Source organism: Streptomyces sp. NPDC050535, from assembly GCF_044457665.1.
GTDB lineage: Bacteria > Actinomycetota > Actinomycetes > Streptomycetales > Streptomycetaceae > Streptomyces.
The window spans coordinates 576,405-672,886 of the sequence record NZ_JBITHE010000002.1; the positions used below are offsets into that span (position 1 = coordinate 576,405).

94 protein-coding genes, 2 tRNA genes and 1 pseudogene (1 of these 97 only partly in view) are annotated in these 96,482 nt (G+C 69.2%); 32 read left to right on the forward strand and 65 right to left on the reverse strand.

The features are described 5' to 3' along the window. Positions 1-1,246 carry the 5' portion of an ATP-binding protein gene (locus ACIBLC_RS07540; RefSeq protein WP_399209800.1) on the reverse strand. It extends 1,154 nt beyond the left edge of the window, so the window shows 1,246 of its 2,400 coding nt (coding positions 1-1,246); its start codon is at positions 1,244-1,246; its stop codon lies off the left edge, out of view. 78 nt (positions 1,247-1,324) lie between these two features. Next, positions 1,325-2,125: an Eco29kI family restriction endonuclease gene (locus ACIBLC_RS07545; protein ID WP_399209801.1), complete on the reverse strand. Its 801-nt coding sequence runs from the start codon at positions 2,123-2,125 to the stop codon at positions 1,325-1,327. Positions 2,126-2,227: 102 nt separating this feature from the next. Here ACIBLC_RS07545 and ACIBLC_RS07550 point away from each other — a divergent pair, with 102 nt between their 5' ends. The 3 genes from ACIBLC_RS07550 to ACIBLC_RS07560 all read left to right on the forward strand — a co-directional run bounded on the left by ACIBLC_RS07550 (position 2,228) and on the right by ACIBLC_RS07560 (position 6,072). After that, on the forward strand, positions 2,228-3,598 hold the full coding sequence (locus ACIBLC_RS07550) for a DNA cytosine methyltransferase (RefSeq protein WP_399209802.1): 1,371 nt from the start codon (positions 2,228-2,230) through the stop codon (positions 3,596-3,598). A 399-nt stretch (positions 3,599-3,997) separates the two neighbouring features. Next, entirely contained in the window at positions 3,998-4,432 is a 435-nt protein-coding gene (locus ACIBLC_RS07555; RefSeq protein WP_399209803.1) for a very short patch repair endonuclease, read from the forward strand. A gap of 155 nt (positions 4,433-4,587) precedes the next feature. Further along, positions 4,588-6,072, forward strand: coding sequence for a PIN-like domain-containing protein (locus tag ACIBLC_RS07560; RefSeq protein WP_399209804.1), 1,485 nt, complete (start codon positions 4,588-4,590; stop codon positions 6,070-6,072). A gap of 374 nt (positions 6,073-6,446) precedes the next feature. Here ACIBLC_RS07560 and ACIBLC_RS07565 read toward each other — a convergent pair whose 3' ends face one another. Continuing rightward, the gene (locus ACIBLC_RS07565) at positions 6,447-6,926 is read right to left on the reverse strand and encodes an ATP-binding protein (RefSeq protein ID WP_399209805.1); all 480 of its coding nucleotides are present in this window, start codon (positions 6,924-6,926) and stop codon (positions 6,447-6,449) included. 2 nt (positions 6,927-6,928) lie between these two features. On the opposite strand from ACIBLC_RS07565, the gene ACIBLC_RS07570 reads away from it, so the two are divergent. Beyond that, complete coding sequence (locus tag ACIBLC_RS07570) at positions 6,929-7,591, forward strand: HAD family hydrolase (protein WP_399209806.1); 663 nt, start codon at positions 6,929-6,931, stop codon at positions 7,589-7,591. Here the strand turns inward: ACIBLC_RS07570 and ACIBLC_RS07575 are convergent. Further along, positions 7,572-8,846, reverse strand: a complete 1,275-nt coding sequence (locus ACIBLC_RS07575; RefSeq protein ID WP_399209807.1) for a transcriptional regulator — start codon at positions 8,844-8,846, stop codon at positions 7,572-7,574. The genes ACIBLC_RS07570 and ACIBLC_RS07575 overlap by 20 nt on opposite strands. A gap of 195 nt (positions 8,847-9,041) precedes the next feature. Here ACIBLC_RS07575 and ACIBLC_RS07580 point away from each other — a divergent pair, with 195 nt between their 5' ends. Next, positions 9,042-9,578, forward strand: coding sequence for a hypothetical protein (locus tag ACIBLC_RS07580; protein ID WP_399209808.1), 537 nt, complete (start codon positions 9,042-9,044; stop codon positions 9,576-9,578). Between the two features lie 119 nt (positions 9,579-9,697). Here the strand turns inward: ACIBLC_RS07580 and ACIBLC_RS07585 are convergent, their stop codons facing one another. From ACIBLC_RS07585 to ACIBLC_RS07595, 3 genes are all read right to left on the reverse strand, one after another. After that, positions 9,698-10,063: an ArsR/SmtB family transcription factor gene (locus ACIBLC_RS07585; RefSeq protein WP_399209809.1), complete on the reverse strand. Its 366-nt coding sequence runs from the start codon at positions 10,061-10,063 to the stop codon at positions 9,698-9,700. Next, positions 10,060-10,506 carry an SRPBCC domain-containing protein gene (locus ACIBLC_RS07590; RefSeq protein ID WP_399209810.1) on the reverse strand — a complete coding sequence of 149 codons (447 nt, stop codon included), beginning with the start codon at positions 10,504-10,506 and terminating at the stop codon, positions 10,060-10,062. Before ACIBLC_RS07590 ends, ACIBLC_RS07585 begins: the two co-directional genes overlap by 4 nt. Positions 10,507-10,654: 148 nt before the next feature. Next, the gene (locus ACIBLC_RS07595; protein WP_399209811.1) at positions 10,655-11,200 is read right to left on the reverse strand and encodes an HAD domain-containing protein; all 546 of its coding nucleotides are present in this window, start codon (positions 11,198-11,200) and stop codon (positions 10,655-10,657) included. A 108-nt stretch (positions 11,201-11,308) separates the two neighbouring features. Here ACIBLC_RS07595 and ACIBLC_RS07600 point away from each other — a divergent pair, with 108 nt between their 5' ends. Further along, entirely contained in the window at positions 11,309-11,617 is a 309-nt protein-coding gene (locus ACIBLC_RS07600) for a hypothetical protein (protein ID WP_399209812.1), read from the forward strand. 120 nt (positions 11,618-11,737) lie between these two features. Here ACIBLC_RS07600 and ACIBLC_RS07605 read toward each other — a convergent pair whose 3' ends face one another. Further along, positions 11,738-12,685: a GlxA family transcriptional regulator gene (locus ACIBLC_RS07605; protein WP_399209813.1), complete on the reverse strand. Its 948-nt coding sequence runs from the start codon at positions 12,683-12,685 to the stop codon at positions 11,738-11,740. A 268-nt stretch (positions 12,686-12,953) separates the two neighbouring features. Between ACIBLC_RS07605 and ACIBLC_RS07610 the strand changes: the two genes are divergently transcribed. Next, positions 12,954-13,430 carry a hypothetical protein gene (locus ACIBLC_RS07610; RefSeq protein WP_399209814.1) on the forward strand — a complete coding sequence of 159 codons (477 nt, stop codon included), beginning with the start codon at positions 12,954-12,956 and terminating at the stop codon, positions 13,428-13,430. Positions 13,431-13,524: 94 nt separating this feature from the next. Here ACIBLC_RS07610 and ACIBLC_RS07615 read toward each other — a convergent pair whose 3' ends face one another. The 4 genes from ACIBLC_RS07615 to ACIBLC_RS07630 form a co-directional block, all read right to left on the reverse strand. Continuing rightward, positions 13,525-13,887, reverse strand: a complete 363-nt coding sequence (locus ACIBLC_RS07615; protein ID WP_399209815.1) for a VOC family protein — start codon at positions 13,885-13,887, stop codon at positions 13,525-13,527. 13 nt (positions 13,888-13,900) lie between these two features. Continuing rightward, on the reverse strand, positions 13,901-14,374 hold the full coding sequence (locus ACIBLC_RS07620; RefSeq protein ID WP_399209816.1) for a hypothetical protein: 474 nt from the start codon (positions 14,372-14,374) through the stop codon (positions 13,901-13,903). A gap of 144 nt (positions 14,375-14,518) precedes the next feature. Next, positions 14,519-16,018 (reverse strand): MFS transporter, encoded by a 1,500-nt coding sequence (locus ACIBLC_RS07625; protein ID WP_399209817.1) that lies wholly within the window; start codon positions 16,016-16,018, stop codon positions 14,519-14,521. Between the two features lie 158 nt (positions 16,019-16,176). Further along, on the reverse strand, positions 16,177-17,580 hold the full coding sequence (locus ACIBLC_RS07630; RefSeq protein WP_399209818.1) for a DUF445 domain-containing protein: 1,404 nt from the start codon (positions 17,578-17,580) through the stop codon (positions 16,177-16,179). A gap of 176 nt (positions 17,581-17,756) precedes the next feature. Between ACIBLC_RS07630 and ACIBLC_RS07635 the strand changes: the two genes are divergently transcribed. Beyond that, complete coding sequence (locus ACIBLC_RS07635) at positions 17,757-19,085, forward strand: SGNH/GDSL hydrolase family protein (RefSeq protein ID WP_399209819.1); 1,329 nt, start codon at positions 17,757-17,759, stop codon at positions 19,083-19,085. Between the two features lie 195 nt (positions 19,086-19,280). Here the strand turns inward: ACIBLC_RS07635 and ACIBLC_RS07640 are convergent, their stop codons facing one another. From ACIBLC_RS07640 to ACIBLC_RS07655, 4 genes are read right to left on the reverse strand one after another with little or no spacing between them, the layout of a single operon-like run. Further along, positions 19,281-20,141 carry a DUF1707 domain-containing protein gene (locus ACIBLC_RS07640; protein WP_399209820.1) on the reverse strand — a complete coding sequence of 287 codons (861 nt, stop codon included), beginning with the start codon at positions 20,139-20,141 and terminating at the stop codon, positions 19,281-19,283. A gap of 10 nt (positions 20,142-20,151) precedes the next feature. Beyond that, a complete protein-coding gene (locus ACIBLC_RS07645) occupies positions 20,152-21,129 on the reverse strand; it encodes an ATP-binding cassette domain-containing protein (RefSeq protein ID WP_399209821.1) in 978 nt (325 codons plus the stop codon). Positions 21,130-21,135: 6 nt separating this feature from the next. Beyond that, positions 21,136-21,987: an ABC transporter permease gene (locus tag ACIBLC_RS07650; protein ID WP_399209901.1), complete on the reverse strand. Its 852-nt coding sequence runs from the start codon at positions 21,985-21,987 to the stop codon at positions 21,136-21,138. Between the two features lie 16 nt (positions 21,988-22,003). Continuing rightward, positions 22,004-22,804 carry an ABC transporter permease gene (locus ACIBLC_RS07655; protein ID WP_399209822.1) on the reverse strand — a complete coding sequence of 267 codons (801 nt, stop codon included), beginning with the start codon at positions 22,802-22,804 and terminating at the stop codon, positions 22,004-22,006. Between the two features lie 203 nt (positions 22,805-23,007). Here ACIBLC_RS07655 and ACIBLC_RS07660 point away from each other — a divergent pair, with 203 nt between their 5' ends. Continuing rightward, positions 23,008-25,473: a transglycosylase domain-containing protein gene (locus tag ACIBLC_RS07660; protein WP_399209823.1), complete on the forward strand. Its 2,466-nt coding sequence runs from the start codon at positions 23,008-23,010 to the stop codon at positions 25,471-25,473. A gap of 33 nt (positions 25,474-25,506) precedes the next feature. Here ACIBLC_RS07660 and sugE read toward each other — a convergent pair whose 3' ends face one another. From sugE to ACIBLC_RS07675, 3 genes are all read right to left on the reverse strand, one after another. Further along, complete coding sequence (gene sugE, locus ACIBLC_RS07665; protein ID WP_399209825.1) at positions 25,507-25,827, reverse strand: quaternary ammonium compound efflux SMR transporter SugE; 321 nt, start codon at positions 25,825-25,827, stop codon at positions 25,507-25,509. Between the two features lie 189 nt (positions 25,828-26,016). Continuing rightward, the gene (locus ACIBLC_RS07670; protein WP_383677707.1) at positions 26,017-26,319 is read right to left on the reverse strand and encodes a GroES family chaperonin; all 303 of its coding nucleotides are present in this window, start codon (positions 26,317-26,319) and stop codon (positions 26,017-26,019) included. Positions 26,320-26,419: 100 nt separating this feature from the next. Continuing rightward, positions 26,420-26,758 (reverse strand): DUF3618 domain-containing protein, encoded by a 339-nt coding sequence (locus tag ACIBLC_RS07675; protein WP_399209826.1) that lies wholly within the window; start codon positions 26,756-26,758, stop codon positions 26,420-26,422. Positions 26,759-26,919: 161 nt separating this feature from the next. Here ACIBLC_RS07675 and bcp point away from each other — a divergent pair, with 161 nt between their 5' ends. The 4 genes from bcp to ACIBLC_RS07695 all read left to right on the forward strand — a co-directional run bounded on the left by bcp (position 26,920) and on the right by ACIBLC_RS07695 (position 28,881). Continuing rightward, positions 26,920-27,387, forward strand: a complete 468-nt coding sequence (bcp, locus tag ACIBLC_RS07680; protein WP_399209827.1) for a thioredoxin-dependent thiol peroxidase — start codon at positions 26,920-26,922, stop codon at positions 27,385-27,387. Between the two features lie 142 nt (positions 27,388-27,529). Continuing rightward, entirely contained in the window at positions 27,530-28,180 is a 651-nt protein-coding gene (locus ACIBLC_RS07685) for an HNH endonuclease signature motif containing protein (protein ID WP_399209828.1), read from the forward strand. Continuing rightward, positions 28,177-28,743 (forward strand): HNH endonuclease signature motif containing protein, encoded by a 567-nt coding sequence (locus ACIBLC_RS07690; protein ID WP_399209829.1) that lies wholly within the window; start codon positions 28,177-28,179, stop codon positions 28,741-28,743. The genes ACIBLC_RS07685 and ACIBLC_RS07690 overlap by 4 nt, the downstream gene beginning before the upstream one ends. Positions 28,744-28,796: 53 nt before the next feature. Then, positions 28,797-28,881: transfer RNA gene (locus tag ACIBLC_RS07695), tRNA-Leu, on the forward strand. 52 nt (positions 28,882-28,933) lie between these two features. Here ACIBLC_RS07695 and rdgB read toward each other — a convergent pair. The 4 genes from rdgB to ACIBLC_RS07715 all read right to left on the reverse strand — a co-directional run bounded on the left by rdgB (position 28,934) and on the right by ACIBLC_RS07715 (position 31,217). After that, complete coding sequence (gene rdgB, locus ACIBLC_RS07700; RefSeq protein WP_399209830.1) at positions 28,934-29,536, reverse strand: RdgB/HAM1 family non-canonical purine NTP pyrophosphatase; 603 nt, start codon at positions 29,534-29,536, stop codon at positions 28,934-28,936. A gap of 42 nt (positions 29,537-29,578) precedes the next feature. Further along, positions 29,579-29,971 (reverse strand): hypothetical protein, encoded by a 393-nt coding sequence (locus ACIBLC_RS07705; protein WP_399209831.1) that lies wholly within the window; start codon positions 29,969-29,971, stop codon positions 29,579-29,581. A 125-nt stretch (positions 29,972-30,096) separates the two neighbouring features. After that, positions 30,097-30,831, reverse strand: coding sequence for a ribonuclease PH (gene rph / locus ACIBLC_RS07710; RefSeq protein ID WP_399209832.1), 735 nt, complete (start codon positions 30,829-30,831; stop codon positions 30,097-30,099). Positions 30,832-30,983: 152 nt separating this feature from the next. Further along, on the reverse strand, positions 30,984-31,217 hold the full coding sequence (locus ACIBLC_RS07715) for a glucose PTS transporter subunit EIIB (RefSeq protein ID WP_399209833.1): 234 nt from the start codon (positions 31,215-31,217) through the stop codon (positions 30,984-30,986). Between the two features lie 175 nt (positions 31,218-31,392). Here ACIBLC_RS07715 and ACIBLC_RS07720 point away from each other — a divergent pair, with 175 nt between their 5' ends. Together ACIBLC_RS07720 and ACIBLC_RS07725 are read left to right on the forward strand one after the other, a co-directional pair. Continuing rightward, complete coding sequence (locus ACIBLC_RS07720) at positions 31,393-32,679, forward strand: PTS transporter subunit EIIC (RefSeq protein WP_399209834.1); 1,287 nt, start codon at positions 31,393-31,395, stop codon at positions 32,677-32,679. Positions 32,680-32,945: 266 nt separating this feature from the next. Next, positions 32,946-34,196 (forward strand): PTS transporter subunit EIIC, encoded by a 1,251-nt coding sequence (locus ACIBLC_RS07725; RefSeq protein WP_399209835.1) that lies wholly within the window; start codon positions 32,946-32,948, stop codon positions 34,194-34,196. 82 nt (positions 34,197-34,278) lie between these two features. Here ACIBLC_RS07725 and ACIBLC_RS07730 read toward each other — a convergent pair whose 3' ends face one another. Further along, positions 34,279-35,031 carry an MBL fold metallo-hydrolase gene (locus ACIBLC_RS07730; protein WP_383677561.1) on the reverse strand — a complete coding sequence of 251 codons (753 nt, stop codon included), beginning with the start codon at positions 35,029-35,031 and terminating at the stop codon, positions 34,279-34,281. A gap of 270 nt (positions 35,032-35,301) precedes the next feature. Here ACIBLC_RS07730 and ACIBLC_RS07735 point away from each other — a divergent pair, with 270 nt between their 5' ends. Further along, positions 35,302-35,760: a type II toxin-antitoxin system PemK/MazF family toxin gene (locus ACIBLC_RS07735; protein ID WP_399209836.1), complete on the forward strand. Its 459-nt coding sequence runs from the start codon at positions 35,302-35,304 to the stop codon at positions 35,758-35,760. Between the two features lie 121 nt (positions 35,761-35,881). Here ACIBLC_RS07735 and ACIBLC_RS07740 read toward each other — a convergent pair whose 3' ends face one another. The 7 genes from ACIBLC_RS07740 to clpS all read right to left on the reverse strand — a co-directional run bounded on the left by ACIBLC_RS07740 (position 35,882) and on the right by clpS (position 40,708). Further along, entirely contained in the window at positions 35,882-36,832 is a 951-nt protein-coding gene (locus ACIBLC_RS07740) for a PLP-dependent cysteine synthase family protein (RefSeq protein WP_399209837.1), read from the reverse strand. 22 nt (positions 36,833-36,854) lie between these two features. Then, on the reverse strand, positions 36,855-37,133 hold the full coding sequence (locus tag ACIBLC_RS07745; RefSeq protein WP_383677555.1) for a MoaD/ThiS family protein: 279 nt from the start codon (positions 37,131-37,133) through the stop codon (positions 36,855-36,857). 113 nt (positions 37,134-37,246) lie between these two features. Further along, entirely contained in the window at positions 37,247-37,348 is a 102-nt protein-coding gene (locus ACIBLC_RS07750) for a putative leader peptide (RefSeq protein ID WP_383677553.1), read from the reverse strand. Between the two features lie 97 nt (positions 37,349-37,445). Then, positions 37,446-37,868, reverse strand: coding sequence for a Mov34/MPN/PAD-1 family protein (locus ACIBLC_RS07755; RefSeq protein ID WP_399209838.1), 423 nt, complete (start codon positions 37,866-37,868; stop codon positions 37,446-37,448). Positions 37,869-37,943: 75 nt separating this feature from the next. Further along, positions 37,944-39,401, reverse strand: a complete 1,458-nt coding sequence (locus ACIBLC_RS07760) for an amino acid permease (protein WP_399209839.1) — start codon at positions 39,399-39,401, stop codon at positions 37,944-37,946. 321 nt (positions 39,402-39,722) lie between these two features. Continuing rightward, a complete protein-coding gene (locus ACIBLC_RS07765) occupies positions 39,723-40,328 on the reverse strand; it encodes a DUF2017 domain-containing protein (protein WP_399209840.1) in 606 nt (201 codons plus the stop codon). Between the two features lie 62 nt (positions 40,329-40,390). Continuing rightward, positions 40,391-40,708, reverse strand: coding sequence for an ATP-dependent Clp protease adapter ClpS (clpS, locus tag ACIBLC_RS07770; protein ID WP_399209841.1), 318 nt, complete (start codon positions 40,706-40,708; stop codon positions 40,391-40,393). 109 nt (positions 40,709-40,817) lie between these two features. On the opposite strand from clpS, the gene ACIBLC_RS07775 reads away from it, so the two are divergent. Together ACIBLC_RS07775 and ACIBLC_RS07780 are read left to right on the forward strand one after the other, a co-directional pair. Beyond that, entirely contained in the window at positions 40,818-42,146 is a 1,329-nt protein-coding gene (locus ACIBLC_RS07775; RefSeq protein ID WP_399209842.1) for a nicotinate phosphoribosyltransferase, read from the forward strand. 233 nt (positions 42,147-42,379) lie between these two features. Beyond that, the gene (locus ACIBLC_RS07780) at positions 42,380-42,964 is read left to right on the forward strand and encodes a nicotinamidase (RefSeq protein WP_399209843.1); all 585 of its coding nucleotides are present in this window, start codon (positions 42,380-42,382) and stop codon (positions 42,962-42,964) included. A gap of 169 nt (positions 42,965-43,133) precedes the next feature. On the opposite strand, the gene ACIBLC_RS07785 is transcribed toward ACIBLC_RS07780, so the two are convergent. Both ACIBLC_RS07785 and ACIBLC_RS07790 read right to left on the reverse strand, forming a co-directional pair. Next, a complete protein-coding gene (locus tag ACIBLC_RS07785; RefSeq protein ID WP_399209844.1) occupies positions 43,134-43,493 on the reverse strand; it encodes a hypothetical protein in 360 nt (119 codons plus the stop codon). Between the two features lie 123 nt (positions 43,494-43,616). After that, positions 43,617-45,950, reverse strand: a complete 2,334-nt coding sequence (locus ACIBLC_RS07790) for an immune inhibitor A domain-containing protein (RefSeq protein ID WP_399209845.1) — start codon at positions 45,948-45,950, stop codon at positions 43,617-43,619. Positions 45,951-46,450: 500 nt separating this feature from the next. Here ACIBLC_RS07790 and ACIBLC_RS07795 point away from each other — a divergent pair, with 500 nt between their 5' ends. Then, complete coding sequence (locus ACIBLC_RS07795) at positions 46,451-46,744, forward strand: hypothetical protein (RefSeq protein WP_399209902.1); 294 nt, start codon at positions 46,451-46,453, stop codon at positions 46,742-46,744. A 92-nt stretch (positions 46,745-46,836) separates the two neighbouring features. On the opposite strand, the gene ACIBLC_RS07800 is transcribed toward ACIBLC_RS07795, so the two are convergent. Together ACIBLC_RS07800 and ACIBLC_RS07805 are read right to left on the reverse strand one after the other, a co-directional pair. Beyond that, complete coding sequence (locus ACIBLC_RS07800; protein WP_399209846.1) at positions 46,837-47,496, reverse strand: RDD family protein; 660 nt, start codon at positions 47,494-47,496, stop codon at positions 46,837-46,839. 113 nt (positions 47,497-47,609) lie between these two features. Further along, the gene (locus ACIBLC_RS07805; RefSeq protein ID WP_399209847.1) at positions 47,610-49,103 is read right to left on the reverse strand and encodes an RDD family protein; all 1,494 of its coding nucleotides are present in this window, start codon (positions 49,101-49,103) and stop codon (positions 47,610-47,612) included. A 230-nt stretch (positions 49,104-49,333) separates the two neighbouring features. On the opposite strand from ACIBLC_RS07805, the gene ACIBLC_RS07810 reads away from it, so the two are divergent. Next, the gene (locus ACIBLC_RS07810; RefSeq protein ID WP_399209848.1) at positions 49,334-49,810 is read left to right on the forward strand and encodes an SsgA family sporulation/cell division regulator; all 477 of its coding nucleotides are present in this window, start codon (positions 49,334-49,336) and stop codon (positions 49,808-49,810) included. Between the two features lie 28 nt (positions 49,811-49,838). Here the strand turns inward: ACIBLC_RS07810 and ACIBLC_RS07815 are convergent, their stop codons facing one another. Beyond that, positions 49,839-51,254: an FAD-binding oxidoreductase gene (locus ACIBLC_RS07815; RefSeq protein WP_399209849.1), complete on the reverse strand. Its 1,416-nt coding sequence runs from the start codon at positions 51,252-51,254 to the stop codon at positions 49,839-49,841. Positions 51,255-51,346: 92 nt separating this feature from the next. On the opposite strand from ACIBLC_RS07815, the gene ACIBLC_RS07820 reads away from it, so the two are divergent. Further along, entirely contained in the window at positions 51,347-53,023 is a 1,677-nt protein-coding gene (locus tag ACIBLC_RS07820; protein ID WP_399209850.1) for a tetratricopeptide repeat protein, read from the forward strand. On the opposite strand, the gene hppD is transcribed toward ACIBLC_RS07820, so the two are convergent. Then, positions 52,968-54,113, reverse strand: a complete 1,146-nt coding sequence (hppD, locus tag ACIBLC_RS07825) for a 4-hydroxyphenylpyruvate dioxygenase (protein WP_399209851.1) — start codon at positions 54,111-54,113, stop codon at positions 52,968-52,970. The genes ACIBLC_RS07820 and hppD overlap by 56 nt on opposite strands. Before the next feature lie 122 nt (positions 54,114-54,235). On the opposite strand from hppD, the gene ACIBLC_RS07830 reads away from it, so the two are divergent. The 5 genes from ACIBLC_RS07830 to ACIBLC_RS07850 are packed head-to-tail and all read left to right on the forward strand — an operon-like array spanning position 54,236 to position 58,509. After that, positions 54,236-54,706 carry an Lrp/AsnC family transcriptional regulator gene (locus tag ACIBLC_RS07830; RefSeq protein WP_399209903.1) on the forward strand — a complete coding sequence of 157 codons (471 nt, stop codon included), beginning with the start codon at positions 54,236-54,238 and terminating at the stop codon, positions 54,704-54,706. 21 nt (positions 54,707-54,727) lie between these two features. Then, the gene (locus ACIBLC_RS07835) at positions 54,728-55,375 is read left to right on the forward strand and encodes an ABC transporter permease (protein ID WP_399209852.1); all 648 of its coding nucleotides are present in this window, start codon (positions 54,728-54,730) and stop codon (positions 55,373-55,375) included. Continuing rightward, the gene (locus ACIBLC_RS07840) at positions 55,368-56,651 is read left to right on the forward strand and encodes a betaine/proline/choline family ABC transporter ATP-binding protein (RefSeq protein WP_399209853.1); all 1,284 of its coding nucleotides are present in this window, start codon (positions 55,368-55,370) and stop codon (positions 56,649-56,651) included. The genes ACIBLC_RS07835 and ACIBLC_RS07840 overlap by 8 nt, the downstream gene beginning before the upstream one ends. Then, positions 56,648-57,523, forward strand: a complete 876-nt coding sequence (locus ACIBLC_RS07845; protein WP_399209854.1) for an ABC transporter permease — start codon at positions 56,648-56,650, stop codon at positions 57,521-57,523. Before ACIBLC_RS07840 ends, ACIBLC_RS07845 begins: the two co-directional genes overlap by 4 nt. After that, positions 57,520-58,509 carry a glycine betaine ABC transporter substrate-binding protein gene (locus ACIBLC_RS07850; protein ID WP_399209855.1) on the forward strand — a complete coding sequence of 330 codons (990 nt, stop codon included), beginning with the start codon at positions 57,520-57,522 and terminating at the stop codon, positions 58,507-58,509. Before ACIBLC_RS07845 ends, ACIBLC_RS07850 begins: the two co-directional genes overlap by 4 nt. Before the next feature lie 36 nt (positions 58,510-58,545). On the opposite strand, the gene ACIBLC_RS07855 is transcribed toward ACIBLC_RS07850, so the two are convergent. The 4 genes from ACIBLC_RS07855 to ACIBLC_RS07870 all read right to left on the reverse strand — a co-directional run bounded on the left by ACIBLC_RS07855 (position 58,546) and on the right by ACIBLC_RS07870 (position 64,184). Continuing rightward, positions 58,546-59,334: a S16 family serine protease gene (locus ACIBLC_RS07855; protein ID WP_399209856.1), complete on the reverse strand. Its 789-nt coding sequence runs from the start codon at positions 59,332-59,334 to the stop codon at positions 58,546-58,548. 210 nt (positions 59,335-59,544) lie between these two features. Next, complete coding sequence (locus ACIBLC_RS07860) at positions 59,545-60,186, reverse strand: IclR family transcriptional regulator (protein ID WP_266828067.1); 642 nt, start codon at positions 60,184-60,186, stop codon at positions 59,545-59,547. A 471-nt stretch (positions 60,187-60,657) separates the two neighbouring features. Further along, the gene (locus ACIBLC_RS07865) at positions 60,658-62,451 is read right to left on the reverse strand and encodes a DEAD/DEAH box helicase (protein ID WP_399209857.1); all 1,794 of its coding nucleotides are present in this window, start codon (positions 62,449-62,451) and stop codon (positions 60,658-60,660) included. Between the two features lie 269 nt (positions 62,452-62,720). Then, complete coding sequence (locus ACIBLC_RS07870) at positions 62,721-64,184, reverse strand: MFS transporter (RefSeq protein ID WP_399209858.1); 1,464 nt, start codon at positions 64,182-64,184, stop codon at positions 62,721-62,723. Between the two features lie 223 nt (positions 64,185-64,407). On the opposite strand from ACIBLC_RS07870, the gene ACIBLC_RS07875 reads away from it, so the two are divergent. Next, positions 64,408-64,479, forward strand: a tRNA-Cys gene (locus ACIBLC_RS07875). 146 nt (positions 64,480-64,625) lie between these two features. On the opposite strand, the gene ACIBLC_RS07880 is transcribed toward ACIBLC_RS07875, so the two are convergent. Further along, positions 64,626-65,141: a hypothetical protein gene (locus ACIBLC_RS07880; protein ID WP_399209859.1), complete on the reverse strand. Its 516-nt coding sequence runs from the start codon at positions 65,139-65,141 to the stop codon at positions 64,626-64,628. A gap of 201 nt (positions 65,142-65,342) precedes the next feature. On the opposite strand from ACIBLC_RS07880, the gene ACIBLC_RS07885 reads away from it, so the two are divergent. Beyond that, the gene (locus ACIBLC_RS07885) at positions 65,343-65,696 is read left to right on the forward strand and encodes a pentapeptide repeat-containing protein (protein WP_399209904.1); all 354 of its coding nucleotides are present in this window, start codon (positions 65,343-65,345) and stop codon (positions 65,694-65,696) included. A gap of 475 nt (positions 65,697-66,171) precedes the next feature. Further along, the gene (locus tag ACIBLC_RS07890; RefSeq protein ID WP_399209905.1) at positions 66,172-66,627 is read left to right on the forward strand and encodes an endonuclease domain-containing protein; all 456 of its coding nucleotides are present in this window, start codon (positions 66,172-66,174) and stop codon (positions 66,625-66,627) included. Positions 66,628-67,268: 641 nt separating this feature from the next. Here the strand turns inward: ACIBLC_RS07890 and ACIBLC_RS07895 are convergent. From ACIBLC_RS07895 to ACIBLC_RS07955, 13 genes and pseudogenes are all read right to left on the reverse strand, one after another. Then, positions 67,269-68,447 carry an SUKH-4 family immunity protein gene (locus ACIBLC_RS07895; RefSeq protein WP_399209906.1) on the reverse strand — a complete coding sequence of 393 codons (1,179 nt, stop codon included), beginning with the start codon at positions 68,445-68,447 and terminating at the stop codon, positions 67,269-67,271. 171 nt (positions 68,448-68,618) lie between these two features. After that, positions 68,619-68,830, reverse strand: a pseudogene (locus tag ACIBLC_RS07900) (phosphotransferase); the annotation flags it as partial. Between the two features lie 86 nt (positions 68,831-68,916). Further along, entirely contained in the window at positions 68,917-69,087 is a 171-nt protein-coding gene (locus tag ACIBLC_RS07905) for a hypothetical protein (protein ID WP_399209860.1), read from the reverse strand. Continuing rightward, entirely contained in the window at positions 69,084-71,390 is a 2,307-nt protein-coding gene (locus ACIBLC_RS07910) for a xanthine dehydrogenase family protein molybdopterin-binding subunit (protein WP_399209861.1), read from the reverse strand. Before ACIBLC_RS07910 ends, ACIBLC_RS07905 begins: the two co-directional genes overlap by 4 nt. Further along, positions 71,387-72,943 (reverse strand): (2Fe-2S)-binding protein, encoded by a 1,557-nt coding sequence (locus tag ACIBLC_RS07915; RefSeq protein WP_399209862.1) that lies wholly within the window; start codon positions 72,941-72,943, stop codon positions 71,387-71,389. Before ACIBLC_RS07915 ends, ACIBLC_RS07910 begins: the two co-directional genes overlap by 4 nt. Beyond that, the gene (locus tag ACIBLC_RS07920) at positions 72,940-73,833 is read right to left on the reverse strand and encodes an FAD binding domain-containing protein (RefSeq protein WP_399209863.1); all 894 of its coding nucleotides are present in this window, start codon (positions 73,831-73,833) and stop codon (positions 72,940-72,942) included. Before ACIBLC_RS07920 ends, ACIBLC_RS07915 begins: the two co-directional genes overlap by 4 nt. A gap of 287 nt (positions 73,834-74,120) precedes the next feature. Further along, positions 74,121-75,770: a beta-N-acetylhexosaminidase gene (locus tag ACIBLC_RS07925; RefSeq protein ID WP_399209864.1), complete on the reverse strand. Its 1,650-nt coding sequence runs from the start codon at positions 75,768-75,770 to the stop codon at positions 74,121-74,123. Position 75,771: 1 nt separating this feature from the next. Next, complete coding sequence (locus ACIBLC_RS07930) at positions 75,772-76,608, reverse strand: carbohydrate ABC transporter permease (RefSeq protein WP_399209907.1); 837 nt, start codon at positions 76,606-76,608, stop codon at positions 75,772-75,774. A 5-nt stretch (positions 76,609-76,613) separates the two neighbouring features. Continuing rightward, positions 76,614-77,558, reverse strand: a complete 945-nt coding sequence (locus ACIBLC_RS07935; RefSeq protein ID WP_399209865.1) for a carbohydrate ABC transporter permease — start codon at positions 77,556-77,558, stop codon at positions 76,614-76,616. Positions 77,559-77,562: 4 nt separating this feature from the next. Further along, positions 77,563-78,858, reverse strand: coding sequence for an extracellular solute-binding protein (locus ACIBLC_RS07940; protein ID WP_399209866.1), 1,296 nt, complete (start codon positions 78,856-78,858; stop codon positions 77,563-77,565). Positions 78,859-79,002: 144 nt separating this feature from the next. Beyond that, on the reverse strand, positions 79,003-79,668 hold the full coding sequence (locus ACIBLC_RS07945) for a tetratricopeptide repeat protein (protein ID WP_399209867.1): 666 nt from the start codon (positions 79,666-79,668) through the stop codon (positions 79,003-79,005). Between the two features lie 108 nt (positions 79,669-79,776). Continuing rightward, entirely contained in the window at positions 79,777-80,076 is a 300-nt protein-coding gene (locus ACIBLC_RS07950; protein ID WP_266460965.1) for a DUF3039 domain-containing protein, read from the reverse strand. Between the two features lie 28 nt (positions 80,077-80,104). After that, entirely contained in the window at positions 80,105-80,677 is a 573-nt protein-coding gene (locus tag ACIBLC_RS07955; RefSeq protein ID WP_266460962.1) for a YqgE/AlgH family protein, read from the reverse strand. 281 nt (positions 80,678-80,958) lie between these two features. Between ACIBLC_RS07955 and murA the strand changes: the two genes are divergently transcribed. Continuing rightward, positions 80,959-82,305 (forward strand): UDP-N-acetylglucosamine 1-carboxyvinyltransferase, encoded by a 1,347-nt coding sequence (murA, locus tag ACIBLC_RS07960; RefSeq protein ID WP_399209868.1) that lies wholly within the window; start codon positions 80,959-80,961, stop codon positions 82,303-82,305. Positions 82,306-82,412: 107 nt separating this feature from the next. Here murA and ACIBLC_RS07965 read toward each other — a convergent pair whose 3' ends face one another. From ACIBLC_RS07965 to ACIBLC_RS07990, 6 genes are all read right to left on the reverse strand, one after another. Beyond that, positions 82,413-82,694, reverse strand: a complete 282-nt coding sequence (locus ACIBLC_RS07965) for an HU family DNA-binding protein (protein WP_399209869.1) — start codon at positions 82,692-82,694, stop codon at positions 82,413-82,415. Positions 82,695-83,045: 351 nt separating this feature from the next. Further along, positions 83,046-84,479, reverse strand: coding sequence for an NAD-dependent malic enzyme (locus ACIBLC_RS07970; protein WP_399209870.1), 1,434 nt, complete (start codon positions 84,477-84,479; stop codon positions 83,046-83,048). A 449-nt stretch (positions 84,480-84,928) separates the two neighbouring features. Further along, the gene (locus tag ACIBLC_RS07975; RefSeq protein WP_399209871.1) at positions 84,929-87,391 is read right to left on the reverse strand and encodes a HelD family protein; all 2,463 of its coding nucleotides are present in this window, start codon (positions 87,389-87,391) and stop codon (positions 84,929-84,931) included. Positions 87,392-87,531: 140 nt separating this feature from the next. Then, positions 87,532-88,308 (reverse strand): zf-HC2 domain-containing protein, encoded by a 777-nt coding sequence (locus ACIBLC_RS07980; RefSeq protein ID WP_399209908.1) that lies wholly within the window; start codon positions 88,306-88,308, stop codon positions 87,532-87,534. A gap of 38 nt (positions 88,309-88,346) precedes the next feature. Next, positions 88,347-88,922 carry a sigma-70 family RNA polymerase sigma factor gene (locus tag ACIBLC_RS07985; RefSeq protein ID WP_266460930.1) on the reverse strand — a complete coding sequence of 192 codons (576 nt, stop codon included), beginning with the start codon at positions 88,920-88,922 and terminating at the stop codon, positions 88,347-88,349. Positions 88,923-89,122: 200 nt separating this feature from the next. Further along, positions 89,123-89,710 (reverse strand): CGNR zinc finger domain-containing protein, encoded by a 588-nt coding sequence (locus tag ACIBLC_RS07990; RefSeq protein ID WP_399209872.1) that lies wholly within the window; start codon positions 89,708-89,710, stop codon positions 89,123-89,125. A gap of 204 nt (positions 89,711-89,914) precedes the next feature. Between ACIBLC_RS07990 and ACIBLC_RS07995 the strand changes: the two genes are divergently transcribed. Then, positions 89,915-90,421: a DUF1772 domain-containing protein gene (locus ACIBLC_RS07995; protein WP_399209873.1), complete on the forward strand. Its 507-nt coding sequence runs from the start codon at positions 89,915-89,917 to the stop codon at positions 90,419-90,421. Positions 90,422-90,479: 58 nt separating this feature from the next. Here ACIBLC_RS07995 and ACIBLC_RS08000 read toward each other — a convergent pair whose 3' ends face one another. From ACIBLC_RS08000 to ACIBLC_RS08015, 4 genes are all read right to left on the reverse strand, one after another. Continuing rightward, positions 90,480-91,640, reverse strand: a complete 1,161-nt coding sequence (locus ACIBLC_RS08000; RefSeq protein ID WP_399209874.1) for a uroporphyrinogen-III synthase — start codon at positions 91,638-91,640, stop codon at positions 90,480-90,482. 153 nt (positions 91,641-91,793) lie between these two features. After that, entirely contained in the window at positions 91,794-93,197 is a 1,404-nt protein-coding gene (locus ACIBLC_RS08005) for a nitrate/nitrite transporter (RefSeq protein ID WP_399209875.1), read from the reverse strand. Positions 93,198-93,664: 467 nt separating this feature from the next. Beyond that, positions 93,665-94,717: a hypothetical protein gene (locus tag ACIBLC_RS08010; protein WP_399209876.1), complete on the reverse strand. Its 1,053-nt coding sequence runs from the start codon at positions 94,715-94,717 to the stop codon at positions 93,665-93,667. Beyond that, the gene (locus ACIBLC_RS08015) at positions 94,705-95,361 is read right to left on the reverse strand and encodes a hypothetical protein (protein ID WP_399209877.1); all 657 of its coding nucleotides are present in this window, start codon (positions 95,359-95,361) and stop codon (positions 94,705-94,707) included. Before ACIBLC_RS08015 ends, ACIBLC_RS08010 begins: the two co-directional genes overlap by 13 nt. A gap of 360 nt (positions 95,362-95,721) precedes the next feature. Between ACIBLC_RS08015 and ACIBLC_RS08020 the strand changes: the two genes are divergently transcribed. Beyond that, on the forward strand, positions 95,722-96,482 hold a 761-nt coding region (locus ACIBLC_RS08020; RefSeq protein WP_399209878.1), incomplete at its 3' end, for a putative T7SS-secreted protein.

Sequence of the window (96,482 nt, forward strand, 5' to 3'; positions counted from 1 at the left end):
CTAGCCGCCTGGCGATCACGGGACGCAGAGGGGAATTCCCTCGCACCTCACGGAGTACCTGGCGCCACTCGTGCGTATCGAACTCGAATGCGGTCTTCTGGTAGTTCGGAGCCACGTGATCGCAGTGGATCTCTCCCACCAAACGCCCCATAGGCTTCTTGCTGTCAATGGGGTACTCCAGCTCAGGCTCGGCGAGTTCGTCGTCGTCCTGCCAGTAAAATACCTTCTTATCCTTGAGAAGGATCTTCCTGCCATTACGAATGAAGTCCACTCCGTAGTCCGTGCTATGCACGTACCTCTGAACACCAAGCCATCCCCAGATCCTTCGCTCACTGGGCTTGAGTCTCGGCTGTCCGCACTCCTCGCAGACCTGCGCATCCACGCGGCTCCAGTACCCGCAATCCATGCAGACCTGCTTCTCGCTGAGGGTCTTCTCGATCCTTAGCAGCGCCGGAATTCCCACGCCGGAACGTGTCACATACCGCGCCTCGTTCCAGACACAAGGCAGGCGGGGTGAGACCTTCGTCCGGTTGATGGTAAGCAGATATCCGCGCTCGTGAAGAAGATAGCTATAGATATCGCCGAGCTTCTCACGGATAATCTTCTGGGTCTGTGGACGCCGCAACGAGTCGAACTGCTCAGTTTTTAGGTCGCTGATGGTGACTGTTGTGCCGTGCTCGTTCGCGTCGGCCTTGGGGACCAGCCGGTATGGGGCCAGGTAGTCCGAGGAGCGAGAAATGCGGGGAAGGTCGAGGACCACCTCAACCCAGTGAGCGTCACCCGCGCGACTAGTACGGATGGACGTCTGGCGGCCGAGGCGTGCGGTGCTGATGTTGAAACCCATACCGAATAGTCCGAGCGATCCGTGTCGACCGTTGCTGGACCAGCCCGCACTGATGGCGTTTGTGACCGCCTCCAGCCCCATGCCCCGTCCGTTGTCCTTGACCGTGATCGCAGCTGTCGAGCGGGGGGTGTTCGCGGCGGGAAGCACGATAGATACGGTGGGAGTGATCGTCTGGTCGCCTGCGGATCGGAACTCATCGAAGCAGTTGTCGACGAGTTCCGCGATGCACTGCCAGTGGGAGAACTCAATGTCGCCCAGCACACCAAGAATCCGCGGGTGCGGCTGGACATTGATGTATTGACTGTCGCCCACGAAGTGTTCCCGCTCTCCCGACCCGACGTTCGCTTGGTTGAACTTGGCGGACGCTGTTCCCTTACCACGCCAGTGGGCGAGGCGGAGCACTAACCGCCTTCTTCATCTGGCCTGACGCCAAGTCCACAGTAGTGCGGCACTGGCCACGTGTGGGCAGAAGATTCGATCTCAGCCGTCGGCCCTCGACACCCGGAGGGAGCGGGGCTCGACGGATTGCCCGGCTTGGTAGTAGCGCAGGGCGCTTGGGTAGTCGCCCTCCTCGGGATACATGATCACGTACCCGGGCAGCGCTGTGATGCGCCAGCCGTCGGGCAGTGCTCCAGAGATCACCGCGAGGAGCTGGTCCGCATCGCCGGTGCCGGTCGGGACTTCGACGACGATATCGGCGAACGAGGGCGAGTCCTGGTAACGGAACAGGTACGGCAGAGCCCCCTTCGTCCAGACGAGCAACTGTGCTAGAGAGGATCGGCCTTGGGGGATGCCGGGAAGCGTCCAGTCCAGGTCGATCGGGAACAGGCGGTCGAAGTGATCTCCTTCGACCAGCGTCCTGTCACGGCGCTTGCCGGGGTCGTTGTTCCCGAAACCGTTGTAGTTCCAAGGGACTTCGCCCAAGCCCTTGTGGCGACTGATCAACAGTCGCTCCGGCGCGACGGCGGAGAAGTCCTCCTCTACATAGAGACAGCTGAACGTTACGTCCGCTATGTCCATGCCGCTGCGACTGGAGAGCTTACGGAGGTGCTTCTCAAGGCGCTGTGGGAGGGAGCGGTCGGCCTTCCCGACATAGACCAGCGCTCCGCCCAGGTAGAGCTGGTAGACGCCCGGGGAGGCGTCCAACGCCCCAAGGGCGTCCGGGGTCAGCGGGATCGGCGTCAGCGTTTCCAACGCCAGGGCCAGCTGATCACCGAGCGCCTTGGTGATGCTCAACTTGAACTCCGCCGCGTGCTTGCCCACCATTGTTCCCTTCTCCACCGCGAGACACCCTCTTACAGGTCACGACACAGTACTCACTCAAGGAACTTGGGTTCTCCCGAATAGGCTCATGATCAACAATTCCGCGGTATGGTTTTTCTCATGCATGAACAGGTAGAGGAACCGTTGGTCGACCGCACCGCCGTGGAGCTGTTCGCTGGCGGCGGCGGGCTCGCCATGGCCGTCCATCGCGCCGGGTTTCGGCCCCTTCTGTTCAACGAGTTCGCCCCTCGGGCATGCGAGACCTTGCTCGCAAATCGTGCTGCACTCGCTCCTACTCAAGGTGACCCGCCGATCCCCACCCCTGGTGACCGGCCGCCGTTGGTGTCGGGCGACATCCAGGGGGTGGACTTCTCATACCTCGCCAGGGCCAAGGAGGAGGCCGGGCTTGAGGTGGATGTCCTGGCGGGGGGCCCGCCTTGCCAGCCGTTCAGCCTAGGGGGCGTCGCCAAGGGCGACGAGGACAAGCGGAACATGTTCCCTCAGATGATCCGCGCCATGCGTGAGATCCAGCCCAAGGCTGTGATCTGCGAGAACGTCCGTGGATTGCTGCGGAAGTCGTTTGATCCCTACTTCCAGTACATCCTGGACGGGATGCGGCTACCGACGGTGGTACGCGGTGAAGAGGACTGGCGGCATCACGCGCGTGAACTGGCGCGCCGCATCGCGGATGGGAGCGTCGCCCCCCATGAGCGGTACGACGTTGAGTGGATCAAGGTGAACGCCGCAGACTACGGCGTCCCCCAGATTCGGCACCGCGTCATCATCGTCGCCTTCCGTGCGGACCTCAAGGTGGACATGAAGCAGTTCGTCGCTTCCGTTGAAGCCACCGAGTACTCCGAGGACGCCCTTATTCGATCCCTGCTACCTGATGGCGATCAGGACGGGGAGTACTGGCGACGGCACGAGCGGATCCGTGAGCGCGCGATTCCCGACCACGTGAAGGAACGCGTAATTAGCGGACTGCGTGCCCCACTTGCCCTCCCGGACGGGAAGAAACCCTGGCGAACCTTGCGAGACGCACTGGCGGGCGAGTGCGCGGATGGCAACGTGCTGCCCGACATCCCGGACCATCAGTTGGACACCGTGGAACGCAATCTAGGGGGCTACACCGACCACATCGGATGGCCGGGAGCTCGGATCTATCCGGGGCACACCCCTAATGAGCTCGACCGGCCGGCGAAGACGGTGAAGGCGGGTGTTCACGGCGTTCCTGGTGGCGAATCGGTGCTGCTCCTTGACGAGCGTGTACGGGACGAGGAGGCCCCCGGAGGGTTGCGCTACAAGCACCGTTACATGACCGTTCGAGAAACCGCCCGCGTGATGACCTTCCCCGACGACTGGCAACTGGTCGGCCCCCGCGGCGAGAAAATGCGTCAACTCGGCAATGCCGTTCCTGTGCTTCTTGGCGAGGTGTTCGCCAAAGCGGTCTTGGCCGCCCTAGAGAAGGCCTCGAAGCAGGAAGGACGGTGAATGATCGTGACGCCCAACCACAAACAGGGACTTTGGAATGACAAGCCACCGTCCGCCCGTGCGTGGAAGGGGCGCCCGGGTAGGAACCGGAACTCTCTGGCCGCTGAGCAGGATCGAGCCGCTGGCGGCAGGAGCCAGCGTTTCTTGTCTCTCGCTGACGGACGGCTCGCCAGGGCCTCTGTGGAATTGAAGGTCCTGCCAAGTACTCGGCGGATTCGTGCCTACCTGCGGTGGTCTGACCAAGGGAAGTCCCCTGCCGTCTACTTGGGTCAGGTAGACGAGGACACCCGTGCCGCGAACCTGGCGGTCGCATGGCGGATGGCTGCGGCGAAAGGCCTCCTTACTGCTGAGCCGACAGCTCTGGGCTCGTGGGCTGGCTCACCCTCGATACGCGCGTCGATGAAGGGAAACCGAGGCAAGGACACCAAACCCGAACTGCGCTTGCGATCACTCTTGTACGCAGAGGGTCTGCGATACCGGGTATCGGTACGTCCCCTCCCCGAGCTCCGCCGCACTGCCGATCTGGTATTCATCAAATCCCGCATAGCTGTCTTCGTCGACGGATGCTATTGGCATGGGTGCCCAGAACACTATCGCCCAGCGTCTAGAAACGCGGACTTCTGGACAGAGAAGATCAATGGCAACCGTGAAAGGGATATTGAGACTAACCACCTGCTATCGCAGGCTGGTTGGACCGTCATCAGGATCTGGGAGCATGAAGATCCTGCGGAGGCAAGCCAACGCGTGATCCAAGCGGTCCGTGGCGACTTCACCGCCTTGACGGGCGGAACTACACCTAACCGCCCGGCTAGTGATCACACGGACGACGTGTAGGGATGGTGCGGGAGCATGAACGGGCCACGAATAGCCCCGGGGCTGTATGAAGAGCCGCCAAGAGTGATCGACTTGATGGACCCGAGGCAGTTACGGGTATTCCTCGGAGAGGATTGTGCTCACGGAGCACCACTGCGAACGCTGAGGAATGGGCTGTGACAGCGGGCGAAGAGCCGATCGGAGTACCCTCCAAGGGCCTGACCGACGGATTCGAAGGGTACCTCTCACCTTCGGACGAGGACTATCGAGCGGTACTCACAAGTGGGCTTGTGGTACTGGACACGAATGTTCTACTCAATCTCTACCGTTACGAGGTACGCACTCGCGTTGACCTAATCCAAGTCTTGGAGCGCCTCTCGCCCTGTCTTTGGATCCCGCATCAAGCGGCGGATGAGTTCTGGCGAAACCGAGAGCAGACTTTAGTCAATCGACGCCAGAGCACGAAGGAGGCACTCGAGCAGTTGGAGAAACCCACCCGTGCGATCGACCATGCGATCACTAACTGGGCACGCAGCGTAGGCCTACCGTCGGAGCGCCAGGCCGAGATCCGTAAGCTACACACTGAGGCCATCACCACTGTGCGGGAAGCCATCAGTAGTTTGGTGGAGGACGATCATCTAGGACGAGCACGCGACACTAACGAGGACCCGGTTCTCCAGCGACTCGTCCCGGTCCTCAAGGTAGGGCCCGCCCTTCCTCCGGAGGACTACGCGAACGCGCTACAGGAAGCCGATGCGCGAATCACCAATGAAGTTCCGCCTGGATACAAGGACGCTGGAAAACCGGATCACCGAGGAGCGGGGGACTATCTGGTCTGGGAGCAAACCTTGCGAGAGGCGGTAGTTCGCAGAACCGATGTTCTCCTCGTTACCGGCGATGTGAAAGAGGATTGGTGGCGAAAGTTCCAGAACATCACGCGCGGACCCCGGCTCGAGCTTATCCAAGAACTGCGTGAGCGGGCGGGGACCCAGTTGTTCATGCTCCAACCCCAGGATCTGCTGCGCATCGCCGGCCGACTGCTTCAAGTGGAGGTTGGTCCGGAGTCCGTCGGCGAGATTACTGAGATCGCAAAGACAGCCCCTCTACCCTTGGAAGGTGCCACCAATCGCGAGCGCATCCGCCCCTATCTCGTCACCGCGTTGGTTGAGTCACTTTCGGAGTCGTTCGCAGTTCACACAGGGGGATCGGGGTCGGGTTCCGCGTGGGATGTGACGGTAGTGCGACAAGGCACCGTGGTCGCCGCTGTGTGGATCTACGATCCGATCAAGCCTTTCAATGATCTGGCCACAGATTCAGTCGGCTCCACTGGTCAATCCATGATGCGAGAGCTTCTAGGCGACCGATCAGGACCACGGAAGCCTTGGGTCGCTTGCGTCGTGGACTTGGCCAGCCTCTTGCGCGGGATGAGCACCGACGCATCCCCTTGGTCCGCCTCGCGCGGATCCACATCGATTCTCTCTGCGGACGCCGCTGAGATCTTTCACGCCCACGCGGACCAACTCATAGACGCTGGCTTCGATCACATTGAGGTGTTGTCCAGCGTCGATAGTGCGGACGCGGTGAATCGCGACGGCTTCGCTCGGATAAGGATGGTAATTGACCTACTCAAGCAACAGGTCGAGTCTGTGCCTGATCGTTAATTACCACGGGTTCGCCACTTCGCGCGATCAGTACCCCCTGCAGCGAACTATGCCAAGGGTTATCGTACGGCCTCGCGCAAGCAAAGCACGTCACCATACCCTTCTGTGCAAACTGAAGCACAAGGTTCCGGCGGACGTCTGGCCATCGCAACCGGGTAACGTCTCATCATGAACCCCGACGGCAAACCTTTCGGCCTCGAAGCGCATCTGGGCTCGGTCGAGTGCCTCGTGCGCGTCGCCGCCGTGTGCCCGGAGCCAGTGCAGGAGATCGGCGATCACGTCGACCACGATGCCCTCCGGCGTGGCCACACTCAGTCGGCTTGGCCCCGGATGAGCGTGCTGGCGCGGGTGCGCTGTAGAGGTCGAACAGTTCCTCAGTTCTCGTTACTCGGGAGCCTCCACCTTGTCCAATGGGTGTGGCCAGGCACGTGGAGAGCTCGCACCACGTCACCTTCGCTCAGCGAAGAGAGTTGAACACCCCAGCGGTCGGCGATGGCGTCCACGAGTGCCGTGCCCCGTTCCGATTCAGCGTCGGCATTCGCGCTGAGAGGCGTTGGCAAGGCACGCGGGTCAGGGTCGTGTACTTCAATTCGCAGGTGAGTGTCGTTCATGGAGACGGCGAAGGTCGTCGGGATACCAGCGTCGACGTGGTTGATCACGTTGGCGACGAGCTCACTCAGACAGAGCTGGGCCGCGTCCATCAACTCATGCAAGCCCCAAATCCCCAAGTGGGCCTTCAGAGCACGCCGTAGCGATGCCACTTCTTTGGGCTCCGCCAGGAATAAAGTCCCACAGGGCAGCGGGCCAGGGTTTGCTGAAGGAGTGACGCTGTCCGGCGGCTCGCTACCCTGCACTCATGATTCGCGCAGTGGTCTTCGACGTCGGTGAGTGTCTGGTGGACGAGACTCGTGAGTACGGGACCTGGGCCGACTGGCTAGGCGTGCCCCGGCACACCTTTCACGCGATGTTCGGTGCTGTCGTCGCTCAAGGGCGCGACTACCGGGAGACTTTTCAGGAGTTCAGTCCCGGCTTCGATCTCCATGAGGAGCGAGAGAGGCGGGCCGCTGCCGGGCAGCCCGAGTCGTTCGGGGAGGACGATCTGTATGAGGACGTCCGGCCGGCTCTCACTCAACTTCGTGCCGATGGACTGTGGCTCGGCATCGCGGGGAATCAAACAGTGCGAGCCGGGCGCATTCTCCGCTCCCTGTTCTCCCATGACGTGGATCTGATCGGGACGTCGGACGACTGGGGTGCCAGCAAGCCCGATCCGGAGTTCTTCAAGCGTGTAGCCGCTGTGGTGCCCTTCGACAGCGACGAGATCCTTTACGTTGGGGACCGGTGCGACAACGACATCCGCCCCGCTGTTGAGGCGGGGATACACACGGCGCTCGTACGCCGTGGTCCTTGGGCCACGATCCAGTGGAACAGTTCGGAAGCTCGGGAGCTTCCGACGTTTCGTGTCGGCACTCTCCTCGAACTGTCTGGTCTCATCCTCAACTTCAACGGCTCAGGGCACTGACCGTCGTCGTCCATCCATAGAGCCGATCGTCCAGGTCCCGTACGCAACGCTCCTGCTGGTGTGGCGCGAGCACACGCCTCACCTCGCGTACTCGATCCATGCCAGTGGCGTACCACGTAAGCATCAGTTGATCGAGCGCTTGTCCTGCATACCCACACGCCTGCTCAGGATTCCCAGAAGCGGCCTCGACAGCGGCCAGGTCGCCGAACACGACACTTCGCTGCTTATCCTCGCTCGGCGGCATTTCGTCCAAGACGCCGAGCAAGGTGTCGCGCGCCTGAGGAAGGTGTCCGGCGACCAATTGCGTGTTGCCCTTGAACGCCGCCAGTCGGGCTGGGGAGAACCAGTCCATCCACTCGGGCGACGGGTACTCGTTTCCGGTGGCGAGGATGTCCTCGGCATGTCCGATCAGGTGTAGGGCAGTGCGAGCATCGCCACACCGTGTCTCGCACTCCGCTTCCACAGCGTCGAGCCAGGCGAGCAACTCCGCCGAAGCGGGCGCACGACGGGCGTATGTACGTGCAGCGATCATCCGCTCCAGCGCCGCGTCGCGATCGCCCGCCCAGCCCGGGATGAACGCCATGTGCGCGATGATCGCCGAGCCTAGCAACGGATCGTCCGCCTCGCCCGCGGCCTGGAGGGCCAACAGAAATGTGTCGCCCGCACTGCTGGCTTCTCGGCGGTCGAAGAAGTCGATCCGTCCCGCGAGGAGATAAGACTCGGCGAGCGCGGTCGCAACCGTACGGCGAGTGGAGCCTGTTGTCTCCGGTAGCAACCCGCATCCCAGCGTCGCGTGGGCGAGTACGGCCGGATGCAGTTTGGCGGGGGCGACGGACCAGTAGAGCCGCCGATGCGAACGTGTCACAGCGGCGAAGTCCGTACCGGCAGTGGCTGGTTGTGTCGTGGCAGCGGCATGGCCGGGGACAGCGGCGAGTCCACCAGCAGCCACGCTGCCTGCTACGAGGGCACGCCGGGTCCGGTCGGGTTGAGTCCCGTCAGGGTCCCACGGAGGAGTAAACCCAAGTGACTCCATGCTCTGGCCCAGCAGGTGGACCAAGACCCTCTGGCAGTCAGGTTGCGGCCAGGGAGGGCTGTCCGACTCCCAACGCCGGACCTGACGTACGCCGATCGACAGACCGCGAATGCCGATGTGCTTGGCGGCGCTGGACAAGGCATCGGCCAGGTCCTGTTGCGAGTTGAAGCCGGCTGCCACGCGAGCGGCCTTCAAACAGACGTTGCCAGTGGGACGGGGCATGAGCACCTCCTAGAGGAGATTGCACTGTCCGTCTCAGAGTAAGTCCGAGGTAGGACCTACTGTCACCCCTGAGTGTCAAATAGGCCCCACCGAAGTCCCCTTAAGGACCTTCTGAAGTCCTCGAATTGAGCGCATGCTGCGTCCAGGCTAACTCCAAGTCCTACCAGCCAAGCACTGATGACGAGAGGTGGCCTCGTGGCCGACACACAGCAGGCAACGGAGCGAGCGATTGCCGAGTGGCTCACCTGGGAGCACCCCGTGCCTGCGCAGGTGTGGACAGAGTGGACAACCCATGGAGTCGCGTTGGTTCCTCTTGGTAAGCGGTTCGCCGCTGTGCGGATGCCCATGGATGTTGTCCATGCCGCCCTCGATACCGACCATCCGGCGCAAGTAGCGTCTCTGCTTGAGCAGTTGCTCTGTGGACCCATCGTCTATGACCGCCGGGTCGTGGGCGTGACGTACTACGCCTTGATCCTGTCGAATGCCGAACTCGTGTGGGCTCACGAGGAGGTCGCGCCTTGTCTCGGACGGGGCATCTACCTGGGAGTGCCGCGTATTGACCGGCGTACGCCTCCCGGCACGTATTGGGTGGTGGCACCGAGATACGCGGGGAATCTGTGTGCGCCACATGCCGTGGCCTCGTTGATTGAGACCGGTCGGCAGCGGCTCATCCAGTCAGCGGAGTTGTCGCTGAGTGAGGGACCTGCGGTTCCCTGGCAACCGACGTCCTGATTCTCAGTCTCGGCAAGGTAGAAATCTTCGTGCCGGACACCCCGCCCCGACGGGCCGTTTGCGGGGGCAAGCCGTCGTAGGTGCCGCTCAGCGATGCCGTGACCATGAGGTGCTGCCTTTCAGTCTGGCCGTGTCGAGGGCCCATCCCATTCCGCCGCCTCGGCGACTCGCTTGATGTTCGCCAGCCGCCGGTCCCAGTCGGCTGCGAGGCCGACCATCCACCGCGCTGTCGCGTTCAGTGCCGCGGGCCGCACCGCGTACCGCACCTCGCGTCCGACCCGGCCGCCGGAAACCAGCCCTGCGGCGTCCAGGACGGCGAGGTGCTTGACCACCGCTTGCCGCGAGACGGGAAGCCGTTCGGCGAGTGTCGTCGCGGTGGCCTCACCCTGTGCGGCGAGCAGGTCGAGCAGTTGACGCCGCGTCGGGTCGGCCAGCGCGCCGAGGACGCTGTCGACGGCATCGGCGGCGGGACGTTCTTCCGTCACGTGGAAGGCTGTTCGGCGCGCGTCTTGAGAGCGTCGAGCTCCAGGGGCCAGCCTCCGCTGTGGTCCTTCAGGTTCTGGCTGCGCAGTTCCTCGGACCCGGCCAGCTCCGCGAACCCGCTCTCGACGACGCGGAGCCGCGTCTGGTCGCCTTCCTGGCTCAGGGTGAACTCCACGAGGGTGCTGTTGCTCTCGCTCAGCTCTTCTCCGGGGAACGCGCTGGTCCAGCGGTACGCCAGGTACGTCGGCGGCTCGACTTTCTCCACGCGAATCGGGAAGTCGCCGTGCTCGGGGTTCTTCGCCACCATCGACTCGCCCTCCCTGGCCACGGTGCCGGGCAGGCTCGCCTTGTCTGCCACCCAGAACCCGGGTTGGGCCACCAACGACCACACCCGCTCCAGGGGCGCCGCGATCAGGGTCTCGCGCTCGATCCGGTCCTCGCTCATGAGGGTCTCCTTCGACGTCGACAACCGACATTGGGTGCAACCAAAGAGTTGCACATCAGTTCCTCAGGTGCAACCTGATGGTTGCACTTCTTAGGTGCGGTCATCCACGATCGCGAGGGAGGGATCGGCTCGCGGATTCCTCGCGCGGCTACTCGCCGCGAGCGAGCCACTCAGCGACAAGGGCGTAGTCCGCGTCGGTGACCCCCCGCCTCGGGTCGACGCGATGGAGCATTGCCCGACCCCGATGGTGTGCGGACACCCACGCCCGATCCGGCTCGGTGATCTCGTCGTCTACCCAGACGAAGGGGCGGCCCGCCGCCCACTCGACGAGGTGGCGGGTTTTCCAGTGCAACCCAGAGTGCCGCCCGGCTCGCTCGTCCTCCCCGTCGGTGTCCGATCCCTCCGGCCAGATCACCACCGGCAGCTCCGGCAGCCCAAGCCACGGAGCGATGACCTCGTTCGCGTCGGTCATCCAGGTCGTGGCCCAGACCGGCTCGCACGGTAGCGCCGCCAAGCGGGGACCGTGCCCGGGATTGATCCTGGGCAGAAGGGGGTTCGAACCGGCGCCGGGTGGTTCGGGAGCCATCCAGTAGGTCGGATGCCCGTCGGGATGCTCGGGCGGCGGCGGTCCGAACGGGATGAGCGGTCCGTCGACGTCGAGGAAGAGCAAGGGGCGCTGTCCAGGACCAGTCACGGCTGGACCCTAACCCGCGGGGGCCAGGGAACGGGCGGCCGCGCGTCGGGCCGCGGACGTGGCGGGCTAGCCTCGGTTCGTCCGAGACACGTAGCAGCGGAGGCAGTGATGGTGAAGGTTCCGGCCGCGGTGGTGGCCGCGAGTGGGCTTGTCGGTGGGTACGGGGTGGCCCGCTGGAGCAAGAAGCGGCAGCTCGGCGGGGTCGTACTGGCCGTGGCAGGGGCCACTGCCGCGCGGCAGTGGCGGCAGCAGGCCGGCGGGAAGGCCGCCGGGGCGCTGACCGTCGCGTACGTCGCCGCCTTCGCCGGGTCCCATCCACTGTCCAAGAAGGTGGGCGCCTGGCCCGCCGTCTTCGGCGTCGCCGGGGCCGTCGCCCTCGCCTCGTGGGCCGTGGCCGACCGCCGGGCTTCCTCCTGAACCGCACCCGGTGAGAGCAGCGGACTGGCGACGGCCATACCCCCGCCGTCACCAGACACCCGGGCAGCGCCCGAGCGACCCGCCCACAGCCACGCGCGGACACCGCGTCAGCTCACCACGTCAGCCCACCCCCTGAAACGCCCGCCGATACGCGTACGGACTCGTCCCCACCACCCTCTTGAAGCGTTCCCGGAACGCCGTCGGTGAGCCGAACCCCGCCTGGGACGCGATGCGTTCGACGGGGTAGGTGGTCGCCTCCAGGAGGTGCTGGGCGCGTCGTACGCGGGCCAGGTGCAGCCACTGGAGGGGCGTCGTGCCCGTCTGTTCGCGGAAGCGGCGGTTGAGGGTTCGGGTGCTCATGCCGGCGTGGGCGGCGATGTCCTCCAGGGTGAGGTCCCGCCCGGCGTTCTCCTCCAGCCAGTCGAGGAGGGGCTCCAGGGTGGCGCCGGACGGTACCGGTGGCCGGCTGTGGATGATGAACTGCGCCTGCCCGCCCTCCCGTTCGAGCGGTACGACGGACATGCGGGCCGTGTGCGCGGCGACGGCCGAACCGTAGTCCCGGCGGACCATGTGCAGGCACATGTCGATCGCGGCGGCGGCGCCCGCCGAGGTGAGGAACTGGCCGTTGTCGACGTAGAGGACGTTCGGGTCGACGGTCACCGCGGGGTACATCTCCGCCAGGTCCCGGGCCGCGATCCAGTGCGTCGTCGCGCGCAGCCCGTCCAGCAGGCCGGTGGCGGCGAAGACGAAGGCGCCCACGCAGATCGAGGCGATCCGGGTGCCGTTCGCGGCCGCCGCGCGCACCGCCTCCGCGACGCCCGGCGGCAGCGGCGCGGTCGGGTCGGCGACGCCCGGCAGGATGATCGTGTCGGCCTCGGCCAGTGCCTCGAGACCGTATGGCGCACGCAGCGTGAACAGGCCCGCGCTGACCTCGTCCGTCGGCGAGCAGACGCGGATCCGGTACGCCTCCCGCCCGTCCGGCAGCCGCGCGAAGCGGAAGGTGTCGATCGGGGCGGAGAGGTCGAACGGGATGACCTGGTTGAGTGCCAGTACGGCCACGGTGTGCATGGCAAGAGAGTAGGGGTAAGCCGGGTTCTGGTCAGCAGGGTGGTGCGGTGTCTCGGGCCCGGTGTCTCGGGCCCTGCTGCGGGCCCTGCTGCGGGCCCTGCTGCGGGCCCTGCTGCGGGCCCTGCTGCGGGCCACACGTCCCCGGAGACACCCACCAGCACCTGCGGACCACCGCTCGATCCACCCTCGTACGCCCCTGGCGAGAATCCGTTGCCTCCTGGCAGAACCGCCACTTCTCCAAGATCCCCAGCGCCCCTACGGTCACCTCGTGACCAAGTTCCTCCTCGCCGTCCACGTCATCGCAGCGATCGTCGCCATCGGGCCCGTCACGGTCGCCGCCAGCATGTTCCCGCCCATGGCCCGCAAGGCCCTCGCCGAACCGGGAGACACGCAGACCCTCGCGACCACCCGCCTGCTGCACCGCATCTGCCGGGTGTACGCCACCGTCGGCGTCGCCGTTCCCGTGTTCGGGTTCGCCACCGCGAGCAACATGGGCGTACTCGGTGACACCTGGCTGATCGTCTCGATCGGGCTGACCGCCCTCGCCGCGGTCGTCCTCGGCGCGCTGGTACTGCCCAGGCAGGCATCGATCATGGAGGGCATCTGGGACGCCGGGGGCAGGGCGATCGTGGTGACACGGCGGACCACCGCGCGGCTCGGCATGTTCACCGGGATCTTCAACCTGCTCTGGGCCACCGTCACGGTGCTGATGATCATTCGGCCGGGGTCCACGACGGGGGCGTAGACCGTACGCCGTGCCGCGACCCCGCGCCGCGACCCCGCGCCGGCACCGCCTCGACCCCCGGCCCCTCCCTCAAAGCACCGGGCCCACCCGCGCCTCAACTCACCCGGTGCCCCAGCACGTTCACCACCCGCCCGTTCGGATCCCGTACGAAGAAGCGCCGTACGCCCCACTCCTCGTCCCGCAACTCGCGTACGACCTCCGCGCCCGAGGCGAGGACCTGCGCGTACACCGCGTCGACGTCCTCGACCTCCACACTCAGGTCGGGGACGACGGGGGCGGTCCGCTCCTCGGTGAAGAAGCTGATCTGGGCGGTGGGATTGGCTGGGGAGGCGAGGGTCATGGCCCAGCCCAGGTGCATGACCTGCTCAAGGCCGAGGAGGCCGTAGAAGGTGCGGTTGGTCCTCATCGACTCCTCGGAGCCGACCTGGATGTCGGGGACGATCCTGCGGACGGTCATCGGAAGCGGCTCCTCACGTGAGGTGGGCTGCGTACAGCAGTCCCTCCATCGAGTCTTCCTGCTCCGGCCTGAACATGCGGGCCACCGCCGTCGCGACGAGCGTCCCGGCGCCGATCAGGAATGTGCAGAATCCCCAAGTCAGGGGCCAGGAGTGGGCCATGCCGTCCGACGGTCCGGGGTTCGCGCGCAGGGACACGTACAGCAGGGCCGCCGGCGGCGCGGCCACCAGCAGCAGGGGCCAGCCCAGATAGTCCCGGTGGCCGAAGTAGGCCGCCAGCGTCAGCAGGACCAGCGCGAGGCCGGCGACTCCGAGGCCCGTCACCGGGGTGCTCTCGTCGACGGAACCGGCGCCCTGGGCGCGGTTGTTCAGGTCCCACGGGACGCAGACCAGGTACGCCGCGCAGGAGAGGGCGGCGCCGACCATGCGCGTCAGCCAGCGTTCCGGCCAGGGGCGCGTTCGCAGAGGGCTCAACAGCTTCTCGGTCATGTGTACGAGGTTTGCGCGGCGGGCGGAGGCCCGACAGAGTACGCGTACTCAGTCGGGCCGCCCATCTACTCAAACGGGCGCCCGCGCCACGCAGTGGCAGGCGCCCGCGTCACCTCGCCGGTGCCGAAGACGTCGACGCCCGCGTCACATCCCCGGTGCCGAGGACGGCGACTCCTTCTCCACCGCGGACAGCGGCGTGGCGATGTCCTCCAGCGAGCGGCGTTCCGCGTTCACCGCGAGGAACACGGCGACCAGGCCCGCCGCGCACATCAGGCCCGCGCCGATCTGGAAGGCGAGCACCGTGTCGCCGACCACGCCGGACTCCGTGAGGTCCGCGAAGACCAGCGGGCCGCTGATACCGCCGGCGGCCGTGCCGAGCGCGTAGAAGAAGGCGATGGCCATGGCGCGGGTCTCCATCGGGAACACCTCGGAGACCGTCAGATACGCGCTGGAGGCACCGGCCGACGCGAAGAACAGCACCACGCACCAGCAGGCCGTCATCGTCACCGCGTCCAGGGAGCCCTGGTCGAAGAGCCAGGCCGTGCCGAACAGCAGGATGCCGGAGAGCAGATACGTCGAGGAGATCATGATGCGGCGGCCGACCGTGTCGAACAGCTTGCCGAGCAGCAGCGGGCCCATGAAGTTGCCGGCCGCGATGACGGCGAAGTAGTAACCGGTCTTGCCGGTCGGCACGTCGAAGAACGTGGTGAGGATGGCACCGAAGCCGAAGGTGATCGCGTTGTAGAGGAACGCCTGCCCGATGAAGAGCGCGAGGCCGAGCGTGGCCCGCTTCGGATAGCGCCCGAACACGGTCCTGGCGATCAGGCCGAAGCCGATGCTCTTGCGCTGCTGGATGGTGATCTCACGGTCGGGCGGCGGCAGCGGCTCGCCCCTCTCCTCCTCGATCCCGCGCTCCACGGAGGAGACCAGGGCCTCGGCCTCCTCGCCCTGGCCGTGGATGAACTGCCAGCGCGGGCTCTCCGGCACATGCCGCCTGACCAGCAGGATCACCAGGCCCAGGACGACGCCGAGCGCGAAGGTCAGCCGCCAGCCGAGGTCCTTGGGGAAGATGTCGGTGTTCAGCATCACGACGGACAGCAGGGCTCCGCCGATGGCGCCCAGCCAGTAGCTGCCGTTGATGATCAGGTCGACCCGGCCGCGGTACTTGGACGGGATCAGCTCGTCGATCGCCGAGTTGATGGCGGCGTACTCGCCACCGATACCGAAACCGGTGAAGAAGCGGAAGACGAAGAACCACCAGGGCGAGAAGGACAGCGCGGTGAGGGCCGTCGACACGAGGTAGACCGCCAGGGTGATCATGAAGAGTTTCCGGCGGCCGTAGCGGTCGGTGAGCCAGCCGAAGAACAGCGCGCCCGCACAGGCCCCCGCCACATAGAGCGCGGCTGCGATACCGGTGACCTGCGCGGACGTGATGGGCAGCCCGCTGCCCTCCTCGGAGAGGCGGCCCGCGATGTTGCCGACGGTGGTGACCTCAAGGCCGTCCAGGATCCAGACGGTTCCCAGGCCGATCACGATCATCCAGTGCCAGCGGGACCACGGCAGCCGGTCCAGGCGGGCCGGTACTGCCGTGGTGACGGTTCCCGTGGCGGCGGGCACAGCGCCCGGCGTCGCTGATGCTGACATGGCTCCCTCGCCGTTGAGTGACCCCGAGTGATCACGCAGGTGTCCCTGAGTGATCCGCGGCTGACCCGACCAGAGTGCCCTGATCTGCGCCTCTCACGCCCGGCGAGCGGCGCACGGCGGAGCCGTGTCCTCGACCGCCGCCGGGGCTCACGCCACGGTCACGCCCCCAACGCCCGCGACACCGTGTAGATCAGCAGCCCCGCCAGCGATCCCACCACCGTGCCGTTGATCCGGATGAACTGGAGGTCGCGCCCGATGTTGGCCTCGATCTTCCGGGTCGTGTGCTCGGCGTCCCAGCCCGCGACCGTGTCGGTGATCAGAGAGGTGATCTCGCCCCGGTAGGTCGTCACGACGTACACCGCCGCGCCCTCGACCCAGCCGTCGACCTTGGCCTGGAGCTTGGGCTCCACCGCCATCCGGGCACCCAGCGACAGCAGCGACGCCCGCACCCGCAGCCGCAGCTCACTCCGCTCGTCCTCCGCGGCGGACACGATCATCGACCGTACGGCGGTCCAGGCGGACGCGATCAGGTCCTGGACCTCGCCACGGCCGAGGACCTCGCCCTTGAGGCGCTCCACCCGGGCACGGGTCTCGGTGTCGGACTGGAGGTCGGAGGCGAAGTCGGAGAGGAAACGGTCGAGGGCGCCGCGGGCCGGGTGCGAGGGGGCGTCGCGCATCTCGGTGACGAAGCGGAGCAGTTCCTTGTAGACCCGCTCGCCCACCCGCTTGTCGACGAACCGGGGGGTCCAGCCGGGGGCGCCGCCCTGCACCGCGCCCATGACCTGCTCGTCGTGCAGCACCAGCCAGTCGTGGGCGCGCGCGACGACCATGTCCACGACCCGCTTGTGGCCGCCGTCCGCGACGACCTTCTCCAGCATCTTTCCGATGCCGGGCGCGATCTCGGCGGCGTCGGCACGCCGGGTGATCGCCTCGCCGACCACCGCCTGCACGTCGGAGTCGCGCAGCACGGTCAGTGCCCCGCGGAGCGCGGCGGCCAGCTCCGCCGTCACCCGGTCGGCGTGCTCCGGCTCGGCGAGCCAGGCACCGAGACGGCTGCCGATGCCCACGGCGCGCAGCCGGCCGCGTACGACCTCCTCCGAGAGGAAGTTCTCCCCGACGAACTCACCCAGCGAGACGCCGAGCTGGTCCTTCTTGGTGGGGATGATCGCCGTGTGCGGGATGGGCAGGCCCAGCGGGCGGCGGAAGAGGGCCGTCACCGCGAACCAGTCCGCGAGCGCGCCGACCATGCCGGCCTCCGCGGCCGCGGCGACATAGCCGGTCCAGGGACCCGCACCTTCGTTCGATGCCCATTTGGCGAGGACGTACACGACCGCCACGAAGAGCAGCAGGCCGACCGCCGTCGCCTTCATCCGCCGTACGCCCCGCTGTTTCTCCTCGTCGGCGGGGCTGAAAGAGGTCATCGCGCGACGCGCGCTGACGGCAGACGTGCTCTCCCCGTTCGCGACGGCGTCCGCCAGGGCATGCTGCCCCTCGACACCTTCGCCCGTTTCTTCCACTTTCGTACGTTCCATCCACTCCACCCGTTCGCGTCCCCCGTACACATTGTCCCTTCCTGAGCGACTCCCGGAACGGAACAGGAGTTCCCGGCGTCTGTCCTGTCGGGGAAGTTCCGGGTGAAGGCGCGGGGGTATGGCGCCTTCACCCCACCTCATGACCCATCATGGGGTGATCACACCGGGGCCTTGAGGCTCCCATCGCCCGAGGAGAATCGCACCGCATGACCAAGCGTCACGGTTATGCCTTGCTGGCCACGATCGTCGCTGTGATCGTCGTCATTTCCGCTGCCATATACATCGGCGTCGCAGCCGACGAAGGCGGCGGGCAGAGCAACCTCGCCGGCGGCCGGGCCCCGCGTGGCTCCGCCGCCCCCGCGTCCACCGGCACCTGGGTCGGCGCCTGGTCCGCCTCCCCCGCCGGAGCCGAGCCCGGCACCGGGACGGCCGGCATGGCGGGCCGCTCGGTCCGCAACGTCGTGCACACGAACGCCGGCGGTCCGGGTGCGCGGATCACGCTCTCCAACCTGTACGGACAGCAGCCGCTCACCGTCACGCACGCCACGATCGCCGTCGCGGAGACCCCGAACAGCGCCACCGCCAGGGCCGGCACCATGACCCGGCTCACCTTCGGCGGCGCCACCTCGGTGGTCATCCCCTCCGGGGAGCAGGTGCTGAGCGACGCGGTGAGAGTGCAGATCCCGCACGACGGGGACGTACTGGTCACCACGTTCTCGCCGACCCGGTCGGGCCCGGTCACCTATCACCCGCACGCGCGCCAGATCTCCTATCTCGCCGACGGCGACCTCTCGGACGAGGTCAGCGGCGTCTCGTACACCGTGGAGACGCCGTACTGGCGCTATCTGACCGCCGTCGACGTCCTCAGCGACGAGTCCCAGGGCACCGTGGTCGCCCTGGGCGACTCGCTCACCGACGGCGACGCATCCACCGTGGGCGCCAATCACCGCTGGACCGACTACCTTTCGGACCGGCTGCGCGCCGCCGCCGGCACCGACGGAGTGCCCCGCTACAGCGTCGTCAACCAAGGCATCGGCGGAAACCAGATCCTGGCGTCCAGGCCCGGCACGCCCGCCGACAACCCGAGCGCCGTGTCCCGCTTCGGCCGCGACGTCCTGGGCCGTCCGAACGTCAAGGCCGTCGTCATCGACCTCGGCATCAACGACATCCTGCGCAACCCGAACGAGGTCGACCCCGAGACGATCACCGACGGCCTGCGCGCGCTGGTCCAGCAGGCGCACGCCCACGGGCTGCGGGTCGCCGGGGCGACGCTGATGCCGTTCCAGGGGCACGGCGGATACACCGCGCAGCGCGAGGCCGTACGCGAGGCCATCAACGCGGAGATCCGCGCGGGCAAGGTGTTCGACACGGTCGTCGACTTCGACAAGGCGGTACGGGACCCGTACAACCCCCGCAGGATCCGCTCCGACTACGACTCCGGCGACCACCTGCACCCCAGCGACAAGGGGTACGAACGGATGGCGGATGCCCTCGACCTGGGCTCACTGAAGGGCGCAGTGGCGGCGGCGCTGTAGGGGGTTGAGGGCGGGTGGCGGATGGGAGTTGCCGGGCCAAGGCCCCGACAGCAGCCGCCCGGCCTCACGACGTCGGACAGCGGTAGCCCGACCTCAGCGGCCTACGACCGGTCACCCCGCCCCAGGCCGGCGTCGCACAGCAGTCACCCGGCGCCCGGGACTTCCAGGGCGCCGGGACAGCGGTGGCCCCCGGCCTCAGTGACCCCCGTGCCGCCGCCGGTGGCGCTCGTCGCGGCGCTCCTGCTGGCGTTCGCGGCGCTCCTCGTGTCGCTCGCGCCGCTCCTCCTGGTGTTCGCGCATCAGGTCGCGGGCCTCCTCCAGGGCGTCGGACGCGTCGCCGAAGCCGTCGCGGTCACCGCGGGAACCCTGCAACTCCTTGCGGGCCGCCCGCCGCTCCAGCTTCTCCTGGCGGCGCTCCTCCTTCAGCCGCAGCCGCTCGGCGCGGGTCAGTTTCCGCTCCACGCCCACACCGCCCCAGAAGGCGAAGCCGGTGACGATCACGCGCGGAGCGCCGGGCTCGCCCGGGACACCCTCCTCGCGGGTGTCGAAGCCGCCCATGATGCCGATGCCGCGCACGACGACCTCGACACCGGGCGGTACGACGACGCTCATCCCGCCCATGATCGCGACGCAGTTGACGACCACCTCACGGTCCGCGAAGTTCGCCTCGCGCAGGTCGATCTCACCGCCGCCCCAGAACACGAGGGAGTTGAACCGCTTCGGCACCGTCCAGCGCCCCTTGCGCTGGAACCCCCCGAGGATCGCGACACCCCACGTCGAGGAACCCTCGCCGCCGACGATCCGGCCCGCCCAGGAACCGGTCCCGGCCCCGGCGGGCCCCTTGACCATGTTCACCGGCGGCGTCACGCCAGGCGCGGGAAGATCACGGGTGATCGGCGTCAACTCCCCGTACGTACGGGCGTTGTACGTCGCCTCCAGCCGTTCCTCGAACTCCTCCATGTCGAGGCGGCCCTCCGCGAGGGCGTCCCTCAGCACTTCGGCGACTTGCTCACGGTCCGCGTCTGAAGCCCGGAGTTCGGGGAGGTCCTCGGTCATGGGGGCAAGCCTACGAGTTCGCCTTCTCCGCGTACATGCGGCTGATGACCGCCTCGATGTCCGGCTCCCGCACCGAGAGGTCGACCAGCGGATAGTCCGCCGCGATCCGCGCCACCAGCGGAGCCGCCGACGCGCCCGCGGGAAACGCCAGCCACTGCCGCGGCCCCTCCACCCGCACCACCCGCGCCGACGCGACCTCGATCGGCGGAAGCTCCCGCTCCAGGTCCACCACCAGCGTCCGCTCGCTCTCCCCCACCTCGTGCAGCCCCGACAGCGCGCCGTCGTACATCAGCCGCCCGTGGTCGATCACCATCACCCGCTTGCACAACTGCTCGATGTCGGTGAGGTCGTGCGTGGTGAGCAGGACGGTCGTGCCGCGCTCGGCGTTCAGGTCCCGCAGGAACTCCCGCACCCGCGCCTTGCTGATCACGTCGAGCCCGATCGTCGGCTCGTCGAGATACAGCACCTCCGGATCGTGCAGCAGAGCCGCCGCGATGTCACCGCGCATCCGCTGCCCCAGTGAGAGCTGCCGCACCGGCACGTCCAACAGCTCACCCAGCTCCAGGAGTTCGACACACCGGTCGAGGTTCTCGCGGTAACGGGCGTCCGGGATCCGGTACATGCGGTGCATCAGCCGGTACGAGTCGACCAGCGGAAGGTCCCACCACAGAGTCGTACGCTGCCCGAAGACGACGCCGATGCGCTGCGCGAGCCGGGTCCGCTCCCGGGACGGGTCGATGCCCGCGACCCGCACCCGGCCGCCGCTCGGCGTGAGGATGCCGGTCAGCATCTTGATGGTGGTCGACTTGCCCGCGCCGTTCGGCCCGATGTAGCCGACCATCTCACCGCGCGGCACGGTGAAGGAGATCGAGTCGACGGCCCGCACCTGCCGCCGCTCACTGCGCAGGAACCCGGTCTTCTTGCGCACCTCGAAGACCTTCTCGACCCCGTCGAGCTCGATGAAGGCGCCAACCTGGTCCGTTTCCAAGCGAGTTCAGCTCCCCGTGCTGCGATACGAACGAAGTCCCGCCCGCCAGGCGAGGCCCGCCAGCGCGCAGCAGCCCACGGCCACCAGCGGCGACCCGAAGGCGGTCCAGGCCGGCAGGTCCAGCGGATAGGGCCGCCCCAGCACATACAGCGCGGGCAGCCAGTTGACGAAGGCCAGCGGGAGCACGAAGGTCACCCCGCGCACCAGATCGGCGGCGAAGACGGTCGGCGGGTACTGCAGGAGCGTACTGCCGCCGTACGTGAAGGAGTTCTGCACCTCGGACGCGTCCTGCGCCACGAACTGGAAGGCCGCGCCCGCCACGAACACGGCCCCGAAGATCGCACCGCCGCTGAGCAGCATCACCGGAATCAGCAGCACCTTGAGGGGAGTCCAGGAGAGGTCGAGCGCGACCAGCGCGTACCCGAGGACCAACACCCCCTGGAAGACGCGGCCGAGGCGGCGCAGCGCGAAGCGGTCCGCGGCCACCTGGGCGAGGACGGGCACAGGTCGCACGAGCAGCGTGTCGAGCGTGCCGTCGCGCACCCGCCGCCCCAGCCGGTCCATCGAGCCGAGCGCGAGGTCCGCGAGCCCGAAGGCGATGCCCGCGACGCCGTACAGGAAGGCCACCTCGGGCAGCGAGTAACCGCCGAGCCGGTCGACCTGCGAGAACATCAGCAGGATCGCGACGAAGTCGAGCGCGTTGGCCGCGAAGTTGCCGATGGCGGTCATCACGAAGGACGCGCGGTAGGCCATCGTGGAACGGATCCACATGGCGGCGATCATGCGGTAGGCGCGCAGCCCGTCACGCACCCGGACGTACGGCCCCTGCCTGGGCGCCGGCCACGAGGTGTCCGGCACCCGCTCGTCGACCTGGCTAGCCACCCTGCACCACCACCCGCCGCGTGGCCACCGACTGGACGAGCCGGCCCACGGCGAACAGCGCGAGAGCCCAGGCGCCCTGGAAGGCGTACGTGCCGAGCGGATCGGCGGTGCCGAGCAGCACGTCCACGGGTGCCTGGATGAGGGACGACCAGGGCAGCACGCGTACGACCTCGCCCAGCACGCCCGGGAAGACATTCAGCGGCAGCGTCATCCCCGAGCAGAAGATCCCCACGATCCAGGCCATCTGCACCACGCCCGTCCCGTCCATGAGCCAGAACGCGGTCAACGCCACCAGATAGCGGATCGAGAAGCTGACGAGCACCCCGAGCGCGACCGCGACCAGGAACGCCAGCCAGGTCAACGGATCTGCGGGCAGAGCGAGTTCGAAGACGAACGCGCCGAACGCCAGCGGAACCACCCCGCGCCCCAGCAGATGGAACAGTGCCCGGCCCGTATCCTGCGCCAGCCACCACAGCTGCAGGTCGGCGGGCCGGTACAGATCGATCGCGATGTCACCCGTACGAATGCGCTCGATCAGCTCGTTCTCGAAGCCGCCGCCCATCACCGCCACCACCATGAGCAGCGACTGCCCCAGCCACACATAAGTGAGCGCCTGCGCCTGGTCGTAGCCGCCGAGGTGCGGCTTCTCGTCCCAGAGCGCGGTGAAGGTGTACGCCAGGATCAGCCCGAAGACGGTGTTGGTGAACACCCCCGCCGCCGTGGCCGCCCGATAGGTGGCGTGGCGCCGGAAAGCACCGGCCGCGACGGCCGCGTACAACCGTCCAGTGCCCACAGAGAGGCCCTCCCTCAGCGCGTCAAGGCCGAAGCGCAGGAGCCTAGCCGCCGGGTGACGCGCCCCGCCAGGCATTTTCCGGGCGGGACGCGTGCCGAGGTGAGGGAACGGAACGCATGGTGCGACAGTCTTCAAGAGGGGGCGCAACAGGCGTACGAGGGCGTACGGCAACGTACGACGCGAAACGGGAGTCCGGCGAACAAATGAGTGACGAGCCGCAGCCGCAGCACGGCAACCAGGGCTGGGCGCCCAGGGAACCAGGACAGGGACCGGGGCAGGGACCGAGGCAGGGACCGGGATCGGGACAGGTGCCGCCGGGAGTGCCCGGCGGGAAGCAGAAGAAGCAGAGGCGCAGGCGCACCGGCTGGCGCCGGATCTTCCCGACCTGGCGCATGGTGCTCGGCACCTTCATCACCGTGGTCCTGCTCGTGATCGGTTTCTTCGCCCTCGGCTACTACCTGGTCAAGATCCCGCCCGCGAACGCCGCCGCGACCAAGCAGAGCAACGTCTACCTCTACGCGGACGGCAGCCAGCTCGCCCGCGACGGCGAGGTCAACCGCGAGAACGTGACACTCGCGCAGATCTCCAAGGACGCCCAGCACGCCGTACTCGCCGCCGAGGACCGGGACTTCTACACCGAGTCGGCCGTCGACCCCAAGGCGATGATCCGCGCCGCCTGGAACACGGCCACCGGCAAGGGCAGGCAGTCCGGCTCGACGATCACCCAGCAGTACGTGAAGAACTACTACCTGGGCCAGGAGCAGACGGTCACCCGGAAGGTGAAGGAGTTCTTCATCTCCATCAAGCTCGACCGCGAGAAGAGCAAGGACGACATCCTCGAGGGCTACCTCAACACCAGCTACTTCGGCCGCAACGCGTACGGCGTCCAGGCCGCCGCCCAGGCGTACTACGGCGTCGACGCCACCGACCTGACGGTAGGTCAAGGTGCTTATCTGGCAGCCCTGTTGAACGCGCCGAGCGAGTACGACGTGATCGCGCACCCGGAGAACAAGTCCGCGGCCGTGGCCCGCTGGAACTACGTACTCGACGGCATGGTCAAGAAGAAGTGGCTCAGCGCCTCGGACCGCGCCGCGGTCAAGTTCCCCTCCCCCAAAGAGGCCAAGGGCTCGGCGGGCATGTCCGGCCAGCGCGGCTACCTGGTCCAGGCCGTCAGGGACTACCTCACCAGCAACAAGATCATCGACGAGGACACCCTCGCCACCGGCGGCTACCGCATCACCACCACCATCCAGAAGCCGAAGCAGGACGCCTTCATCGAGGCCGTCGACGACCAGGTGATGGACAACCTCGACAAGAAGAACCGCAAGGTCGACACCTACGTCCGCGCGGGCGGCGTCGCCATCGACCCGGCCACCGGCAAGGTCGTCGCGATGTACGGCGGCATCGACTACACCCAGCAGTACGTCAACAACGCCACCCGCCGCGACTATCAAGTCGGCTCCACCTTCAAGCCCTTCGTCCTCGCCTCCGCCGTCCAGAACGACTCGCAGACCCAGGACGGCCGCACCATCACCCCGAACACCGTCTACGACGGCACCGACAAGCGCCCGGTGGAGGGCTGGGACGGGGGGAGCTACGCACCCGAGAACGAGGACGGCGTCTCCTACGGCGACATCACGGTCCGCACCGCCACCGACAAGTCGGTGAACTCGGTGTACGCGCAGCTGGCGGTGGACGTCGGCCCCGCCAAGGTCAAGCAGACCGCCATCGGCCTCGGGCTCCCCTCCGGCACCCCCGACCTGACGGCCACCCCGTCCATCGCGCTCGGCCCGGCCACGGCCAGCGTCCTCGACATGGCGGAGGCGTACGCCACCCTCGCCAATCACGGCAAGCACGGCACGTACACCCTGGTCGAGAAGATCTCCAACGACGGCGCGGCGGACGTGAAGCTGCCGAAGCAGAAGACCAGGCAGGTGATCAGCCGCGAGGCCGCCGACACCACCACCTCCGTCCTCCAGAGCGTCGTCGACGGCGGCACCGGCACGGCCGCGCAGGCCGCGGACCGGCCCGCCGCGGGCAAGACCGGCACCGCCGAGGAGGACCAGGCGGCCTGGTTCGCCGGCTACACCCCCGACCTCGCCACCGTCGTCGCCGTCATGGGCCAGGACCCCGACACCGGCGCCCACAAATCCCTGTACGGCGCCCTCGGCGAGACCCGCATCAACGGCGGCGGCTACCCGGCGCAGATCTGGGCCCAGTTCACCAAATCCGCCCTGGACGGCACCGAGGCGAGCGACTTCGACCTCCGGCTCCAGCCGGGCGCCGAGGAGCCGGACTTCCCCACCGACGAGTCCGCCGACGAGCCGTCCGCCACCGGCGGCCAGGTCAACGGCGGCGCCACGACGGGCGGCACGGAGACCCCGGCCCAGACGGGGGGCCAGACCCAGGGGCGGACCCAGGGCCAGACGGACGGCGGCACCACGACGACGGGCGGCACCACGACGGACGGCGGCGCCACGGACGGCGGGACCGCCACCACCGGCTCCACCACCGACGGCGGCACGACCACCACCGGCGGCGGCACCACGGACGGCGGCACGACCACCGAGGGCGGTACGGCCGACGGAGGGACGGACATCGGCGGGACGGACATCGGGACGATCGCGGGAGCCGGCCCGCTGACCCGGCCGGACACCCGAAAACCGTAAACGGGCCGCACCGGCCGGAGGCGGCCCCGGGCCTCAGTGGCCGGAGGTGACCTTCAGTCCCACCACGGCCACCAGCAGCAGGCAGACGAAGAAGATCCGGGCGGCGGTCGCCGGCTCACCCAGCACGACCATGCCGAGCACCGCCGCACCGGCCGCGCCGATCCCGACCCAGACGCCGTAGGCGGTACCGATGGGCAGCGACTTCGCGGCGTACGACAGCAGCACCATGCTCGCGACGATGCCCGAGCCCGTGAGGACACTCGGCACCAGCCGCGTGAAACCGTCCGTGTACTTCATCCCGATCGACCAGCCGACTTCGAGCAGACCGGCGACGAGCAGCAGAACCCAGGCCATGAGAGGCACCTCCGTGATCCATCAACAGGGGTGCGTCGTCTTTGCGGTCCCTCGGGCCCTACTCTCCCCGGTACGGCGCGTCTCGTCGGGGTTCTTCAACCGTAGCAAAGGAACGCCGTAGGGGCTGGTGACCATGGTCACCAGCCCCTACGGGCAACGAATCACAGGTACCGAATCACCGGTACCGGGTCACAGGTACAGACCGGTCGAGTCCTCGGACCCTTCGAAACGGTCCGCGGCCACCGCGTGCAGATCCCGCTCCCGCATCAGCACGTACGCCGTCCCGCGCACCTCGACCTCGGCACGGTCCTCGGGGTCGTACAGGACACGGTCACCCGGCTCCACCGCCCGGACGTTCTGCCCGACCGCGACGACATCCGCCCAGGCGAGACGGCGGCCGACGGCCGCCGTCGCGGGGATCAGGATGCCGCCGCCGGAACGCCGCTCGCCCTCCGCGGCGTCCTGCCGCACCAGCACACGGTCGTGCAGCATGCGGATGGGCAACTTGTCGTCATGAGGGGTGCTCTGCTTGTCCCGGTTGGCGCTCACGCCCCGAACCTACCTGCCTTCGAACGGTCCGTACGCCGCCGGGTCAGCGCCCGCGCCGACGCGAGCCGACGGCGAACAGCCCGACGATCCCGACGACGACCAGGGCCACCGGCACGATGCGTTCGAGCCGCGGCGCGCCTTCCTCGGTGACGAACTGGGCCCTCACCTCGCCGACGAGTCGGTTCACACCGACGTAGGCGCGGCCGAGCGTGTGGTCGATGTTCGAGGCGACCTTGGCCTTGGCGTCACCGACGACGGTCTTCGGGTGCACGCGCACGCCGATCTCGTCGAGCGTATCGGCGAGGGTTTCGCGACGGCTCTTGATGTCCGCCTCGATCTGCGCCGGAGTCCTGCTATCCGACGTGTCCGACGTGTCCGGCACCGCGCTGCCTCCCGTGTTCGTGTATCTGGGGTCATGTGTCCGGGGTCGTGTGCCCGGCGCTGCTCCCGACAGTCTGTCAGCTCGGGCAGCGACGCACCCCTCGGCACCCCCACTACGCTCGTTCCGTAGTCCGTAAACATCCCCGGCCACGTGAGGTACCGATGAGCGAGCGACTCCAGCCCGGCGACACCGCCCCCGCCTTCACCCTGCCCGACGCCGACGGCAACGAGGTCTCCCTCGCCGACCACAAGGGCCGCAAGGTCATCGTCTACTTCTACCCGAACGCCCTCACGCCCGGCTGCACCAAGCAGGCCTGCGACTTCACCGACAACCTCGACGTCCTGGCGACCGCCGGCTACGACGTCATCGGCGTCTCCCCCGACAAGCCCGAAAAGCTCGCCAAGTTCCGCGAGAAGGAGAACCTCAAGGTGACCCTCGTCGGCGACCCGGACACCAAGGTCATCGAGTCGTACGGCGCCTACGGCGAGAAGAAGAACTACGGCAAGACCTACGTGGGCGTCATCCGCTCCACCCTCGTAGTCGACGAGGCAGGCAAGATCGAACACGCCTTCTACAACGTCAAGGCCACGGGCCACGTCGCGAAGATCATCAAGGACCTGGGGATCTGAGGGCTCCCTACGGCTTCGCGAACTGCCCGTACCGGCGTGATCCGGTACGGGCAGTTTCACGCTCCAGGCGTGACTGTCCGATAAACGGTTCGTTACTCCGTACGAGGTCACGAACGGGTGACCGAGAACGGAGGGGAATTCGATGGGGACCAGTGCGTACACCAAGGAGCGGCTGGAGGAGGCCGCTCGGGGGGCGCGGACGTTGTCGGAGGCGTTGGTGAGGTTGGGGGTGGATCCGAAGGGCTGGAAGCGCCGGTATGTCTCCGAGCGGATGAAGAAGCTCGAAGTGGACGTCTCGCACTTCGAACGGGAGGGCGCCAAGTGGACGAGGGAGATCCTTGAGCCGGTGGTCGCAGAGTCGACGAGCGTCAACGAGGTTCTACGGCGCCTCGGGCTCGAGATCGTCGGCGGACACCATACGAACATCTCCCGGCGAATCAGGGCCTACGGCATCGACACCTCGCACTTCACGCCAGTGGTCCGCACGGAGCGGCAGCGGTACAACCAGCGCCGCAGGACTGCCGAGGAGATCCTCACCGAGGACACGTCAGCACACGCCACGCGGGTCCCGAGCAGCCGTCTGAAGCGGGCGATCGGTGAACTGGGTGTGGAGGAGCGCTGCGCCCTGTGCGGGATCGAAGGGGTGTGGCTCGGGGAGCCGCTCCCCCTGGAGGTCGACCACGTCGACGGCAACTGGCGGAACAACCGCATCGAGAACCTGAGGCTCCTTTGTCCCAACTGCCACTCGACGACGGACAGCTACCGTGGGCGCGGCAAGGCGGGCGCCTCGTGACCAGCAGCGTGCAGTACACCCGCGAGCGCCTGGTCGAGGCAGCAGCTCGATGTTCCGACCTCTCACACTTCGGCCCCTTGGGCAGGCCCGCCAGGCCCACCCCCGACGGGTTGCGCGCGGCCGTCACCGAGTCAATCTCCTTGGCGGAGGTGCTTCGCCGCCTGGACCGCACGAACACAGGCGCTCAGCGGAGGAAGCTGCGTGAGTGGATCGCCGATGATCATCTGACGACGGAACACTTCCTGGGGCAGGCACACCGGCGGGGACGGCGACCACTGAATGCCAAGCGACCTGAGGATGTTCTGGTACAGCACAAGGGCAAGCAGCGGACGACGACAAAGCGCCTACGTAGAGCCCTCATCGAGGTCGGCGTAGCCGAAGAGTGCGCCAGGTGTGGCACCGGCCCTGTATGGCTCGGCAAGCCCATAACCCTGGAGATCGATCACATCAACGGCGACTGGCGCGACGACCGGCGCGAGAACCTGCGGCTGCTGTGCCCCAACTGCCACGCGATCACCAGTACCTGGTGCAGGGGAGGCAACCAGAGTCGGGAAACAGCGTGAAGCAAACCCCCGCGCACCGGCAGCCGCCTGCCCGGTACGATGACGGACGGCTAGCGGCGGTGGTGCAACTGGCGACACAGCAGACTTAGGATCTGTGGCCCGTGAAACGGCTTGAGGGTTCGAATCCCTTCCGCCGCACAGCAATCGGCCTGCACATCGAAGGATGCGCAGGCCGATTTCATGGGCGCACTCACCCCAACAACTCCCGAACCACCGGCACCAGCCCCCTGAACGCCTTGCCTCGGTGGCTGATCGCGTTCTTCTCCTCGGGGGAGAGTTCCGCGCAGGTCCGGGAGTCGCCGTCCGGCTGGAGGATCGGGTCGTAGCCGAAGCCGTTCGTGCCGACGGGGGCGTGCCGCAGCACACCGCGGAGTTGGCCCTCGACCACCCGTTCCGTCCCGTCCGGTAGGGCGAGGGCCGCGGCGCAGGCGAAGTGGGCGGCGCGGTGGCCGTCGGGGATGTCGCCGAGCTGGGCCAGGAGGAGCGCCAGGTTCGCGGCGTCGTCGCCGTGGCGGCCGGACCAGCGGGCGGAGAAGATGCCCGGGGCGCCGTTGAGGACATCGACGCAGAGGCCGGAGTCGTCGGCGACGGCCGGGAGGCCGGTGGCCTGCGCCAGGGCGTGGGCCTTCAGCAAGGCGTTCTCGGCGAAGGTGACGCCGGTTTCCTTGACGTCGGGGATCTCGGGGTAGGCGTCCGCGCCGACGAGGTCGTGACTGAGACCTGCGTCGGCGAGGATCGCCTTCAGCTCGGTGAGTTTTCCGGCGTTGCGGGTGGCGAGGATCAGGCGGGTCATGCCCCTCAGTATCCCCAAGCCCCCGCGGCCTCCGCGCGGCTGTTACGGCGTGCAGACCTTGGTGAGTTCACCCGCCGCGTCCGTGACCGGGCTGATGTCGGGGGTCTCGTCGCCGTTCTCGATGGCCGTACGGACGTTGCCGACAGCCCTGCTGAGGTCGTCGACCGCCTTGTTGACGTCGGCGTTGTCTGTCTTGTCACCGATCTCGTCGAGGTTCTGCTCGATCGAGTCGAGGGATTCGCCGGTCTGCGTCGGGTCGTTCGCCGCGTTCTCCACGGCCTGCTGGAGGTCGGTGACGCTGTCGGCGATGGCGTCGGCTGCCTGGACGCAGTCCAGGGCCTTGTTGACGGCGTCGCAGCCGGTTGCCGCCGGTATGGCGACGAGTGCGGCGATGACGGCGAATGCGGCGGTGCGTCGGCGTTGGCGCGCGGCCATGGAACGGTCCCTCCCCGTGGGCAGAATGTGTCCGACCCCGTGGTGCGGTCGACCCGGCCCCGTGCTGGGGCCGGGCTGGGGCGCGCGGCTGGACCGTACGCCTGTACCCCTTAGAACGCGTGGGATCAACGCGTGGTTGCCTCAAGTGCCGTGCGCTGTACGGCGGCGAGCTCGTCGCAGCCCGCGACGGCGAGGTCGAGCAGGGCGTTCAGCTCCTTGCGGTCGAACGGCTCGGCCTCGGCGGTGCCCTGGACCTCGACGAAGCGGCCGTCGCCGGTGCAGACGACGTTCATGTCGGTGTCGGCGCGGACGTCCTCCTCGTAGCAGAGGTCCAGCAGGGGGACGCCGCCGACGATGCCGACGGAGACCGCCGAGACCGTGCCGGTGAGCGGCCGGCGGCCGGCCTTGACGAGCTTCTTGCCCTGGGCCCAGGTGACGGCGTCGGCCAGTGCCACGTACGCGCCGGTGATCGCGGCCGTGCGGGTGCCGCCGTCTGCCTGGAGGACGTCGCAGTCGAGGACGATGGTGTTCTCGCCGAGCGCCTTGTAGTCGATGACGGCGCGCAGCGAGCGTCCGATGAGGCGGGAGATCTCGTGGGTGCGGCCGCCGATCTTGCCGCGGACGGACTCGCGGTCGCCGCGGGTGTTGGTGGCGCGCGGCAGCATCGAGTACTCGGCGGTGACCCAGCCCTCGCCGCTGCCCTTGCGCCAGCGCGGGACGCCTTCGGTGACGGAGGCGGTGCAGAAGACCTTGGTGTCGCCGAAGGAGACGAGGACGGAGCCCTCGGCGTGCTTGCTCCAGCCACGCTGGATGGTGATGGGGCGAAGCTGTTCGGGGGTGCGGCCGTCGATTCGAGACATGGCGAAGAGCCTAGCCGCATACGGGCTGGGCCCTGTCGCCAAGCTGGTGCCGCGAGGCAGGCGTCAGCTTGGCGACAGGGCCCTGGGGCTGCCGCCGGTTACGGGAGCAGCCCCTCTGGGGTGAGCCGCGCGGGCTCAGGAACCGTGGTGGTTCACATCATGTCTTCGATGTCCGCCGCGATCGGGTCGGCGTCGGTGCCGATGACGACCTGGATGGCGTTGCCCATCTTGACGACGCCGTGGGCGCCGGCGGCCTTCAGGGCGGCGTCGTCGACCTTGCTCGGGTCGATGACCTCGGTGCGGAGGCGGGTGATGCAGCCCTCGACCTCTTCGATGTTCTCGATGCCGCCGAGCCCGGCGACGATCTTCTCAGCCTTGGTGGCCATGTCCTACTCCCTGATCCGAACCGGTTTGTCGCAGTAACCCACAGTTGGCCCATCTTCGCGAGCGGTCATGTCACGGGTGCCGAATCATGGCGTTCACGACAGTGCGACCGTTCGTTGACTGGTCTACACCAGTTGACGAACGGGCGCCAAACCCGGTTCCGCCCGGAGGACGCCCATGAGTGCCAGCAGTGCCGCCGCGCCGACGCGCACCCCCTGGAGCAACCTGTTCCAGGGCTTGCAGAAGATGGGCCGGAGTCTTCAACTCCCCATCGCCGTACTGCCGGCCGCGGGCATCCTCAACCGGCTCGGCCAGCCGGACGTGTTCGGTGACGACGGTCTCGGCTGGACGAACGTCTCGAAGGTGATGGCGGGCGCCGGCGGCGCGCTGCTCGACGGGTCGCTCGGGCTGCCGATGCTGTTCTGTGTGGGCGTCGCGATCGGGATGGCGAAGAAGTCCGACGGGTCGACGGCGCTGGCGGCGGTGGTGGGCTTCCTCGTCTACTTCAACGTGCTGCGCCAGTTCCCGATCGACTGTGCGACCGGGGCGCAGAAGATCGCGGCCGGCTGCCAGGCGTCGGACGGCACGGTGGACGCCTTCTCGTACCAGAATCCGGGGGTCTTCGGCGGCATCGTCATCGGGTTGCTGTCGGCGTACTTCTGGCAGCGGTTCCACCGTACGAAGCTGGTCGACTGGCTCGGCTTCTTCAACGGGCGCCGGCTCGTGCCGATCATCATGTCGTTCGTCGCGATCGCGTTCGCCGCGTTGTGTCTGTGGGTGTGGCCGCCGATCGGTGACGGGCTGGAGAACTTCAGCGACTGGCTGGTGGGACTGGACGCGTGGGGTGCGGGCTTGTTCGGTATCGCCAACCGCGCGCTGCTGGTGATCGGGCTGCACCAGTTCCTGAACGTGCCCATCTGGTTCCAGTTCGGCACCTACACCAAGCCGGACGGGACGGAAGTCCACGGTGACATCAACATGTTCCTGGCGGGTGACCCGAACGCGGGCCAGTTCACCTCGGGATTCTTCCCCATCATGATGTTCGCGCTGCCGGCCGCCTGCCTCGCGATGACGCACTGCGCGAAGCCGCACCGGCGCAAGGAGGTCGGCGGTCTGATGCTGTCGATCGCGCTGACCTCGTTCGTCACGGGGATCACCGAACCGATCGAGTACTCCTTCGTGTTCATCGCGCCGGCGCTGTACGCGGTGCACGCGCTGCTGACGGGTGTCTCGATGGCGGTGACCTGGGGGCTGGGGGTCCATGACGGCTTCAGTTTCTCCGCCGGTCTGATCGACTACGTCATCAACTGGAACCTGGCGACGAAACCGTGGGCGATCATTCCGATCGGGTTGTGCTTCGCCGTCGTGTACTACGCGATCTTCCGTTTCGCGATCACCAAATTCGATCTGAAGACTCCGGGGCGGGAGGCGGACGACGAACGCGAGGACGCGACGAAGGCGTAGCCGCTCGCCCGATCCCTCACTCCCTCGCTCCCGATGGGCCCCCGGACCTCCTGGTCCGGGGGCCCTTCGGCGTGTTTACGGAGGCTTGCGATCAGATGTCCGGCTATGGCCCAGGCCACAAAATTGACGGTTCCTTATCTCACCTTCACCGTGCTAAAACAGGTCTACACCACTTAGTGGTGTAGACCACGTGGAAGCTGCCCACCCTTTTGCGCGACTTCGTGCCCCCTTCCCGTCCCCCGGCAGCTCCGGTACATGGAGGAACTATGACCACCGCCAGCACGACGGCGGCCCCCGCGAAGAAGCGGGGATCCGGCCTGTTCCAGGGCCTGCAGAAAGTCGGCCGCAGTCTCCAGCTTCCGATCGCGGTGCTGCCGGCGGCGGGTCTCCTGCTGCGGCTCGGGCAGACGGACGTGCAGGACAAGCTCAACCTGCCGGACAAGGTGACGTCGGTCTTCGCCACCGCCGGCGGCGCGATCTTCGACAACCTGCCGATGCTCTTCTGTATCGGTGTCGCGATCGGCTTCGCCAAGAAGTCGGACGGTTCCACCGCCCTCGCCGCCCTCGTCGGTTTCCTGGTCTACAGCAATGTGCTGAAGGCCTTCCCGGTCACCGAGGCGAAGGTCCAGGCGGGCGCGGACATAGCCGCGACGTACAACAACCCCGGTGTCCTCGGCGGCATCATCATGGGTCTGCTGTCCGCGGTGCTGTGGCAGCGGTTCCACCGGACCAAGCTGGTCGACTGGCTCGGCTTCTTCAACGGCCGCCGCCTCGTCCCGATCATCATGGCCTTCGTGGGCACCGTCATGGGTGTCTTCTTCGGTCTGGTCTGGGAGCCGATCGGTGAGGTCATCGCCAACTTCGGCGAGTGGATGACCGGCCTCGGCTCGGTCGGCGCGGGCCTGTTCGGTCTGATCAACCGCGCGCTGATCCCGGTCGGCATGCACCAGTTCGTGAACACCGTCTCCTGGTTCCAGATCGGCGACTTCACCAACCCCGCCACCGGCGTCGTCGTCCACGGTGACCTCAACCGCTTCTTCGCCGGTGACCCGACCGCCGGACAGTTCATGTCGGGCTTCTTCCCGATCATGATGTTCGGCCTGCCGGCCGCCGCGCTCGCCATCGCGCACAGCGCCCGCCCCGAGCGCCGCAAGGCCGTGATGGGCATGATGATCTCGCTCGCGCTGACGTCCTTCGTGACCGGCGTGACCGAACCGATCGAGTTCTCGTTCATGTTCGTCGCGCCGATCCTGTACGGGATCCACGCCGTCCTCACCGCCCTGTCCATGGCGATCACCTGGGCGCTCGGCGTGCACGCCGGATTCACCTTCTCCGCGGGTGCGATCGACTACGGCCTGAACTGGAACCTCGCCACCAAGCCCTGGCTGATCATCCCGATCGGACTGGTCTTCGGCGCGATCTACTACGTCGTCTTCCGCTTCGCGATCACCAAGTTCAACCTCACCACCCCGGGCCGCGAGCCCGAGGAGGAGGTCGAGGACCTCACCAAGGTGTGAGCCTCGCCCGTACGGCATGAACCCGCACGCATGACAAAGGCCCCGGAACCCACTCGGTTCCGGGGCCTTCGCGTACCGGCGTTCAGATCTCGTACGCCGCCCTGGGCACCGCCAGTTCCACGGGCCCGGCGTACACCTCGCGCGCGTCGGCCAGGTTGACCTCGGGGTCCGTCCACGGGGGGATGTGGGTGAGGACCAGGCGGCGGGCGCCGGCGCGGGCGGCGGTCTCGCCTGCCTCGCGGCCGTTGAGGTGGAGGTCGGGGATGTTCTCCTTGCCGTGGGTGAACGCGGCCTCGCAGAGGAACAGGTCGGCGTCGCGGGCGAGTTCGTCGAGGGACTCGCTCACGCCCGTGTCCCCGGAGTAGGTCAGGGCACGCCCGGCGTGCTCGACGCGGATGCCGTACGCCTCGACCGGGTGACGCACCCGCTCCGTGTGGACGGTGAACGGGCCGACCTCGAACGTGGCCGGCTTGACCGTGTGGAAGTCGAACACCTCGCTCATCGACGAGGCGGTGGGGGTGTCCGCGTACGCGGTGGTCAGGCGGTGCTCCGTGCCCTCGGGTCCGTAGACCGGGATCGGGCCGGCGCGGCCGCCGTCGTGGCGGTAGTAGCGCGCGACGAAGTACGCGCACATGTCGATGCAGTGGTCGGCGTGCAGATGGCTGAGGAAGATCGCGTCGAGGTCGTAGAGACCGCAGTGGCGCTGCAACTCGCCAAGGGCACCATTGCCCATGTCGAGGAGCAGCCGGAAGCCGTCGGCCTCTACGAGGTAGCTCGAGCAGGCCGATTCCGCGGACGGGAACGACCCCGAGCAGCCGACGACGGTGAGCTTCATGAGAGCTGGAACCTCCGCGCTGACAGGAAGTGCAGGGAGTGGACGCGGCGAGCGGAGACCCGGCGAGGACACTCGGAGCAGATACGGAAACGGGGGTCGTGCGGTCCGTCGAGCGTAAGGCGCAAAAGGACCGGTCGCTCCTCCGCCAGGGGCCGTTGTGGGCGAACTCACCTGTGCTGTCACCGGTTCGGATGGACCTGGGGCCGGGCTTGGACGGGCGCCCCCGCCCGGGCGGGGGTGTTCGACGGTACGCACCGGTACCTTCGTCCTATGAACACGTTCTGGTGGCTCGCGCTCGCGGCGGTGGTATTGCTCGCGCTGGTCGCGGCACTCGTGGACGGCTGGGGGCGGGGGCGCCGCCCGGCGGGGAGCAGGCGTCCGCCCGGGCGGCCGGCCAAACCCCGGCCGAGCCGGTCACGGGGGCCGCAGGCGGCGGAGATCTGGTGGGCGAGCGTCCCCTACGAGGACGGGCCCGGCGGCAAGGACCGCCCGTGTCTCGTCCTGCGGGTGAAGGGCAAGGTGGTGACCGTCGCGAAGATCACCAGCAAGCACCACGACGAGCGGCCCGGGGTCATCGCGCTCCCGCCGGATGCCGTGGGCGACGCCCAGGGCCGGGCGAGCTTCCTGGAGACGGACGAACTGCGCGAGGTCCCGGTCCGGGACTTCCGGCGTCGGGTCGGCGAGGTGGATCCGGCACTGTGGGACCAGGTGCGGCACCTCGCGGGGTGATTCCCCGCGCGAAATGCACGAAATGCGCGCAAGGGGGGTCTGGGGGCGCAGCCCTCAGGTACGGGACGGGAAGGGGCGGAGGGGGCGAAAAACCCGCCCGCACCCCCCGCCCGTTACGCGCCTACGCCCACAACTGCCCCTGCAACGTCTCGATCGCTTCCTCCGTCGTCGCGGCGGTGTAGACCCCGGTCGAGAGGTACTTCCAGCCCCCGTCGGCCACCACGAACACGATGTCGGCGGACTCCCCCGCGGCGAGGGCCTTCCTGCCGACCCCGATCGCGGCGTGCAGCGCGGCCCCCGTGGAGACGCCCGCGAAGATGCCCTCCTGCTGGAGCAGCTCCCGGGTGCGGGTCACCGCGTCCGCGGAGCCGACCGAGAAGCGGGTGGTGAGGACGGACGCGTCGTACAGCTCGGGGACGAAGCCCTCGTCGAGGTTGCGCAGCCCGTACACCAGATCGTCGTAGCGCGGCTCGGCGGCGACGATCTTCACGTCCGGCTTGTGCTCACGCAGGAAGCGGCCGACGCCCATGAGGGTGCCGGTGGTGCCGAGGCCCGCCACGAAGTGGGTCACGGACGGGAGGTCGGCGAGGATCTCCGGGGCGGTCGTGGCGTAGTGGGCGCCGGCGTTGTCCGGGTTGCCGTACTGGTAGAGCATCACCCAGTCCGGGTGCTCGGCGGCGAGCTCCTTGGCGACGCGTACGGCGGTGTTGGAGCCGCCGGCGGCGGGCGAGGGGATGATCTCCGCGCCCCACATGGCGAGCAGTTCGCGCCGCTCCTGCGAGGTGTTCTCCGGCATGACGCAGACCATGCGGTAGCCCTTGAGCTTCGCCGCCATGGCCAGGGAGATGCCCGTGTTGCCGGACGTCGGCTCCAGGATCGTGCAGCCGGGCGTCAACCGGCCGTCCTTCTCCGCCTGTTCGACCATGTGCAGCGCCGGACGGTCCTTGACCGAGCCGGTCGGATTGCGGTCCTCCAGCTTGGCCCAGATCCGCACGTCCGGGGACGGCGAGAGCCGCGGCAGGCGCACCAGAGGTGTGTTGCCCACCGCGGCGAGCGGGGAGTCGTAGCGCATCAGTGATCAGAGCCCGACCGGATCAGACCATGCCGCCGGCCACGGCCGGCAGGATCGTCACGTTGTCGCCGTCGGTCAGCTTGGTGTTGATGCCGTCGAGGAAGCGGACGTCCTCGTCGTTCAGGTACACGTTGACGAAGCGGCGGAGTTCGCCGCCGTCCACGATGCGGCCCTGGATGCCCGTGTGCCGGGTGTCGAGGTCGGCGAACAGCTCGGCGAGGGTCTCCCCGCCGCCCTCGACGGCCTTCTGGCCGTCGGTGTAGGTGCGGAGGATGGTGGGGATGCGGACCTCGATGGCCATGGTTGCGGGCTCCTGTCGGAAGGAAGAGTCGGGTCGGTGGGCGCGCGGCAGCGCGGGAAGCATGGGGTACGCCGGTTGCGGAGCCGCGGCTCACGGCCGTACGGCGGCAGGGTTCAGCGTGTACAGATGGCGCTCTGAAGCCTGCACAGGTCGACGTGCAGCCGCGCCACGAGCAGTGCGCCCGGCGTCTTCTCGCTCACGTCGTGGGAAACCATGGGGTCATCGTATCGATTCCCGGTCCGGATCCCGGAGTGTGATCTCACATCCCGGACATTTTCGGGCCGAAGGGTGAGATGGGGACGGAGAGCGAGATCAGTACGCCTCCACCACCTTGATCTCCTCCTCCGTCACCACGCCCTCGACGATCCGGTACGAGCGGAACTGGAAGGGCCCGGTGTCGTCCGAGTCGGCCGTGGAGACGAGAACGTAGTGGGCGCCCGGCTCGTTGGCGTACGCGATGTCGGTGCGGGACGGGTACGCCTCGGTCGCCGTGTGCGAGTGGTAGATGACGGCGGGCTCCTCGTCGCGGTCGTCCATCTCGCGGTACAGCTTCAGCAGGTCGCCGGAGTCGAACTCGTAGAACGTGGGCGAGCGGGCGGCGTTGAGCATCGGGATGAACCGCTCGGGGCGGCCGGTGCCCTCCGGTCCCGCGACGACGCCGCACGCCTCGTCGGGGTGGTCCTGTCGCGCGTGCGTGACGATCTGGTCGAACAGGGCCTGGGTGATGGTCAGCATGCTGGCCAGGATAAGCAGAAGGCCGCCCCGTACCGAAGCGTGGTACGGGGCGGCCCACATGGTGAACCGGCGTGGTCAGCCGACCTTCTCGAAGACCGGGTCGCGGCGCTCGGCGACCTGCGGGTTCCTCGACTTGAGGACGGCCCAGCCGATGCCCAGGGCCGCGGCCCAGCCTGCCATCACGTAGAGGCAGACGCGGGAATCGGCGTCGTAGGCGATCAGGCAGGTGACGAAGAGCAGGAACGCGACCGCGACCCAGCTGAACCTCGCGCCGCCCGGGGCCGGGAAGGAGGACGCGGGCAGGCGTCCGGCGTCGACCGCGCGGCGGTACAGGATGTGGCTGACCAGGATCATCAGCCAGGTCCAGATGCCGGCCGCGGTGGCCACCGAGACCACGTAGCCGAAGGCCTTCTCCGGGACGACGTAGTTCAGGACCACGCCGATGCCCATGAAGAGCACGGAGACGGTGATGCCGAACGCCGGGGTCCTGGTCGAGGAGAGCTTGTTGAAGATCTTCGGGGCCTCGCCGTTGTCCGCGAGGGTGCGCAGCATGCGGCCCGTGGAGTACATGCCCGAGTTGCAGGAGGACAGGGCGGCGGTGAGGACGACGAAGTTGACGATGCCGGCGCCGGCCGGGATGCCGATCTTCGCGAAGGCCGCCACGAAGGGGCTGACCCCCGGGGCGAACTCCGTCCACTTCACGACGCAGAGGATGACCGTGAGGGCACCGACGTAGAAGAGCGCGATGCGCCAGGGCAGGGTGTTGATCGCCTTGGGGAGGGTCTTCTCGGGGTTCTCGGACTCGCCCGCCGTGACGCCGACCAGTTCGACGGCCAGGTAGGCGAACATCACGCCCTGGAGGGTCATCAGGGACGAGCCGATGCCCTTGGGGAAGAAGCCGTCGAACTCCCAGAGGTTGGAGACGGCGGCGGTGTCACCGGCGGAGCTGAAGCCGAAGGTGAGGACGCCGAGGCCGATCACGATCATGCCGATCAGCGCGGTGACCTTGACCATCGAGAACCAGAACTCGATCTCGCCGAAGAGCTTCACCGAGATCAGGTTGGCCACGAAGAGGACGACCAGGAAGACCAGGGCCGTCACCCACTGCGGGACCGACGGGAACCAGTAGTGGACGTAGATCGCGGCGGCGGTGAGCTCCGCCATGCCGGTGACCACCCACATCAGCCAGTACGTCCACCCGGTGAAGTAGCCGAAGAACGGGCCGAGGAACTCGCGCGAGTACTCCGCGAAGGAGCCCGAGACGGGGCGGTAGAGCAGCAACTCGCCGAGGGCCCGCATGATGAAGAAGATGATCACGCCCGCGAGGGCGTACATGAGGATGAGGCTGGGCCCGGCCTTGGCGATGTTCGCCCCGGCGCCCAGGAAGAGGCCGACGCCGATGGCGCCGCCGATCGCGATCATCTGGACCTGGCGGCTGCCGAGCCCGCGCTCGTACCCCTCTTCGGGGGCGTCGCCGCCCACGGCCTCACTGCCGTCGCTGTCGTACCGCTTGCCGACCTGCGATGAGGTCATGTGTGCTGCGCCTTTCTCCATGCCGGTCCGAGCCAGTGCGATGGCCTCGGATCGGGTTCCGATCCCCCCGGATGGTGGAGCTTTCCGCCTGGCCGGCGATCCGCCGGCTCGGTGGCGCACCCGGCCGGACCTGGGTGTTGTCCTGTCGGGCGGTCGTGAAGATTTATCACGGCCGCAACGACGGCAGGTCGAGGTGTTCGTGGTGCACACCACAGGCAGAACCGGACAAAAGTCTGACCGCGCCCCATAGGACGCGGTCATGGTGACGTGATCGTTATTCGGATTTGAGCGTCCTCTGAGCGAACAGGGAATCGTGACGGCTCAGGGCATAAGGGTCTCGACGAGGGTCTCCTGAAGCCCGCCCAGCCACAGGTACGCCATCACCATCGGCTTGCGCGGGTCCTCGTCCGGCAGCCGGAAGAGGAGGTCGGTGTCCTCCTCGGCGACGACGTCGAGCCGGGCGCCGATGGCCAGCCGCAGGTCGTTCAGGGTGCGCAGCCACTGCTCGGCCTCCTCGGCGGACAGCTTGAGGACCGCGCCGCCGTCACCGCCGGGGGTCAGGCCGTCCAGCGAGCGGATCACCGTCAGGGCGTTCTCCCGCTTGCCCGCGCGCAGGTCGTTCTCGGTGAAGCGGCGGAACTCCGAGGAGTGGGCGCGCTGCTCCTCGGCCTGCTCGGGCGAGTGGGCCTCGACGTCGGGGCCGCTGTACGCGTCGGGGAAGAGGCGTTGCAGCACCGGGTCGGAGGGCGGCTCGCTGGGGCCCTCCGCGAACAGTTCGGCGAGCGGATCGTCCTGGGCGTTCTCGGCGGGGCCGGGGCCGATGAGTTCCATGAGCTGCACGGCGAGGGAGCGGATGATGGAGATCTCGACCTCGTCGAGCGCGACGGCCGCGCCGCCGCCGGGGATCGGTTCGAAGTGTCCTGGCATCAGGTTGTGTCGCCGCTTCCGGTCCGCTCGGTGCTGTTTTCCGGTCCACTTGCCGCGTGGGCTCACTTGCGGTCCTGCTGAAGGGTGGCCCACAGGCCGTAGCCGTGCATGGCCTGTACGTCGCGTTCCATCTCCTCGCGGCTTCCGCTGGAGACGACGGCCCGGCCCTTCTGGTGGACGTCCATCATGAGCTTGGTGGCCTTGTCCTTGGTGTAGCCGAAGTACGTCTGGAAGACATACGTCACATAGCTCATCAGGTTGACCGGGTCGTTGTGGACGATCGTCAGCCAGGGGACGTCCGGCTCGGGTACGGCGAAGACCTCCTCCGCCGACTCGGTCTTCTCGGTCTCTAGGGGTGCGGGAGCCGTCACACGGCCCATGCTGCCACCAGAGGGGGGTGCCCGCACAAACGGACGCCCGCCGCCGGTCGTCCCGGGCAAACCCGCAACCCAAATCGTCAGAGTGACGAGATGGGGGTACGATCCCGTCATGAACACAGCGGACCTTGGGCTGCCGGTGGACGTTCCCTCGACGGCTCTCTTCACCGACCAGTACGAGCTGACGATGCTGAGGGCCGCTCTGGCGGCCGGAACCGCCGAGCGGCGCTCGGTCTTCGAGGTCTTCACCCGGAGGCTGCCGGAGGGGCGGCGCTACGGGGTGGTGGCCGGCACCGGACGCGTCCTGGACGCCGTCGAGAACTTCCGCTTCGACGCGGACGTCCTCGGCTTCCTGCGCGAGCGCGGCATCGTGGACGAGCCGACCCTGGAGTGGCTCGCCGGCTACCGCTTCGGCGGGGACATCTGGGGCTACCCGGAGGGGGAGGTGTACTTCCCGGGCTCGCCGGTCCTGCGGGTCGAGGGGTCCTTCGCGGAGTGCGTGCTCCTGGAGACGGTGATCCTCTCCATCCTCAACCACGACTCGGCGATCGCGGCCGCCGCCTCCCGGATGGCCTCGGCGGCGGGCGGGCGTCCGCTGATCGAGATGGGCGCCCGGCGCACCCACGAGCTGGCCGCCGTGGCCGCAGCGCGGGCCGCGTACGTCGGCGGCTTCACGACCACCTCCGACCTGGCCGCCGGTTTCCGCTACGGCATCCCGACGGTGGGCACGTCCGCGCACGCCTTCACCCTGCTCCACGACCACGAGCGGGACGCCTTCCAGGCCCAGGTGGACTCGCTCGGCCGGGGCACCACCCTGCTCGTGGACACGTACGACGTCGCGGAGGCGGTCCGCACGGCCGTCGAGGTGGCCGGGCCCGAGCTGGGCGCCGTCCGCATCGACTCCGGGGACCTGCTGCTCGTCGCGCACCGGGTGCGCGAGCAGCTGGACGAGCTGGGCGCGACCGGCACGAAGATCGTCGTGACCTCCGACCTGGACGAGTACGCGATCGCCTCGCTGGCGGCGGCGCCCGTGGACGCGTACGGCGTGGGCACCCAGCTGGTGACGGGATCCGGCCACCCCACCTGCTCCATGGTCTACAAGCTGGTCGCCCGCGCCGAGTCGGCCGACCCGAAGGACCCGCTGGTGGCGGTCGCCAAGAAGTCCTCCGGCGGAAAGACGTCCATCGGGGGCCGCAAGTGGGCCGCGCGCCGTCTGGACGAGCACGGTGTCGCCGAGGCCGAGGTGATCGGTGTCGGTCCGGTGCCGGCCGGGCTGGCCGACCGGCAGCTCCTGGTCGAGCTGGTCAAGGGCGGTCGGGTCGTCGCCCGCGAGCCCCTCGACGTCGTGCGCGAGCGGCACTCCGCGGCCCGCGGCAACCTGCCGCTGTCGGCGACGCAGCTCTCCCGCGGGGAGGCGGTCATCCCCACGGAGTACGTCTGACGTATCCGTACGCCACCGCGCCCGCGCATGAACAACCGGTGAGCGGGCATGACACGGCAACACCCCCTCCGCACCGCGCGAGCGTTCCCGCACACCCCGCGGGGCGCCGCGCGGCAGCCGAATGCCCCCTCCCGGAGTGCACTCGAAGTCTCTAGGCTCGGTAGCTCACAGGCCGGGCCGCGCACTCCCCCACCGACCCCACCGCCCTCCTGCCGAGCCGAAGGACACCGACCATGCGCCGCGCCTTGATCGTCGTAGACGTGCAGAACGACTTCTGCGAGGGGGGCAGCCTCGCGGTGGCGGGGGGCGCCGACGTGGCCGCCGCCATCACGGAGCTGATCGGGCAGGCGCCCGCCGGCTACCGCCATGTCGTGGCGACCCGCGACCACCACATCGCCCCCGGCGGCCACTTCGCCGACAACCCCGACTACGTTCACTCCTGGCCCGCGCACTGCGTGGCCGGCACGGAGGGCGTCGGCTTCCATCCGAACTTCGCCCCGGTCGTCGCCTCCGGCGCCATCGACGCGGTCTTCGACAAGGGCGCGTACGCGGCGGCGTACAGCGGCTTCGAGGGCGCCGACGAGAACGGCGTGACGCTGGCGGACTGGCTGCGCGCCCGGGAGATCGACGAGGTGGACGTGGTGGGCATCGCCACCGACCACTGCGTGCGCGCCACCGCCCTGGACGCCGCCCGTGAGGGCTTCCGTACGCAGGTCCTGCTGGACCTGACCGCCGGAGTGGCCGAGGAGACCACGAACCGTGCCCTGGAGGAGATGCGGAGCGCGGGCGTGGAGCTGACCGGCAAGCCGGTGGTCTGAGCGTCCTAGGGGGTGTCGTTCGGATCAGTCCGGATCAGGCCGCGGCGTCCGGTGCGGTGCATCGCGAGGCGGAGCGTCGTCCGCATACTGGGCGTACTCGGGTGATGCGACAACGCGGCGAGGTGCCGTGCCAGGCGTCGCGGACCCGGGCTGATCCGAACGACACCCCCTAGGTGCCCTGGTGCGCCGTGGGTCTTCGCATCAGCGCCCGGATCGGGTGCCACAGCTCCTGGACGAGCTCCGGGCCCAGGACAGCGTTGTCGGCGGCCGGGGCCGTGCGCCATATCAGGCCGTCGGGATGGTGCAGGACCGCGGTGATCTCGTCCGGGGTGGGCGGCTGGGCGTTGCCCCGCAGGTACACCGCGCGCAGGCCCAGGTTGCGCAGCCTCGTCAGCGCGCGGGCCCGGTTCTGGGCCAGCACGAGCACGCGCACACCGGCGACCGGGCTGTACGCGCCGGACGGGCTGGGCAGGTTCAGCGCCACCACCACGCTGCCGTTCGGCAGCTTGCAGAAACCTCCTGCGGCCATGAGAAGTCACACCCCCGTGCGGTCCGGTGTCAATAAGAGAATCACAGGACGCACCTAAACACGATCGGCCGCGACCCGCCAGGGGGTCACGGCCGATCATGCTCTGACCTGCGGAAACAGGGTTTACTTCACCGCGGGGCCGACCTGGAGCGAGATCGTGGAGCCGTTCAGGGCCTCCTTGACGATCTTGATCTTGGTGTTGGTGTCAGTGATGGCGACACCGGCGAGCGGGGTGCTCTCGTCGTAGTAGGTGTGGGTGTGGTCGTCGAAGACCGAGACGCCCCGCTGCGACGGAATCCTGGTCGCGACGTCCGCCTTGTGCAGGGTGAGGGCGTCCGTGCGGTACAGGCTGAAGGGCGAGTCGTACGCCTGGATACGGCTGCGCATCACCGTGCCGTCCGACCACTTCAGCGCGGTCGGGTGGGCGTCGACGGGCAGCACCAGACCGGCGCCGGGGTGCTGGGTGGTGTTGTTGTCCGGCTGGGAGGTGTCCCACTTCCAGATCAACAGACCGTTCTGGTACGGGAAGTGCTCCACCCAGTCCGGACGGGTCGTCGCGAAGCCGAAGTTGTACGGGCCGACCTTGAGGGTCTTGTCGTACGACACGTACTGGCGGTTCTCGGCGATGTAGTACTGCGCGTAGTCGTCCGTGATGGCCGCGCCGATACGGGAGAAGCCCTTCACGGTCCAAGCCGCGTCCGCGGTCTCCGCGTTGTCCGAGAAGAGGGCGGTGCCGTCCGCGGTGACGCTGATCTCGTCGGCCGCGAAGCCCTTCTGGGCCACCCCGCCGTCGGTGGCGTAGCGGAAGCGCAGGCCGATGTTCTGGCCCGCGTAGGCGTCGAGCGGGTACGACAGCTTCGTGTACGCCTCGGTCGTGCCGTCGAGCGCCGGCTTGCCGCTGCCGTCACGGCTGATGGCCGCGCCGTCCGCGGTGCCGTCGATGGCCGTCCAGTTGGCGCCGCCGTCGGTGGACACCTCGGTGTAGAGGTAGTCGTAGCCCGCCTCGATGTCCCACCAGCCGTCCAGGGTCAGCGTGGCCGAGGACCTGCCGGTGAGGTCGACGGAACGGGTCAGCGTCTGCGAGAGGTTGTCGCCGCTGCCGCTCCACCACTGGGTCGCGCCCTGCGCCGGTTCGACGATCTCGTTGGTGACCGTCTTCTCGGGCAGCTCGACGACGAGCGCCTGCGCGTCCTTGGTGTTGTACTCGGCGACGCCCAGGGTGTGCTTCGACTTCGTCGCGGCCTTCGCCGTGTCGTAGTTGAGCCAGCCGAGCTGGAGCTTGTCCCAGGCGGTCATGTCGCCGGGGAGGTTGCCGATCTCGCCCTTGCCGGTGCCGAGCCAGGAGCCGGAGGACATCAGCGTCCAGAACCCGGTGGAGTTGTCGCCGCCGTTGGTGTCGTAGAGGTCCGGCAGACCGAGGTCGTGGCCGTACTCGTGGGCGAAGACGCCGAGTCCGCCGTTCTCCGGCTGGATGGTGTAGTCGCCGACCCAGATGTCGGTGTCGCCGATCTCGGCGCCGCCGAGCCTGTTGTCCGCGGGTCCGGTGGAGCCGGCGTCGGTGCCGAACGCGAACCAGCGGTGGGCCCAGATGGCGTCCTCGCCCTGGGCGCCGCCGCCCGCGGACTCGTCCTCGCCGGCGTGCACGATCTGGAAGTGGTCGATGTAGCCGTCGGGCTCGTTGAAGTTGCCGTCACCGTCGAAGTCGTTGCGGTCCCACAGGTCGTACTGGGCCAGGTCCGCCTTGATCTCCGCGTCGGTCGCGCCTGCCGCCTTCTGCGCCGCGACCCAGGCGGTGACGCCGTCCTGCACCGCGTACCAGGCACCGGTGTCCGCGGCGTTGGAGCCGTAACGGGCCTCGTTGTAGGGGACCTTGACCCAGTCGGTGACCTCGCCCTCGACCGAGTAGCGGCCGGAGGACTGCTTCTCGTAGTACGTCTTCAGCGAGTCGACACCCTTGCCGGTGCCGAAGTAGAGGTCCTCGAAGTGCGCCTTGTTGTAGTCCGCCTGCCAGGCCGTGCTGTTGTCCTGGGCGGGGTCCGGCTCGGCTATCTCGTTGTGCAGCGGGCCGACGGTGCCGCCGTAGCGGGGGTCGACCTGATCGCCGAACTCGACCAGGATCGTGAAGATCTTGTCGGTCTTCTCCCGGCCGAGCTCGACGTACTTGCCCTTGCCGAGCTGCACGACCTGCGAGCCGTTGCGGTCCTTGACCTTGGCGTCGCCGGATATGACCTGCTTGAGCGCCTCTTCGCGCTGGGCCGCCTGACGATCGGAGAGCGGGCCCTTGAGGTCGTGCTCGGTGTCGCTCTGGGCGGGCGCGGCCGGGTCACGGCGGTCCACCGTCGGGGCCGCGGAGCCGGCATCGGCCTGTGCCACGGCGAACGTCGAGAACGTGGCAGTAGCCGCCGCGAGGGCAACGCCCACCGCCGCCGTTCTGAACGTCCATGATCTGCTGGTCACTTGATGTCCTCCCTCGCGTCCGCTCGCGCGGACGGAGGGGTCCAGGTCATGGGGTCCGCGCGCGTATACGCGTGTCAAGTGACGACATTGGACCGGAGTTACCAGAGAAAAGACAGATCTTGACTTGTACCTGGCAACTGCACTATGTGGAGTGGCGGTTCGCTGTCCGGAGCGCCACCACACCGCTCAACGGGCGCGTCCGGAACCCGACTCGGCGCGTGTGATGACTCCGTGCGCCCCCTGTGCACCGACACCGTGCGTTAGGTCAGGCTTACCAGCCGTTCCACTCGGGCATGCAGGCGAATAGAGTCGGCTGGCGGAGCGTCGGAATGTCGATGGATCGCCAAGTTGACACCGTTATCGTCAAGTTGACAGCGTTATCGACCCCCCGATTCACAGTTCCGCCCACCTTCTCTGTCCGCCCCCTCCCCCATCGCGAGAGGCACCCGGGGGGAGCACCCCCACCCGAGGGAACGATTGCCATGCCTCGAACGACTGCCATGCCTCGTCCGACCGCCGCACAGCTCGCCTACGGTTCCTGCACCGTGATCCTCTCCACCCTCGCCATGCTGCTGCTGTCAAAGACGAGTTCGGGCCTGGGGATCGTGACGATCACCCTCTCGGCACTCGTTCTCGGACTCCTCGTCGCCCTGACGGTTCCGCTGCCGAAGCCGGCGCGCACCCGGGCGATGCCCGTCGTGCCCCTGCTGAAGGAGCGCGCCCCCGGCCGGCGCGAGACCGCGTCCGTGGCCGCCGCGACCTCCAAGCCCGTACGGGAACCGGCGAACCCCTAGGGGGTGTCCTAGGACATCACCACGTACGAGAACCGGCGGGCCCGTGTCTCACGGGCCCGCCGGTTCTCGTTGCCGCTCCTCCGCGCCGCCGGTCAGCCGGCGCTGACCACCACGGTCTTGGCGGCCTTGTCGTGGAGGCCCTGCTTGTAGGGCTTGTCGAAGAAGCTCCAGCCGCCCGCGATCGCGGTCCAGATGCACGCGCAGCAGAACGCGAACGGGATCCACAGCACCAGCGAGCGGACCAGCGTGGTCTGCAAGGAGGGCGTGGAGCCGTTGTCGAGATTGGCCACCCGCAACTTGAACAGCCGCTTGCCGAGGGTCTGCCCCGTGCGGCTGATCATGACGGTGTCGTAGCCGATGTAGAGCACGGCGGCGACGAGCGACTGCCCCAGCGACCTGCCGGTGTCGATCTTGTCGGTGTCGACGTCGTACTCGGTCACCCCGAACGCCCACGACAGCAGCCACACCACGACACCCACGATGATCATGTCGAGGATCCGCGCCAGCGTCCGTTTGCCGCTGTCGGCGAGCGGCGGCATCCCGGAGAGCGGGTCGCCTCCGTAGGGGCCGCCACCGCCGTAGGGATCGCCGCCTCCGCCGAAGGGGGGCGGCTGATCGCCGTGCGGCGGGGGCCGGCTGCCGTACGAGGGGTCGTACGGGGAGCCGCCGCCCGCGGCGGGCGGCGGCTGCTTCCTGAACGGATCGTCCTCCGGGGGCCGGCCGGAGCCCGGGGGCGGCGGTTCGCTGCTCATGGCCCGAGTGGACCGCGAACTCCCGGCCGCCGCATCCGGCGAGCGGCCGTCCGGGCTACCGGGTCGTGTACGACCGACGAACCGCGGCCGGGTACGCCCCGGGGCGGCGCCCTCTACGTGCGCGCCGCCACGAAGGTGTGGGCCGCCTTGTCGTGCCAGCACTGGCGCCACGGCTTGTCGAACAGGCACCACAGGACACCCAGGACACCGACACCGAGGACGCCCGTGACGGCGTAGACGAGCCAGCGGCGCAACGCCGAGCCGAACGACGGGGGTTCGTGGCCCTCGATGTCGCACACCTGGATCCCGCAGAGCATCTTGCCGAGGGTGCGGCCCCACCTGGAGGTGGGCAGCGCGTCGTAGAGGACGCCGAAGACGAGCAGGACGGCGAGGACGATCCCGAGGTAGCCGGCGGTCGTGCCGTCCAGGAGCCAGACCGTGACGGTCTCGCCGGACAGCTTGGCCGCGTCGACCTTCGCGTCGACGTGGTCGGCCGCCTTGGTGCCCAGCGGTACGGCGGCCACTCCGGTGACCGCGGCGAGCACGACGCTGTCCACCAGCCGGGCGGCCAGCCGCCTGCCCAGGCCCGCGGGACGTGTCGCCGACTGCCTGCGCGCGGCGGCCGTGAAGATGTCCTCGACCGGCGGCTTCCACGGCGCGACGGGCTGCCCCTCCTCCGCCGGGTCACCCGCGAGCCGGTGCACCTGCTGGGCCCAGGAGGGCTGCCCGCCGCCGGTACCGGCCGCCATGGGGGCGCCGCCGGCCTGCTGGGGGACGGCCGGGGCGGCGGGGGCGGCGGCCTGGACCGCGGCCTGGGCGGCCTGCCCGGCGGCGAAGCCGCCCCCGGCAGACGCGGCGGCCGGGCCCGTGCTCTCCGGCTGCGCCGGGCGCTGGGCTAGCGGACGGAAGGTCATGGTGCCCTCGGAGGGCAGGTCCTCGGCACCGGAAGCGCGGGAGTGCCCGCTGCCGCTGCCACTGCCACTGCCACTGCCGGTGGATGCGTCCGGCGTATCTCCGGTCGTCCCCGCGGGCCGCACCGGTCCCGTCGGGCGCCGGAACACCACGGGGCCGCCGGACGCCGCGGGCTGGGAGCCGCCCTGGCCGGCGGGCGGGATCGTCGCCGTGCCGTCCGTACGCGAGGAACGGCCGTCGGGCTGGACGAGCGGGTCCGCGGGGTCGGCGGCACGCGGCACCCGCGGGTCGACGGCTCCGGGGGGCGCGCCCCAGGACACCCGGCGGTCCTGGTCGAGGCCGAACCCGGACTGCTGGGAGCGGTCGGCACCCCAGGCGGCCGCGGGTTCGGGACGGCTCCCGTGCTGGGCCTCGGCGGGGCTCACCTGGCGGCCCCCGCGGGACGGTTGCGGGTCCTCGTCGAAGAAGTGCGGTCCGGTCTCCTCGGCGGGAACCGGCGCCTGGGACTGCGCGGGCACGGAGGCCGGGGGCGTGCCGGGCGGTGCGAGCGGTACGCCGTCGGACGGCGCCGGACGGCTCGTGCCCGGTACCCAGGCGGCACCGTTCCAGTAACGGACATATCCAGGAATGGAGGGATCCGGGTAATAGCCTTCGCGGGGCCTGTCGTCACCGGGTGCCGGGGTTGGGGCGCTCATGTCCGTCGTCCCGTATCTGCTCGGGGGTCTGTTGGGGGCTCCACATCTACCAGACGGGCGCACCCGCCACTGCCGCTCCCGCTGTACCCGCCCCATTCGGGCATGGATCCGCTATGTGCGCGGGCCGCCCGAAAAATACTTCGCGGAACCCGCGTAATGATTCCGCTCCTTCGCGCTCTCCACTCGTACGGGCCCGCCCCGGGGCCCCGTACGAGAAAGGAAGCACCGGTATGCACACCGTGGTGGAACGCGAACTGGAACTCAAACTCGTCCTGTCGCCGGAGCGCAGCATCCCCGTCCCGGCGCGGCTCAGTTACCGGACCGACGATCCGTACGCCGTCCACATCACCTTCCACGTCGGCACCGACCATCCGGTCAACTGGACCTTCGCCCGTGAACTGCTCGTGGAGGGGGTGTTCCGGCCGTGCGGGCACGGCGATGTGCGGGTGTGGCCGACGAAGGTGGCGGGCCGCGGTGTGGTGCTGATGGCGCTGAGTTCGCCCGACGGCGACGCGCTGCTCGAAGCGCCCGCCGCGCAGGTGTCCGCCTGGCTGGAGCGCACCCTCCGGGCGGTTCCCCCGGGCTCTGAGGCCGAGCGGCTCGGTATCGACGACGGCCTCGCCGAGCTGCTCGCTCCGACTCCGGCCGACGATCTGTGGCTGCGCGACCCGTGGCCCTCGGACGAGTCCAGGGACGGTGAGCAGTAGAGGGGTGGGCGGTAGAGGTGGGTCGGCGTCAGAAGAGCTTGCCGGGGTTGAGGAGCCCCAGCGGGTCGAAGGCCGCCTTGATCGCCCGCTGCATCTCCACGCCCACCGGGCCGATCTCGCGCGCCAGCCACTCCTTCTTCAGGACGCCCACGCCGTGCTCGCCGGTGATCGTGCCGCCGAGTTCCAGACCGAGCGCCATGATCTCGTCGAAGGACTCACGGGCGCGCCGGGACTCGTCGGGGTCCGCGGCGTCGAAGCAGACCGTGGGGTGGGTGTTGCCGTCGCCGGCGTGCGCGCAGACGCCGATGGTCAGGGCGTACTTGTCGGCGACGCGCTCGATGCCCTCCAGCATGTCGCCGAGCCGGGAGCGCGGCACACACACGTCGTCGATCATCGTGGTGCCCTTGACCGCCTCCAGCGCGACGAGCGCCAACCGGCGCGCTTGGAGCAGGAGTTCGGACTCGGCCGCGTCCTCGGCCGGCACCACCTGGGTGGCGCCCGCGGCCTCGCACAGGGCTCCGACCGCGGCGAGGTCGGCGGCGGGGTCGTGAGTGTCGAAAGCGGCGAGGAGCAGGGCCTCGGTGGTCTCCGGGAGGCCCATGTGGGCGAGGTCGTTGACGGCCTTGACCGTCGTACGGTCCATCAGTTCGAGGAGGGACGGCACGTGACCGCCCTCCATCACCTTGACCACGGCGTCGCAGGCGGCCCGCGCGGAGGCGAACTCCGCTGCCAGCACGAGTTGTTGGGGCGGCTGCGGCTTCAGTGCGAGCACCGCCCGTACGACGATGCCGAGCGAGCCCTCGGAGCCGACGAAGAGGCGGGTGAGGTCGTACCCGGCGACGCCCTTGGCGGTGCGGCGGCCGGTCGTCATGAGCCGCCCGTCGGCGAGCACGACGTCCAGACCGAGGACGTACTCCGCCGTCACCCCGTACTTGACGCAGCACAGGCCGCCCGACGCGGTGCCGATGTTGCCGCCGATCGTGCACGTCTCCCAGCTGGAGGGGTCCGGCGGGTAGTACAGGCCGTGTTCGTTGACGGCGCGGGAGAGGGTCGCGTTGACGACTCCCGGCTCGACCACGGCGATCCGGTCGACCGGGTTGATCTCGAGCACGCGGTCCATCTTCAGCAGGGACAGCACGATGCACCCGTCCGAGGCGTTCGCGGCGCCGGACAGGCCGGTGCGGGCGCCCTGCGGGACGACGGGGACGCGCAGCTCGGTGGCGGTGCGCATGACGTGCTGGACCTGCTCGACGGTGCGCGGCAGCACGACGACGGCCGGGGTGCCCGCCTCGCAGAAGCTCGCCATGTCGTTGGCGTAGGAGGCCGTGACGTCCGGGTCGGTCAGCACGGCCTCGGTCGGCAGACCGCTCAGCAGGCGGTCCACGAGACCGCCGGTCACTGTCCCGTCCTCGTCGGGCCGGGCTTCGATACGGCTCATGATCACAGCGTCCCACCCGGGGCCATCGGTGTGAACCCCGTCCGCTGCACCCAACGCGTGCCGCGATGTGGTCTTCGTACTGACGCACAGTGAGCGGCATGGAGATCGAAGAGCAGCGACCCGCCGCGCGGCAGCAGGAGCCCGAGCCCTCCGGATCCCGTTTCTCCCCCCTCGCCGGGCGCACCCTGATCGGCGTCGCCGCGGCAGGCGCCGTACTCGGCGGGGTGCTGGTCCTGCTGCCCTCGTCGGGGCGCGAGGCGGCGGAGCCCGCCGCCGGTCCGGTGGCGCGGGCGCAGACGGCGGTGGGCGCCGGAGTGCCCGCGGCGCTGCCCGATCTGGCGGCGCTCATCGGCGACCGCGAGGCGCATCTGCGGGCCCATCCGGGTGACGACCAGTCGTGGGCCGTGCTCGGTGCGGCGTATGTGGAACAGGGCCGGCGGACCGCGACGCCCGCGTACTACCCGAAGGCCGAGCAGGCGCTGCGTACGTCGCTCAGGGCCCGTCCGAAGGGGAACGTGGAGGCGCTCGACGGCCTCGCGGCGCTCGCCAACGCCCGTGGTGACTTCCGGGCGGCGAAGCGGTGGGGCGAGGCGGCCGTGAAACTGTCGCCGAAGCGCTGGACGACCTATCCGCTGCTGATCGACGCGTACACGGGTCTCGGCGACCACAAGGCCACCCGGAAGGCCCTCGACAAGCTGCTGGAGCTGCGCTCCGGTCCGACGGTGATGGCGCGTGCCGCGCGGGTCTACTGGGACCAGGGCTGGCGCGAGGACGCGGCGGCCGCCGTCGCCGACGCCGCTTCGGGCGCGGCGACCCCCGCCGAGCAGGCGGCCTTCTTCCAGCAGGCCGGCGAGCTGGCCTGGGAGCGCGGCGACCGCGAACAGTCGCTGGGCTACTACCAGCGCGCGCTGCGCACGGACCCCGACGAGCACGGCGCGCACGCCGGGCAGGGGCGCGCACTGGCGGCGCTGGGGCGCACGTCGGAGGCGTTGCGCGCCTACCAGACGGCGCTCGCCAAGCGGCCCGAGCCGCGGTACGCGCTGGAACTGGGCGAGCTGTACGAGAAGCTCGGGGTCGAGGGGGCCGCGCGCGTCCAGTACGACGTACTGCGGGAGCGGGTGCGCCAGGAGGCCGCCGGGGGTGTGGACGACGAGCTGGTCCTCGGGCTCTTCGAGGCGGACCACGGCGATCCCGCGACCGCCGTACGGCTGCTGCGCGAGGAGTGGAAGCAGCACCCGGCGATCGCCGTCGCGGACGCGCTGGGCTGGGCGCTGCACCGGGCCGGGGAGCACGAGGAGGCCCTCGGGTTCGCCACCAGGACCATGGACAAGGAGCACGGTGGCGGCGTACGCAGTGCGCTGTACGCCTACCACCGCGGCCAGATCGAACGCGCCCTGGAGCGCGACAGCGCGGCCCGCCGTCACCTCGCCGAGGCGCTGCGCGTCAACCCGTACTTCTCGCCGCTCCTCGTCCCGTCCGCCGAGGCGGCGCTGGAGGCACTGGGCGAGCCGGCGGCCGGGGAGGGACCGGGCGGGCCGGCGGAGGACTCCGCGGACTCGGAGAAGACGGCGGGCGCCGACGGGACGACGGACTCCGGTGGAACGACGGAACCGGACGAGCCGTCGGCTTCGAACAGGCCCAGTCCTTCGGACAAGCCCTCGCCCTCGGGCGCACCGTCGGCCTCGGACAAGCCGTCGGCCAAGCCCGCGCGGGCCGCCGTTACAGGTTTCCGCGCCTCTCCTGCTCGCGCTCGATCGCCTCGAACAGCGCCTTGAAGTTGCCCTTGCCGAAGCCCATCGAGCCGTGCCGTTCGATGATCTCGAAGAAGACGGTCGGGCGGTCCTGGACCGGCTTGGTGAAGATCTGCAGCAGATAGCCGTCCTCGTCGCGGTCGGCGAGGATCTTCAGTTCGCGCAGGGTGTCGACGGGGACGCGGGTGTCGCCGACCCACTCGCCGAGGGTGTCGTAGTAGGAGTCCGGGGTGTCGAGGAACTGGACCCCGGCCGCACGCATGGTGCGTACGGTCTCGACGATGTCGCCGGTGTTCAGCGCGATGTGCTGGACGCCCGCGCCGCCGTAGAACTCCAGGTACTCGTCGATCTGGGACTTCTTCTTGGCGATGGCGGGCTCGTTGATCGGGAACTTGACCTTGAGCGTGCCGTCCGCGACGACCTTCGACATCAGCGCGCTGTACTCGGTCGCGATGTCGTCGCCCACGAACTCCTTCATGTTCGTGAAGCCCATGACCTTGTTGTAGAAGCCGACCCACTCGTTCATGCGGCCGAGTTCGACGTTGCCGACGCAGTGGTCGACGGCCTGGAAGGTGCGGTGGGCGGGCGGTTCCACGATCGGCGCGGCGGCGGCGTACCCGGGGAGGTAGGGGCCGTCGTAGCCCGAGCGGTCCACCAGGGTGTGCCGGGTCTCGCCGTAGGTGGCGATCGCGGCGAGTACGACCGTGCCGTGCTCGTCCTTCAGCTCGTACGGCTCGGCGACCGAGCGGGCGCCGTGCTCGACGGCGTACGCGTACGCGGCGCGCGCGTCCGGGACCTCGATGGCGAGGTCGACGACACCGTCGCCGTGCTCGGCCACGTGCTCGGCGAGGAAGTGGCCCCAGGTGGTCGCGGGCTTGATCACGGAGGTGAGGACGAAGCGCGCGGAGCCGTTCTCCAGGACGTACGAGGCGGTCTCGCGGCTGCCGTTCTCCGGTCCGGAGTAGGCGACCAGCCGCATGCCGAAGGCGGTGGAGTAGTAGTGGGCGGCCTGCTTGGCGTTGCCGACGGCGAAGACGACCGCGTCCATTCCCTTGACCGGGAAGGGGTCTGCCTGCCGGGCGGTGTCGGGAGTGTGGTGAGTGGTCTGGGTCATGCTCGCAGGCTCCCCCCGCTTCGCAAGGTGCGCAATAGTTTGCGTTTTCACAGGACACTCTGTTCATACGATCGCTCGATTCAGCGGGCGTTATGTACAAGCTGACCATCCCGGAGGCCCTCATGGCGATCGATCATCTGGACGGCCGGCTCATCGTGCTGCTCGCCGAGGAGCCGCGCATCGGCGTCCTGGAGATGTCCCGGCGGCTCGGTGTCGCGCGCGGCACCGTACAGGCGCGGCTCGACCGGCTTCAGTCGAATGGAGTCATCCGGGGGTTCGGGCCGCAGGTGGATCCGGCCGCGCTGGGATACCCGGTCACGGCGTTCGCGACCCTCCAGATCAGGCAGGGGCAAGGCCCCGACGTACGGGCCCACTTGACGACCGTCCCCGAGGTGCTGGAGCTGCACACGACGACCGGCGGCGGCGACATGATGTGCCGGCTCGTCGCCCGCTCGAACGCCGATCTCCAACGTGTGATCGACCGGGTTGTCGGTTTTGATGGCATCGTCCGGGCCTCCACGGCGATCGTCATGGAGAACCCTGTTCCGCTGCGGATCATCCCGCTGGTGGAGCAAGCGGCGACCGAGCACTGACCGACGACGGGGGTGACTGGTGTGAACTTCTGGGAGTACCTGGGCAGCCGCCACCAGCAACTGCTCACGGACGCCTACCAGCACGCCAGCGCGGTCTTCCAGTGCATGGTCGTGGCGACCGTCATCGGTGTGGTGATCGGTGTCGTCACCTACCGCAGCGAGTGGGCCGGCGGCGTCGCCACCACGACCACCTCCATGATCCTGACGATCCCGTCCCTGGCCATGATCGGTCTGCTGATCCCCGTGGTCGGACTGGGCGTCCCGCCGACCGTCATCGCGCTGACGCTGTACGGACTGCTGCCCATCGTGCGCAACTCGATCGTCGGCCTGCGCGGGGTCGACCCCTCACTGGTGGACGCGGCGAGAGGCATCGGGATGTCGCGCGTCGCCCAGCTCGTGCGGGTCGAACTGCCGCTGGCCTGGCCGCCGATCCTCACCGGCATCCGGGTCTCCACGCAGATGCTGATGGGCATCGCGGCCATCGCGGCGTACGCCTCCGGGCCCGGCCTCGGCAACGAGATCTTCCGCGGCATCGGCTCCCTGGGCAGCAAGAACGCGCTCAACCAGGTACTCGCGGGCACCCTCGGGATCATCATCCTGGCGCTCCTGTTCGACGCCGTGTACGTCCTCATCGGGCGGCTGACCATCCCGAGGGGGATCCGTGTCTGAGACGACCGAGAACGCGGCCGACGCCGGTCCCGTGCCGGTGGAGGAGCGCACCTCCGGCGCCACCATCGAGCTGGAGAACCTCACCAAGCGCTATCCGGGCAGCGCCGACCCGGCGGTCGACAACGTCAACATGGAGATCAAGGCCGGTGAACTGGTCGTCTTCGTGGGCCCGTCGGGCTGCGGCAAGTCCACCACCCTGAAGATGATCAACCGGCTGATCGAGCCGACGGGCGGCCGGATCCGCATCGGCGGCGAGGACGTCACCGACATGGACCCGGTGAAGCTGCGCCGCACGATCGGGTACGCCATCCAGTCCTCCGGGCTCTTCCCGCACATGACGGTCGCTCAGAACATCTCCCTGGTACCGAAGATGACCGGCTGGCCGAAGGGGAGGATCAAGTCGCGGGTGGAGGAGATGCTGGACCTGGTCGGGCTCGACCCGGGCGAGTTCCTCGGCCGTTATCCGCGTCAGCTCTCCGGGGGCCAGCAGCAACGTGTGGGTGTGGCAAGGGCGTTGGCCGCCGACCCGCCCGTCCTGCTGATGGACGAACCCTTCGGCGCGGTCGACCCGATCACCCGCGACCACCTCCAGGACGAACTGATCCGGCTCCAGCACGAGTTGCACAAGACGATCGTCTTCGTCACCCACGACTTCGACGAGGCGATCAAGCTGGGCGACCGGATCGCGGTACTGCGCGAGCACTCGCACATCGCGCAGTTCGACACCCCGGAGGCGATCCTCACCAACCCGGCCGACGACTTCGTGTCCGGGTTCGTGGGCGCGGGCGCGGCCCTGAAGCGGCTCAACCTCAGCCGGGTACGGGATGTGGAGATCACCGAGTATCCGACGATCACCGTCGACGACCCGCTCCAGGACATCTTCAACAAGCTCCGCTCCAGCGGCACGAACGAGATCCTGCTGCTCGACCGGCGCGGGCGCCCCTACAAGTGGCTGCGGCGCGGCGACCTGATGCGGGCGAAGGGTTCGCTGGCGCGGGCGGGCACGCTGGTGCACGACACCGTGACCCGGGACGCCACCCTGCGGGACGCCCTGGAGGCGGTGCTCACCGACAACACGGGCCGGGTCGCGGTGACCGGGCGGCGCGGCGAGTACATCGGCGTCGTCGACATGGAGACGCTGATGAACTCCGTGCACGAACTCCTGGAGGCCGACCGGCTGGACGCCATGGAGCACCAGCACGAGCTGGAGGAGGCGCGCGCCCAGCAGACCCACTTCGAGCAGGAGGGCGTCGAGGGCGGGGAGGGGAAGGCGTGAACACTCCCCCGCCCGGGCAGCGGCCCGAGGGTGAGCACGAGGTCAAGGGGCTCGCCTTCCGCGACTCCGCCGACGAGGGCACGGACGGCGGCTCGGTCGAGCCGGGGCCGCCGCCACCGGCCGCCGCCCCGAGGCGCCGGATCACCTGGCAGAAGCTGACCTTCCTGCCCGCGGCGCTGGCGGCCGTGCTCCTGGCCACCTGGCTCTGGTTCCAGCAGGCCGACCTGGACTCGATCTCCGAGAACGCGATCTCCGGCGGCCAGGTGTGGAAAGCGCTGACCCAGCACATCCAACTCACCGTGATCTCCACGTTCTTCGTGCTGATCATCGCGATCCCGCTGGGCATCCTGCTGACCCGCAGGGCGTTCCGGAAGGCGGCCCCGGTCGCGATGACGTTCGCCAACATGGGCCAGGCGACCCCGGCCATCGGCCTCCTCGCGCTGCTGGTCATCTGGCTGGGCATCGGCGAGAAGGCGGCCCTGATCGGCATCATCATCTACGCCGTCCTGCCGGTCCTCTCCAACACGATCGCGGGACTGAAGGCGAACGACCCGACCCTGCTGGAGGCCGCGCGCGGCATCGGCATGTCGCAGCTGGGGGTCCTGTCGCGGATCGAACTCCCGCTGGCCGTACCGCTGATCCTCGCGGGTGTCCGTACCGCGCTGGTCCTGAACGTCGGCACCGCCACCCTCGCCACCTTCGGCGGAGGCGGCGGCCTCGGCGTCCTCATCACCACCGGCATCACCACCCAGCGCATGCCGGTCCTGGTCCTGGGCTCGATCCTCACCGTGGCCCTCGCGCTGCTCGTGGACTGGCTCGCCTCGCTGGCCGAACTGCTGCTGCGGCCGCGGGGACTGGAGGTGGAGTCATGAGGGCCGTGCGCGTCACCAGGGCCGTCAGGCGTACGTGTCTGGGGCTGGCCGGGGTGCTGGTCGCGGCGTCCGGCTGTGGGCTGACCAGCGGCTCGCCCATGGTCGACGACGTCGAACCGGGCTCGATCGGGCAGGGCAAGCCGCTGGAGGGCGCCGATCTGACGGTGACGTCCAAGGAGTTCACCGAGCAGCTCATCCTCGGCGCGATCATGGGCATCGCCTTCCAGGCGGCCGGCGCTGAGGTGCTCGACCGCACCGGCATCCAGGGTTCGATCGGTGCCCGCGAGGCGGTGAAGAGCGGCGACGCGGACGGCATGTACGAGTACACGGGCACCGCCTGGATCACGTACCTCGGCAACAGCGAACCCATCACCGACCCGCGGAAGCAGTGGGAGGCCGTGCGGGACGCCGACGCGAAGAACGGCGTCACCTGGCTGCCGCCGTCCACCCTCAACAACACCTACGCGCTCGCCATGAACCAGTCCAACTTCAGGAAGTACCGCACGAAGACGCTCTCCGACGTGGCGGCGCTGGCCAAGTCGGACCCGAGCGCGGTCACGCTGTGTGTGGAGAGCGAGTTCGCCAACCGGGCGGACGGGCTGCCGGGCATGGAGAAGGCGTACGGGATGAGCATCCCCGCCGGGAACGTCACGCAGATGGACACCGGGATCATCTACACCCAGGTGGCGAAGGGGACCTGCACCTACGGCGAGGTGTTCACCACCGACGGGCGCATCAAGTCGATGAACCTGGAGGTGATGGCGGACGACAAGAAGTTCTTCCCCAACTACAACGTCGCCCCCGAGATCAACACCAAGGCCCTGAAGAAGTATCCGGCGATCGCCGAGGTCCTCGACCCCATCACCAAGAAGCTGAACAACTCCGTGGCGCGGGACCTGAACGCCAAGGTGGACGTGGACGGGGAGGACCCGCACCAGGTCGCGCTGGACTGGATGAAGGAGGAGGGGTTCGTGAAGGACGGCTGACGGAGGTCCGTGCGGTCGGGCCGGCGCCTGGCGGGTTCAGCAGCTCGGTACCGAGCCGGTCCCCTTCTCCAGGGCCACCAGGGACTCCACCGCTCCCTCGAGGGTGGTCACCGGGATCAGGCGCAGCCCCTTGGGCAGTTCCGTCCTCGCGTCCGAGCACTCCGCCTTCGGGACCAGGAAGACGGTCGCGCCGTCGCGCCGGGCCGCCCGGGTCTTCAGGGCGACGCCACCGACCGCGCCGACCTTGCCGGCGGCGTCGATCGTTCCCGTACCGGCGATGGTGCGGCCCCCGGTGAGGTCGCCGCCGCTGCCGTCGCCGTCCAGCTTGTCGACGATGCCGAGGGAGAAGAGCAGTCCGGCGCTGGGCCCGCCGACGTCGGCGAGCCTGAGGGTGACCTGGACGTCGTTCTTCTCACCCAGGTACGAGAGTGCCGCCTCGGCTGCCGTGTCCTGCGACTCCTGCATCTCGGCCGCGTTGTGCTGCTTGATCTCCTTGACGCTGCCGCCGCTGGGGTAGACCGAGTCGCGCGGCATCACGGCCTGGTCCTTGCGGAACCAGGCGTCGAGCAGGTCCCCGAGGTGGACACCGGCGTCCGGCCCCGTCGCCTCGATCGTCGTCATCCGGAGCTGCCCGGTCGTCTCGCGCGTGGACGCGCCCGTGATCGTGATCACCGGTTCCCCCTTGTTCTCCCCGAGCACGTTCGCCGTGATCCCCGGCTGCGTCAGCGAGAACGGCAACGGCGCGAACACCGCCACCGCGACCAGAGCCACAACGGGAACAGCACAGACAGCGACGGCCCTGGGGCGCGTGAGACGAGAGAGCACGGGGTCAATCTAACGCGCGGAGGGACCGCGGGCGGGGGCCGGTGCCCGCGCCCTCGCCTTAGCTGCGGGCATGCGTGCCGCCGGGGGCGGCACGGGTGGGCGCGGCGGCACCCCGCAAGCGCCGGGCCGCGCGACCCACCCCGAGCTCAGCCTCACGCGCCCGGCCCGCCCGAGCTCAGCCTCACGCACCCGCACCCGGCAGGCCCGCGCTCAGCGCAACGCGTCGGCCACTTCGCGGGCCGCGTCCAGGACGCGCGGCCCCACCCGCTCCGGCACGGAGTCCGCGAGCATCACGACACCCACGCTGCCCTCGACCCCGGTCACACCGACCAGCGGCGCCGCGGCCCCGCTGGCCCCCGCCTCCAACTCCCCGTGCGTCAGCGTGAACCCGCACTCCCCGACCGGCGCCTGCCGCGCGGCGAGAATCGCCCGCCCGGCGGCACCCCGGTCCAGCGGATGCCGGAACCCGGCGCGATAGGCGACGTGGTAGTCCGTCCACGTGGGCTCGACGACCGCGACCGCGAGGGCCTCGCTGCCGTCGACGAGCGTGAGATGGGCCGTCGCCCCGATGTCCTCCGCGAGCGAGCGCAACGCCGGCAGCGCGGCCTCCCGTACCAGCGGATGCACCTGCCGTCCCAGCCGCAGCACCCCGAGCCCGACCCGGGCACGACCGCCCAGATCACGGCGTACGAGAGCGTGCTGCTCCAACGTGGCCAGCAACCGGTACACAACCGTCCGGTTCACGCCCAGTTTGTTGGAGAGTTCGGTGACGGTCAGCCCGTGATCCGTGTCGGCGAGCAGCTTGAGGACACGCAGTCCCCGGTCGAGCGTCTGAGAGGTCTCCGCGGTCACGACGCCCGCTCCTTAGTGGTGAGGTCGACGGCCCCCTCGCGGCGGTCGCGGCACCGAGTCCCGTCGGCGACGCGCTTCAGAGGCCGCCGGTCGGCTGAGACCCGGTTCTCCCGGGCGGAGTCGCTTCACGGCTGCGCTCCGCGGCTGCGCTGCCACGGGGCGTGTGCGTAGCGGGACAGTAGCGAGCCGGTTCGCTCAGCGGAAGGCTCCGTCCAGAATCCGGGCATCGGCTGGTACGGACTGATTTTGTTTGCCCCGATTCGCCCGGCGCTCGCGACCCGGCGTACACCACCTCTGCACACAGCGCACGCGAGCGTCCGCACGCCGCCACCAGGACGTGGACACGGCTACGTGTAGAGGTGCAGGTGGAGGTAGAGGGTAGATAGAGGTGAGGTACAGCCCCAGCAACCGACGCCAGCACGGCCACCGGCACAGCGCCCGGCGTCACCCGCACAGGCACAGCGCCCGGCGTCACCGCATCCGCGTGGCCCACTCCTGCACCTTGGCGATCCGCTGCCGCAGCTGCCCCGCCGTGGCCTCCGCGCTCGGCGGCCCCCCGCACACGCGCCGCAGCTCGGTGTGGATCACCCCGTGCGGCTTGCCGCTCTGGTGGACGTACGCGCCGACCATGGTGTTGAGCTGCTTCCTGAGCTCCAGCATCTCCTTGTGGGAGACCACCGGCCGCCGCTCGGCGGGCAGTTCGAGAAGGTCCGCCTCGTCGTCCGGCTTCTTGCGGCTGTGCGCGATCTGCCGGGCCTGCCGCTTCTGGAGGAGCATCTGCACCTGGTCGGGCTCCAGCAGCCCGGGAATGCCGAGGTAGTCCTGCTCCTCCTCGCTCCCCGGGTGCGCCTGCATCCCGAACTCGGCACCGTCGTACAGCACCCGGTCGAAGACGGCCTCGGACTCCAGCGCCTCGAAGGAGAACTGCTCCTGCTCCCCGGTGTCCTCGTCCTCCTCCCGGTTCGCCTCCTCCATCTCCTTCTCGGACTCGGCGTACGGGTCCTCCTCGCCCTCCTTCTTGGGCTTGTCGAGGACGTGGTCGCGCTCGACCTCCATCTCGTTGGCGAAGCCGAGGAGGTCGGGAACCGTCGGGAGGAACACGGAGGCCGTCTCACCGCGCCGCCGGGAGCGCACGAAGCGCCCGACGGCCTGGGCGAAGAAGAGAGGCGTGGAGATGGTGGTGGCGTACACGCCGACAGCGAGCCGCGGCACGTCGACGCCCTCGGACACCATCCGCACCGCGACCATCCAGCGGGCGTCGCCCTGGCTGAACTCGTCGATACGGTTCGAGGCACCGGTGTCGTCGGACAGTACGACGGTGGCACTGGTCCCGGTGATGTCGCGGATGAGTTTGGCGTAGGCGCGGGCCGACTCCTGGTCGGTCGCGATGACGAGCGCGCCGGCGTCCGGGATGCCCTTGCGCACCTCCGTCAGGCGCCGGTCGGCGGCGCGCAGCACACTCGGCATCCACTCGCCGCGCGGGTCGAGGGCGGTGCGCCAGGCCTGCGAGATGGCGTCCTTGGTCATCGGTTCGCCGAGCCGGGCGGCGATCTCGTCGCCCGCCTTCGTACGCCACCGCATGTTGCCGCTGTAGGAGAGGAAGATGACGGGCCTGACGACCCCGTCGGCGAGCGCGGACCCGTATCCGTACGTGTAGTCGGCCGCCGACCGCCGGATCCCGTCCCTCCCCTCCTCGTACGTCACGAAGGGGATGGGGTTGGTGTCGGACCTGAAGGGCGTACCGGTGAGCGCGAGGCGCCGGGTGGCGGGCTCGAACGCCTCCAGGCACGCCTCGCCCCACGACTTGGAGTCACCGGCGTGGTGGATCTCGTCGAGGATGACGAGGGTCTTGCGCTGCTCCACGCGGTTGCGGTGCAGCATGGGCCGCACACCGACACCGGCGTACGTCACGGCGACGCCCTGGTACTCCTTGCTGAGCGGACCCGCGCTGTACTCGGGATCCAGCTTGATCCCTATCCGCGCGGCCGCCTCCGCCCACTGCTTCTTCAGATGCTCGGTCGGCGCGACCACGGTCACCTGCTGCACGACATGGTGGTGCAGCAGCCAGGACGCGAGGGTCAGCGCGAACGTCGTCTTGCCGGCGCCGGGCGTGGCGACGGCCAGGAAGTCGCGTGGCTGCTCCTGGACGTACCTCTCCACGGCCCTCTGCTGCCAGGCACGCAGCTTGCCGGCGGTGCCCCAGGGGGCACGGCCGGGAAAGGCGGGTGAGAGGTGGTGGGAGGCGGAAGCGGCGGTGGTAGTCACGGTCTCCGGTGTGGGTTGAGCGGCTCGGCTACGTATGACAACCGGGCCACCCTACCGGCGCCCCGCACACACCAACGCGCGCACGACACCGGCGCCCCCTGGGATGGGACTCAGGTCACATCGCATCGCGTCGTGCACGGCGTCGGGGTTCAGGTCTCGCCACCTCAGGCGGCGTCTTCAGGGTTCGGATCCCGCGACCGCTCACGGCAACCCTCAGGACTCGGAGCACACCACCTCACGGGCACCCTCGGGGTTCAAGGCCGCGCCACTCACGCGGCACCCTCGGACCCGGGGTGAGTGCCCCGCACCCGGGTGGTCACCCACGCACCCACCAGCGCCACCCCCGCCATCGGCAGGAACACCGCCGCGAAGGCGGCCGGGTGCGAGCCGGATGCCGTGGTGGCCGTGTGACTCAGGGCACCGCCGCCCAGCGCGGCGAAGGCAGCGCCGCCCGCGGCGAGCAGCACCACGTTGGCGAGGCCGTCGGAGATCTGGAGCGAGGCGGAGTTGGTGCCGGCCTCCTCCGGCGCCGAGAGTTGCAGCAGCAGCACGCTGGTCGAGGCGATGACCAGCCCCATCCCCAGGCAGCCGAACCCCCACGCGACGGCGACGATCCACACGGGCACGGCCTGGATCAGGACACTCGGCGCGGTGGCGATCGCGGCCGCGACCAGCACCATGCCGAGGAACATCAAGCGCTCCCGGTACGGCTCCACACGCGGCCTCGACTGGATGTAGGAGCCCAGCGCCCAGGTCCCGCCGCCCGCCGCGAGCGAGAACCCGGCGAGCGTCGGCGACAGCCCCCGCTGGGTGACGAGCATGAGCGGCACGAAGGACTCGGCGGCGATGAAGGAGCCGGCCGCGACCCCGCGGAGCAGCACCACGGACGGCAGCCCACGCGCCGCCCGGTAGGTGCCGCGGGGCAGCAGCCCGAGCACGGCGGGGACGAGCAGCGCGGCGCCCGCGGCCGCGGGGACGAGCGAGAACCAGGTCAGGTCCTGGGCGGCGTACTGGAGGATCCCGGCACCGCACGAGATACCGAGCGCGAGCCGGATACGCCGCCGGTCGAAGCGCGCGCGGCCCTTGCCCTCCGCACCTTCCGGTCTCGCCGTCCGCCGCCGTATCTGGGGCAGCGCGAGGGCCATTGGCAGGACGACCAGGACGGGTATCCCGAGGAACACCCAGCGCCAGCCGAGGTGCTCGGTGACCGCGCCGGCGGCGAGCGGCCCGACCACGGACGGGATCACCCAGCTCGCCGCGAACGCCGCCATGATCGACGGCCGCAGCCGCGCCGGGTACGCCCGCCCCACCACCACGTACAGCGCGACGATCACCAGCCCGCCGCCGAGCCCCTGCACCGCCCGTCCGAGAATGAACAGCCACATGGCGCTCGCGGTGCCGCACAGCAACAGCCCGACGGCGAAGGCCGATATCCCCGCGGTCAGCGAGGCCAGCGGCCCGTCACGGTCCGACCACTGCCCGGCGAACACCATCCCGAACAGGCTCGTCGTGAAGTACCCGGAGAACGCGAAGGCGTACAGCGACACCCCGTCCAGCTCCCGTGCCGCCACCGGCATGGCCGTCCCGACCGCCGTCGCCTCGAACGCGATCAGCAGCACGACGGAGACGATGCCGATACTGAGTGCGCGATGGGCCTGGCCCAGCACACCGTCGTCGTCGGTCCGTTCCGCTGCCGGAACCGGTGTGGCATCGCGTGCGTCCAGAGCTGTCATGCTCGCCAGCGTAAGGGTCACTTCTGCCCCTGGCCCCTGTCCGGAGACCCTGATCGACCAGGCCTTTCGTCGTACGACCACCGCCCCCACCCCGGCCCGCCGTTCATGAACGCCACATGGCAGTCCCGTTGCAACGCCCGCCCACCCCTTGAGCCCCGCCCACACCCCGCCTACGGTCGACCCATCAGGTCCGGAACGAGTGAGCCGTGCCGCACCTGACAACGGCCGTGTGCCCGAGTGGTTTAGGGACTCGCCTGCAAAGCGAGTTACGTGGGTTCGATTCCCGCCACGGCCTCAAGCGCCTTGACCAGGCAAAACGTAAGGGCGGCACCCCGGAAGGGATGCCGCCCTTATGCCCGTCCGTCCCAGTTCCCGTCTCACTTGCAAGTACCCACGCAGCCTCACCGACCCATAGCCCAACCTAACCCCACCGCCGCCCACTCAACGGCCCCACCGAGCACGGAGCAAGTCGGCGCTCGAAGGCCCCATAAAGCGTTCGGCATCAGCGGCGAAGGTCTCCAGTAGCGAAAAGAGATGGTCATCCACAATGGGCGACTCACGCTCCTTCACCACATAGGGCTCAATTGCACGCCATACTGCGCGCACTCGGCCCCGCACCATGACCATGGCAACTTCTTCCTCAACAATCCCCAGGGCATACATTCCCGCGAGAGTTTGAAAAAAATAAGCAACACTGTAGACGCTCTCTTTGGCCTCTGGCGGCAACTCACTCATGCCCAATTCGGGCGAACACTCTTCGCGTAGCCTGCGGCAGACATAGTTGTATTGCTCGTGAAACTCCACTTTTCTAAATTCACTGAGCAGATCAAGTAGGGCTGGCATGTAGTTGGCGTGCCGCGCAATCGCCAACTGCCGCATGCCAAAGATCAGCGAAGTAGCGACCGCGCCGATGGAGATCAGGAGAGCCATGAGGTTCAACAGGAGACTTCCGTCCATCCCAGGATGACAGAGGAGCCTCGCGTGTCAGGAAAGTCATCTACGTAAAGACGATCTCAGACCAGAATGAGAGGCTCTGCCGCTCCATGGTTAACGTTTCCCAACTGACGTAGCGAGATCGGTAACTGTTTCGAGTCACTCATCAAACGATCTCTATCTCACCTACGCAGTTCCTCAGCGGGCCCCTCAAGCGGCGCGGACCTGAGCGGCACAGACCTGCGCGGCGCGAACCTGAGCGGCGCGGACCCGACCAACGCGGACCTGGTACATGTGATGTGGTCGGAGGAAACAGGTTGGCCTGTTGCCGTTGCCGCGGCGATGCGGGAGCGGTCCGTGCCGATCGGATGCGGCCGGTACCGCGTGCAGGGTTCAGGGAACAGCGGGGCGGATTTGTCAGTACCCCCGGTACCGGTGTCCTGGCTCCCGGGAAGAACAGTCCGGCGCCGGGCCTACTCGCTGGCTACTGGTCCGTCAGCGAGGACCGACCAGTGTCCTGGTCTTGTCCAGTGCGCTGACGAGCGCCACCGTTCACCGCAGTACGCGCACCCTGCCTGAGCTGCTGCGTGAACGCCCACGACTACCCCCGAACGGCCAGACGCACAGTTGGAAAGCGTGTTGGGGGCAACCTTTCGGAACGCGTCCGGATCACGCCCTGACCAGCGCGGACAATCCTGGAGGCGGAGTTCCCGAATGCTTATCTTCCTGCCACCGTGGGCGTATGACGGACGACTTACCAGTTCGCATCGTCGATGGACGCGTGGTCACCAAGCCCGGGACAGGGCCTGTGCCGATGGTTTGGCTACCGCTCCACGGGCAGGTCATCGCCAAGATTCCGCCCCGGAAGGGTAACCGCAGTTGGCTACACAAGACGGTCGGCATCCGTTCCCCGGAGTTCAGCGGCGACCGATGGAACCTGCCGCGTAGCAGTCTCGTACGGCTGGTTACGGCGGCGGTCGACCGGTACGGGTTCATCGTGCTCTATCGAGACATGTCGAGGCTGTCGAAATGCACTAGGACATGTTTGGAGGCGATGGGCGCTGAATGCCACTGCTCGTGTCTCGGGGCACACCACGGCCAGGATGCCGCCGGGTGGTTCGAACGGGTCGGAGATGCCGTGGTAGCCGATCAAGGAGAGTGCACCCGCACCGCGGTCGTCTACGGCGCGAGAGGCAGCGACGCGAACGCCGTGGCGTATGACGGCCAACTGACAGGTCAGCGCTACCGCGTCGACCGCGATGGTCGACGGGACTGGCCAACTGCTGCGCAGTTCATGTGCGCAAGCTGCATGACCGTCCGCGCGAGCGTGTGGGACCACTGCCAAACGCACGGCTTTGTGCGCGCACCGCTATGCAATCGCTGTAACACCCGCTACTGGCGTGGATGGCGGCCCCGGCATGGACGGGCAACGCACAGCCGAAACCTTGACGAGAGCTACTACCGCTGGTGCCCCGAGCACACCGACGCCGCGAGGCAATGCAGCGCATAGCTCGTTTCATTGCCCGCCGGGCCGGCGCTCTGATCCTCCCTGTGCACACGCCAGCACGCTCAGACGGACGCGGCATCTCTTCGGGGCCACCCCCGTCTCAGTTCCCGTCTCGTTCATCGCCGTACGCAGCCGTCCAGAGCAATTCACTCAGCTTCGGATATCACTGCTCGCGTACGGGATTGGACAAGCACCCACGAGCCCGACTCGTGCTCTGACCAGCCCGGAGAAACCTGTCAATCGAGTTACGTGGGTTCGATTCCCGCCACGGCCTCTCAGCCTTGATCCAGCGCGTGGAATCCGGTCACGGGTGTCGGGCGGGTTCTGGGTGTTTCTCCGGGGTGCGGGCAGCGGCGACTGCCGGGTGGCCGTCCGGTGTGGGGGATCCCAGGTCGTCTTTCGGGGCGCGGGCGGGCAGAGCGGCAGCGTGGGACAGGTGACCGTGCGTTGTCCGGTCGCCGCCCACAGGTCGTCGGTGCAGCCGCCGGCGCCCCTGTGTGCGCCCGTACCTGAAGGAGTGCACCCGCCAACGTTCCCCGGCAGCGCCGGTTCAGAGGGCGATCTGTGGGAACGTCACATCGTGCGATCCATTGCGGCCCAGGTCCAACTCCTGGCGCCGCGACCTTGCCGGTGCGACGGCCCGCCTACGCGTACAGCGCTCCGTACGTCCGGTCCTCGAATATCTCCGGCCAGTAGCGGCGGCCGTCGTCGCCGGTCAGGGCCGGGGTCGGATCGCAGGCGAGAGGGTCGACCGTGGCCAGGGTCTGGGTCATGGTGACGGCCAACTGGTCGTAGGAGTCCGTGAGGCCGTGGGCCGCGTCCAGGGACCTCTCCCGGTGCAGCAGCCAGAGGGTGAACGCGAGGGTGGAGATATCGGCGTTCAGGGGGCGGAGAATGAGGTCCGGCTCGCTCCAGGCGAGGACGGCGCCGGTGGAGCCGTCCACCACGAGGCTGGTGTCCTCCAGCAGGTAGCCGAGGCGTATCAGCCGGTCGGCGGCGGCGGGGAGTTCGTCGGCGGTGAAGTCTTCGGGGTGCTCGTCCGTGTAGTACTCGCTGAGGGCGGGCAGAGGCACCTCCGTGTCCAGCTGGAAGACGACGCCGTCCTCCGGGAGGCCGGTTTCGCGCAGGAAGCGGCGCGTCGGCTCGTGCGTGAGCGCGGTCGGGAAGTCCACGTCCTCGAAGCGCATGACACCGCCCGTGCCGAACTCCTCGTCCAGCAGCCGCTTCGGCAGGTCCAGGACGAGCCCGTCGCCGGGGCCCGCGATCCGGGCCAGCGGACGGATCAGCGCGGCCATCCGCCAGAACGGCGGCACCTTGTCGCCCGCCGCGTCCTCGAAGACGGCGGACAGCCGGTCCGACACCTCGGTGACCGCCTTCGGGCCGAACCGTGTCTCCCGCGGCGCGAGATGGCCGCGTAAGGCCGTCAGCTCCTCCGTGGCCGCCGCGAAACGCACCAGCGCCTCCAGGGAGGGGGCCAGCGGCGAGAGGTCCGTCAGCACCGCGCCCGGGTCGACGGACGTCGTGGAGACCTCCCCAGTCGCCCCGTCGAGGACGATCGACTCCAGGTCCCTGTCGAAGGTCCGCAGCGCCCCTATGACCAGTTGGTCCTGGAGCTCCCCGGCGAGCGTCTCCGCGTCACCCGCCAGGTCCGCGACCCTGCGCAGCCCGTGCTCCCGCAGTGTGCCGAACTCCATCAGCGTGCCCTGGCCGGGCAGTCCGGGTCCCGTCAGCCGACGCCACGTGCCGTCGTGCGTGATGTACGGAAACAGCTCGTCGTCGGTCAGTGTGATCGCGCCGCCGACCTCGGTGTCAGTCGTGCTCATGGCTCCCCCGCGCATGTGAACGCATCGTGCTCCCCCCCCAGGCAGGGAACTCCCGCTCGTCCAACGGCGGTTCCCCACTGAGCCAAAACCATACGCCGCACCACTGACAACGCCGGAAACACGCAGGCACAGGGCGGTGCACAGACGGGGCCCGCCCGAGCGCCCGACGGCCACGACGACGTACAGGGGGCGGGTGCGGATCAGTCCGACGTACGCCGTCGACTGCTCGCCCAGGACGACCTCCTGCACGACCGCCGTGCACCCGGCCCGCGCGTACGCGTCCGCGGTGCCGCCGACAGGCCGTACCGCAGCCGGAGTTGGGCCTCGGCCTCGCCGCCCGCGCCGGGCTCCTACTCCTCGCGCCCGGAGACGGTCATCCGGCGGCCATGGACCCCCGTGATGAGGGCGTCACCGTCCATCGGCCGACACCCCGCAGCAGGCCGAACCATCCATCAGACGAAACCGCCCATCAGGCGAAATACACGCCCCCGACGACGACCACCACGGCCGCCACCACGAACAGCAGCACCCACAGCGCCAGCTTCCCGACACCGGGCGCCGGTTCGTAACGCGGCGGCTCAGGTTCAAAGCGCGGCGGCTCGGATTCGTAGCGCGACGGCCCGGGAGCAGGCGCGGTCACGGTGTCGTCACCACGGCCGCCTGGGGCCGTATCGGCAGCCGGTTCACCGGCCGGCCCGTGGCCGCCCGTACCGCCGAGGCCACCGCGGCCGGGGACGTCACGACCGGCACCGCGCTGGCCGCCTTCGCGCCGAAGGGGGCCACCACGTCACGCTCCTCGACGAGCTTGACGATGCGGATGTCGGGGGCGTCCAGCGAGGTGGGGAGGGCGTAGCCGGTGAGGTCGGGGTGGCGGACAAGACCGCGCGCGGTACGCAGGTTCTCCGTCAGGGCGGCGCCGACGCCCTGCGTGACGCCGGCTTCGATACGGGCCGTGAGCTGGGCGGGGTTGAGGATCCGGCCCACGTCCTGGGCGAGGGCGAGTTCCACGACGCGGACCGAGCCGAGTTCGATGTCGACGTCGACCACCGCGCGGATCGCGCAGAAGGCGAGGCCCACGAAGGCGTCGCCCTGGCCGGTGGCGTCCAGCGGCTCCGTCGGATGCGGGCGGCACTGGGCGGTGGCCCAAAGTTCCTTGCCGTCCATCGCCTCGGTGACGGTCGTGGACAGCACCCCGTCGTACGACGTGATCTTGCCGTCGGTGATCTGGAGCAGCTCGGTGGACATCCCGAACTTGTGCGCCAGGGGCTGGAGCAACTGCGTACGGACCATCTTCGCCGCGCGCTCCACCGCGCCGCCCGACACCCAGGTGTGGCGGCCCCGGCAGCTCGGGCCCGCCGGGGGCTGGTCCGTGTCGACGGGGGCCACGTGCACCTCGTCGATGCCGAGCGTCTCCTGGACGATCTGCCGGGCCAGCGTGGTGAAGCCCTGGCCGGTCTCCACGGCCGCGCAGAGCACCGTGGCGACCCCGTCGTGGACCTTCACGGTGGCCGTCGAGACCTCGTCCGCGCCCTCGGCGCCGAGCATGTGGACCATGCCGAGGCCGTAGCCGACACCACGGCGTACGGCGCCGGGTTCGCCCGCGCCCTCGGGGCCTCCCGGGAGGAGCCACTCCTCTTCGGGAGTGTCCTTGGGGAGCGGGGGCAGCGGGAAGTCCCGTACGGCCTGGAGCAGTTCGGCGACCGGGGCCGGGCAGGTCACCGTCTGGCCGGTGGGAAGCACGTCCCCCGTGGCCATCACGTTGCGCAGGCGCAGCTCCGCGGGGTCGACGCCCAGCCGCTTCGCCAGCTTGTCCATCTGCGCCTCGTACGCGGCGCAGACCTGCATGGCACCCTCGCCGCGTACGTGGCCGGAGGGCGGGTTGTTGGTGCGTACGGCCCAGCCCTCGATGAAGGCGTTCGGGACGACGTACGGGCCGCAGGCGAAGGCGACCGCGGCGGCCAGCGACTCCGACGAGGTGTCCGCGTAGGCGCCCGCGTCGAGCAGGATCTGCGCCTCGACCTTGACCAGCTTGCCGTCGGCGTCCGCGTGGTGGCGGTAGCGGAGCAGGGTGGGGTGGCGGTGGACGTGGCCCAGGAAGGACTCTTCCCGCGTAGCGGTGATCTTCACCGGGCAGCCGGTCTTCAGCGCGAGCAGGCCGAGCGGGAGTTGAACGCCCTGGTCCTCGCGGTCGGCGGTCGCTCCGGGCACACCGGTGACGACGACCTTGACGCGCTCGGGCTCCAGGCCGTAGCAGGCGGCGGCCGCGTCGCGGTCGGTGTGCGGGTCGGTGGACGCCACGTAGAGCTCGACCCCGCCGTCGGGGCGGGGCACGGCGAGACCGGCCTCGGCGCCGATGGGCGCCGGGTCCTGGCGGCCGATGCGGTACTGGCCCTCGACGACGATCTCGCCGGCCGCGTCCGGGTCGCCGTGGCGCAGCGGGATGTGCCGGATCAGGTTGCCGTCGGGGTGCAGCGCCTCGGCCTCGAAAGCCAGCTCCGGGTCGGTCACCGCGTCGAGCATCTCGTACTCGACGGTGATGGCCGCGGCGGCCATCCGCGCGGTGTCCGGGTGGTCGGCGGCGACGGCCGCGATGGGCTCCCCGTGGTGGCGTACGACCTCGGAGGCGAACACCGGCCGGTCGGCCCTGCCCCGGCCGTGCACCGGGGTGCCCGGCACGTCCTCGTGGGTGATGACGGCACGTACGCCCGGCATCTCGCGCGCGTGCCGGGTGTCGATGGACACGATGCGCGCGTGCGGGTGGGGCGATCTGAGCACGGCTGCCCACAGCAGGCCTTCGGCCCACAGGTCGGCCGCGTACGGGAAGGTGCCCTCGGTCTTGGCGCGGGCGTCGGTGGTCGGCAGGGAGACGCCGAGCCCGTGCGGGAGGGGCTCGGGGCCCGTCTCCGGCGCCGTGGGTGACGCGGTCGCGGTTTCGTTGCTCACGCCTGGCCTCCGTCCTGGCCGTACGGCTGCTCATGCGGCGCCTGGTGGTCGTACGACGTGTCGTACGGGGAGTGGTACGGAGAAGTGTCCTCGTACGCCGCCGGGTTGACGCCTCCCCCGCCGGGACCGGCCTGGTGCGGGATGCGGGCCTCGTCGGTGTCCGGCGCGGACTCGGCGGCGGCCGCGGAGTGCGCCTCGCGTTCGGCGACGACCTCGCGTACGGCGTCCAGGACGCCGCGGTATCCGGAGCAGCGGCACAGGTTGCCGCACAGCGCCTGGCGGGTCTCCAGTTCGTTCGGAGCGGGGTTGCCCTCAAGGAGGTCGTGCACGGTCATGGCCATGCCGGGTACGCAGAAACCGCACTGCACCGCCCCGCACTTGGCCAGCGCCCGCTGCACGTCGGAGGGCTGTCCGTCGGCGGCCAGGCCCTCGACGGTGCGCACCTCGCTGCCCGCGGCGGTGACTCCGGGCACCAGGCAGGAGGCCACGAGCCGCCCGTCGACCTGCACGTTGCAGGCGCCGCACTCGCCCTGCGAGCAGCCGTCCTTGGCGCCCGCGAGGCCGAGGCGCTCGCGCAGCACGTAGAGCAGCGACTCGCCGATCCAGGCGTCGGTCACCGGACGGTCGGCGCCGTTGACGCGCAGGACGTAGGAGGCGAGGGGGTGTTCGTTGTGCGGTGCCGTGGCGGGGGCGTCCTCCGCCTCGTCCTCGGCGACCTCTTCGGCGACGCCAGCGGCCTCGGCGGCCTCGACGGATTCGGAGTCCTCGCGGGCCCGGTCCGTGTCAGGCGCCTCAGGAGCCTCGTGTGCGGGCTCGGTGGCCTGCTGGGCGGCCTGCGCGGACGATTCGGCCGGTGACTGCCCCGACGGCCGTACGAGGCCCTCAGCGGGCGTCTGCGCCGACGGCCGTACGGCGTCCTCGACGGGCCGTTCCCGCGGGTCGGCGGACCAGGCCTGCCCGATGGCCTCCGTCGACTGTCCGACGCCGTCCGTCGCCCAGGGAGCGGCCGCTCCGCCGGGGAGGGTCGAGGGCGGCGTGCCGCCCCACTGCTCGACCAACGCCGAGGTGGTGAACTCGCCCGATTCGTCCGGAAGATCACCGCCGGCCACCGGAATCGACCACTGTCCGGTCACGTCGTTCCCGGCGGGTCCGCCCTGACCGGGATCGCCGCCCTGGCCGGAGTGACCGGCCTGTCCGGCGCCGTCCCGCGCGACGTCCCCGAAGTCCCACTGCCCGGTGGCCGGCGGGTTGTAGGCGTAGCCGTCGCGGCCGGTTTCCGGAGGCGCGCCGTTCGGGTCGGGCCACTGGATGTTGCCGGCGTCCGTGGACCACGCACCCGCCTGTGCGGGATCCGCGACGGCCGGCGCCTCGATCTGCGGGGGCACATAGCCGTGTCCGGGCGCAGCGAGCGGCTCGCGCTCGGCGAGGAGTGCCTCGATGCCGCCTTCGGGGAGCTTGACGAAGGCGGTGGCGCCGTCGTCGTAGTCGCCCTGGGGCAGCGGATCCCAGCGGCCGCCCTGGGGGGCGCCCTCTCCGTGCTGGTCGTCGGTCATGACAGTGCCCTCCCCAGTGCTCGTCGGGCGAGCGCGGCGACGGTGCGCCGCAGGTGCAGTACGGCGGGTGGAAGCGGTTGCACGGAGCCGTCCTCGGCGGGGACGGGGTCGGGGATACAGGCCGCGGCGACGTACTCGCCGAACGCGTGGAGCGCCTCCGGCACGAGTGTGCGCTCGCCGTCCCAGTCGATGAGCTGGGCGACCCAGGCCTCGGCGTCCAGGGGGCGCAGCGGCATCGGCGCTATGGCACCGACGGCACACCGCACTCCGCGCCTGGCGGGGTCCAGGACGAGCGCCACGGACGCGATCGCACGGCCGGGGCCGGTGCGTCCGGTCGCCTTCAGGAAGACCTGCGGCGCGTGCAGCAGCGGCACGCGCACGTAGCCGATGAGTTCGCCGGCGCGGAGCATCTCCACGCCCGCGAGCAGGTGCGACACGGGGATCTCACGGCGGGCCCCGTCCGGGCCTGCGATGATCAACGCGGCTTCCAGGGCGGCCAGTACGGGCAGCGCGTCCCCGGTGGGGGACGCCGAGGCGATGTTGCCGCCCAGGGTGCCCGCGTTGCGGATCTGCGGCGGGCCCGCGGCGCGCGCGGAGGCGGCGAGCGCGGGGATGAGGGCGGCGAAGTCGGGGCGGCCCATGCGTGCGTGGGTGAGGCCGGCGCCGAGCAGCGCGTGGCCGTCCAGGTACTGCCAGCCGCGGATCTCGCTGATCCTGCCGAGGCCGACGAGCGCGGCGGGCCGAAGCTGTCCGGAGTTGACCGCGGCCATGAGGTCGGTGCCGCCTGCCACGGGAACGGCGGCGGGCATGGCGGCCAGGGCCGCGACCGCCTCGTCCAACGAGCCGGGCAGCGTCACGGCCTGCGCCGCCTGCGGTGCGTGCGTGGTCAAACCGGATGCCCCTTCCCGCTGCCCCACCTGGTCCCACCTGTGCTGCCGTACGGTACGTGCTGACAGGGCGGACGTGGCAACTCTGGCACATCTTCCCCGGCCCTCGACGCGGGGGTCCGCTAGGAGGCATTCGCCCTCCTCACCAGGAGATGATCCGTTTTCGCACGGCATCACCGTTGAGCGTGAATTGCCACCCTTCGATGATCCTTGGGCGCCTTGTTCCCCGTGCGCCCCGAGGGCGGGATCGAGCCCCCGGGACACCTGCCCCGGAAGCTCCCGGAAGCACCTCACACGTTCGGGGGCTTCCCCTCGATCGGACGGCCGAGCACACCCGGCCGCCGCTGCCACGGCAGGGGCCCGCCGGGCGGCCTGTACGCGACTCCCAGGGCGTCAAGTCGCCCGTAGTGGACGGTCATCCGGTGCTCGAAGTCCGCGAAGTCCCGTTCGGCGGAGGGCGGCAGGGCACTCCAGGCGACCTCGGCGAAGGCCGCGAGCCGGGGGAACGCCTGGTAGTCCACGCGCGCGTGGTCCTCCATCACCTCGGTCCACAGGTTGGCCTGAGTGCCGATCACATGCCGCGCCTCCGCCTCGTCGAGCTGCGGCGGCACCGGCTCGAAGCGGTAGACGTCCTCAAGGGTGCGCACATAGCCGATGGGCACCGGCTCGTCCTCGCCCGCTTCCTGACGGTGGTCCAGATACACCTGCTGCTCGGGGCACATGACGACGTCGTGACCCGCGCGGGCCGCCGTGATGCCGCCCTGGTAGCCGCGCCACGACGAGACGGCGGCTCCCTTCGCGAGGCCGCCCTCCAGGATCTCGTCCCAGCCGATCAGCCGACGCCCGCGCGCGGAGAGCCAGTTGTCGAAGTGCCGGATGAACCAGGACTGCAACTCGTCCTCGTCCGCGAGCCCCAGCTCCTTGATACGCGCCTGCGCGGCCGGCGACCGCTTCCACTGGTCCTTGGCGCACTCGTCGCCGCCGACGTGGACGAACGCCGAGAACGCCGACCCTGTGGCGTCCGCGGGGAACAGGTCGAGGAGTTCCTCGAAGACCCCCTCGTAGAAGCGCAGGACGTTGTCAGTGGGGGCGAGTACGTTTTGGGAGACGCCCCAGGTGTCCCAGACGGAGAGGGAGGTCGTGTCGATGACGTCGGTGTTGCCGAGTTCCGGATATGCGGCGATCGCCGCCTGGCTGTGTCCCGGGATGTCGATTTCGGGGACGACGGAGATATGCCGCTCGGCGGCGTACGCCACGATCTCGCGGATGTCGTCCTGCGTGTAGAAGCCCCCGTGCGGCTTCTCCTCCCACAACGGCGAGGCCCGGTGGCCGAATTTCGTGCGCGCCCGCCAGGACCCGGCCTCGGTCAGATTCGGATAGCGCTTGATCTGAACACGCCAGCCTTGGTCGTCGGTGAGGTGGAAGTGGAAGACATTCAGTTTGTGGGCGGCCAGCAGGTCGAGATAGCGCAGGACCCCGTCCTTGGGCATGAAGTGCCGGGAGACGTCGAGCATGAGGCCGCGCCAGGCGAATCGGGGCTCGTCCTCGATCCTGACGTGCGGCACGGCCCAGGCGCGGTCGCGGCTGAGCGGGGCCTTTCGGTAGGCGTCCGGGCCCAGGAGCTGCCGCAGTGTCTGGGCACCCCAGAAGACGCCGGCCGCGCTGCCGCCCTCGACAAGAACGCCGGTCGGGTCGCTGACGAGGCGGTACTCCTCGGGGCCGAGTCCGGGGTCGAGCTGAAGCCCGATGCCGTCGCCGCCGGTGTCGTCGAGTTCCCGCCCCTCGCGCAGCGGCAGGCCGGTGGCCTGCCGGAGGACGGTGCGCAGCCAGTGACCGACGCCCTCCAAGGCGGTGCCGGCGCAGAGCCGGGAGTGCGCCGTCAGCCGCACCTCGCCCGAACCGGCGACGACACTGCGGGGCGCGGGAATCAGTCCGGTCATGTCAGTCCTTTACCGCTCCACCCAGCCCGGAGACCAGCCGTCGCTGTACGAGTACGAAGAAGATCAGCACCGGAATCGTCATCACCGTGGACGCCGCCATCACGCCGCCCCAGTCCGGCTCGTCCGGTTTGTAGAAGACCAGGAGGGCCATCGGCAGGGTGGACTGCGCGGTGTCGCTGATGATGAAGGACTTGGCGAACAGGAAGTCGTTCCAGGCCGAGATGAAGGAGAACACGCTGGTGGCCACCAACCCCGGGAAGACCAGCGGGAAAAGGATCTGCCAGAGGAATCGCGCACGGCTCGCGCCGTCGATGTAGGCAGCCTCTTCCAGGGCCTCCGGAACGGCCTTCACGAAACCCCTCAGCATCCAGATCGCGAACGGCAGCGAGAAGGCGATGTGCGGCAGGATCAGCGAACCGAGTGTGTTCAGCTGGCCGAAGTCCCGCATCTGGAAGAAGAGCGGGATCGTCAGCGCCTCCACGGGCACCATCTGCGCGACCAGGAACATGATCAGCAGAGTGGTCCGGAATCGGAAGCGGAATCGGGTCACCGCCGTGGCGGCGAGAAACGCGATCAGCGCCGAGACGACGACCACGGAGCACGCCACGACAAGGCTGTTGAGGAAGTACCGGCCGAATTCCTGCTGTCCGAAGACCCGCCGGAAGGAATCCAGCGAGGGCGCCAGAGTCCACGGCCGGGGCTCGGCGGACTCGATCTCCCCGGCCGGTTTGAAGGCGCTGAGCACCATCCAGTAGAGCGGGAAGGCGACCACGGCCGCGATCAGCAGCGCGGACACCTCGGCGGCGAGCCGCCACGGACGTCGTACGAACCCGGTCATGAGGCTCACAGTTCCTCCCCCTGCCTGCGCAGCAGTCGCAGATACACCAGCGTGACCGCCATCAGGATCACCAGCATCACCACGCCGATCGCCGAGCCGAGGCTGTACTGCGAGGAGGCGAACGCCTTCTGGTACGCGTACACGTTCAGCACGAGGTTCTGTCCGGCGATGCCGCCGCCGTTCGTCATCACGTAGATCTGCGTGAAGACCTTGAAGTCCCAGATGACCGACTGGATGGTGACGACCACCAGGATCGGCCGGAGCATCGGGGCGAGCACCGAGCGCCAGATCCGCCACTGCGAGGCGCCGTCCAGGGAGGCCGCCTCCAGGACCTCCGACGGTACGGCGCGGATGCCGGCGTACACCGTCACCATCACGAACGGGAAGGAGCACCACACCACTTCGAGCAGGACGAGCACGAAGGCGCTGAGGCGGCCGTACGTCCACGAGTGGTCGCCGAGCCCCAGCACCCGGTTGACGGGGCCGAAGTCGGGGTCGAAGAGGAGCAGCCAGACCGTGGAGCCGGTGACCGCCGGGGTCGCCCAGGCACCGAGGGCGGCCAGCATCAACGCGAGCCTGGGCAGCGCCCGTACGCGGGTGAGGAGCACCGCGAGCGCGCAGCCGGCGACCAGCGTGGAGACCACGCAGGCCGCCGCGAACACGACCGTGGCGAGCAGCACCTGCCAGAACTGTCCGTCGGCGAAGAGCGTCGCGTAGTTGCCGAAGCCCTGGAAGGTGGTCGGTTCGCCGCCGCTGACCTGGGCCTGGGTGTACTCCAGGAACGAGATCAGGCCGAGCTGGTAGATCGGGTAGACGAGCAGGCCGCCCAGGACGACGAGGGCGGGGGCGAGGTAGAGCCAGGGGGTCCAGCCGGGGCCGCGCCGCCGGGGAGGGGCGGGGCGGGCCCTGGCCACGGTGCCGCGCTCGGCGAGCGCGTCGTGCGTCGTCATCCGCTCAGCCCACGGAGCTGAACGCGTCGTCCATCTTCGTCGCCGCGCCCTTCGAGGCCGCCGCCACGTCCTTCTTGCCGCTGACGATCTCCTGGAACATCGTCGGCAGGACGAGCGAGGCGTCGATCTGCGCCCAGGCGGGCGAGGCCGGCACGAACTTGGCGCCCGCGGCGAGCGTCTGCACGAAGGGCTTCACGAACGGCTCCCTCTTGGCGACGTCGGCGCGCACATCGGTGTAGGTCGGCAGGAAGCCCATGGCGTCGAACAGTTCGCCCTGGGTCTTCTTCGAGGCGAGCCGCTCCACCAGGTCGACGGCGAGCGTGCGGTGCGAAGTGCTCTTCAGCACACCGAGGTTGTTGCCGCCCGCGAACGCCGGGGCTATCTCGCCCGCCTTCACTCCCGGCAGCGGTACGACGGCGTACTTGCCCTTGACCGATCCGGCCTCGACCGCCGCGTGGCTGAAGTCTCCGCCGATGGCCATGCCCGCCTTGCCCGACGCGAAGGCCGTCACCGTGTCGTTGCCGCCCATGCCCGCGCACTTCGCGGCCGGACAGTTGTCGTCCCCGAAGAGGGAGGTGTAGGCCTTGATGCCCTGCTGGGCGGCGGCGCTGTCGATGGAGGAGGCGTACGAGCCGCCCTTGCCGTTCGCGATCTCGCCGCCGTTGGACCAGATGAACGGCATCGCGCCGTACGTGTAGGCGCCGCCGACCGCGAGGCCGTACAGGTCCGGCTTCGCGGCGCGGATCTCCTTGGCGGTCGAGATCAACTCGGCCTGTGTCTTGGGTACTTCGAGACCGAGGTCCTCGAAGACGTCGGTGCGGTAGTAGAGGGCACGTACGCCGACGAAGTAGGGGGCACCGTAGATCTTCCCGTCCACCGTCACGGACTGCCTGGCCGTCGGGTCGGTGTCCTTGGCCTCGCTCCAGTCGGTGAAGTCCCCGGTGATGTCGGCGAGTCCGCCGTCCTTCACGTAACCGGCGGTGTCCGTGTTGCCGTACTCGATGACGTCCGGGGCGCTCTTCGGGTCGTTGAAGGCCGCCTTGATGCGCTGGGCGCGGGTCTCGACGGGGATGTACTCGATCTTCACGTCGGCGCCCTCGTGGGCCTTCTCGAAGGCGGCGACGGCCCCGTCGACGACCTTCTCCTTCGGCGCGTTGCTGACCTCCTGGAAGAGCCAGACCCGCAGCGTGCCGGTCTTCTCGTCCTTCTCGGAGGAGGAGTTGTCGGAGGTCTGGGGGGCACAGGCGGTGACGACCGCAAGAGCGGTGACAGCGACGGCTGTTCGGACAGAGAGCTTCATGGAGCATCCTCCGGTGGGGGTGCGTTGCAACATACGCAATGGATGTTTCGCTCTGCACAACACACCGGAGGCTATGGAGTACATGAACATGCCCACAAGAGGTCTCAACCACTTCGTGACCACGGGAAGCACTCCGTGCAACGGTCAGCCGTCCGCGGCCCCCTTCCCGGGCTCCGCGGGCCTCGCCCGCGCGGCCCGCAGCTCCGCGATCCGCTCGGACCAGGTGAGCCCCGCCCGGCTGGGTCTGGTGAAGACGAGCAACAGACACACCATGAAGAACAGCGCACGCGACACGTCCAACAGACCGCCGACGCCGCCCGGCCAGTCCGCCACCGACAGCCCGGCGGCGACCGCGAGCGGCACGAACAGCAGGAACCACCACGCGCCGCGCCGCCCCGGCGTCCGCAGCGCCGCGCGGCCTCCCAGCTCCCTGGCGCGCCTGATTTCCCGTCTCGCCTCGCGACCGTCGCCGATCCGCCGGTTCAGCGCGACACCCAGAGCCCGGTGTGCCGCGGCCTCCTCCGGCCCCAGCTCCACGGCCCTGCGGGCGGCGGCGACCGACTCGTCCCACGACCGCTGCTGAAAGGTGGCGTCGGCGACCACCAGATGCCCCCGCCAGTCGTCCGGCGCCAGCTCCACCGCCCGCCGCGCGAGCGGCAACGCCGCCTTGGGGTCCCGGAGTTCGACCAGCACGGACGCCGCGAGGGTCAACTCCTCCGCGCTCCGCGGCCGCACCCGCCTCACCAGCATCCGGCTCGCGCGGAACTGCCGCGCCACCGCCAGTTCCCGCGCCAGCAGCAACAACTCCACGCCCACCCCCGGGTACGGCAGGGCCGCGGCACCCCGCACCGGGATGCCGCGGCCGTGCTCGGTCCACCTACGCGGCGTACTGCGCCGGAGAACCCGGCGGTGTCACAGCTACTTCTTGTCGCCGTCCTTGCCCTTGTCGCCCCCGCCGGCGCCCATGGACTCGTAGATCTCCTTGCACATGGGGCACACCGGGTACTTCTTCGGGTCGCGGCCGGGGACCCACACCTTGCCGCAGAGTGCCACGACGGGCGTGCCGTCCAGCGCGCTCGCCATGATCTTGTCCTTCTGGACATAGTGGGCGAAGCGCTCGTGGTCCCCGTCGCCGTGCGACACCTGCGGTGCCGGCTCTACGAGGGTTCCCGTCCCAGTGCCTCGCTGGGGCTGGGTCTCAGGCTCAAGAGTGCTCATACAGCCAGGGTACTGAAGGTCACACGCATCAGTTGAGGGAAGGGTCGTCCGGGTACGTGGCCACCATCGCCAGTTCGTTGCGCTGGCGGCGCAGGACCTCGCGCCACAGGCGCTCCGGAGACGGGGAGGAGACGTCTCCGGGCTCGGACTCGACGACGTACCAGGCGCCCTCGGTCAGTTCCGACTCCAGCTGGCCGGGACCCCAGCCCGCGTACCCGGCGAAGATGCGGAGCGAGCCGAGGGCGGCGGCCAGCAGTTCCGGCGGGGCCTCCAGGTCGACGAGGCCGATCGCGCCGTGCACGCGGCGCCAGCCGAGCGGGGTGCGCTCCCCGGACGCGCCGCCCGGGATGACCGCGACGCCGAGCGCCGAGTCCAGGGAGACCGGGCCGCCCTGGAAGACGACGCCGGGTTCGCCGGCCAGGTCCGCCCAGGCCTCCAGGATGTCGCCGACGTCCACGGGGGTCGGGCGGTTGAGGACGACACCGAGCGAGCCCTCCTCGTCGTGGTCGAGGAGCAGCACCACCGCGCGGTCGAAGTTCGGGTCCGCCAGGGCGGGCGTGGCCACGAGCAGCCGTCCTGTGAGCGAGGACACCTCGGTCATGCCAGACATGATCCCGCATCTTCCCCGTGAGCGGGGAGCCAATGCGGGTACCTGTGTGAATGCGGTTCAGGGCGCACAGAGGCGCTACCCGCGCACGGCCGTCCCGGTGACACCTCGTGCCCGCCGGCGAACGGTTCGTGTTGTGGCGAAGCTATGACGGAGCTGAGTGGTACTTGGGCTTACAGAAGGGGGGTAGGCGGCGATTACCCTTACTCCTCCGGCTCCTGAACCACGGCCTGCCGACGAACCACTCCTGCCCAACTCACCGGATCGCGAGATACATGACCGTCAACGGCTCTGACGACGTACTGCTTGTCCATGGCGGAACCCCGCTCGAAGGCGAGATCCGGGTCCGCGGTGCGAAGAACCTCGTACCGAAGGCCATGGTGGCCGCCCTGCTGGGCAGCGCGCCGAGCCGACTGCGCAACGTCCCCGACATCAGAGACGTGCGGGTCGTACGCGGACTGCTGCAACTGCACGGGGTGACGGTCCGTCCGGGAGAGGAGCCGGGCGAGCTGGTGCTCGATCCCTCGCACGTCGAGAGCGCGAACGTCGCGGACATCGACGCGCACGCGGGTTCGTCCCGGATCCCGATCCTGTTCTGCGGTCCGCTGCTGCACCGCCTCGGGCACGCGTTCATCCCCGGGCTCGGCGGCTGCGACATCGGCGGCCGGCCCATCGACTTCCACTTCGAGGTGCTGCGGCAGTTCGGCGCGACGATCGAGAAGCGTGCGGACGGTCAGTATCTGGAGGCCCCGCAGCGGCTGCGCGGCACCAAGATCCAGTTGCCGTACCCGTCGGTGGGCGCGACCGAGCAGGTGCTGCTGACCGCCGTGCTCGCGGAGGGCGTCACCGAGCTGTCCAACGCGGCCGTGGAGCCCGAGATCGAGGACCTCATCTGCGTACTGCAGAAGATGGGCGCGATCATCGCCATGGACACCGACCGGACGATCCGCATCACCGGGGTCGACACGCTCGGCGGCTACACCCACGCGGCCCTGCCGGACCGCCTGGAGGCCGCCTCCTGGGCGTCCGCGGCGCTGGCGACCGAAGGCAACATCTACGTCCGGGGCGCCCAGCAGCGCTCGATGATGACGTTCCTGAACACCTACCGCAAGGTCGGCGGCGCCTTCGAGATCGACGACGAGGGCATCCGCTTCTGGCACCCCGGCGGTCAGCTCAAGTCGATCGCCCTGGAGACGGACGTCCACCCGGGCTTCCAGACGGACTGGCAGCAGCCGCTGGTCGTCGCCCTCACCCAGGCGACCGGCCTCTCGATCGTCCACGAGACGGTGTACGAGTCCCGCCTCGGCTTCACCTCCGCGCTCAACCAGATGGGCGCGCACATCCAGCTCTACCGCGAGTGCCTGGGCGGCTCGCACTGCCGCTTCGGCCAGCGCAACTTCCTGCACTCGGCGGTCGTTTCCGGCCCCACCCGGCTCCAGGGCGCCGATCTGGTCATCCCCGACCTCCGCGGCGGCTTCTCGTACCTCATCGCGGCCCTGGCGGCGCAGGGCACCTCACGCGTGCACGGCATCGACCTGATCAACCGCGGCTACGAGAACTTCATGGAGAAGCTCGTGGAACTCGGGGCGAAGGTGGAGCTGCCGGGCAAGGCGCTCGGGTAACAGCGTCAGTCGCGGGTACGACGATGGGGCGGCCACCCGGTTGAGGGGGCCGCCCCATTGGCGTACTGCTCTGCCGTGCGCCGCCCCTGACGCGGGCGGCGTGGGCCTTACTTGCCCTTGGCGGCTTCCTTGAGCTTGCTGCCCGCGGAGACCTTCACGCTGAAGCCCTCCGGGATGTCGATGGGCTCACCGGTCTGCGGGTTGCGCGCGGTACGCGCGGCACGCAGAGTGCGCTCGAAGGTCAGGAAGCCGGGGATGGTGACCTTCTCGTCGCCCTTGGCGACGATCTCTCCGACGGTCTCGGCGAAAGCGGCCAGAACGGCGTCGGCGTCCTTGCGAGTCACCTCGGCGCGGTCGGCCAGCGCGGCCACCAGCTCACTGCGGTTCATGTCGTTACTCCCGTGTTCTTCTTGCTGTTGAGGCGTGCCATGCGGCGAGCCGCATATCGGGCACAGTGAAGCCGATGCTGCCAGGGGCCTCGGTCGGCCCCCGGACCCGGGTCCGTAGCCAGACCCTCACGCCCGAAGACGCATCCTGCCCCCACCTGCGGCGGGAAAGCCAATCCGGCGCCCCCTGGGGGCACACGAACACCCTTGGGGGTCACACGAAAAAGCCTGCGCGCGGCGGGGACAAGCCCTGAGCCTGGCCGCCACCCTAGAGGCGGTCACAGGCCCCGACTCCCGCGACGCGCCGGTGCTCCGGCGGTCGTGGCCACCGTCACAGCGGCCGTACCGCCCCGCTCACGCGGAGGTGGTACTCGGAACCGTCACCCCTGCCGCCTTCGCGGCATCCCGCACCGCTCCGGCGACCGCGCCCGCGACCTTGTCGTTGAAGACGCTCGGGATGATGTAGTTCGCGTTGAGCTCGTCCTCGGTCACCACGCTCGCGAGGGCGACCGCGGCGGCCAGCATCATCTCCGTGTTGACGGTACGCGACTGGGCGTCGAGGAGGCCACGGAAGACGCCGGGGAAGACCAGGACGTTGTTGATCTGGTTGGGGAAGTCCGAACGGCCGGTGGCCACGACCGCCGCCGTCTGGCGGGCGATCGCCGGGTCGACCTCGGGGTCGGGATTCGCGAGCGCGAACACGATGGCACCCTCGGCCATCGCGGCCACGTCGTCGCCGTCGATGACGTTCGGCGCCGAGACGCCGATGAACACGTCGGCGCCGCGGACGGCCTCCTTCAACGTGCCCCTGAGGCCCTCGGGGTTGGTGTTGTCGGCGACCCATCGCAGCGGCGAATCGGCGGCGGCCTCCACCAGGTCGTCGCGGTCCGCGTGCACGACACCGTGGATGTCGGCGACGACGGCGTTCTTGACGCCCGCGGCAAGCAGCAGTTTGAGGATGGCCGTACCGGCCGCGCCCGCGCCGGACATGACGACACGGATGTCGCCGATCGCCTTGCCCGCGACCCGCAGGGCGTTCGTGAGGGCGGCGAGGACGACGATCGCGGTGCCGTGCTGGTCGTCGTGGAAGACGGGGATGTCGAGGGCCTCGCGCAGCCGGGCCTCGATCTCGAAGCAGCGGGGCGCCGAGATGTCCTCGAGGTTGATGCCCGCGAAGCCGGGGGCGATGGCCTTCACGATCTGGACGATCTCGTCGGTGTCCTGGGTGTCCAGGCACAGCGGCCAGGCGTCGATGCCGGCGAAACGCTTGAAGAGCGCCGCCTTGCCCTCCATGACGGGGAGCGCGGCCTTGGGGCCGATGTTCCCGAGCCCCAGCACGGCCGAACCGTCCGTCACGACCGCGACGGAGTTGCGCTTGATGGTGAGCCGGCGGGCGTCCTCGGGGTTCTCGGCGATCGCCATGCACACGCGGGCCACGCCCGGGGTGTAGATCATCGAGAGGTCGTCACGGTTGCGGATCGGGTGCTTGGACTGCATCTCGATCTTGCCGCCGAGGTGCATGAGGAACGTACGGTCGGAGACCTTGCCGAGCGTCACGCCCTCGATGCCGCGCAGCTTCTCGACGATCTCGTCGGCGTGCGCGGTGGACGTCGCCGCGATCGTGACGTCGATCCGGAGCTTCTCGTGCCCGGACGCGGTCACGTCGAGGCCGGTCACCGAGCCCCCGGAAGCCTCCACGGCCGTGGTGATCTGGGAGACCGCGGTTCCACTCGCGGGCACCTCCAGGCGGACCGTAATCGAGTAGGAGACGCTGGGCGCCGTTGCCATGGCCGACTTCCTCTGCTTTCACCGTGTACTGCTGTGCCGCTGTGAGCCGCCGGATCGCGCGGTCTCGCGCCGCCCGGCGGGTATGCCGTCCGATCGTCGCACCTACCCCTGAGTACGTGGTAGCCGCCCCGGGTTGCGAACGTATTGTTCGCGGGCGGTCGACGATTTCGGAAAGCTCATTCCACCATACGAGAATGAGGGCGCTGGAGGGAGGGGGATCCCGGCGGGAGCGGGCGCCGCGGAAATGAACTTTCGGGACGGGAATTGCCTTACGGGGATCGTTTGTTACCTTTGATGTGACACCGGCCCGATCCAAGCCCCCGGGCCCAACCTTCGTCGCTACGAGCGACCTCTTGCCGCGAGGCGAGCATGGCGGGTCGGTGTCACTGAACGAACGAGAGGCCCAGGTCACCGTCAGGTGACCTGGGCCTCTCGCCGTTCCGGGAGCGTCAGTCCCGCAGCAGGTCCGGCACCCCGTTCGCGTCCGGCTCGTCCCGGTCCGCCGAGACGAGGGTCAACTGCTGGGTCGCCCGGGTCAGGGCGACGTACAGCACCCGCAGGCCCGCGGGCGACTCGTCGGCGATCTCCGCGGGCGAGACGACGACCGTCGCGTCGTACTCCAGGCCCTTCGCCTCCAGGCTGCCCAGCGCCACCACACGGTCTCCGAGCCCCTTGAGCCAGCGGGTGGCCTCCTCGCGCCGGTTCATGGCCACGACGACGCCGACGGTGCCGTCGACGCGGTCCAGGAGACGGGCCGCCTCCGCCCGCACGGTCTGTGCGAGTGAGTCCCGTACGACCGCGAAGTGCGGCTCGACGCCCGTGGAGCGGACGGCGGAGGGGGACGGCGATCCCGGCATGGCGAGGGCCAGGATCTTGGCGGCCAGTTCGGCGATCTCGGCCGGGTTGCGGTAGTTGACGCTGAGGGTGAAACGGCGCCGCGGGCGGCTGCCCAGGGCCTCGTCGCGGGCCTCGGCGGCCTCCTCGGGGTCGGACCACGAGGACTGGGCGGGGTCGCCGACCACGGTCCAGGTGGCGTGCCGACCCCGGCGCCCGACCATCCGCCACTGCATCGGCGTGAGGTCCTGCGCCTCGTCGACGATGACGTGCGCGTACTCGGTCCGCTCCTGCGCCAGCCGCTCGGCGCGCTCCCACTGCGTCTCCTCGCGCGTGGGCATGAGCTCCTCGAGGCCGGTGAGCTGGTCCAGCGGGTCCAGCTCGCGGCGCTTCCTGGGGCGGGCGGGACTGCCGAGGACGGCGGTCAGCTCGTCGAGCATGGCCACGTCGTGCACGGAGAGCCCGTCCCGCTTGAGGGAGCGCGCCACCCGCCGCACCTCACCGGGGTTGAGGATCCGCCGCGCCCAGCGTCCGAGCCGCCGCTCGTCGGCCATGGCGGCCAGCACGCCCCGCGGGGTCAGTTCGGGCCACCAGGCGTCCAGGAACTCGATGAAGCTGTCCTCGGACGTGACGTCCTCGTCGAACGACGAGCGCAGCTCGGCCGCCAGCTCCGGGTCCGAGTGGCGCGTACCGGCTCCCGAGCGCGACCACAGCGCGTCGAGCAGCAGCTTGCGGGCCCGTGGACGCAACAGGTTGACCGGCGCGGTGCCGCTCAGCGCGTTGTCGCGGATCCGGTCCAGCTCGGGGGCCTCCAGCTCCAGGCGGCGCCCGAAGGCGACCACGCGGAGGCGGGTAGGGGTGCCGGCCGGGGCCTGCGGCCTGGCGTCGTCCCCGTCGTCCCCGTCGTCGAAGCCGTCGCCTTCGCCGAAGGCGAGCTGCTGGTCCGCGGCGGGCAGGCCGCCGTGGGAGGAGCGCCGTGCGCCGCCGGAGAAGCCCGACGGTGTCTCCAGCGCCCCCCGTGCCGCCTTCCGCAGCACCTTCAGCATCCGGTAGGAGCCCTTGGCGCGGGACACCGCCGGCGAGTCGTACAGGGTGGCCTCCGCTCCGTCGACCAGGGAGCCGATGGCCCGGATGGCGACCTGGCCCTCCTCGCCGAGGGACGGCAGGACGCCCTCGGTGTAGGCGACGAGCAGCGGGGTCGGGGAGACGATCAGGATGCCGCCCGCGTAACGGCGGCGGTCCTGGTAGAGGAGGTAGGCGGCGCGGTGCAGCGCCACGGCGGTCTTGCCCGTGCCCGGGCCGCCCTCGACGTACGTCACCGAGGCGGCCGGGGCGCGGATCACCATGTCCTGCTCGGCCTGGATGGACGCCACGATGTCCCGCATGCTGTGGCTGCGGGCCTGGCCGAGTGCGGCCATCAGGGCGCCGTCACCGATCACCGGGAGTTCCTGGCCGTCCAGGGTGGCCTTGAGCTCCGGACGCATCAGGTCGTCCTCCACGCCGAGGACCTTGCGGCCCTTGGAACGGATGACCCTGCGTCTCACCACCCGGCCCGGTTCGACCGGGGTCGAGCGGTAGAACGGGGCCGCCGCGGGCGCCCGCCAGTCGATGACCAGCGGCGCGTAGTCCGTGTCCAGGACACCGATACGGCCGATGTGCAGTGTTTCCGCGATGTCCGCGGTGTTGTTGTCACGTACGGCGCCCTCGGCGGGCTCCACCGCCGTGTACGCGCCGTCGGGACCTTTTCTGCCGTCCTTCCCCGGGAGCAGGTCGATCCGGCCGAAGAGGAAGTCTTCGAACTCGTTGTTCAGGCGGTTGAGGTGAATTCCCGCCCGGAACACCTGGGCGTCGCGCTCCGCGAGCGCCCCCGGTGTCCCGACCTGACCGCGCTTGGCGGCGTCGTTCATCAGGAACTCCGCCTCGTGGATCTTCTCCTCGAGGCGCCGGTACACCCGGTCCAGATGTTCCTGTTCGACGCCGATCTCACGGTCCCGTACGGAGTCGCTGACGGAGTCGTCGACTGTCGCGGAATCGTGGACCGAACCGAGCGCGGTTTCCTGCTGAGCCTGAGCGGCCACCGGGCCCCCTTCTGACGTGCTGGGCAGCCGTCAACCGTACGCGAAGGGGGGCCCTCAGGGCTACGCGCGCGCTCCAGGTTCGCCCGCGCGTCCGTTCATGCGTCCACTTACACGAGCATCCAAACGTTCGCTTCCATGAATTACGCGTCGACTTCCACGAGCTGCTTCCCGTCGAAGGTCATGACCTCGAAGTGGTCGATCTCGTTGGGAGTGAAGGCCGCTCCGCCGTGCACGTAGAGCGGGGCCTTCGCCTCGGCCGTCTTGGCGCTCGGCAGGCCGTAGCCCCACTTGGGGACCGACCAGGAGGTGACCGTCTCGCGCTCGCCGTTCTTGCCGACCGCGATCAGTGAGCACTTCTCCGGGCCCGAGACGTTCTTCAGTTCGAGAACGGCGTGGGTGCCCCAGGCCTTGGACTCCATGGCGACCACCGCGGTGACCTTGGTGCTCGCGTCCGTGGCCGTGACCTTGTCGGTCATGACGTCGAAGGCCTGCTTGGCGGGACTCGTGGCGTGTGCCTCGGGCGCCTTGGTGCCGTCGCCGCCACTGACCGCCATCACGGTCAACGGGCCGGCGATGATCAGCGCCGCCGCGGCCGCCACCATGTAGAAACTCCGCCGGCGCTTCAGGGCCCGCCGCTCGGACACCTCGTCCACCAGCCGGTCCGCGAGCCGTGAACTCGGGCGCGCGGCCAGCGACTCACCGATCGCCGGAGTGCCCTGCGAGGCGGGCAGATCAGCGAGCGCGGCGAGCATCGGTTCCATCCCGGCGAGCTCGTCGAGCTGCTGGGCGCACCACTCGCAGGTGGCGAGATGACCTTCGAAGGCGGTTGCCTCGGCGTCGTCCAGGATCCCCAGGGCGTACGCGCCCACGGTCTCGTGGATGTCACCGGGGCCCTGCTGTTCCCGTTGACCCTGCATGGCTCCCGGACCACCCGTTCCGTATCCCCCGTATGTGCTCACGCCGTCACCCCCCGCTCCTCCAGCGCCAGCTTCATCGAGCGAAGGGCGTAGAACACCCGCGAGCGCACGGTGCCGCTGGGGATGCCGAGGGTCTCGGCCGCCTCATTGACCGTACGCCCCTTAAAGTATGTTTCGACCAGGACCTCCCTGTGAGCAGGGGTCAGGTCGTCCAGCGCGTCCGACAGTGTCATCAGCCACAACGCCTTGTCGATCTCGTCCTCCGCGGGGATGACCTCCAGCGGTGACGGGTCCACCTCCTGCGGCCGGGCCTGCCGACTGCGGTGTCCGTCGATGACGATGCGCCGCGCCACCGTCACCAGCCAGGGTCGTACCGAACCGGTCGCTCGATTGAGCTGGCCGGCATTCTTCCAGGCACGGATGAGTGTTTCCTGTACGACGTCCTCGGCACGCTGCCGGTCGCCGGCGACCAGCCGCAGCACGTAGGCAAGCAGGGGTCCCGCGTGTTCGCGATAGAGCGCGCGCATCAGCTCCTCGTCAGGCTCCGAGGACTGAGACGCGCGATGTCGTGCCCTTGGCGGGCGTTCATCAGCCACGGCGGAATCCTTGCGCACGCCTACCTCCGGTGTCCCCGATTCGACCGGGGTCCCCCAGTCGGTCGCTCACACCGAGGTACGCGTCTGGGTACGCGCGTGTTCAAAGAGGTCGCACATATTTCTTGGGGAGGATGTGAAGAAATCCCCCTGGTCACTCCTCGCCATTCCTTGATCACTGACAGCGTTCGTTTTCGAACACCGCGCCTTCTCCAGGAGGTTCACGCGCGGGCGAGCGCCGCCCGCCTGCGATGCCGGGCCACTCGCTCCCGGTTGCCGCACACCTCACTGGAACACCATCGTCTGCGCCGGCCCCGCGATGTGTCCAGATAAACGATCGGACAGTTGTCGCCCTCACACCGGCGCAGACTCACCCGCGCCGCCGGATCCGCGAGGAGTTCGAGGGCGTCCCGGGCGACCAGGGAGAGCAACTCGGCGTGGCCGGGCGGCGCGTGCAGTCTCAGGCGCAGCGAGCCGTCGTCCGCGCGTACGGCCCAGGGCGCGGGCGGGGTGCGGAGCGCGACCGCGTTGACACGGGCGAGAGCCGTGTCGGCGGGCCGGGTGTCCAGCTCGCCGCTCACCAACCGGTCGACGTGTCCGCGCAGTTCACGGAAGCCGAGGAGCCACGCGGAGTCGGCGCCCGCCAGCGGCGTGCCCGCGGGAACCAGCCCGGAGCGGGCGATCCAGGCGCGCAGCCGCTCCACCGAGTCGAGCCGTTCCTCGGGGTGGGTGGTCGCCAGGAGGTCCAGGCAGATCCGCCCGGAGTCGAACCGCAGCTCGTACGAGGCCGTGGCCGTACCCGATGCCATGCGCCTGTCACCGCCTAGGAGTTACCGCCGTGAATCGCTGGGGACTGCCTTGGGGAGTGGTTACCCGGGGAGTAGATACCCCCACAGTGCATGTCCGCACCCCCGGCCGGAAGACCTTGTACCGCTCGCGCCCTGGACGTCCGCTTATGGGGCCGCGCGGCTCGGCCATGTCGCCCCCGTCGCCGCGCCGGTTGACTCGGGGACATGACAGACAACAGCACGGGGCGGCGCACGACCGCCGGAGGTGTACTGGTCGCGGCCACGGTCGCGATGGGCCTGTTCGCCGGGGTCTTCTACGTTTTCGCCTGCAACATCATGCCGTCGCTCTCCCGCAGCGACGACCGGGTCTTCATCGAGGTCATGCAGAACATCAACGACCAGATCCAGAACCCGGTGTTCTTCCTCAGCTTCCTGGGCGCGCCGCTCCTCGCGGCCATCGCCGCCTGGCAGTCGCGCAGGTCGCCGCACCGCTGGTGGGTGTTCGCGGGCTTCGCCGGCGTCGCGCTCGCCTTCCTCCTCACCGTCACGGTGAACATCCCGCTCAACGACGAGCTCGCCGACGCCGGCGATCCCGCGAGGATCGCCGACCCGGCCGCCGTACGCGAGGACTTCGAGGACCCGTGGGTGGCGTGGAACGTCGTACGGGCCCTGTTGTCGACGCTCGCGCTGGCCTGCCTGGCGCGTGCCTTGCGGCTGTACCGGCGGGCTTAGGACCGTGTGCGGTCCGGCCGTAAGGCAGCACGCTCCGGCCTCAGGACCGTGTCCGGCCCTACGTGTCGGCGTACTTGGCGTCCGCGGCCGGGTCGAGTGCGAGGCGGTAGCCGCGCTTGACGACCGTCTGGATGAGCTTGGGCGCGCCGAGTGCCGTACGCAGCCGGGCCATCGCCGTCTCGACGGCGTGCTCGTCCCGTCCGGCGCCGGGCAGCGCGCGCAGCAGCTCGGCACGGGCCACCACCCAGCCGGGCCGGCGCGACAGGGCGCGCAGCAGTGACATCCCGGCGGGCGGTACGGGCCGCAGTGTGCCGTCGACCACCACGGCGTGCCCGCGGATCTCGACCCGGTGGCCGGCGACGGGCAACGTGCGGGCCCGGCCGGGCAGCTCCTGGCACAGCACCTGTACGAGGGGGCCGAGCCGGAAGCGTTCGGGCTGGACGGTGTCGAGGCCGTGGGACTGGAGGGGCAGCGCGGTGACCGGGCCGACGCAGACCGGCAGGACGTCGTGGTGGAGGGCGGCGAGCAGTTCGGGCAGCAGGCCGCGGATCTCCGCCCGGGACAGCAGGGACGCGGCGGCGGGCGCGCTGGTGAAGGTGACCGCGTCCAGGCCGCGGGTGACGGCCGCGTCGAGGAGCCGGTCGAGGGGCGCGATGTCCTCGGGCGGCATCCACCGGTACACGGGGACGACGACGACATCGGCTCCGGCGGCCCGCAGCGACTCCACGAACCCGGGTACCGGCTCCCCGTGCAGCTGGATGGCGACTCGGCGCTCCTCGACGCCCTCCTCCAGCAGCCGGTCGAGCACCTCGGCCATGGATTCGGAGGAGGGGGACCATTCCTCGGTCAGCCCCTGGGCTCGTACGGCGCCCTTGACCTTGGGGCCGCGGGCGAGCAGTTCCACACCGCGCAGCCGGGCCAACAGGTCCTCCCCCAGCCCCCAGCCGTCGGCGGCCTCGATCCATCCCCGGAACCCGATGGCCGTCGTGGCGACCACCACGTCCGGTGCCTCGTCGATCAACTCCTTGGTGGCGGTGAGCAGTTCGCTGTCGTCGGCGAGCGGCACGATACGCAGGGCGGGCGCGTGCACGACGGAGGCGCCGCGCCGCTGGAGCAGTGCCCCGAGCTCGTCGGCGCGGCGGGCGGCCGTCACACCCACGGTGAATCCCGCGAGCGGGCCGTGCGGTGGCGGTTCTGGTCGCTGCTGTTCGTCGTACATGACTTTCGTCCCGGCTCTCGTCTTGCACTCGAGTCGTCGTGCACTCAGGGCTGGCCGTGCGGCACCGGTCGTTACTGCGCCGTCCTCACGGCTGACCGAGCCTGTCAACGCCCCGTGACAGGCTCGGATCAGTCGTATGTCGCCGGTGTTACGTCACACCTCGGCGTAGCTGAGCTGGAGCTTCTCCTCCGTGGCCGGCCTGGAAGCCTCCGCGGCGGCGGCCGGGCGGCGAAGGTATACGGCCCAGGTGAGCGCGAAGCAGAGGGCGTAGAAGGCGAGGAAGGCCACGAAGGCGCCGGTGCCGGAACCGACGCTCAGGAAGGACTGCCGGAAGGCCAGGTTGATACCGAGCCCGCCGAGCGCGCCGACGGCTCCGATGAGCCCCATCGAGGCGCCGGAGAGCCGCCGCGCGTAGGCGGCACCCTCCTCACCGCTCAGCCCCTTGGCCACGGCCTTGGCCTGGAAGATGCCGGGGATCATCTTGTACGTGGACCCGTTGCCGAGGCCCGTCAGCACGAACAGCACGATGAACGCCGTGGTGAACAGGGCCAGCGACTCCTCCATGGACGCGACGACGATGACCGCGGTCGCGGCGGCCATCCCGACGAAGTTCCACAGGGTGATCTTCGCGCCGCCGTAGCGGTCGGCGAGCCAGCCGCCGACGGGCCGGATCAGCGAGCCGAGCAGCGGCCCGATGAAGGTGACGTACGCGGACTCCAGCGGCGTACGCCCGAACTGGGTCTGGAGCACCAGGCCGAACGCGAAGCTGTATCCGATGAAGGACCCGAACGTCCCGATGTAGAGGAAGGACATGATCCAGGTGTGCGGGTCGCGTACGGCTTCCTTGGCGGCGCCTGTGTCGTTCCGCACAGAGGACAGGTTGTCCATGTAGCGGGCGCCGAGGACGGTGGCGACGACGATGAGCGGGATGTAGATGCCGAGCAGCACCCTCGGGCCGCCGCTCGCCCCGATGACCGCGAGCCCCACGAGCTGCACCACCGGCACGCCGATGTTGCCGCCGCCCGCGTTGAGCCCGAGGGCCCAGCCCTTCCTGCGCAGCGGGAAGAAGGAGTTGATGTTCGTCATGGAGGAGGCGAAGTTGCCGCCGCCGATGCCGGCGAGCATCGCGCAGACCAGGAAGGTCCCGAACGACGTGCCGGGCTCCATCACGACGAACGCGGCGACGGTCGGTACGAGCAGCATGCTCGCGGCGATGATCGTCCAGTTCCGGCCGCCGAAACGGGCGACGGCGAAGGTGTAGGGGACGCGCACGATCGCGCCGACCAGGGTCGCCATCGACACGATGAAGAACTTGTCGGCGGGGGTGAGCCCGTACTCGGGCCCCATGAAGAGCACCATCACCGACCACAGGGTCCAGATCGAGAACCCGATGTGCTCCGACAGCACGGAGAAGAACAGGTTGCGGTGGGCCACCTTCTCTCCGCCCGCCTCCCAGAAGGTCTCGTCCTCGGGATCCCACTCGTCGATCCAGCGGCCTCCCCTGCTCGGTGCGGGGGCGGCGGGCGGGGGTCCTGGACTTGGGGCTGGGGCTGTCATGACGCCTCCACGGGTCTCCGGTACTCAGGTTGTCTTTTCCTGGGGGTGAGTCCCGAAGGTAGGGAGAGCGCGTTTCCGGCCTGTGGCTGTGGGTGACCGGAAGGGAACGTTGCTCTCACTCTGGTGGGGGGTGGGGCGGTGAGGTTGGAGGTGGGACGGGGCCCAGGGGTGGGGTGGGCGTGGCTGTGACCGGGGGTGGGGTGGCGCTCCGGCTCCGGCTCCGGCTCCGGCTCCGGCTCCGGCTCCGGCAAGGGGGTGGCGGTCCAGGAGCGTGCGGCCCTGGCGTGACGGGTGTCCTCGCGGGGTTCGTTCGGCGCGCTTCCGGAGACGCCCGCTATCGTCGGTCGCACTTCACATTTCGCACGTGAATGAGAAGGCGAAGTCACCCGAGCCTGGCTGAGTCGGCCTGTCAATCAGCCAACTCGCCAGGCTCCTCAACTCCGCTGGGAACCATCAGGGCGCTGCGCTCAGCGGTTGACGGCCTGGATCTCCTGCACGACGACGTCCTGATCCGCCCCGAACTCGCCGTCCGGCAAAGCCTGCGCCGCGTTCACACCCGTACCCGTCCAGTGAATCTTCCACGTAATCGTCGCCCTGAGCTTGTACGACTCATCACCCGACGCCCGCAGATACTTCACCCCACACGGCGGAACCTCATCCGACTTACCCGCCGCATACGGCTCACCAATACGCCCACCGACGAACTGACACACCCCCGACGCCGGATACGTCACAGCATCCGCCGCACCCGGCTCAATCCTCAAGGAAACCGGCTCCGCGACCGTCGTCGCCTCAACACCCAGCAACGGAACCGACGCCGTCACCGACACCGGCCTGAACTCCGCCGCATCCAACCACGACCACGTCGGAAGATTCACCTTCGTCGTCCCCGCCGGCGCCAAATCCACCCGCGTCGACGGAACACGAATCTCGGCATACGCCAACTGCGCCAAAATCTCCGGCGTAATCGCCTCCGGCACATCCGCCGGCGGCGGATCACCCGTATCCACCCAGAAGTACGGCCTGTCACAGTCCAACGCACCCGGGTCACCCTCACGACCCTGAGTCACGTACGAGGACCACCAATAACCGTCGTCAGCCTTGTCCTTGTTGAAATCCTTGTACGGCTCACCCTCGACATACCGCTTACGTTGCGAGGCATCCCACTCATACCCCGTCGACCCCGCCTCCCAGATCGGCTCCAGATACTTCTGCAACTGATCAGGCGAGTACTTGGGAGCGTAATAACACGCAGGCGGCGTCCAACTCGAAGCAGACACCACCGGACCCACAGACCGACCACTCCCATTCTTCGAACGATCGAAGACGACAGCACCGGCAGTCGCCGAGAGCCCGCCTTTGCCGTCGGAGTTACCTGACGCGTTCCCGCCGGGCGGAGGAGGCGTCTGGGTGCCACCACCGATGTTGTTGTCGGCCATGGCGGGAGCGGCGCCCATGACGACCGAGCCGAACAGCAGAGCAGCGACCACAACTCGTGAACCGGCGATCAGGGCTGGCACTTGGTACTCCCCCTCTGAGAAAGAAGCTTCTCGATGACCCAGACGCCGTCGGCGTTCTTGCGCAGCTGGGTGTTGTACAGCACGTAACTGTTCTTGGTGACGGCGGTCTTGTCGACCTTCTTCGTCTCCAGGTACATGTCGTACGCCTTGCCCTGGTCCTCGCAATACGCGAGCGAAGCGCTGTCCGAGCCACTGACGTTGACCACCGCGTCGTAGTAGCGATAGGCGCCGGTCCCACGCGCCTTGGCCTTGACGTACGCCTCGATGAAGGTCTGGGTGTTCGCGGCGGCCTCCCCCTCGTAATAGAAGAGGTACGCCTTGTCGAGGGCGTCCTGATTGACAATGGCGAGGTCCACCGCCTTGATGGACTGCTCACTGTCCGCCAAGACCGCGTCCTTCGCCGCGTCGCCGGTCTTCGGCCAGTCGAAGGCGTACGTCAGATCCGCCGGCAACTCGATCTTCGGCCGATCCGCCACCGCCGACGCGGAAGCACTCGGCGACGCCGACGTCTCACCCCCCGTTTCGGCCCCGGCGATCTTGTCGTTGCCCGTCGAGTCATCGTCACCGCCCCCGCAGCCGGTCAGAAGGAGGGCCGTGGCCGCACCGAGGGCGGCCGTGGCGAGGAGGCGAGGACGGCGGTTCACGGCAGACTCCTGTGCGACGTGGGGTTCGAGAGGGGCAGCGACACGGTATCGGGGGGTGTGTGGAGACACCAGAGCGAACAGCCCCAGCAGAGACCAGAAGACGGACATAGCCACACGGAACCTCCCCAACCAACAGGCCAGACCCTTCGATTGAGTGACACCGAAGGCCGGAACGCGTCACCGAGTTGGCCACCGCAAAGGCCCCGCTGCCGCTCACGCCCCAGGACCGCGCCCTCAAGGCCCCTGGGAACTGAAGGCCCCTCACTCAACCCACTGACGGTCCTTCCATCATCACCAGGCACATAGTAACTTCGCACCTGCGTACGAACATTGACGAGTAGGCGCGACGGGGGTTGCGGCGTGGCGGGGATTCGGCCGACGGACTGGCATGTCCTGGACCTGGACAGAGACCCCACGCCGGGTGATCCGGATCGCGTGCGGTCGCTCGCCAAGAATCTTCAGGACTTCGCCGACGACGTCGGGGACGCGCTGCGTCTGATCAAGGGGATGGCGGACGAGGAAGCGGTCCTGCAGTGGGCGGGGAAGTCCGCGAAGGCGTTCCAGGACCAGTTCTCGGGTGTGCCGAAGCAGCTGAAGAAGCTGAAGACGTCGTATGACTTGGCGGGGGGTGCGCTGGCGGCGTACTGGCCGAAGCTGGAGCGTGCGCAGGCCCTTGCCGACCGGGCGTTGGTCAACGGGCGTGCGGCGCGGAGTGATCTGAGTTCTGCCAAGTCCCGTCTGGCGTCGGCTGATTCGTGGGTGACGAGGGCCGGCAAGGAAGCCGACAAGTACAAGGACGATCCCACCGGCAGCAAGAGCACCGAGAAGCCGGACGAGGCCAAGGTCCGCGCTGCCACCCGCGATGCGCAGCACGCCAAGTCGGCACAGACGTCGGCCCAGTCGGATGTCGGTACCGCGCAGGACGCCCTGGACGCGGCGAAGAAGATGGCGGCGGACGCGCGGAAGATGCGGGAGGACGCGGCCGGCGAGGCGAAGCGCAAGATCGACGAGGCCTCGGACGCGGGAATCCGTAACCGGAAGTGGTGGGAGGAGGTCGGGGACTGGTTCTCCGACAACTGGGACACCATCGTCACGGTCTGCAAGGTGGTCGTCGCGGTCGT

Coding starts and splice junctions, on each gene's coding strand:
- ACIBLC_RS07550 (WP_399209802.1), top strand. CDS start 2,228: ATGCATGAACAGGTAGAGGAACCGTTGGTCGACCGCACCGCCGTGGAG.
- ACIBLC_RS07555 (WP_399209803.1), top strand. CDS start 3,998: ATGAAGGGAAACCGAGGCAAGGACACCAAACCCGAACTGCGCTTGCGA.
- ACIBLC_RS07570 (WP_399209806.1), top strand. CDS start 6,929: ATGATTCGCGCAGTGGTCTTCGACGTCGGTGAGTGTCTGGTGGACGAG.
- ACIBLC_RS07575 (WP_399209807.1), bottom strand. CDS start 8,846: ATGCCCCGTCCCACTGGCAACGTCTGTTTGAAGGCCGCTCGCGTGGCA.
- ACIBLC_RS07590 (WP_399209810.1), bottom strand. CDS start 10,506: ATGAGCGAGGACCGGATCGAGCGCGAGACCCTGATCGCGGCGCCCCTG.
- ACIBLC_RS07600 (WP_399209812.1), top strand. CDS start 11,309: ATGGTGAAGGTTCCGGCCGCGGTGGTGGCCGCGAGTGGGCTTGTCGGT.
- ACIBLC_RS07605 (WP_399209813.1), bottom strand. CDS start 12,685: ATGCACACCGTGGCCGTACTGGCACTCAACCAGGTCATCCCGTTCGAC.
- ACIBLC_RS07615 (WP_399209815.1), bottom strand. CDS start 13,887: ATGACCGTCCGCAGGATCGTCCCCGACATCCAGGTCGGCTCCGAGGAG.
- ACIBLC_RS07620 (WP_399209816.1), bottom strand. CDS start 14,374: ATGACCGAGAAGCTGTTGAGCCCTCTGCGAACGCGCCCCTGGCCGGAA.
- ACIBLC_RS07625 (WP_399209817.1), bottom strand. CDS start 16,018: ATGTCAGCATCAGCGACGCCGGGCGCTGTGCCCGCCGCCACGGGAACC.
- ACIBLC_RS07635 (WP_399209819.1), top strand. CDS start 17,757: ATGACCAAGCGTCACGGTTATGCCTTGCTGGCCACGATCGTCGCTGTG.
- ACIBLC_RS07640 (WP_399209820.1), bottom strand. CDS start 20,141: ATGACCGAGGACCTCCCCGAACTCCGGGCTTCAGACGCGGACCGTGAG.
- ACIBLC_RS07660 (WP_399209823.1), top strand. CDS start 23,008: ATGAGTGACGAGCCGCAGCCGCAGCACGGCAACCAGGGCTGGGCGCCC.
- sugE (WP_399209825.1), bottom strand. CDS start 25,827: ATGGCCTGGGTTCTGCTGCTCGTCGCCGGTCTGCTCGAAGTCGGCTGG.
- ACIBLC_RS07670 (WP_383677707.1), bottom strand. CDS start 26,319: ATGCTGCACGACCGTGTGCTGGTGCGGCAGGACGCCGCGGAGGGCGAG.
- bcp (WP_399209827.1), top strand. CDS start 26,920: ATGAGCGAGCGACTCCAGCCCGGCGACACCGCCCCCGCCTTCACCCTG.
- ACIBLC_RS07685 (WP_399209828.1), top strand. CDS start 27,530: ATGGGGACCAGTGCGTACACCAAGGAGCGGCTGGAGGAGGCCGCTCGG.
- rdgB (WP_399209830.1), bottom strand. CDS start 29,536: ATGACCCGCCTGATCCTCGCCACCCGCAACGCCGGAAAACTCACCGAG.
- ACIBLC_RS07705 (WP_399209831.1), bottom strand. CDS start 29,971: ATGGCCGCGCGCCAACGCCGACGCACCGCCGCATTCGCCGTCATCGCC.
- rph (WP_399209832.1), bottom strand. CDS start 30,831: ATGTCTCGAATCGACGGCCGCACCCCCGAACAGCTTCGCCCCATCACC.
- ACIBLC_RS07715 (WP_399209833.1), bottom strand. CDS start 31,217: ATGGCCACCAAGGCTGAGAAGATCGTCGCCGGGCTCGGCGGCATCGAG.
- ACIBLC_RS07720 (WP_399209834.1), top strand. CDS start 31,393: ATGAGTGCCAGCAGTGCCGCCGCGCCGACGCGCACCCCCTGGAGCAAC.
- ACIBLC_RS07725 (WP_399209835.1), top strand. CDS start 32,946: ATGACCACCGCCAGCACGACGGCGGCCCCCGCGAAGAAGCGGGGATCC.
- ACIBLC_RS07730 (WP_383677561.1), bottom strand. CDS start 35,031: ATGAAGCTCACCGTCGTCGGCTGCTCGGGGTCGTTCCCGTCCGCGGAA.
- ACIBLC_RS07735 (WP_399209836.1), top strand. CDS start 35,302: ATGAACACGTTCTGGTGGCTCGCGCTCGCGGCGGTGGTATTGCTCGCG.
- ACIBLC_RS07740 (WP_399209837.1), bottom strand. CDS start 36,832: ATGCGCTACGACTCCCCGCTCGCCGCGGTGGGCAACACACCTCTGGTG.
- ACIBLC_RS07745 (WP_383677555.1), bottom strand. CDS start 37,133: ATGGCCATCGAGGTCCGCATCCCCACCATCCTCCGCACCTACACCGAC.
- ACIBLC_RS07750 (WP_383677553.1), bottom strand. CDS start 37,348: ATGGTTTCCCACGACGTGAGCGAGAAGACGCCGGGCGCACTGCTCGTG.
- ACIBLC_RS07755 (WP_399209838.1), bottom strand. CDS start 37,868: ATGCTGACCATCACCCAGGCCCTGTTCGACCAGATCGTCACGCACGCG.
- ACIBLC_RS07760 (WP_399209839.1), bottom strand. CDS start 39,401: ATGACCTCATCGCAGGTCGGCAAGCGGTACGACAGCGACGGCAGTGAG.
- ACIBLC_RS07765 (WP_399209840.1), bottom strand. CDS start 40,328: ATGCCAGGACACTTCGAACCGATCCCCGGCGGCGGCGCGGCCGTCGCG.
- clpS (WP_399209841.1), bottom strand. CDS start 40,708: ATGGGCCGTGTGACGGCTCCCGCACCCCTAGAGACCGAGAAGACCGAG.
- ACIBLC_RS07775 (WP_399209842.1), top strand. CDS start 40,818: ATGAACACAGCGGACCTTGGGCTGCCGGTGGACGTTCCCTCGACGGCT.
- ACIBLC_RS07780 (WP_399209843.1), top strand. CDS start 42,380: ATGCGCCGCGCCTTGATCGTCGTAGACGTGCAGAACGACTTCTGCGAG.
- ACIBLC_RS07785 (WP_399209844.1), bottom strand. CDS start 43,493: ATGGCCGCAGGAGGTTTCTGCAAGCTGCCGAACGGCAGCGTGGTGGTG.
- ACIBLC_RS07795 (WP_399209902.1), top strand. CDS start 46,451: ATGCCTCGTCCGACCGCCGCACAGCTCGCCTACGGTTCCTGCACCGTG.
- ACIBLC_RS07800 (WP_399209846.1), bottom strand. CDS start 47,496: ATGAGCAGCGAACCGCCGCCCCCGGGCTCCGGCCGGCCCCCGGAGGAC.
- ACIBLC_RS07805 (WP_399209847.1), bottom strand. CDS start 49,103: ATGAGCGCCCCAACCCCGGCACCCGGTGACGACAGGCCCCGCGAAGGC.
- ACIBLC_RS07810 (WP_399209848.1), top strand. CDS start 49,334: ATGCACACCGTGGTGGAACGCGAACTGGAACTCAAACTCGTCCTGTCG.
- ACIBLC_RS07820 (WP_399209850.1), top strand. CDS start 51,347: ATGGAGATCGAAGAGCAGCGACCCGCCGCGCGGCAGCAGGAGCCCGAG.
- hppD (WP_399209851.1), bottom strand. CDS start 54,113: ATGACCCAGACCACTCACCACACTCCCGACACCGCCCGGCAGGCAGAC.
- ACIBLC_RS07830 (WP_399209903.1), top strand. CDS start 54,236: ATGGCGATCGATCATCTGGACGGCCGGCTCATCGTGCTGCTCGCCGAG.
- ACIBLC_RS07850 (WP_399209855.1), top strand. CDS start 57,520: ATGAGGGCCGTGCGCGTCACCAGGGCCGTCAGGCGTACGTGTCTGGGG.
- ACIBLC_RS07870 (WP_399209858.1), bottom strand. CDS start 64,184: ATGACAGCTCTGGACGCACGCGATGCCACACCGGTTCCGGCAGCGGAA.
- ACIBLC_RS07880 (WP_399209859.1), bottom strand. CDS start 65,141: ATGGACGGAAGTCTCCTGTTGAACCTCATGGCTCTCCTGATCTCCATC.
- ACIBLC_RS07890 (WP_399209905.1), top strand. CDS start 66,172: ATGGGCGCTGAATGCCACTGCTCGTGTCTCGGGGCACACCACGGCCAG.
- ACIBLC_RS07895 (WP_399209906.1), bottom strand. CDS start 68,447: ATGAGCACGACTGACACCGAGGTCGGCGGCGCGATCACACTGACCGAC.
- ACIBLC_RS07915 (WP_399209862.1), bottom strand. CDS start 72,943: ATGACCGACGACCAGCACGGAGAGGGCGCCCCCCAGGGCGGCCGCTGG.
- ACIBLC_RS07925 (WP_399209864.1), bottom strand. CDS start 75,770: ATGACCGGACTGATTCCCGCGCCCCGCAGTGTCGTCGCCGGTTCGGGC.
- ACIBLC_RS07930 (WP_399209907.1), bottom strand. CDS start 76,608: ATGACCGGGTTCGTACGACGTCCGTGGCGGCTCGCCGCCGAGGTGTCC.
- ACIBLC_RS07935 (WP_399209865.1), bottom strand. CDS start 77,558: ATGACGACGCACGACGCGCTCGCCGAGCGCGGCACCGTGGCCAGGGCC.
- ACIBLC_RS07940 (WP_399209866.1), bottom strand. CDS start 78,858: ATGAAGCTCTCTGTCCGAACAGCCGTCGCTGTCACCGCTCTTGCGGTC.
- ACIBLC_RS07950 (WP_266460965.1), bottom strand. CDS start 80,076: ATGAGCACTCTTGAGCCTGAGACCCAGCCCCAGCGAGGCACTGGGACG.
- ACIBLC_RS07955 (WP_266460962.1), bottom strand. CDS start 80,677: ATGACCGAGGTGTCCTCGCTCACAGGACGGCTGCTCGTGGCCACGCCC.
- murA (WP_399209868.1), top strand. CDS start 80,959: ATGACCGTCAACGGCTCTGACGACGTACTGCTTGTCCATGGCGGAACC.
- ACIBLC_RS07965 (WP_399209869.1), bottom strand. CDS start 82,694: ATGAACCGCAGTGAGCTGGTGGCCGCGCTGGCCGACCGCGCCGAGGTG.
- ACIBLC_RS07970 (WP_399209870.1), bottom strand. CDS start 84,479: ATGGCAACGGCGCCCAGCGTCTCCTACTCGATTACGGTCCGCCTGGAG.
- ACIBLC_RS07980 (WP_399209908.1), bottom strand. CDS start 88,308: ATGCAGGGTCAACGGGAACAGCAGGGCCCCGGTGACATCCACGAGACC.
- ACIBLC_RS07990 (WP_399209872.1), bottom strand. CDS start 89,710: ATGGCATCGGGTACGGCCACGGCCTCGTACGAGCTGCGGTTCGACTCC.
- ACIBLC_RS07995 (WP_399209873.1), top strand. CDS start 89,915: ATGACAGACAACAGCACGGGGCGGCGCACGACCGCCGGAGGTGTACTG.
- ACIBLC_RS08000 (WP_399209874.1), bottom strand. CDS start 91,640: ATGTACGACGAACAGCAGCGACCAGAACCGCCACCGCACGGCCCGCTC.
- ACIBLC_RS08005 (WP_399209875.1), bottom strand. CDS start 93,197: ATGACAGCCCCAGCCCCAAGTCCAGGACCCCCGCCCGCCGCCCCCGCA.